The sequence below is a fragment of the Krasilnikovia cinnamomea genome (assembly GCF_004217545.1).
Lineage (GTDB): Bacteria > Actinomycetota > Actinomycetes > Mycobacteriales > Micromonosporaceae > Actinoplanes > Actinoplanes cinnamomeus.
In genome coordinates this window covers 3,387,532-3,502,874 of the sequence record NZ_SHKY01000001.1, presented here as the reverse complement: position 1 = coordinate 3,502,874, position 115,343 = coordinate 3,387,532, and the positions used below count along the sequence as shown (strand labels likewise).

Sequence of the window (115,343 nt, the reverse complement as noted above, 5' to 3'; positions counted from 1 at the left end):
CTTGGTCACCGGCTTGGCCATGGCGACCAGGTCGGCGGCCATCTGCGCGTCCATCGAGTCGTACGCGATGCCCGACTCGCCGGCCACCACGACCAGCGGCGCGTGGCCCCGCTTGGACTGGTACATCATGCCGATGCCGTTGCCCAGCCCGACGCCGCTGTGCAGTTGCAGCACGGCGGGGCCGCCGGTGGCGCGGGCATACCCGTCGGCGATGCCCGCCGCGACCGTCTCCTGCAGGGTCAGGATGTAATGAAAGTCGGGGAATTGTTCCAAGGCGTCGAGGAACCCCTGCTCGACCGTCCCCGGGTTTCCGAACATGTGCGTGATGCCGTCAGCGAGGAACTGCTCGATCATCGCTTCTTTACCGGGCCTGGCCACAATGCACCCCTTTCTTACCAGCCGTAGCGGCGGAGTCCGTCTTCCAGTACCGCGATCATCTTTTCGCCGGTACGGAAAGAGTCGGGCGTGGAACGTCCGGTGACGAACGGGTAGTCCACGACGACCGAGATCTCGTGCCCGAAATTGCCGTGGTACTCGCCGTCCGGACCGGTCGCGTCACGCAGGATGTACTCCAGCGGGTACGGCGGCGGGCCCATGTTGAAGTCGGTGTTGAGGAAGCCCGTGCCGTCCTTGTAGTCGTATTCCTTGCAGTGCCCGGTGACGTGCTTGCCGGCGATGATGCTCTGCCGGTGCTCCCAGTCACGGGCGAACGCTAGGCAGGCGACGCCGTAGCACTCCGCGCCGATCACCTTGCCGCTGCGCAGGAACGCGAGGATCAGGTCGTGCACGCGGCCGTTGTTGGCCAGGTCCACGATCGGGCCGCTGCCGCCGACGATGAGGATCGCGTCGTACTCCGCGATCTGCTCGTCCAGCTTGTCGCCGACCTGCCGGTTGTACGCCTCCAGCTTGCGCAGGTAGTCGTCCTCGCTGGTGTACGGCCGGGTGGGGTACCAGTCGGCGAGGCTGATCGGGTTGTCCAGCCGGGTCGACTCCTCGACCTCGCGGACAAGCTTGGCCACCTCGGCGGAGACGACACTGCGGCCCAGCGGCGGGTCGATGAAGTCCGGGTCGAGGCTGGGCGGAAGAGCATGCGCCCGGCGCCCGTTCGGGGTCGCGAAGACGACGTCGTAACCCCGCTCGTCGAATTGACTCAGCGGGCCGATGAGTTCTTCTCCCCAATACCCGTATTCACTGAGTACGATGAGGACTTTCTTGGTCACGGCGACTCCTTGGTCGACAAGGATCAGTGACGGCGTACTCGTCAGAGTCACCGTCCAGCGCTTTGGATAGCGAAATCCTGCGTGCCGGGGCAGCGGGGCGTCAACGCGAACAATGGGCGGTCGCCGTACGCTGCCGGATTCGAGTGCAGTCTTCGTCAAGTCAGCGGCAATGCTTGCCGGATCGGTCCACACCGGCCGCGCGGCGACGTGCCAGATCCGCCCGCATCGCACACTTCGTCAAGTCGTTGCCGACACTTCGTCGGGTATACGCCACGGCACGACCCTTTTTCGGGTCTCCGCAACCGCCGTCCTGATGCGACAATGGTCGGCATGGCCGAGCCTGAAACCAATCTCACCGAGCCGCGCCGGCCGGTTTCCAGCTTTGAACTCTTCTTCGACCTCGTCTTCGTCTTCTCGCTCACCCGGGTCACCGACCTGATCCTCAGGGATCCCCATGCCGACGGCGTGCTGCGCGGAATGCTCGTCCTGGCCCTGCTGTGGTGGGCCTGGGGTGCCTACGCGTGGCTGACCAACGCGGTCGACACCAACAGCGCCTCCGCCCGAGGGGTGGTCCTGTCCGCGATGGGCGCGTTGCTCGTCGTCGCGGTCGCCGTGCCGGAGGCCTTCGGCGAGAACGCGCTGCCCTTCGCGCTGGCCTATTTCGTCGTCCGCGTGCTGCACCTGGTGTTGTTCGCGGTCGCCGGTGGCGCCAACCGGGCCGCCATCCTGCGCCTCGCGCCCGGCAACCTGGCCGCGTCGATACTGCTCATCATCGGTGTCTTCGTACCGTCGACGGTCCAGCTCATCCTCTGGGGCCTGGCCGTGCTGATCGACTACGGCACCCCGATCATCACCGGCGTCGGTGGCTTCACCGTCCATGCCGGGCACTTCTTCGAGCGGCACGGCCTGTTCATGATCATTGCCCTGGGCGAGTCGGTGGTCGCCGTCGGCGCAGGCGTGCTGTTGACCGGAGCGCACATCACGCCGCTGCTGGCCGCCACGATCCTGCTGTCCGTGGCCGCGATCGGTGGTCTCTGGTGGGCGTACTTCGACTGGGAGGCCGCGCTCAGCGAACGCCAGCTGTCCCGGGCGATCGGTGCCGAGCGCGCCCACCTGGCCCGCGACATGTTCAGCTACCTGCACCTGCCGCTGGTCGCGGGCGTGGTCTTCATCGCGGTCGGGCTGGAGAGCGTGGTGAGCCATCCCACCCACCACATGCACGGCGTCCACGCCATCGGCCTCGGCGGTGGCGCCGCCTTGTTCATGTTCGGCTTGAGCGCGATCAGCGGCCGGCGCGGGCACCGCCCTCGCCTCGATCATCTGGTGGCCGGGCTGTTCTGCCTGCTCCTGATCCCGGTGTCCCTGCTAGTGCCGGGGGTGGTGGCGCTGGTGCTGCTGGTCGGGGTCCTGCTCGTGATCGCCTACATCGACCGCCACCACGGGCGTACCGGCTACGAACCTCGGGCGCGCGCCGCACAGGCCGTCTCCGCCGACGCCTGACCAGCCGGGTCGCCGACCGGGCCGCCAGGATCGTTGAGGAGTTCGGGTCAGGGATCGACCCGAACTCCTCAAGATCTGGCGCAGGTCAGCCGGCCTTGACCTGCACGTTGGTGGTGATGAACTGGGCCGTACCCGGCTTGACCGCCACCGGGTCCGGGACCGGGCCGGTCGGCGTCGGCTGCTGCGCGGGCGTCTGCACGGTGAACCGCACCGTGAACGTCGCGCCCTTCACCAGGATCTTCTTGCCATTCTCGGTCTGCATGGTCTTGTTGGTCGGCAGCAGCGTGATCTCCAGCGTGCCCGTGCCGGGGGTGACGAACGGCGGCGCCGTGTACGTCAACGGCCCCTTCAGCGCGACCGGCAGCTCGTCACCTTCCAGACAGACCGGATTGGTGCCGACCATGACGTTCTTGCTGCTCCCGACGAGCGGGACGGGCGCCGCGAGCTGCGGCACGATCGTCGGCGGCGGGATCGTCACCTTGATCTGGTCGCCAGTGGCGATGATGAAATCAGCCGGCATCTCCGCCTCCCTCGGTTGGCGGTTCGACCGTACCGGTTCCCGGCCCGCCAGTCAGCCCGAGTGCATCCCGCCAAGCCTGCAGAATCAGAAGCTCTGGTTGCGGGTGGCCATGTCACGCAGCAGGGCGGGTGGGCGGAACCGCTCGCCGTACGTGTCGGCGAGGTGGTCGGCCCGCTCGACGAACGCGGCAACCCCGCAGGAGTTGATGAACTGCAGCGTGCCGCCCGTCCACGGGGCGAAACCGATGCCCAGGATCGACCCGAGGTTGGCGTCGGCGGCCGAGGTCAGCACCCCCTCGCCGAAGATCCGGGCGGTCTCGACGGCCTGGATGAACAGCAGCCGGTCCCGCACGTCACGCTCGGAGACACCCGGGTCGTCGGTGGTCCACCGCTCGACCAGGCCGGGCCACAAGCGCTTGCGGCCGCCGGCCGGGTAGTCGTAGAAGCCCGCGCCCGCCGCCTTCCCGGTCCGCCCGTACTCCGAGATCATCGTGTCGAGCACGGCGTACGCCGGGTGCTCAGGCGCAGCGGCGGCGCCCGGCTGGGCGGCCAGGTCCGCGAGGGCCTGCTGGCGGATCCGCATCGCCAGGGTCAGGGTGACCTCGTCGCAGACGGCCAGCGGGCCGACCGCCATGCCGGCCTTGCGCGCCACGTTCTCCACGAGCGCCGGATGCACCCCCTCGGCCAGCAGCGCGATGCCCTCGGTGAGATAGGTGCCGAACGTACGGGAGGTGTAGAAGCCGCGGCTGTCGTTGACGACGATCGGCGTCTTGCCGATCTGCCGTACGAAATCGAAGGCGCGGGCCAGCGTCTCCGCCGAGGTCTTCTCGCCGCGGATGATCTCCACGAGCGGCATCCGGTGCACCGGCGAGAAGAAGTGCAGGCCGATGAAGCGCGCCGGATCGGGCACCGCCTCGGCAAGCCCCGTGATGGGCAGCGTGGAGGTGTTGGAAGCGATCACCGCGTCCGGCCGGGCGGCGGCCTCGGCGGCGGCCAGCACCGTGTTCTTGAGCTGCCGGTCCTCGAAGACCGCCTCGATGATCAGGTCGCAGCCGGTCAGCTCGGTGTCCGAGGCGGTCGCGGTGACCCGGGCCAGGGTCTCGGCGCGCCGCTCCGGTGACATCCGGCCCGCGCCGACCCGCTCGTCCAGCAGCGCGGCGACCTTCGCCCTGCCCGCCTCGGCCGCCTCCGCGCTGACGTCCTTCAGCACCGCCTCGATGCCGGCCGTCGCGGCGGCGTACCCGATGCCCGCGCCCATCATCCCGGCGCCGAGGACCCCGACGCGCGCGACGGCCTGGCGGGGAACCCCGGCCGGGCGGGAACCGCCCGCCTCCAGCGCGTTGCGCTGGAACCAGAACGTCGTGATCATGTTCTTGGCCACCTGGCCGGTGACCAGCTCGACCAGGTAGCGGCTCTCCACCGCGAGGGCGGTGTCGACGTCCACCATCGCGCCCTCGACCGCCGCGGCGAGGATCTTCTCCGGCGCCGGGTAGCAGCCGTGCGTCTTCTTGCGCAGCATCGCGGGGGCCGCCGCCAGCAGCGGGTAGCTGGCGGGGTCGAGCGGCCGCAGGTCCGCCACCCGGTGGCCCGGGACGTCCCACGGCTGGACGACGGCCGGGTTGGCCAGCACCCACGCCCGCGCCTTGGCCAGCAGGTCGGCACGGTCGGCGGCCAGCTCGTGGATCCAGCCGACCGCGAGCGCCTCGGCCGGGCGCAGTCGCTTGCCCTCGGTGAGCAGCGGCAACGCCGCCTGCACGCCGAGCAGCCGGACGCTGCGGGTGACGCCGCCGGCGCCCGGCAGCAGCCCCAGGGTGACCTCCGGCAGACCGAGGCGGATCGTGTCGTCGTCGAGGCAGATCCGGCGGTGACAGGCGAGGGCGATCTCGAAGCCGCCGCCGAGGGCGCTGCCGTTGAGGGCCGCGACGACCGGCCGGCCCAGCCGCTCCAGGCGCCGGAACTGGTCCTTGACCGCCGCCAGCGCGGCGGCGAACTCACCGGCGTTGTCGTCGGTGACCGCGACCAGTTCGGTCAGGTCGGCACCGGCGAAGAAGGTCTTCTTGCCGGAGGTGATCACGACGCCGGTGACCGACTCGCGCTCGGCCTCCAGCCGGGTCACCGCCGCGGCCATCGCGGCGCGGTAGTCGGCGTTCATCACGTTGGCGGAGCCGGGCAGGTCGATGGTGAGGGTGACGATGCCGTCGCCGTCGCGCTCGAAGCGGATGCTCATCAGTCGTACTCCCTCAGATCCGCTCGATGATGGTGGCGACGCCCATGCCGCCGCCGACGCAGAGGGTGGCCAGGCCACGGCGCAGGTCGCGGCGTTCCAGCTCGTCCAGCAGGGTGCCGAGGATCATGCAGCCGGTGGCGCCCAGCGGATGGCCCAAGGCGATGGCGCCGCCGTTGACGTTGACCTTCTCGTCGGGCAGGTCCAGGTCACGCTGGAACCGCAGGACCACACCGGCGAACGCCTCGTTGATCTCGTACAGGTCGATGTCGGCCGTGGTGAGGCCGGCCCGGTCCAGCGCCTTGCGGGTGGCGGGCACGGGGCCGGTGAGCATGATGGTCGGTTCCGTGCCGACGGCCGCGGTGGTGACGATCCGGGCGCGCGGGACCAGACCCAGCGCCCGGCCGGCGCGTTCGCTGCCGATCAGCATCGCTGCCGCGCCGTCCACGATCTGCGACGAGTTGCCCGCGGTGTGCACGTGGTCGATCCGCTCGACCTCGGGATAGCGGTCGATCGCGATCGCGTCGTAGCCGAGGCCGCCGGGGGTGGCGAAGCTGGGCTTCAACCCGGCGAGGGTCTCCACGGTGGTGCCCGGCCGGATCGTCTCGTCCTCGGCCAGCACGAGCAGGCCGTTCTGGTCGGTGACCGGCACGATCGAGCGGGCGAAATAGCCCTTCTCGCGCGCCTCGGTCGCCCGCGCGTGCGAGCGCACGGCGACAGCGTCGACATCGGTACGGCTGAAGCCCGCCAACGTGGCGATCAGGTCGGCGCTGACCCCCTGCGGCACGAAATGCGTCGCGAAACTGGTCGCCGGGTCGGTGATCCAGGCCCCGCCGTCCGAGCCCATCGGCACCCGGGACATGGACTCCACGCCACCGGCGACCACCAGGTCCTCGAAGCCGGCGGCGACCTTCGCGGCCGCCACGTTCACCGCCTCCAGCCCGGAGGCGCAGAACCGGTTGAGCTGCACGCCCGCCGGGCGGATGTCCCAGTCGGCGACCAGCACCGCCGTACGGGCGATGTCCGCGCCCTGCTCCCCGACCGGGGAGACGACCCCGAGGACCACATCGTCCACCGCGGAGGTGTCCAGGTCGTTGCGCTCGGCGAGGGCGCGCAGCATCCCGGCGGCGAGCGTCACCGGCTTGACGCCGTGCAGCGCGCCTCGCTTGCCCTTGCCGCGTGGGGTGCGCACCGCGTCGAAGATCAGTGCCTCGGTCATGGGTGCACGGTATGGCCGTTGGCCCGTCCGCTCCCATGACCGGGATGCTCAGACTGGTTGACCCGGTTGGTAGGCGCGCGGCGTCGACCCCGTCCAGCGTTTGAACGCCCGGTGGAAGGCGCTCGGCTCGGAGAAGCCGAGGCGCGCCGAGAGCTGCTCGATGGAGATCTGCCCGCCCGCCAGCGCGGCCACCGCCACGTCCCGGCGCAGCTGGTCGCGTACCTGCTGGAAGGAGGTGCCCTCGGCGGCGAGCTGGCGGCGCAGCGTCTGCGGGCTGACCGAGAGCCGGGCGGCCACCTCGTCCAGGCTGGGCAGCCGGTCGGGCAGTCCCCGGCTCAGCAGGCGGCGTACCCGGGCGGCGGCCGTGCTGCCGTAGTCGATGCGGGCCAGTACGTCGGCCGGGGCGCGGCGCAGGAAGTTCCGCAGCCCGGCCTCGTCCTGCAGCACCGGCTGATCCAGCAGGGCGGCGTCGAAGACCGCGGCGGTACGTTCGGCCCCGAAGACGGCCGGGGCGCCGAACAGCAGGTCGTACTCCATTACGTGCGGCGGGGTCGGGTACGCGAACTCGACGCGGCGCAGCTTGATCCGGCGCCGGATCAGCCACCCGGCGAAGCGGTGCCACACCACGAGGGGAGCCTCGGTCAGGAAGTGGTCCGGATCGTCGAATCCGGCCTCGAGGCTCATCGACGCGTCGTCGCCCGATTCGGCGAGGTGCATCCGGGGGCCGTGCGGGAACAGCCGGTAGAAGTCCGCGCTGCGGCGCAGCGCGGACCGCAGGTCGGGGCAGTGCACCACCGCGTGGCACATCATCGCGAACGTGCCGACCTTGCTGGGCGCGGGCGCCAGGCCCAGCAGCTCGTCGTCGAGGCGGTCCCAGAGCAGCTTCGTGAGCCGGGCGAACTGGTCGGTCGAGACCCGGGCGCGCTCCAGGTCCAGCAGCTCGGGCGGTATCCCGGCCTGCTCCAGCAGCGCGGTGGTGTCCAGGCCACGGCGCCCGGCGCCGAGCAGCGCCACGCGCACGTAGTGGATGGCCACCGAACGGGTCAGCATGCCCGCGCCGGCCCGGTCCGGTCAGGATCTGTGAGCGGTGGGGTCATGACTTCGGATCGTACGGCGGCCCTACGGTCGGCCTCATGATTCGCGGTGACTTCTACGACACCGAACATGAGGCGTACCGGGCGGCGTGGCAAAGCTTCGTCGAACGCGAGGTGCGGCCCCGGCAACCGGACTGGGAGCAGGCGGGGATCGTCGACAAGGAGACCTGGCGGCTGGCGGGCAAGCAGAATCTGCTGTGCCCGTGGGCCGATCCGGAGTTCGGCGGGCTGGGCCTCACCGACCTGCGTTACGAGCAGATCGCGATCGAGGAACTGGCCCGGGTCGGCGAATCCGGTTTCGCGGTGCCGCTGCACTCCGGCGTGGTCGCGCCGTACCTGGCGGAGTTCGGGTCGGTGGAGCAGAAGCAGCGCCTGCTCACCGGGGCGGTCTCCGGCGAGCGGGTGCTGGCGCTGGCGATCACCGAGCCCGGCGCGGGCTCCGATGTGGCCGGTGTGCGTACCCGGGCGGTGGCCGACGGCGACGAGTGGGTGCTCAACGGCGCGAAGACGTTCATCTCGAGCGGGGTCAACGCGGACACGGTGGTGGTGGCGGCGCGTACCGGTGAGGGCCACCAGCTCGGACTGTTCCTCGTGCACACCGGCATGCCCGGGTTCAGCCGGGGCCGCAAGCTCGACAAGCTGGGGCTGCGTACGCAGGACACCGCCGAGCTGTTCTTCGACGACGTCCGGCTGACGGGCGCGGACGTGCTGGGCGATCCGGCCCAGGGCTTCTCGATGCTGATGAACCAGTTCGCGCTGGAACGGCTGATCGTCGCCATCGGCGGGGTCGCGGCGGCCGAGGCCGCGCTGGCCGAGACGGTGCGCTACGCCCGGGAGCGGACGGCGTTCGGCCGCACGCTCACCCAGTTCCAGGACACCCGGTTCCGGCTGGCCGCGATGCGCGCCGAGATCTCGTCGGCGCAGGCGTTCGTGGACCGCTGCGTGCTGGCGTACAACGACGACCGGCTCACGGCGGACGAGGCGGCCCAGGCCAAGCTCGTGGCCACCGAGACGCAGGGCCGGGTGGTGGACGACTGCCTGCAGATGTTCGGCGGCTACGGCTACATGTGGGAGTACCCGATCTGCCGCATGTACGCCGACGCCCGCATCCAGCGGATCTACGGCGGCACCTCCGAGATCATGAAGGAGATCATCAGCCGGTCGATGGACCTCTGACCGGAATCGGATCGCGCCCTCGTGGGCCGACCTGGTGGTTTGTGCCTCTCTGAAGGCTCCTGCTCCCAACGGGCGACCCGACAAAACCGGCGGAACCACCACGGTTCCGGGTGCGTCGAACCCTGCGTACGTGACACTACGGAGGGGGATCGTCATGGGGCGTTACCGGTCAAACCTTGTCTGTGTGGTGCCGTTGTGCGCACTCGTCGTCGCCACCATCGGTGGCTGCGGCGGCACACCCGCCAGCACGGCACAGCCCGCGGCGCCCGTGCCCGGAGTCTCCCCGCCCGGTGCCGCACCACCGGAGGCCGCCCGGAAGGAACAGACAGCCGTGGACCCCGTACCCGAACCGAACAACACCGCACCGCGCTGCGGACAGCCGGTGCGGGCACCGGCGGCCGGACCGCTGACGCTGACCGGCCGGTTCCCCGCCACCGTCGCGCCCGGCGCACCGACCGTGGCGGGCACCGTCGAAGTCACCAGCCACGCGGCCGTCCACGGTGTCGGCGCTCCCCGCGCCGAGGTGTTTCTGGTGGTGAACGGTCGCGTCGCCACCGAGCCGATGCCGCAGGACGCCGTCGGTGTCCGCTGGGACCTCGCCGCGGGCCAGAGCAAGAAGGTGCCCGCCGAAGGGATGCTGACCTCCTGCGAACCGGGCGGCGACCGGCTGACCCCCGGCACCTACGAGCTGTACGCCCGGGTGGCGGTCACACCGGACGACGGAGCCCCGGTCACCGCGCAGGGCGGCCCCTGGCCACTGGAACTGGGCTGACGCGAACGGGCCGGGAACCACGCGGTTCCCGGCCCGTCCGTGCGTGCGGTTCAGATCAGCTGGTCACAACGCTCACGCCCATGCGGGACGAGACCACGGTGTACGGCTCCACGTACCCGGTGGTGCTGCTGGCCGCGATGAAGTGGCCGCGGATCCAGGCGTTGCCCGAGGTGTCCTTCGCGTAGAACGGGCTACCCGAGTCGCCGGGCTGGCCGATGACGCCACCGGTGTAGACGATGACGGGCGACTTGCAGCCGGTCTGGGTGCAGACCTGACCGTTGACGCTGGTGGCCGTGTGACCGCAGGTCTCACCGGTGGTCCGGCCACTCTGGCAGTAGGCGTTGTATCCGACGTAGGCCGGACCGGCCGCCACGACGCGGGTGCTGGTGGAGCTGTTGACGCCGCCCGTGAAGATCCGGCCCGCGTACGACGAGCCACCGATCAGCTCGGCGTCGTACGCCTCACCGGTGACGGTGGGCAGGTGACGGTTCGAGACCGTGCCGTACACCCGGGCGCGCGACTCGGTCAGCACGGTGGCGCCGGTGGCGAAACAGTGCCCGGCGGTCATCATGAACACCGTGCCGGCGCCGTTGCGCACCGCGTAGCCGGAAGAACAGATGCCGCCGCCGCTGGTGATGCCGCCGCCGCCGTAGTACGCCGGAACGTCGTCACGCCGGCTGAAGGAGTCCCGGACCGCCGAGCGGTTGACCTTGAGCGTGCCGGCGGCCTCCCGCGCGGCGAGCGTCGCCCCCGACAGGTTGGTCAGCGAGGCCAACACCGTGTCCGGGGCGTTGGTATCCACCACGATCCGGCCGGTGTTGGCGTCGATGTAGCTGCCGAACGTGTACTTGCCCTTGTTGGCGGCGGCGTAGCGGGCGATCCGGCCCTGGAGTGCGGCCAGTTCCGCCGTGGTGGCGGCCGACGCGGCCACCTTCGCCTTCGCCGCGCGGTCCGGCGACAACGACGCGTCCACCCGCGCCCCGGGCTTGACCGGAACCTTGCCATCGCTCGCCTGCGCCGGTACCGCGCTCAACGTCATCAGGGCTGCGGTCGCGGCAACGACCGCTCCGACGAGTGCCCTCTTCGTACTAGGCATCTGGATCCCTTCCCCACGCACACCCACGGCCCGTTGCCGTGGCACCCCTCTGAAGAGACGGCGGGCCCGGGATACGTACCGGTGGAGGGCGGAAGTTTTGATAACCCGCTGTAAGAGAGCCGACAGTAACCATCACCGACTCACGCCATCTACCTGCGAATACATAGATCAGGGCAACTTGCGGCTGCGCGCGACAGTCACTCTTCGTAGCTGGCTCAGCGGCCCCGCCTCCGCCGTCGCGCTCGGGTCCGCCGGAGCTCGCATCACCGTACGTGACAGTTGATCACGAGGCGTGACGGCGGCGGACCCGCCGCGCAGACGCGCATCCGGCGACAAGGGAGCAGGTGAGCCGGGTGCGCCGTCGGCCGAAAGGCAGATGCCGGAGCCCGGCGATGTCCGTCTGCCGGACCATCCGGCGCCCGCCCGGGGAAGGAGGCGCGCGTTGCGTCCGGCCGACATGATCAGTGGGCCGATGAGCGGCGTGTGTGTACATGAGGGGGACATGTGGCTGTCATGGGGACCGCGGTCCTGCACCGCCCCGCGCCACCGGTAACCCGCACCGGGTCCGCCGTCGGCCGACTTCACGGTGTCGCGGGCGCAACTGCCGCCGTTACGGTCACCGTGGCCACCTCCGGCCTGTTCGTCCCGTCGGCCATCGTGGTCGCGACGACCCTCGTCGCCATGGGCGTTCTGGTGCTCACCTGGCTCACCCTTCGCCCCCACGTCGCCGCCCTGACGAATGCCCGAACGTACGGCATCGCCGCGGCCTGGGCCCTGCCGCTGGTGGTGGCACGACCGTTGTTCAGCGGCGACGTGTGGAGCTACCTGGCCCAGGGGCTGACGGCGGCCGGCGGACTGGACCCGTACCGGCTCGGACCGGCGCAGGCGCTCGGATCGGCCTCAGTGGTCACCCAACACGTCAGCCACTACTGGGTCGGCACCCCGGCACCGTACGGTCCGGCCTGGCTGACGATGTCCCGGGCGGTGGCACTGGTCGCCGGTGACCGGCTGACCGCGAGCGTGTTGCTCTACCGGCTGCTCGCCCTCGCCGGGGTGGTGCTGATCGCCTGGGCGCTGCCGCGACTCGCCCGCCGGGTCGGCGCGTCGCCGACGGGCGCGCTGTGGTTGGGCCTGCTCAACCCGTTGGTGCTCTGGCATCTGGTGGCCGGGGCGCACAACGACGCGATCATGCTGGGCCTGATGCTCGCCGGCATGGAACTCGCCCTCGCGGGCCTGTCGGGCGCCGCGATGCCCGGCTGGCTGCGGTTCGCGGCCGGGGCGGCGGGCTGGCTGCGGTTCGCGGGCGGGGCGGCGGGCTGGCTGCGGTTCGCAGCCGGGGCGGCGCTGCTGACGGTCGCCGCCAACATCAAGGTGGTGGCGGCCGCCGCCGTGTGCTGCCTGGCCGCCGCCATCGCCCGCCGGCATCCCCGAGCGGCCGTCGCGCTGCTGGCGGGCGCCGCCGCCGGCACCGTGCTCCTGTCGACCGTCGCCGGGTTCGGCTGGCTGCCCGCACTGCGCGGCAGCACGACGGTCTACAGCTGGATGGCCCCCACTACGGCGATCGGGCTGCTGATCGGAGTGGTCGTGGGAACGCACGTCACGGCCACCGCCGTCGCCATCGCGAACGTCGTCGGCGCCGTGATCTGCGCCCCGGTCGTGGTGCGACTGCTGGCGGCCGTGTATCGCGGGCGGATCGACCCGCTGCGGGGTCTGGGCCTGATCTTCGTGGCCGCGGTGCTGTGCGGCCCGGTCGTGCAGCCGTGGTACCTGCTGTGGGCGGTACTCCCGCTGGCCGCGTCCGCGCGGGGTCGCCGGGAACGCTCAGCGGTGGCGGCGGTCAGCGCCGTGGTGGCGATGCTCGTGCCGCCGTTCGCCAGCGGGGTGGCCGCGCTCGTCGTCGGCTATCTGATCGCCGCCGCGGTACTCGGCGCCGCGCTTCTGACGCTCGGCCAGTGGCCTGAGTGGACCGACGGAATGATTCGGATCGGCGGCCGGCAACGGGGTGTCCGTGACCACATCCGGAGAGGTACTTCGAAAATTCCGTTGCCTCAGGCGCGCATATTGCCTACTCTCTTTTTCACCAGCAAGACCAACTTCCGGAACGGCAAGGAGCCTTCGATGTCGTGGTATCCCTCGATTGATCTGCAGCGCGCGGCGCTGCGGGACGAGGTCGCCATGCCGTTGGGCGGGCGACCTGCCATCCAGCATGAGAACCAGCGGTCCGACCTGGGATCAGGGCGCTATCGACGCTGAGCCACAGCGTTCAGCCGCCGCCCTCCCAGCCGGGACCGGGCGGCTTTTCTTTTCCCATTCTTCGTACGGGCGCAGCTCAATTCGGTCTCCAATTCGATTCTGGCGGCCCAAGTGTCACCCCGGCTCGCCGGTGGTAACGATTCTTGAGAATTCCACAGTGGATGGCATTACGCGTTCCTGGGCCGTTGGAGTAGCGGTCATCTCGCCTGACTCTCGATCAGGAGATCACGGGTTCGAATCCCGTACGGCCTACTCGCGCCCCCGGGCGCGCTCGCGGTACTCGCCCAACCGGTAGGGCACCTGCCTTCCAAGCAGGCGTAGACGGGGTTCGAGTCCCCGGTACCGCTCGTTGCGTGCGGCCCTGTCGCGGGCCCGCACGATGGGAGTTGATGTAACCGGCAGCATGGTTGCCTCTGAAGCAGCTCGACCAGGTTCGAATCCTGGGCTCCCAGCTTCGCCCGCACACCACGCGGGAGCGGCACGTCGCCGCTGCGGATCCCGGATCCGCCGAACTTCCCCGCCCGGCTGGGCAAACTGGCAAAGCCGCCGCACTCAGAATGCGGAGATTCTCGGGGTTCGACTCCCCGGCCGGGTACTCAAGGGCTCGTAGCTCATCTGGTAGAGCGCCGCTCTCGCACAGCGGAGGTGGCCGGTTCGACTCCGGCCGGGTCCACTCCGTCGAGTTCTGCTTCTTCGTACTTCCCGCCGCGGCCTGCGTGGTAGAGGCGCCTCGCTGATATCGAGGAGACAGCAGGTTCGACTCCTGCCGGCGGGACTCAAGCCCTGGTGGCGCAGTGGACAGCGCACCTGACTACGAATCAGGGGGGCGCAGGTTCGAATCCTGCCCAGGGCACTGCGGGGTGGAGGAGTTCGGCTCAGCCTGTCCCGCCCGTATAGCTCAGCGGGAGAGCGCCGCCCTTACAAGGCGGATGTCCCAGGTTCGAATCCTGGTACGGGTACTGGCCTTCGGGCCCGAAGTGTGGCTGTAGCTCAGTGGCAGAGCGCCAGGATGTGACCCTGGAGGCGCCGGTTCAACTCCGGCCAGTCACCCCAGGCGGGCGCGCCGACGTGGGAGAGTCGGGGCCGGCTGTAACCCGGTCGCATGTGCTGAGGGGGTTCGAATCCCTCCGCCCGCACCACCATCACCCCGCCGCCGCACCCGCGAATGTCGGGTGCGGCGGCCCCGCCCTCGTAGCTCAGCGGACAGAGCACCGGGTTCCGAACCCGGGGGCCGCTGGTTCGATTCCAGCCGGGGGTACTCGAAATCGGCCTGCCCTGGTCCGTTCAGGCGCCGCGATGCCATCCGCTGTGGAACTCCGCAGACAGGCGTGGGAGCCTGCCGTCTCTCATAAGGACGGGTGTCCGGTTCAAGTCCGGGGTCTGCGACGACGTCCGGCGTCGCGCGGCGACCACGTCAACCCGCTTGCCGCACGGCATCCCGGACCGGTGCCGGCCGGTCGCCCAACACCGCCGCCACCACCGGCCGGAACAAGCCGAGCACATCGGCCACGAATCTCCTGGGCGACAGGTGAAGCCGACGCAACGCACCGGCGTGATCCACCGCGACCACCAGTGTGGCGCCGAGCATGAGCAGCCACCATCCGCCCGCCACCATGGCGCGGACCCCCCGCGGCAGCCGGACGAAACCGTGTCGCAGGCGCGCGACGTGGAACGGCACATGTCGCTGTTCATCGGCGAGGATCCGTCCGGCCACCTCACTGAGCAGTGGGTCCGGCGCGCCGTCGCGCAGGGCGCGGTAGTACCGCAGCGCGACGACCTCCGCCACCATCAGCGTCATCAGCTCCAGCCGCAGACCGAACGCCCGACGCACCACCACGAACACCGTGTCGGTCCAATGCCCCGCGAGCGTCGCCGCTCCCGCCTCGCCCAGCACCCGTTCCAGCAGCCTGGCGTGGCGCTGCTCCTCGGCCACGAACATCCGGATCGCGGCCAGGTAGTCCGCGTCGCCGGCCCGGGCGCTCTTGGCGATGAGGCTGGCACCGTCCCCGTCCTCGCCGGCCTGGAACCGTTGCAGGCTTGCGATCAGGGCCGCCGGTAGCGGCCCACCCGTACCCCAGGCCGGTTCAGGGGTACGGCCGCGGTCGACCACCGCGTCCTCGAACTCATGTAGCCAGTACGCGAAATCCATGGTCAGCCTCCCAGCGTCGGCAGCCAGCCTGCCCGGTGACCGTGGACCCCGGAACCGGATTCACGGCACCTCCACGACATCTCCGCAGAGATTCTGAGAGCACTGCTCTTGACTCAGAACGACGTTCTGCGGTTCACTGATCTCAACAGAGAGCACTGCTCTCCAAATGGAGGAGGAGACATGCGCTACCTGGCCCCGAAACGCTCGGCCCACGCCTTCAACAAGGTCGCCAAGTGGCTCACCGCTCGCGGGATCAGCCTGCTGGGCAGCCGGGTCCTCGCGGTGCGCGGCCGCAAGAGCGGCGAGATCCGCACCACGGTGGTCAATATCTTCACCCACGAGGGCGAGCAATACCTGCTCGCGCCGCGCGGCCACACCCAATGGGTACGCAACCTGCGCGCGGCCGGCGAGGGCGAGCTGCGCCTCGGCCGCCGCGTCCAGCGGTTCGCGCCCGTGGAGATCGCCGACGCGGACAAGCCACCGCTGATCCGGATCTACCTGCGCAAGTGGGCCTGGGAGGTGGGCGAATTCTTCGACGGCCTCACGGCGGACTCGCCGGACGCGGACGTCGCCGCTGCGGCCCCTGACTTCCCGGTCTTCCGCATCGCGCCGCGCTGACAGACGACGAAGGGGAGCTCACCGCTCCCCCGCCACTATCAACTTATATCGGACATAGGGGCTTGTGGCAAGGCCCCGGTTCTGGCGCAGAATCTACGGCCGAGGCCCACAACCAGCAGAAATGGGTGCTTTACCCGGACATGCACTGGTGGCCTCGATCCACCGACGGCCCGGCGCACACCGGTCGTCGGCGCCCAGATCGGAGCTGATGCCGTGAGTCCGCTGACCGCCAGCGCGTTCGACCTTCCCGACCGGCTCGCCGCCAAGGCCGACCCGTACCTGATCGCCGACGACGAAAGGCACTTCTCGGCCATCGCGCAGAGCCTCGACCGGTCGATCGCCGACCTGACCGACCGCCTCGAAGCCGAGCGGAAGGCGCCGGGCGGTATCGGCCGCCGGGCGATGGACCGCGACGAGGAGATCCGCCGGTTGACCGCCCGCCTGCGCGCCCTGCGCCGCTTCGGCCTGGACCTGTGCCTCGGACGCATGGACACCGCGGACGGCGGCGACCCGGTGTACGTCGGCCGGCTCGGCCTCACCGACGGCCAGGGCCGCCGCCTGCTGCTCGACTGGCGTTCCCCCGCGGCGGAGCCGTTCTTCGGAGCCACCCACGCCAACCCGATGGGCCTGGCCAGCCGCCGCCGGTACCGCTGGACCGGCGGCCGGGTCAGCGACTACTGGGACGAGGTGTTCACCCCGGACGGCTTCGCGGGGCATGCCGCGGCGCTCGACGACCAGTCCGCGTTCATCGCCAGTCTGGCCACGAACCGGTCGGCCCGGATGCGCGACGTCCTCGGCACCATCCAGGCCGATCAGGACGCCATCATCCGTGCGGGGTCGGGCGGTGCCCTGGTGGTCGACGGCGGCCCCGGGACCGGGAAGACCGTCGTCGCCCTGCACCGCTGCGCCTACCTGCTCTACGCCGATCCGCGGCTCGGTCACCGCCGGGGCGGCGTGCTGTTCGTCGGCCCGCACGAGCCCTATCTGGCCTACGTCGGGGACGTCCTGCCCAGCCTCGGCGAAGAGGGGGTGCAGTCCTGCACGCTGCGGGACCTGGTCGCCGAGGGAGCCGGTGCCGTGCCCGAAAGCGACCCGGAGGTCGCACGGCTCAAGGCATCCGCCGACCTGGTGCGGGCGATCGAGACGGCCGTCCGATTCTACGAGGAGCCACCCACCACGGGGATGACGGTCACGACCGGCGAGTCCGACATCTGGCTGAGCGCCGGCGACTGGGCCGAGGCGTTCCAGGCGCCCGGACCCGGCACCCCGCACAACGATGCCCGCGACGAGGTCTGGGAGGAACTGCTCACCATCCTGATCGGAAAGTACGCGGGAGACGAGCCGGAAGGCCTGCTCCGGCGTTCGCTGCTGGGAAACCGTACGCTGCGCGCGACCTTCAACCGGGCATGGCCGCTGCTGGAGGCGGCCGACCTCGTCGCCGACCTCTGGTCGGTCCCCGCCTACCTGCGCAAGTGCGCGCCCTGGCTCGACCCCGACGACGTACGCACCCTGCAGCGCGCCGACCCGAAAGCCTGGACCGTCGCCGACCTGCCGCTACTGGACGCGGCCCGGCAGCGGCTCGGCGACCCGGAGGCGTCCCGGCGCAGGCAGCGCGAGGAAGCCGCCCTGGCCACCGAACGCGCCCGCATGGCCCGCGTCGTCGACGACCTGCTCGACGCCACCGTGTACGACGACGGCGAAGGCGTGTGGACGATGCTGCGCGGCGACGACATGCGCAACTCCCTGGTCGACGAGGCCGTGCTGCCCGCCGTCGCCGTCGACCGGCTGGCCGGTCCGTTCGCGCACGTCGTGGTGGACGAGGCGCAGGAGTTGACCGACGCCGAGTGGCAGATGCTGCGGCAACGTTGCCCGTCGCGCAGCTTCACCATCGTCGGGGACCGGGCGCAGGCCCGGCACGGGTTCACCGAGTCGTGGCAGGCACGGCTGGAGCGGATCGGACTCGACCGGGCCAGGCTGGCCTCGCTGAGCATCAACTACCGGACACCGGAGGAGGTCATGACGGAAGCCGAGCCGGTCATCCGGGCCGTGCTGCCGCAGGCGAACGTGCCGACCTCCATCCGCCGCAGCGGCATCCCCGTCCGGCACGGCTCCACCGAGGAACTCGATTCGATCGTCGACGGCTGGCTCGCCGCGCACGCCGAAGGCGTCGCATGCGTCATCGGCGACGGTGCTTTCGTGGCGACACCACGGGTCCGGTCACTCACCCCCGAGCTCGCCAAGGGGCTCGAGTTCGACCTGGTCGTCCTCGTCGACCCGGGGACGTTCGGAGAGGGCATCGAGGGGGCGGTCGACCGCTACGTGGCGATGACCCGGGCCACCCAGCAACTCGTCATTCTCACCTCGGACGCGCGACCCTGACGGCCTTCCCGAGGAGGCGACGCCACCGTCCGCGCGGAGCGACCGCTTGTCCCTGGCGCGTCGGCACGCTACCGTTGACCCAGTTGGGTCCTGGATGTCGGCGGCAATTCCGCCCCCTGGAGCCCCGCAGGCCGAGTGACATGGACCGGCCAATCTGCTTCTCTCGCCGAGCCCAAGCGCTGCCGTCGATCCTTCGCAGCCTCGCTCCCGCGTACCCCACCTCCCGAATCAGGAGTATCCCGTGACCGAAACCGACGTGCGCTCCGGCCCACGCCACACCACCCAAGCCCGCCGCCGGCCCGCCGGTACCGGGCCACGCAACCGTCCCACGGACACCGGCAACGCGGCGCCGGGCACCGCGATCGCGGTCGACGGCCTGCTCGACATCGTCGACGAGAAGGCCTGGCTCCGCGCCGGCGGCTACCTCCCCGGCGCCGACGACATCCCGGTGGCGCCCGCCCAGATCCACGTACACGGGCTGCGCCGCGGTGACCACGTCACCGGCATCGCCCACCTGCCCAACGGCCGCAAGCCGGCCACGCTCGAGATCGCGAGCGTCAACGGCCGGGACCCGCGACGCGCCGGGAGCCGCCCGGACTTCTACAAACTCACCGCGCTGTACCCGCAGGAGCGGCTGCGACTCGAGACCGCTCCGCAGGTGCCCACCACCCGGGTCATCGACCTGGTCATGCCCATCGGTAAGGGCCAGCGCGCGCTCATCGTGTCGCAGCCCAAAGCCGGAAAGACGATGGTGCTGCAGGCGATCGCCAACGCGATCACGCAGAACAATCCCGAGTGTCACCTGATGGTGGTGCTCGTCGACGAACGGCCCGAAGAAGTGACCGACATGCAGCGCTCGGTGCGCGGCGAGGTCATCGCGGCCACGTTCGACCGTCCACCGACCGACCACACCGCACTGGCCGAGCTCGCCATCGAACATGCGAAGCGCCTCGTCGAGGACGGCCGCGACGTGGTCGTGCTGCTCGACTCGATCACCCGGCTCGGCCGTTCCTACAACCTGGCGGCGCCGGCGCGCGGGCGCACGTTGTCCGGCGGCATCGACACGACCGCGCTCCACCCACCCAAGCGGTTCCTCGGCGCCGCGCGCAACATCGAGAACGGCGGCTCGCTGACCATCATCGCGACGGCTCTGGTCGACACCGGGTCCGCCATGGACACGGTGATCTTCGAGGAGTTCAAGAGCACCGGGAACGCCGAGCTGAAGCTCGACCGTTCGCTCGCCGAAGCACGCATCTTTCCGGCGATCGACGTCTCCGGCTCCGGCACGAGACACGACGAGACGCTCGTCGCACCGACCGAACTGGCCCTCATGTACCAGCTCCGCCGCGCGCTCAGCGGCGAGGACCGCAGACAGAGCATGCGCCGGCTCCTCGACCACCTCAAGACGACCGGGAGCAACGCCGAGTTCCTGCGCCGGGCCGCGTAGCAAAGCCCCGCGCGCAGGCCACGGCGTCGCCCCGGAGGGGCGCCCAGTACCGTGTCGCGGTGGCGCTCGACCCCGACTTCCGGCGGCTGTGGGCCGCGTACGCGGCAAGTGAGGCCGGTAGTGCCATCGGATTCGGCGCGGTTCCCCTGGTCGCGGTCCTCGTCCTCGACGTGCCGGCCAACGATATCCTCACTGGCCGACGCGCGGCTCATCGAAGAAGGTGCCGAGCGTGTCCGCGACCGCACCGGGGGCGAGGTCGACGGCCTCGTGTCCCTGACCGTCGAGTGCGGCAATCTTGGAATCCGGCAGCCTCTCGTGCAGCAGACGCGTGATCGTCAGCGCCCACGCCGGGCTGGTCTCGCCGAGAAGCAGCAGGACCGGCTGGGTTACCGCACCGGCGAGTGTCGCCAGGTCGACGGTGCTGAGGGCATCTCCTTCGCGGGGCATCGTGTTCGCCATGATCGGGAGTGGGTCGTAGGCCATGGGGGTGTCCCGCATCGCCATCACCTGATCCCTCGGCAGCCCCACGATCTCGATGAGAAAGCTACCCACCGCCCGGCCGAGCTCGCCCGCCGCGACGAAGGCATGCAGGCGCTCCAGCCACTGCGCCGGTACCGTCTGCGGGCCGGGAGGCTCGTAGAGCGCCATGCGACGCACGGGCGTGCCCTGTGCCGCGGCGCCGAGCGCACACACCGCGCCGTAGCTGTGGCCGAACACGTCGACCGGCCGGTCCGCGCGGCGGCGCAGATGCTCGGCGACGGCGCGGACGTCGTCGTACTCGGCCTCGATGCGGTAGGAACCGGCGTCACCGCTGCTGCCGCGGCCACGCCGATCCATCGCCGTCACCGTGTATCGGTCGGTCAGGATCGGCCACAACGGTGCCCAACGCTCGAGGCGGCACATTCCACCGTGCACGAGCAACAGCGGCGGACCGGCGCCGTCGGTCAGCAGACCGATCTCGGTACCGTCGGCGCTGTTGATGTACTCACGCTTGCCCTGCAACAGGGTTCTCCTTGAAGTCGTTGTCGAGCCGGCACGCGTCGCTGATGTGTCCGGCGATGGGCAGTGCGACGTCGCAGATCTCCTCGTCCGGTGCCGCGTCCGGGAAGAAGCCGAGGTAGACCTCACGCGGCGGACCGGCCCATTGATCGCCGCGCTCGGCCGCCCGGTGGAAGACCGCGTCGTAGGCGGTCAGGATCTGGGGGTGTTCCGCCTGCGCCCTGGTCAGCCGGAGATACCACTCGTCGTGTGCCGGCTCGACCCGGGCCGTGAGACCCGCCCGCAGCGCCGCCAACGGATCCACCGGGAGGCAGAACTCCACCGGACCGTCGCTGTCCTCGCTCACCTCGCCGTGGTACAGGAACACGACGTTCCCGGCGGGGACCGCATGGCGGCGCGCGGTCGTCATCAACCGGTTCGCGCTGTCCTCGGCCACCGCGGCGAACTCGCCGATGGTGGCGTGGCGCTTCTCCGTGATGAAGGTCTGCTCGGCGACGTGGCGCAGATGGGGTTCGGCGAAGCCAGACGCGCTCGGATCGCCGGACAACTGGGCCTGGATGTACCGAGTCAGTTCCCGCTGGGATGCCGCACGCCGTTCGACCTCGTCCCAGTACCTACCTACCAGATCCGCCGCCTGGTCACCGGAAGCGGCGAGTACCTCGGCGACGCGGGCCAGCGGCATGTCCAGCCGGCGCAGTAGCAGCACCAACCGGGCCATTGCGAGCTGGGTCTCCCGGTACCGTCGGTATCCGGTGTCGTCATCCACCTCGGCCGGAACCAGGATCCCCTGATTGTCGTACAGCCGAAGGGCCCGTGGTGACAGCCGAGAGCGCCGCGCGAACTCGCCGATGGACAACAGCGGGTCGGTTGGGCTGGCGGCGCCGTGTGCGAACTCCATGCGACTACGGTGCGCCTTGACGCAACGTCAAAGTCAAGGACCCAAGGTCAACTTTGTGGTGGCGGGCGGGGCGCTGGGGGCTCGCGTCAGCGTCGCCGATGTCGTCTGGCGTGAACACCGCACCCACGGTGACCGTTCGACGGCACCGCCCTCCCAGGTGACCGTGGCGGTGCAACTGTCCCGGTCCCCCAAGCCCTTGTTGGTCGCCGGCCCCGCCGGAACGCTGGCGGTGTCGCACAGCGTCAAGCGGATCCGTGACTACGGCACCGGCCGGTCCATCCTGGTCGTCAGCGAGCTCAAGACGGCCCGGCCGCGCCGCGTGATGTGCCTGACGCCGGAACTGCTCGACGTGCTGTACCACCACCGCACCCGCCAGGCCAAGGAGCGCCTGGCGGCCGCGGAGGCGTCGCAGGACCACGGGCTGATCTTCCCCATCATCATCCCCATTTCGCTTGCTACTTCAGTTACCTCTGCCAGCCGATTCCCGCCAGCCCCGATGAGAACATCATCGCCGCAGCCGGCCGTGTTGAAAGGGGACAGCCCTGGCCCGAACCACCCTTGGACCAAACCGGCCAGAGCGACCCGACCGTTGGGGCTTCTTGGGAACGTCGCTTGCGCGCTCGTTCCCTAGTCACACGCATCCTCGTCGGGCGAGTTCGATCCACAGAATCAAGGGCCATGGTGACCAATCCCGCTAACCCCACGGCGTTGGAGGCGGCGAACTGCCCTGCCTGACCACCGTCCACTCGACCCCACCCCCCGCAGCGAACCTCCTGACCGGCCGAGTCGGACACTCATCCGCTTGCGCCGCGCCGGACTCGGCTGGCGACTTGCCCAACGAAGCGCCATCGGGCTAGCCGACGGCAGGCCATGACCTGTGGTGCGAGATTGATCGGTCGTTGCAACTCCATCGATGCTGTGCAAGCATCTGGCAAGATCGCATTGCGCGTTTGCACGGGGGACGAGTGCTGTCCATATTGGGCTTGACACCAACAGCCGAGGCGGTGTATCGCCAGATCCTGCAGCACGCCGACTGGGGAGTAGCCGACCTCGTCGCCCACCTCGGACTCGAGGAGCAGGAGGTGCGCGAGGCCTTAGAGACCTTTCGGGTTGGGGGTCTGTGTCTGATCCACTGTGACGCTTGTGGGTGATCGTCCCGGTGGCCGGTCCTCGGGTCTGCTGGTGGCATGCGATACGGCGATGGCGGCGGCGTTGACCAGGCGGAACGAGTGCGGCGCGAGCAGGTGCGGCGGCGGGCGGCTGTGCTGTTCGCGCAGGGTAGGTCGGCGGTCGAGGTCGCCGGGCTGCTGGAGGTGTCGACGAAATCGGCGTACCAGTGGCGGCGGGCCTGGGCCGCCGGCGGGGTCGAAGCCCTTGCCTCACGGGGTCCGGCCGGTCCGGACCCGAAGCTGTCCGACGCCCAGTTGGCCCGGCTCAAAACGCGTCTCGAGCTGGGCCCGGCCGCGGCCGGCTACCGGGAGGACCAGCGCTGGACGTTGGCCCGGATCGTGGCGTTGATCGCGACGATGTTCCACGTCCGGGTCGGGATCACCACGGCGTGGGAAGCGATGCGCCGGCTCGGCTACAGCCCGCAGCTACCGATCCACCGCGCGATCGAGCGCGATGAGCCGGCGATCGCGCACTGGCGGCGGTATCAGTGGCCGGCGGTAGAAGAGTCGCCGCCCGGCGGGCCGCCTGGATCTGTTTCGCCGACGAGTGCGGCCAGACGCTGAAGGCGCACAAGGCCACCACCTGGGCGCCCAAAGGTGAAACTCCGGTCGTGAAGGTGACCGCGAAAGGCACCGTGCGGGTCTCGGTGGCCGGGCTGTGCTGCTACCGGCCCGGCGACCACAGCCGGCTGATCTACCGCACCCTGCTCTACCGCGGGCGTAAAGACGAGCCCAAGGGGTTCCGGGAGCCGGACCTGATCCGGCTGCTGGACACCGCCCACCAGCAGCTCCAGGCGCCGATCGTGCTGGTCTGGGACGGCCTGTCGGTGCACAAGACCCCGGCGATCCGAGCGGCGATCGCCGCCAGAGCGTGGCTGCGTGTCTACCAGCTACCCGCCTACGCGCCCGAGCTGAACCCGGTCGAGAAGGTCTGGTCGACCATGAAAGGCAGCCTCGCTAACCTCGCCGCACGGACCGCCACCGAACTCGCCGCCGCGGTCAAGAACCGCCTCAAACGCATGCAATACCGCACCGGTCTGATCGACGGCTACCTCACCGGAACGGGTCAATCCCCACCGTCCCCGGCCAGACCCTGATCGCGAAAGGTGTCTAGACTGTCTCTTCAATCTCGCTCTGATGCGCGAATCGGCCGACGCACCCGGCACTCTGCACGTCATCGACCCCGACGTTGGACTCCGGGCCGCGCTCGCCCGTCAACAGGCTGAACTGGCTCGGCGCCAACAGGAGGTCGCCGCCAGCCAGGTGGCGATCGCGAACCTGATCGACGAGTTCGGCCAGGCTCGGGCAAACAGCTCCGTCGCCGCCGAACTGCTCGGTATGGATGCCGTGAATGACCGACTGGAGCACATGGCCCGAGAGGTCCAGTTTGAGGTGTTGACGTTCATGCCCGGTGGCGCTCAATCGCCGGCCGCACTCGAACGCGCCTGTCGCAAGGACACCCAGCTATTGGAGCGGCGCGTGCGAATTCGAACCATCGGGCTAGACATTATCCGCAACGACGCGGCCACCCTGGCACACGCCCGGTTCCTCACCGACGGCGGCGCGGAGTTTCGCACCTCGGCGATCCTGCCGCCGCGGATGGTCCTAGTCGATCGGCGTGCGGCGCTTATCCCACTGGACCCGGCAGACACTCGCAAAGGGGCGCTCCACGTCACCGGCTCTGGCATCGTCGCGTCGATGGTTGCCCTTCTCGAGCATGTATGGGCGATTGCTACGCCACTCGGAGCCGCATCGGATCCCGACCGGCAGGGCCTGAACGGTCAGGAGCGAGCCTTGCTGAAACTCCTCGCCGAGGGACTCACCGATGAAGCGGCAGCAACACGGCTGGGCTTCTCACACCGCACCGCCCGCCGCATGATGGCCGATCTGATGGAGCGCCTGCACGCCCGAAGTCGCTTCGAAGCCGGACTGAAGGCGGCACAACGCGGATGGCTGTGACACCAGGCCTCTTGCGGAACGAGGAACTACGCTCGGCGGATGGACTTCGCGCCGCTTCTGGAGATGCTCGGTTCACCGGATCCGGTCGTCCGCGACGACCGGGGGTGCACAGAACTGATCAACGGCCTACGGCACGGTGAGTGGGACAGCCAGCTGATTGAAATCGGCGGCGCTCTGGTCGAACGATTCGAGCATCCGGACGTGCAGGCCCGTACCTTCGCTCCGCTGGTGCTGGCGACGGTCGTAGAGCGGAATCTCGTCGAGCCGGACATCGTCCGCCGGTGGCGCGACGCCTTCACGTCGTGGTGGCTGGGGGAGAAGGATCTGCGCGGCTGGGATGATCGGCTCGGCTGGCTCCACGCGATCGCCCACGGCGCAGACCTCGTGCGGGCAATCGGCACCTCACCCCGGCTGACCGCTCCGGAGACCGGTGCGCTGCTCGCTGTCGTCGGGGCCCGGGTCACCGCGCAGACTAGCTACCGGTACGCCCAGATGGAGGAGGATCGGGTGGCCCGCGCAATAGGCCGCATTCTGAGCCGGGAAGACCTGGCGCCGGACGACGCCACGGCCTGGCTGGCTACGGTGGACGAGTTGTTCGCCAGCCGCGGTCCCGGCCCGCTGCCCGTGCCCGTCGCCAACACACTCGCCGTGCTCCGCGCGACGTACGTCATGGCCGACCGGGGCGGCGCGACATGGGGCACCGTGCTCGCAGACGAAATCGCCAAGCGGCTGAACTATGCTTTCCCGGCATATCCGGCACTGCGACGCCCCCCCGATGCCGCAGCCAGCGAACCGGCCTCCGCTCCAAGTAAGTGATTTGGCCACTTCGACAGCACACTTCTACTCGGACGCGGGCGCCGTCCAGGGCTGCGACTGCGCACGGCCGAGCGTGACACGGCGGCTTAGACCGCATCTCATTGGGGTTGTTGCTGGTCAGCAGGTTGAGGCGTACGGCGCGGCGGTAGCAGATGACAGCGCAGGCCAGGCGCAGGAATCCGAGGAAGTGGAAAGCCTTGCGTTCGTAACGGCGGACCAGGCGCCGGAACCGGCTGACCCACTCCAGGCAGCGTTCGATGACGTAGCGGTACCGGCCGAGCCGGGACGATGATTCGATGCCTCGGCGGGCGATCCGGGCGATGATGTTGCGCTCACGCAGCACCTCGCGGCAGGCCGGGTAGTCGTAGCCCTTGTCGCCGTGCATCTTGACCGGCCGGTGACGGGGCCGACCGACCGGCTGGCGAACGGGGCTGACGCCATCGACCACGTCCGCGAGCAGCAGATGATCGTTGACGTTGGCGGCAGAGACATCCGCATACAGGGCAAGCCCGTTCCGGTCCGCGACCGCGTGGACCTTGGAGCCGGGCTTACCGCGATCGACCGGGCTGGGCCCGGTCAGGTCCCCCCTTTGACCGCGCGCACGTGCATGGCGTCCACGCTGGCCCGCGACCAGTCGATCTGTCCGGCTGCGCCGAGCACGTCGAGCATGGCCCGATGCAAGGCGTTCATGACCCCGTGAGCGGTCCACTCGGTGAACCGGCGGTGGGCCGTCGGCGTCGAGACGCCGAACGAGGCCGGTAGCGCCTCCCATGCGCAGCCGCTCTGCAGCACGTACAAGATCGCTGCCAGGCAGGTCCGGTCATCGATACGGCGTCGTCCACCGCCCTGGTGACGTTTCGGGTGCGCGGGCAGCAGCGGCTGCGCGAGCACCCACAACGACTCCGGACAGTACTTCTCCACGTCGTCCATGCCCGAACAACGAATGACCTTGCCCGACAACAACCCCAAACGAGATGCGGTCTTAGCGCTCCAGAGTGTCCTCACCAGTTCCTCCACACCTTGGCGTCTCACGGACGCGACATTCTTCTTGCACCGGTCGCGTGGACGGGCCACACAGACCGTTAGGTGACCGCGGTGGGTGCCGGGTAATGGCAGGCCACCTCATGGTCCGGGGCTGGGATGTCCCGGCCGGTCAACGTCGGAGACTCATCGAGGCAGCGCCGTCGCTGATCGTCGCTGAGCTCGTTGGCGAACTTGGGGCAGCGGGTCCGGAACCGGCAACCGGAGGGGGGATTCGCCGGGCTCGGCAGATCGCCGGTCAGCAGGATCCGCTGGCGGGTCCGCTCCTTGACCGGATCTGGCAACGGGATCGCGGAGAGCAGCGCCTGGGTGTAGGGATGTGTCGGCGTCTCGAAGACCCGGTCAGCCGTACCGATCTCAACGATGCGCCCGAGATACATCACCGCCACCCGGTCGGCGATGTGCCTGACCACTGACAGGTCGTGCGCTACGAAGAGGTAGGAGAGCCCGAGCTCGGCCTTCAGGTTCTCGAGCAGGTTGATTACTCCGGCCTGGATCGAGACGTCCAGCGCCGCGACCGGCTCGTCGAGCACCAGCACTTTTGGCTCCAGCGCCAGCGCCCGGGCGATGCCGATTCGCTGCCGCTGTCCGCCGGAGAACTTGGCGGGATAGCGGTCGGCGTGCTCGGGACGGAGCCCGACCAGATGCAGCAGCTCCCGGACGCGCCGGTCGCGTTCCGGGGCGGGGATGCCGTGGGCCGCCATCGGCTCGGCGAGGATGTCGCTGACCGGCAGCCGGGGGTCCAGCGAGGCCATCGGGTCCTGGAACACGACCTGGAGGTCCCGACGGATCGTGAACCGTTCGTTGCGGCTCATCTGGGTGGTGTCCTTGCCGAGCACCGCGATGTTGCCCGACGTCGGCTTGGCGAGCTCGAGGATCTCCATGATGGTCGTGGTCTTGCCGCAGCCCGACTCGCCGACCAGGCCCAGCGTCTCACCTTCGCGGATGTCGAAGCTGATCCCGGCGACGGCCTGGAGGGTGCCGACCTTGCGCCGCAGCACGCTCCCCTTGGTCAGCGGATACTCCTTGACCAGGTCACGTACCTGCAGGACGACGGGGCGCTGTTCCCGGGGGAGCTGCGCCGTGCCGGTTGCCTCCGGCAGCGGGGCGGCGGCGAAGACGTCGGTGCCGGTCAACCCCTCCTGGGCGATGTCCTGGCTGCGATGGCAGGAGGCCAGGTGTCCGGCGCCGTCGGAGACTACGCCGAGCAGTTCGGGCTCGGTCTGCTCGCAGCGATCGATCCGCATCGGGCAGCGGGGCGCGAACGGGCAGCCGGCGGGAAGGCCCACCATCGACGGCGGGACCCCCTCGATCGGCGTCAGCCGCTGCTGCTCTCCCCTGTCGAGCCGGGGGATCGAGCCGAGCAGACCGATCGTGTATGGCATGCGCGGCTGCTGGTAGACGGTTTCGACCGGGCCGCTTTCGACGACCTTGCCCGCGTACATGACCATCATCCGGTCGGCGAAGCCGGCGACCACCCCGAGGTCGTGGGTGATCATGATGATGGCCGCGCCGGTGGTCTTCCGGGCGGTCTGCAGCACCTCCAGGATCTGTGCCTGGATGGTGACGTCGAGCGCCGTCGTCGGCTCGTCCGCGATGATCAGTGCCGGATCGTTCGCGATGGCCATCGCGATCATGACCCGTTGCCGCATGCCGCCGGAGAACTCGTGCGGGAAACCCTTCGAGCGCTGCCGGGGGTTCGGGATGCCGACGAGGTCGAGCAGCTCGATCGCCCGCTCGCCGGCGGCCTCCCGTCGGAGCCCCTGATGGATCCGGATCGTCTCTGCGATCTGGTCGCCGACCGTGTAGACCGGAGTCAGGGCGGAGAGCGGATCCTGGAACACCATGGACATTCGACTGCCGCGGATTCGGGAGATCTGCTTGTCTCCGAGGCCGAACAGCCGCTGGCCTTGGAAGGTCGCGGAGCCGGTGATCGTGGCGGTGGACGGCAGCAGGCCCATGACGGCCAGCGACGAGACCGACTTACCCGAGCCGGACTCGCCGACGATGCCGAGCACCTCGCCGGGGCGTACGTCGTAGCTGATTCCCCGGACGGCGGTCAGCGGGCCGGCCGGGCTGCGGAACGTCACCGACAGATCTTCGACCCTCAGCAGGGGCTCGACGCCGTCGGATCCGAGGTTCGCGGCGGGCCTGGGAACCCCGGCCACCATCGCGTCGGTCACTTCGCACCTTCGATCTCGGAGTTCGGGTCCAACGCGTCACGCAGGCCGTCGCCCACCAGGTTGACGGCAAGTACGAGCAGTACGAGGACTCCCGCGACGAAGTAGAACTGCCACCAGTTGGTCAGCGCCGCGCCGGCGCCGTCGGCGATGAGGGTGCCGAGAGAGACGTCCGGCGGCTGCACGCCGAAGCCGAAGAAGGACAGCCCGACCTCGGCCAGAATGATGCTGCTGACGCCGACGGTCGCGTCGATGATCAGGAACGACGCCATGTTCGGCAGGATGTGCCGCAGGATGATCTTCCAGCCGGGTACCCCCATGAAGCGGGCGGCCTGGACGAACTCGCGCTCTCGCAGCGACTGCGTCATCCCGCGAACCACCCGAGCGGTGATCATCCACTGGAAGCCGGCCAGCAGCACGATGAACATCAGCCAGCTGCCGTCCCGCAGAGCGGTCGAGAAGATCGCGATGATCAGGAACCCGGGCAGAACCAGCATCAGGTCGGTGACCAGCCGAACCACCACATCCGTGGCGCCTCGGAAGTAGCCGGCGAAGGCGCCGGCCACGGCGGCCAGGGCTGTCGAGAGCAGTGCCCCGAGGAGACCGATGACCAGTGACTTCTGCAGGCCACGCAGTGTGCGGGCGTAGACGTCGCCGCCGGTCTGGTAAGTGCCGAACCAGTGCGCAGGACTCGGCGGTGACTGGAAGGCCTCGAAGTCCAGCTGGTCGTACTTCCAGGAGTAGAACACCGGTCCGAGGTAGGCGAGGGCGATCAGTAGCACGACGAGCACCAGGCCGAAGACAGCTAGCCGTGGGCGCAGGAAGCGCCGGAGTACCAGGCGGTTACGGGAGACGGGGCGGCTCGGCTGCGGACCGCCATCCGCAGGATCGGTGCTGACCGATCCGGCGGCGACGGAGTCGGTGTGGACAGTCATCTCGGCCTCCTCAACTCGTCCGGACCCGCGGGTCCAGCGCCGCATAGACCACGTCGGAGAGCAGGCCGGCGATCAGGACCAGCGCGGCGACGAAGAGTGTCACGCCGGCCGTCGAGTTGATGTCGTTCTTGGTGATGGAATCGACGAAATACTCCCCCATCCCGTGCCAGCCGAAGATCTTCTCGGTGAAGGTGGCCCCGACGAAGAGCAGCGCGAACTGGTACGAGAAGAAGGTCGCCATCGGGATGAGGGCGGTGCGCAGCCCGTGCCTGGTCAACGCCGACCAGCGACGCAGACCCTTCGCCTGAGCGGTACGCAGGAAGTCGCTGCCCAGCACGTCGAGCATCGAGTTACGTTGGTACCGGCTGTAGAAGGCGAACCCGTTGACCCCGATCGCGAGCACGATGGTGGGCAGGACAAGGTGCCCGATGCGATCGCTGAGACCGGCCCAGGACCAGGTGTCCAAACCGGGGGTCATCTCGCCGGTGGTGAACAGGATGGGTGTCGACTCGTTCCCCGAGACCTGGTTGAACCAGATGCCGGCGTTCTTCACCAGGACGGCGAGCACCACCGTGGGGATCGACAGCAGCACGAAGGAGATGATGGTCAACGTCTGATCGGACCATCGATGCTGCTTGACTGCCCCGTACGCACCCGCCGCCACGCCGAGGACGGTGCCGAGTATCGAGCCGATCAGCATGAGCCGCAGACTGACCCACATCCGCCGGCCCATCTCCGTGTTGACCGACTCGCCGTCGACGGTCTTTCCGAGATCGCCGTGGGCGACGCCGTTGGCCCAGGTAGTGAATCGCTCGACGAGCGGTGTCTTGTCGTTCATGTTGAGGTCGTTGAGCCGCTGGTCGACGACCGCCGCTGCAGGGGGTGGGTTGCGTCCCTCGTACCTGCTACGCGGGTGTAGCTGTGTTGCGGCGAGGAGGTACGCGACGACAGTCGCGACCATCGCGAGAAGCACGAGGTATCCCACCCTACGCAGGAGGAACTTGCCCATTGCGGTGTTGCCTCCAGGTTGGGTTATCGATCATCTGGGCCGGACGTTAGCAGAGGGCATCGAGGGCCGCCGAGATCGACTGAGGACGTTGTCAGTGCAACGAGATTCGTTGCGGTGGCGCGGGACCACTAGGGATCGCCTTACCGAATGCCGAGCTTCTGAGCCGAGGCCCACTGATGGATCTCGATGGACGACGGTCGGGTTGCATTGATGAGTGTTTCGGACGATGAGTGTTTCAGAACAGGGAATCGGGGTTGCGGCGCTTCTCAATTCGGTTCAGATGCAGGAGCCGCTGCAAAGCTAGGTCGCGAGTTCCCTACCAGGAAGCATGCGGCACCTCCGACCTTTGTGGAGGTCGGCGAGCGGGTGCAGCAGCATCGTTGGTCATGGATCTGCCACACTTCTTAATTCGAGGAGAGCCGCAGCTGCCGAGGCTCACTGTCCCACCCGATCCGGCCTCCCGTCGCCATACCCAGGCCATCACCCCGACCGTCGACACAGCGGCGTGCTCCCTTCGTTTATCGCTCTATATCTGTCCCGGTGGTCGGCCGTTCCGGTCGGCCCGGCCCCGGTGCGCGAGCACCCCGGACCCGCCCAACTGCTGATCCTGCTGGCGACGCGCTTGCAGCGCGATGTCGCGCGATCGGCGCGACCCCTCCGTGTTCGCGTTGCGGCGGTCAAGACCGCGCAACACCGCCGTGATGACGTCTCTAAGGTGGTGTGCTTTCCCGGGCAAACCCGTCCCCTCTGTCGGAGTCCGGGGGAAGTCCATGCAGGACGTGGAAATGGCCGCGCGCGGCGAACCAACTCTCCGACGACCGAAGACGGCCCCCGACCTCAGAATCTCCACCACGCCCGGCTAACCGGACGGCGGAACGTATTGGTCATGCAGAGAATCACCGCACGACTGTCAGCACGCGCCAACTGGAAATGCTGATTCCACCGGTCCCTGGCCGCTCGCGCGTTCAGGAGAGGCCCTCCGGGCCTGTTCCACCGTGGTCGCCGCCTCGTGGACGCGGCTCTTGCAGCATCGTCCGATCGTCTGCCGTGCCACCGCCTCATCGGGCGCACCTGCATAGGTCAACCAACCCCCCTCGATGGCATTGACCAGTCCATTGTCTCTCAGAAGATCAACCTAAGTTGACCGCCGGGGCAAGACAAATGTCATGCTCCCCCGTCTGCCCCGGTCGCGGCCGGAGGCGCCTGCAGATTGGTCGACCAGGAGGGCTCAGGCCCGATGCCTCACCCCCATCGACAGATTGCCTTGCGGGGATATCAAGCTCCTCGCGGGTAGGGCTTCGCAGGCATCGCGGCGGTGATCCGCACGTACACATGAAAGTGTGCCGGAAGCAGGAGCCGGTCAGCATGCAGCGCGCAGCTTTCTGACCGGCGTCCGGCTCTGCTGGGCCGCGGCATCCCTGATGCCGTCCACCAGGCTGAGGACCGCACGCGCCGCCGGCAGGACCATGGCGCCCTCCCGGGTCAACTGAGCGCCATCAGGATGGCGGACAAACAGGCGGGTGCCGAGTTCCTGCTCCAGGCAGTTGATCTGGTAGCTGATGGCAGGCTGCGAGTAGCCGAGCGCTTTGGCCGCCCGGTCCATGCGGCCGGCCTCGACGGTAGCCACGAAGGCTCGCAGTTCACGCTCGTGCATGAGGTCCCCCGGTTCGTGTATGCGTGGTCCTCGCCGGTGGGGCGGGCCGCACACCGGACAAGAAGGGCAAGTGGCTGCCCAACCGGGAAGGGTTGCCTGCCGCTGCGTGGGTCTGCGGATTTGCGCTGAGGCGGTCCCCCGAGTCGCAACCCGACCACCTCAGCGGCTCTCCCCGTTGTCCCCCGGCTGGACGTGCCACTTGATCTCATGTGTACCGACCACCGCTGTCGCCGCGCTGTCGCCGTCCTTGCGCGTCACGTCAGGATCATGCAAGCCAACCGATGTCCTCGTACACCTTGCTTGCGTAGGCGAACGCGCCGAAGTTGACCAAGCCGGTGCGAACCACCCACACGTCGGGACGTTGATACAGGGGCAGGTTGGGCAGGACCTGCCACAGTTTCCCGTCGATTCGATTGGCCATCTCGGCGGCCCGCTCGGGATTCAGCTCGGCGGTCGCAGCCCGGAACAGGTCGTCGATCTCCGCAGACCCGGATCTCGCGTAGTTCTGCTGTACGGCGAGCTGACCGTTGGCGTCCTTCTTCGGTTCTGCGAAGATCGACTGATTGATGCTGATGGGGTAGGGCCGACCGCCCCAGGTGAACGCCGCCATGTCGAAGTTTCCGGGAATGACGTACCTGCTGAACATGTCGCCGGCCGGGACGGCGCGGACGGTGACCGCGACCCCGACCCGCGCGAGCATCGACCTGACGAGTTCGGACTCCACCTTGCTTTCCGCGACGCCAGCGGAGATGACAAGGTCGATGGTCAGGGCCGCGCCGTTCTTGGACCGGGTGGTGCCGGACAGCCGCCAACCGGCCTCGTCGAGGAGCGCGTTCGCCGCATCCGGACGATAGGCACCTATGTTCCCCGCGTTGTCCCGGTACTTCGCGTGGTTGAGCATGTAAATGCGGTTGTTGAGAACCTGTGGCTGGAAGCCCAAGGGGCCGAGCAGTGCCCGGGCTATGGCTGCGCGGTCGATCGCCATCGCGAGTGCCTGCCGGACTCGGACGTCGGCCAGGTGCGGCCTAGCGCCGTTGATGGTGATGTGCCGGTAGAACGGCGCACCGGCGCGTTTCAGATTGACCCTGCCGTTCATCTGCATTGCGCGGCTGTACAGGCTGGCGTTAGCCGCGATTTCGTAGAAGTCCGCCTCGCCGTTGGCGACCGCGTCGGCCGCCGCGCTGGCGTCGACGCCCCGGTAGATGATCCGGTCGAGCTTCGCCGGGTTTCCCCACCATGCCGGGTCGCGTTCGATGGTCACCGTGCGCGCTGTCTGGTCCAGGGCCGCGAACCGGAACGGGCCCGCGGTGGGTCCGGGCATTCGCTTGGTCCACCCATTGTTGAACGTCTCGGGATCGGAGGTGGTGGACTTTGGGTACAGCGGCGCGAAGATGGACTGCCAGTCGGTGTAGGGCTGCGCGAAGGTCACCACCACGTCGCTGTCAGTGTCGCCGCGGGTGACGCTCGCGATGTTCTGGTAGCCGTTGGAGTTGGCGACCTTGAACGCCGGATTACGGCCGTTGAGGGCCTTCCATTGCGACTCGAAGTCGGCGAAAGTAATTGGCGTTCCGTCGTTCCACGTCGCCTTCTCGTGGAGTCGGTACGTGACCACCTGACGCGGAGCGGTGTCGAACCGGGGTTCCCTGGCGAGGTAGTTCCTGTTCCAGATCGAGTTGCCGGCCGCGTCGTTGAGGTACATCGACGGCATGAGCGCGAAGATGATGTCGGAGTTGTCGCGCAGGGTGCCGTCGAGGTGCAGGAAGTTGAAGTTCGCCGGAATGTCGGCCACCGGCCAGACCAGCTGTCCACCATCCTTGAGCCGGTCGCGCGCCGTCGGGGTGACGTCGTTGGTAACGGACTTCCCCGGCGTGTCGCCGGTGCCCGCCGTGCCGCTGGAGCAAGCGCCGACGGCCGCCACGGGAGCGGCCGCGAAAGCGGCGAGCACGGTTCTTCTTCTCACTATCGCCTCCAGGAAGGTCTGCCGCGGTACTACGGCAGTTGCTGCGGTGCCGGGTAGTAGCAGGCCGCGTGTTGGTCGGAGAGTGTCATTGGCCGTTTGCGAGGGCTCGTCGGTACGGCACATCTGACGGGTGATGGCGATGCGTTGGCGCGGCGGGCAGGCCGGTGCGATTACCTGCGTCAATGTCGAGGTGAGCACCGGGGCGCGCTCGCGTCGCGGCTGGAGGGCGGTCCCGGACTCGTCCGGCGCGACGACGGCGAAGATGTCGGCACGGTCCGGCCGTCACGCTCCACGTCGTCGCGGCGATGGCACGCGGACCACTGGGGCTCCCTTGAGCCAGGCAGCCCCCCGCAACGGCGGCGTGTCGGTCTGGCAAGCCTCGACCGTCAGCGGGCACCGATGCCGGAACGCGCATCCTACGGAGGCGTCCGCGGACCGCTTTAACCGCGCGGTGACCGGAAGACGCGGCCACGCAGGATGATGGCGCTGGGATGGGACAACACCCGGGGGTCCCTGGTCGGATCGACGTCGTACACGACCAGATCAGCGGGCGCGCCGTCGACCAGTCCGGGCAAACCCAGCCAGGACCGGGCCTTCCAGGAGGCGGCGGCGAGCGCAGCCTCCGCCGACATGCCGCCGCGAATCAGCCACTCCACCTCATTAGCGATCGTGCCGCACGGGAAACTGTCGGTACCTGCCAGGACGAGCACGCCGGCCTCCTCGGCGGCGCGAACGGTCGCGAGGGTCCCCTCCCAACCCTTGAGCAGCCAATCCTGGCGTGCGCTCGATTCACGGGCCCGGATCTCCGTCATCCGGTTCCCCAGGACGCCCAGAGTGGGCACCAGGGCCGTACCGGAGCGGGCCATCCGGTCCAGCAGATCCTGGTCGAGATACCAGCCGTGCTCCAGACTGTCCACCCCGGCCAGCACCGCGTTGCGGCTGCCCTCGGCGGTCTGGCAATGGGCGGCCACCCGCCCGCCCACCGCATGCACGGCCGTGACGACCTCGGTCAGCAGGTCGAGGGGGAGCGCTGGATCGCCGAACTCCCAGTCTCCGATGATCTTGCACCACCCTGAGGAGGAAGCGGCCTCATCTACGGCCGCGGCGACCAGTTCCGCCTCGGTGACGTCCCGGCCGAACCCGGGAACGAACCGGCCGGGCGTGGCCAGCCAGGGTCCAGCCGAGCGCACCCGAGGAAGATCCGGATCGGCGTCGACCCAGTCCGGGATCCGCTCGGCGGAGCCCGGTGTCCGCACCAGCAACACCCCGGCCTCGCGATGGTCGGTCAGATGTCGACGCAGCGTCGCGTCGTCAAACGGGGCATCCGGCCCTTCGGTGCCCGGATGGGTGTGCACGTCCACCAGACCGGGCAGGATCCATCCGCCGTCGACAATCAGGTCGCCACCGGGCACCGGATCAGTGCGCAGGCGGTCGCCGTCGATCCAGAACGACCGTTCTTCTCTCTCGGGTAGGACTACACCGCGAACCTTCAGCATGATCAGTTCCTAACTAGGCGCGTGAAAACGATGGAGATCGGAGCCGGTGCCGGGAACGATGACCTTCAACACCGCGAAGTCGTCCTCGGTGCTCAGGTCTACGAGCAAGGGTTCGCATCCCGCCACCGTGGCGACCGTCGTGCTCAGGTGTTTCAGTTCCTCCGTCAGGTCGGCGGCGTCGTCGACATCAGAGGTGACCTGTGCCCAGGTCATTGTGGCGGCGGCCGTGAACGGCCGCTCGCCTGCGCCGAGCCGCGCCTGCTGGTAGACCGGCGGCAGATCCTCGCGGCTGCCGGTGATCGCCGTGAGACGGCTCTGCGCAGCCTCGGTCAACGCCCGGGAGAGCGCGACTGCCGGCGTGAGATGCGCGCCGAAACCCAGACACGTCACCGGGAAGTCGTCGCTCCAGATCCACACGGCGAGACAGGGCACCCGGAACCGGCTCGGCACGTACCCGATCTCGAAAAGCACGCCGGCCGATCGCAACTTCGCCACCAGCGCCGCACATCCGGGGTCGTCGATCGACTCAGGGTCCACCGAGCGGACCGGATTGGCGGTGGGCCACCCTTGGACAGCGTCACGCTCGATCACCTCATAGAGCGCATGCAGCGCCGCCTCCGGGACCGAGTTTCCCGCGGCGAGCCCGTTGCTGGTGAGCTTGAAGCCGGTCAGCTTCCAACGACGCCGACCCGGACGTGCCATGCACACCAGATCGAGGGGCACGGGTACGGTGCGTCCGGTGACGATGCCGGTGGCTCGGGCCCAGTCCAAGGGCGTGCGGTCGGTCACGAGACATCCGTGTTCGCTGTCCAGGCTGGACAGCGCGTAGGGCAGGTGAAGTTCCCGGCCTGGCACGGTCTTCGCGCAGACCGCCGGGGTCGCGTGTTCCGCATGCCAGTGCTCGACGCTCTCCATGGCCGCGGAGACCTTGGCAAGCAACATGGTCTGGCCCTTGCCCTGCGCGACGCTCAGACTCTGCGCCAGCGGCCGTACCGCCATCGCCACCGGAATGCCGATCACGTCGAGGCCGGTCACGTCCGCGATCCTGGTGATGCCGTAGTGCCCGAACCGCGGCGCAATGATGTTCCAGGTCTCCTCGGGCGTGCGAACGCGGTGCGTGCCGTCCCGGAAAACCTTGCGGTCAGCGGATTGTCCGTGTCGCACGGGCACGCTCACGTCAGCTCCTCGAGACGGGCGGCGGGTGTGGCCACAGCCATCGACAGATGGTGTCTCAGGAAGAACGGGCGCACAGCCTCGACGGCCTCGACCAGCGACACGAAACCGCGGTCGCGGGCGGCAGCCGTCAGGGACCGCTCGTCATCGCTTCCCCACCGCGCGGCCAGGTGGTCTCGAAGGACACTGTGCCGCAGGTACGCGAGGCCGTTCTTCGGCGCCCAACTGACCACTTCCGCGTTGACCACGAACGACTCCGCAACCGCCACCCGCGCGGCCTGGTCGGTCACCAGCTCCGGCTCCGCGACGATCAGGTCCAGGATGCCGCGCGGCGGGCTGTAGCTGCGTACCAGCACGCGCAGCACCGCGGCGTCGGACTCCAGTCCGTCGGCCTCCTGCGGAGTCAACCACTCGGCCCGCTGCTCCGGCGTCAGCCTGCTGTCATCGACGCCGTAGGCGGCCGCTACCGCCAGGACGGCGGCCTCCAGACCTCCGTCAGGAACGTCCGCGGCACGAAGCTCGGCCCCGTCACGAATGCCGCGGAGCGCGAACGTCGACCATCGCTGAGCCAGATCGTTCCGGTATATCTGCTGGTACTGCATGACAGCGCGGTCGCTGACATGGATGCCGTCGACCCAGGAGCCGGCGAATTCGGCATGCCACTCGTGCAGCAGCCGGTTACGCCACCGCGGTGAGTCGATCCAGCCCTCGTCGCAAACGGAGCGGCGAGCGCCCAGCTCCGCCAGACGTTTCAGCGTGTCGATGGCGTCAGCAGCCTTCACATCTGCATGTTCCGGATGCTGAGCCAGGTAGCCGCGGAGCCGGCGGACCGCACCGGCGTGCTCTGGGTCGTCACGCGAGAGGACCGCCTCGACGGCCCGCCAGCTACGTGCGGAATAGGGCAGCCCGCGGCAGGCCGCGACGAGTCCGGCTCCCTCCGGAGCGGACACCGCGCCGTCCTGCTGGGCCATCGCCACCGCGTGACGCAGGCTCACCAGCGGCATGCCGAACTTCCGATATTCGGGGGCCTCCCCGTGAACGACGGCCACCTCGTCATCGGCATCGATCGCGCCAGCGCGGTACATCTCGAACACGACACCGTTGCCGACCATGCCGTACGGGACCAGCTCCGCAGCGCGCAGGGCGCCTAGACTGCTGCACCCGATCACCGTCACCCGCCTCGCCAGCGTCTGCAGGATCTCCTTGTGACGCACGGAAGCGACCTGGTGGAAATAGCCGTCGATGATTACGACCATGTCACCTGGCTCGGGGTCGAGGCGGAGCAGGTCGCCGTGTGCTATCGGTGGGTGGAGGATCGCCTCCGGAACAGCGGTCAGAACATCTCGAGCGGCCAGAGTCGGCCCCACAAAAACATGTAACGACAAACGCTTTCCTCACGTCGAACACACGGCGCCCTGACACGCCAACGATGCCGTCGACGAGCACTACATCTTCGAGTACCCCATCGTTGTGGCGGCGCAGCTCTTCGAGGATTCCGCAGTGCTCGTCTGCTTGTCGAAGACGCTCTCCAGGGTCACGTTGGTGCGCAGCGCACGGAGTCGCTCAACCAGTTCTTTCACTTCTCTTCCCCCGAATCCAGTTGGACGGCGAGTCGGCCGACAACGTATCACACATGATCGATTGCCTCTCGCATCCAAGGCCTCGAGGCGGGGACCGGATGCGACGATGGGCCACTGCCGGTAGTGACTCACGACCATCCTCGCAAATGGACGGTGCCGGGCGTCATGGGCGCACCCGCGTACCGGACATTCGTCCGGGACTGGTGTGTGGATGCGGGTGCGATCCCACCACCTGACCGGAGTGCTGGCGCACAGTATTCGTACGGTTACCGACGATGCGCACGGCGACCAGAATCTGTTAGGCAAACTGGCAATGGTCCTATGTGTCGGATGGCGGCAGTTCATGAAGCTCCCGCAGGATGCCACGGGCGCGCTCCCCCTCCGGCCGATAGCCGTAAGCGCCGCTGATGTCGCAGGCCAATCGAGCGTGGTCGACGGCCTCGGCGTCGTTGCCGAGCGCTGACGCGATCCGGGCGAGCTCGGCGTGCGCCCGGGCCCGGAGGCGGGGCCGCTGGTTTTCCACGACCTCACGCGCGAGCCCGACAGCCCCCTCGTGGTCGCCAGTGATACGGCGGCACCCGGCCAGCCCGAGCACCGTGTACGGGTACCAGTAGCCGCACCCAGGGGCCGTGAGGCTTGCCGCGATGGTCAGCCTCTCGTGTGCGGCTTCGACATCTCCCAGCGCGAGGTGCGCCTCCCCGAGTGTCACATGCGCGCCCATCACCATCCATTTTGCGTCTGCCTGCTCCGCGAGGCCGAGTGACTGCTGCGCCAGATCGATTGCCTCTTCCGCATGGCCCGATTCAAGGCGGACTTCCGCCAGATTTCGGAGAGTCTCTGCCTGGCCCTCGACATACCCCAATTCAGTCCAGCTATCCAGGACCGATTCGAATTCCTTCGCAGCCTCGTCGAACGCGCCCCGCCACGATTGGAGCATCGCCAGACCGGCGGTCGCCCGATGGCTCAGGTTCCGTAGATTGAGCTCCTCCGCGAGCGACCGGCTGCCGGTGAGGCACTTCACGCCTCGATCGGCATCCCCGAGCATGAGCAGTGCGATGCCGAGGTTCATGAGGGCTGTGGTCCCACCCTCGCGGTGGCCGCTGTCGCGCAGCAGCGGCAGCGCCTCCTCCATGTAGCGCGCCGCCTCCAGGTAATCCTGCATTTCGAAGGCCACACTGCCCAGACCGATCAGGTCACGCCCTTCGCCAGCGCGGTCACCGATCTCGCGGGAGATTTCCACGGAGCGTCGATAACACGCGAGTGAATCAGCGAACTCGTTGCGCCGGAAATGCAGCCGGCCACGGCCGCGCTGCAACGCCGCCGTGGCGGTCCGGTCGCCGACCCGCTCCGCGGCGGCGAGCGCCGATTGAAGGGTCGTCAGCCACGCGCTGTCCTGGCGTTGCCGGATGAAGAACCCGAGCAGGCTGTCGGCCAGCAGCCACACCGGCGCTCCGCATTCCTGGAGCGCGGGTTCGCGAATGATCGAGACCAGATTCATCACCTCCTTCTCCAACCAGTCGAGCGCCTCGAGAGAATCCGTCCACGACGGGCGGACCGAGGCCGCGGCCTGTTCGGCCTTGCGCAGCCGGGGAAGGTCCGGGTATAGCAGTTGGCTGGCCGCCTCGCAGGTACACAGGTAGTAGTCCAGCAGTCGCCGAAGGGCGGCAAGACATGCCTCCGGACCGTCGTGGCTCGCCTGTGCCGTGGCGTATTCCCTGATCAAGTCATGGAACCGGTACCTGTCCGACCCGTGGTGCTGCACCAGATTCGCCATGGCAAGCCGGGAAAGCGTCCGCCGGGCGACCGCCGGACTCACGCCGGCCAGACTGGCCGCGGTGTACCGGTCGAAGTCGGGCCCGGGCGCGAGGCTTACGAGGCGAAACAGGCGGGCGGTTTCCGGCTCGAGTTCGCGATACGAGTGGTCGAAAGCTATCCGTACGGACGCCTGATCGTCGCCGTCAATGGTCAGTGCGACGAGCCGGTCGTCAGATCTCAGGTCTTCCGCGTGTCCGGCAATGGTCTGTCCCGGCGCCGCGGCGACATTCGACGCGGCGATCCGCAGCGCGAGGGGCAGAAAACCGCAGGCGGTGGCGAGTTTGGCCACCGCCTGCGGCTCCGAGTCGATCCGATCAGCACCGATGATCCGCGACAGCAACGCCTCTGCCTCGAGTGCGGTCACCGGATCAACCGGCACGCGATGAGCGCCGTTGACGGCGGAGAGGCCGGACAGGTTGTCTCGGCTGGTCACGATCACTGAGCAGCTGGGTGAGCCCGGCAGCAGCGGCCGCACCTGTTCGGGGGAGCCCGCGTTGTCGAGCACTAGGAGGACTCGTCGTCCGGCCAGCATCGAACGGAACAGGGCGCGCTGCTGGTCCGGGTTGTGTGGCACCCGATTGGCGGGGGCTCCGAGGGCACTCAGGAATCCGCTTAGCGCCTCCTCCGGCCGGACCGATGCGTCGGACGAGAACCCTCGCAGGTTCACGAAGAGCTGACCGTCCGGGAAATCGTTCCGGAGTCGGTGGGCAACGTGGAGCGCCAGTTCGGTCTTGCCGACGCCCGGCGGTCCGGACAGGACGACCAGCGGCAGCCCGCCGCTCGCCTGGGGTGGCCGGGCGACCTGCGACGTCACACGATCGACCAGCTCGGCACGGCCGACGAAATCGTTGACCTCGGGAGGTAGCTGGCTGGGGGCCACCCAGCTGCCGGCCGCCGCGTGGCTGGGCGGGTGCAGCGATGGATCGGCGGTGAGAATCCGGTGATGGAGTTGGGTCAGCTCACCGCAGGGATCGACACCGAGCTCCTCGCGGAGCAGGGCGCTCACGTCGCGGAAGGCGTTCAGCGCCTCGGCCTGCCGGTGGGAGCGGTACAGCGCCAGAATCAGGTGATGCCAGAGGCGCTCGCGGAGCGGGAACTCGGTGGTCAGGGCTCGCAGTTCCGCAATCACCTCAACCTGGCGGCCAGCTCTTAGATCGGCGTCTATCCGTCGTTCCAGGGCCTGCAAACGCTCTTCGATCAACAGTGGCTGCTCGTCGCGGTGCAGCGACTCGGAGCTCACGTCGGACAGCGGCGTTCCTCGCCAGAGCGCAAGTCCGGCCCGCAGCTCCCGGACCTCCGCTTCGATGTCTCCGCGGGCTTGCGCCGAGCCAGCCAGTTGCACGTGGGCGCGAAACCGGTCGATGTCGACCGCGCTGGGCGGGACGTCGATGTAGTAGCCCGGCGGGCTCGTCACGATGATGGATCGGGCGGTGCCGAGCAGGGTGCGCAGCCTGCGGATGTAGGTCTGGACCGCGTTGCGGGCGTCCGACGGCAGGTCATCACCCCAGAGTCGCTCCACGAGCGAGTCGACGGACAACACCTCGCCCCGCCGCAGCAGCAGGCTCGCCAGGAGGGCCCGCATCTTCGCCGCGCCGACGATGACCGGCACGTCGCCGACGGAGACCGTCAGCGGTCCGAGAAGTCCGAACGTCACCTCGGGCTGGCCCACATCGTGGTTCGCGGCCCTGTCGTCCCGAAGATCGCCCGACACGTCCCGGAACATTACCGGGCGAGCAATGTGATCCGTGCCTCGCCGTCGCCACGACCAACCGGACCGCTGTCAGCGGCGCGCCCGAACGGCGGTGATGTGCACGCGCCGGAGCAGTGGCATGAGCGGCAGCATGCGGACTGCCTCGGCACGCAACTGCGTCATAGCGCGGTCGCGTCCCGGATCGGTCGCCAGCGCTCGCCGGAACACCGCCTGCTGCCGTCGCTGCAGGTCGGGGCGATGGGTGACGGCGACCTCGTCGAAACCGGCGGTCCTGAGCAGGCCGCCGAAGTCGAGGTTGACAAAGCACTCGGGAAGGCGGTGGTCTCCGGTCTCTCGCGGCTCCCAGCCGGTGAAGACCAGCGAGCCTCCTGGCCGCAGCACACGGGCAGCCTCCTGCGCGACGAGCCGCGGATCGCCGGCGAACTGAACCGAGTCGACGCACAGGAGCGCATCAGCCTGTGCGTCGGTGAGCCCGGTCGCGTGGAGTTCGCCGATCCGGAACTCCGCCCTGTCCTGGAGCCGGAACGCCGCGATCCGCGCTCGCGCCTGCGTCACGGCGACGGCCGAGAAGTCCACGCCGATCAGTCGTGCCCCGGTGGCCCTGGTGATCCACATCCCTGGCCCGCCGCGTCCACAGGCCAGGTCCACCAGCAGCGCGTCCGTGGAGAGCCGCAGCTGCTGCGCGATCGCCTCGAGCGCGTTCATGGTGACGAACGAGTACGGCTCGACCTCGACGGGAAGCCGCTCGTCGAGCGCGGAGCGCATCAGCGCGCGGATAGCGGGAGACCGCTCGTACGCACCAAACAGATCGTCGAAGAACGCGGCATCTATCGGCCGTGATGCTGACAAAACACTCTCCTGGTCCCCTGGCGGTGACCCGCGTTCGCGGTGGTGTGGGGCCGTCCGTGCGGACGAACCCGGTCGGCCGCCGGCACTGGACGCGAATCGCCTAGTGTGATGCGTCGATACGACGGGAGCGACGAGATGCGGACGGACTCGTGACAGCAGGTGACCCGCAGCGTCACCGTGCCGACTTCCGCCGGCTGTGGGCCGCGGACGCGTTGAGCCAGGTCGGCGGCCAGGTGAGCGTGCTGGCGTTACCGCTGGCCGCCGTCCAGGCAACGCACGCGAGCACCCTGCAGGTGGCGATCCTTCCGGCGCTTCAGACGGTCGCCTTTCTCGTCCTGGGATTGCCGGCCGGGGTGTGGTCCGACCGGGTACGCCGTCGGCCGCTCATCATCTCGGCCGATCTCGGGCGGCTCGTCCTGCTCGGGAGCATTCCCGTGGCGGCGCTGCTGGGGGTTCTGACCATCTGGCAGTTGTATGTGGTGGCGCTGAGCGTCGGAGTGTTCACCGTGTTCTTCGACGTTGCATTCCAGTCGTACGTGCCTGCCGTCGTGGACCGGAAGTCTCTGGTCAAGGCCAACAGCCGGCTCGAGGTCAACCGCACCGTGGCCGCGGCCGCCGGGCCGGCCATGGCCGGCTACCTCGTGCAATGGCTGACCGCACCGATCGCCATCGCGGTCAACGCCGTGACTTTCGCCTGGTCGGCGGCATGGGTGTCCACCATCGGCACCAAGGAACCGAAACCGGCGCCGGCTCCCGGCGTGAAACTGCGACGGCAGGTCGCCGAGGGGATCCGCTTCATCTTCGGACACCCGACGCTGCGGGTCATCGCCTCCTACAACGGCACGGCGATGACGTTCTACTCGGCGCAGGGCGCCGTCGAAGTGGTGTTCCTGCTTCGGGAACTGCACGTCTCGCCCGCCACCACCGGACTGCTCTTCGCCGGTGGCAGCGCCGCAAGTCTTCTGGGTGCGGTCTGCGCCGACCGGATGACTCGAGCGATCGGACGGCATCGGGCGCTGCCGCTGTTCACGACGCTGGCCGGCCTGGGTGCACTGCTGCTGCCGCTCACCGACGGTGGGTGGAGACTGGCACTGTTCTCGCTGGGCTCCGCCATCTCGGGGTTCTGCCTCATCGCGTACAACGTGGTTCAAATCAGCTTCCGCCAATCGGTTTGCCCGGATCACCTCCTCGGCCGGATGAGCGCCACCATGCGCACTGTCACGCTCGGCGTCACCGCCTTCGGCGCGATCCTCGGTGGCTTGCTGGGCACCTGGTTCGGCGTGCGGACGGCGTTGTGGATCACCGCCGTCGGTGCGCTGGCGGCCAGTCTGTGGTTCGCCCGAATGCCGAGGGCCGGCACGCCGGACGCGGTCGCCGGGGGCCCGTCGACCGACCGTCTGCCCGCGCCGTCGGCCCCGGGGAGGCCATAGCTTCAGGTCAGTGGCACAGCGCCGCTGTTCCCCGCACGGACCTGACTTCGGGGTTGAGCTGAACTTCGCGCGGAAGTTCGCTCCGTCCGACGCAGAGCGTCACCCATACCGGCGTGGCATTGGCGTAGACCTGCACCTGGCAGCCGACCGGTGGGCGGTTATCCACGGCGAGGAAGCGTCCCCGCAGCACGGTGACCATCGAGGTGCAGGAGGCGTGCGGCACCGACTGGGCCGCACCGGTGAAGTCTGCCCTCGTGAAGAACGTGGTTCGGCCGGCGGATTCGGCCTGGGCGGGGCTGGGCAGCAGGGCCGCGGTGGCGGCCGCGGCGGCGAGAGTGACGAGAACACGCATGACAGGGACCCTATGAAGGGTGAAGTCCCATGCCGATGTCCACATTCAGAATTTGAATATGTGACATCTCAGCGATCACCTTGGCCCTGTGCGCACTTCCTGCGGCGAATCCCATCGCCTCCGGTCATATGCGGGGGTTATGCGGGTGATGTGCCCGGCACTCCGTCCCGCCGGTATCCGGTATGAACTCCCGTGTTCAAAGCTGTTACCGGCAGCCGATCGGACTACCGAATGGCCCGAATACAAGGAGAAGGCATGTACGAAGGCGATGTCGCCCTGCTCGAGGAGATCGACGAGCAGGACTTCGAGGGCGTGGCGTACGGCGCGTGCACCACGAACACGTTCTCGCTGTCCAACGTCCTGGGGAACAACGGGGGCTGGTGCACCCTGACCCGCGAGTGCCAGCGCAGCTGCAACTGATCGCGAAAGGAAACAGATACCGCATGAAGAACGACCAGAACGACATTCTCGCCCGGCACGACGAGGCGGAACTCATCGAGCTCAGCGAGGCCGACACCTACGGCGGTTCCACCTGGGCTTGCGCCACGGTGACGCTGGCGACCGCCGTGGTCTGCCCGTCCACCGCCTGCTCGCGGTCCTGCTGATCACCTGCCTCGTGCGGTGAACCGGTAGTACGACAGCGGAATGGGAGCCGAGCCCCCCGGTTCCCATTCCGCTTCGCATTTCTTCACTGAGATCGGAGTGGCCGAAAGTGATGTCCGCAACCAGTTACTACCCCGAGTTCGACAGTGCCGAGGTCGCGGAGACCATCACCCCGCTGGCCGAGCACGACGACGCCGTCCTCGCCGTGTTGCACGGCACGCGCCCCGCTTTTGTGCAACGGTGGCTCGACGCCGAGGAGCAGTACCCGTTCCAGCTCGTCGTGCGCAGCGTGGCCGTCCGCCTCATCGACGGCGACCCGCTCGCCGGCCACACCGATCTGCTCGCTGACCCCGAGGCCATCCTGCTCGAACTGCTCAGCCGGACCGAGTCTCGGCTTCGCGAGGTCTACGGCCGGCCGCTGGTCGCCGCGATCAACATAGCCCGCAAGAACGGTCGGCTGGCCGGAGCCACGGCGCACGACCGCTACCGGGCCTTCATCGATCAGGCGAGCCGGAGCTCGTTCGAGGGCGTGAGCGGGCTCGACTTCCCGGTCCTGCGCGACGTGACCCGGCTGGTGCTGCGCAATGAGCGGGACGCCTTCCGCGAACTCGCACACCGGCTGCGCAGAGACCGGGCGGCGATCCAGGAGAAGTTCGGCATCGCCGCGGACGACCGGCTGATGTCGCTGGGACTCGGCGAGGGCGACACGCACCACCACGGGCGCAGCGTCTCCGTGCTGGTCTTCGCGTCCGGCGAGAGGCTGGTCTACAAGCCACGCGACGTCTCCTGCGAAGCCGCCTACGTGACCATCGCCCGGGAGCTGAACGTTCGGCTGGGCACCAGCCTGGTGTCCGCCGGCGTGCTGGAGCGGGAGGGCTATGGCTATGTCGAGTTCGTCGAGACCGAGGACGTCTCGGACATGGCCGCCGCGTTCATGCGCGCCAGCGGTGAGCTTGCGGCGGTGCTCTACCTGCTCAACGCCCGGGACATGCATTTCGAGAACATCCTGCCGACCCGGCGTGGACCGCTGCCGATCGACCTGGAGACCATCCTGCACCCCGAGCGCGTGCACAGCGGGCCGACCCCCGAGGCACCCGGCAACGCGTACGCGACGATCAGCCGGTCGGTGTACGGCATCGGCATCCTGCCGCTGGTGATGGCCGGCAAGGAGGCCGATGCAGGGCACGTCGATCTCGGCTTCCTCGGTGGCAGCGGGCAAGGCAGTTCACCCTTCAAGAGCATGCAGTACGAACACCCTTACACCGACCACATCCGGGTGGTGTTCGCGGCCACCCCCGCAGCCGAACGCACCGCCGTGGTCAACGCCCTCACCGAGGACGAGACTTACCAGCTCGGCGCAGAGATGGCGGAGGGTTTCACCCGCGTCTTCCGCGCCGCGTCGGCCGACCTCGACGGTTGGACCGGTCTGCTACGCAAGGCCGTCAGTGGGGTCCGGGTGCGCTACGTGCACAATCCCACCGCGCTGTACTCACAGACGCTGCGCATGACCTCCGCGCCGGCCGCGCTCGACGGGACCGCACCGTACCTGGCGCTGTTGAAGCGCATCGCCATCGCCAGCAAGACCTCGGCGCAGCCGGTCGTCGTGGCCGAGCTGCGTCAGCTCGCCGAACGGGACATCCCGTACTTCACCGTTTCGAGCACCAGCACGGCCCTCACGGACGGCGACGGTGACGAGATCGGCGCCGAGGTGGCCTGCTCGCCGCTGGACGCGGCGCTGGAGAAGGCCAGCCGGCTCAGCGAGTTCGAGCTCGCGGAACAGCTCCGGCTGATCCATTCCGCATTCGCCTCGCGCTTCCCGGACAACCACCTCGCCGGAGCCACGGTCGACACCCCGCGACCCGGCGCGGTGCGGGCCGGAACAGGGGAGCTGGAAGCGCTGGTGATGCGGCTCAGCGATCACCTCGTTGCCACGTCGCTGCCGGACCGGTTCGCGCATCTGCCCCGTACCTGGATCGGTCCGCTCGCCTCCGCCGAGGCCAGCCGGCCGTGGCCGCCGGGGGTGCTGGGATACGAGCTCTACACCGGCCGCACCGGACCGGCCCTTGCCCTCGCCGCCGCCGGTCGGCTCATGAACCACCGGGCCTATCTCGATCTGGCCACGCAGATCTTCTCCACAACCGCAGGAATCCTGGCCGACCGACGGTACGAGAACCGTAGCCTGCGGGCGGCGGGCTATGGCGGCTACACGGGAATGGCCGGCATCCTGTTCGGGCTGGCGACGGCCGGGCGGCTACTCGAGAAGGACGAGTGGCTGCGCGCCGCCCAGGACGCTGTGCCGCTGGTGCAGGAGCAGATCGGCGAGCAGCCGCCAGACCGGCTGCCCCTGGACGTGATCAGCGGCCTCTCCGGTGTGCTGTCCTGCGTGATCGCGATCGGTGGCCCATCGGCCGGTGAAACCGTCACCGCCCTGACCACGATGCTGCTGGACGGCCTACGCGCCGACGGAGCAGCACAACGGTCGCTGTTCGCCCAGTCCGGCTTCGCCCACGGGATCAGCGGCACGCTGCACGCGCTCAGCCGCGCGTACCCACTACTGCCAGCCGAGCTCCGCGGCCCCGTACGGGCCGCCCAGTCGTCGCTCCTGCAGCGCCTGGACGGCTTCTTCGATCCGGCCGAGCAGAACTGGTTCTCCAACCTGGCCACGCCGCAATCGTTCTCGACCGGCTGGTGCCACGGCGCCGCCGGCATCGCGCTGGCATTCGCCGAGTACGCCACCGCGTCCGGCGACGCCGAGGTAATCCGGCTGCGGGATCTCGCGGTGGAGAACACCTTGCGCGACGGCTTCGGCCGCAACCTCACGTGGTGCCACGGTGACCTGGGCAACCATGACATTCTGAGCGGCCTGGCCGAAGCCGGCGGATCCGCGCTGCGCACCCGGCTCGCCGCGGTGGAGGACGAGTGGCTGCAGCCCTCCGTGATCATCCGCAAGAATGCCGACACCCGCAGCCGGTACGCCCACACCAGCAGCATGATGGTGGGTTCCGCCGGGCTGGTGCTGCACCTGGTGAACCGCCTCGATCCGACGACGCGGCTGTCGCCGGTGGCGCTGACACTCGGAGGCCGGTGACCGTGCGACGCCGGGTACCCGCGGTCACCCAGGTGACCCAGACCGAGTGTGGGCTCTGTTCCTGCGTGGCGCTGCTGCGCTACTTCGGGCGGGCAGAGGAGATCTCCACGGCGCGGGAGGCGATGGACGCCGGGCGTGACGGCCTCTCCGCACAACAGCTCGCCCAGTTCCTCGCCTCACGGGGGATGCTGGTCAAGCCGTACCGCGTGAAGAGCGTCGCGGTGCTGGCGAAGTTCACCACACCGGTGATCCTCTACTGGGAGGACTACCACTTCGTCGTGCTGGAGAGTTACGACGGGCGGACTGCCGTCGTCATGGATCCGGCCGTGGGCCGGCGCCGCCTCAGCGCCGCCGAACTGGAAGCCGGCTTCAGCGGCATCGTCATCACGGCCGAACCCGGTCCCGGGTTCGAAAAGACCCGACGGCGGCCGTTCAGTGAGTGGCGCCGGGTGCCGCTGTTCGCCGACGGCGCGCGCCGCCGTATCGCGCTGGTCGCGCTGCTGTCGATGGGTGGTTACGGCTCGGTGCTGGGCATTCCCCTGTTGACCCAGTGGGCGGTGGACCGGTCCACGCGTTTCGCCGGACTGGACGACCTGCTGCTGGTTGTCGCGCTGGTGGCAGCGGTCGCCGGGGGGTACTTCCTGCTTCACCTGATCCGCACTCTGGTGCTGTCCAGTCTGGTCACTCTGCTCGGTCGGCACCTGATGACCGAGACCTTCACTCGGCTGTTGGCGCTGCCCTACCGCTTCTTCACCACCCGTCAGCCCGGCGAGCTGCTGTTCCGCCTCAACAGCGTGAATACGATCCGGGATCTGCTCTCCTCGCGGGTGGCTCAGGGCGTGCTCGACGTCGGTTCCCTGCTCGGCGTATCGATCTACCTGTTCGCCACGGAGTGGCGCCTCGGCGCCGTCGCCGCCACCATGCTCGCGGTGAACGGGCTGTACCTGATGCGGACCCGGGTACGCGTCCTGGAGGCCGTGGACGCCGAGATCGCCCACCTGTCGAAAAGCCAGTCCACCCAGCTCGACGCGATCGTGTCCATCCCGACCATCAAGATGGGCGGGTATGCGGACGACTTCATCGCGGGTTGGAGTCGCGTATATGCGGATTCGCTCACCGCGATGAAGACCCGGATCAGATTGCAGCAGGGGCGCATCGCCGGGGTAACCACGACGACACAGATGTTCGGCCCGCTGCTGGTGCTGCTGGCCAGCCTGTATCTGGTCAGCCACGGCCGGATCTCACTCGGCGCGGCGGTCGCGGTACAGGCGGTGTCGGCCACGTACTTCGCGCTGGCGACGTCGGTCTTCCAGACCTGCACCGAGATCAGCGAGGCCACCCGATACGTGGCCCGGCTCGGCGACATCACCGCCACGGTCCCGGAACACCGCGGCGGCGGGCGCACCGAGTTGGCCTCCACGGCGATCCGGCTGCGCGATGTCAGCTTTCGATTCACGCAGCACAGCGATCTGGTCGTCCGCAACGTCTCGCTGGACATCCCGGCCGGCGCCAAGGTTGCCCTGGTCGGCGCCTCGGGTTCCGGCAAGAGCACGCTCGGCCGGATCATCTGCGGACTGTACGAGCCGACGAGCGGCACGGTGGAGATCGGTGGGATCGACGCGGCGGAATACGACAGGAACGCGCTGCGCAAGGCGATCGGTTACATCCCGCAAGAGGTTCACCTGCACAACCGGACCATCCTGGAGAATCTCACCCTCGGCCAGGACATCTCCATCGACCAGGTGCGCGAATACTGCGCCAGCGTCGGGATTCTCGACTTCCTGGACGACCTGCCGATGGGCCTCAAGACCCTGGTGTCGGAGATGGGCGCCAACTTCTCCGGCGGGCAGCGGCAGCGCCTGGCGATTGTGCGGGCGCTGCTCCAGCGTCCCCGCATCCTGATGATGGACGAGGCGACCGCCTCGCTGGACAACGTCAATGAACGCCGGGTCAGCGAGATCATCGAGGATCTCGGAGCGACGCAGGTGATCATCGCGCACCGGCTGGCCACGGTCCGGTCGGCCGATCACATCTACGTTTTCGACAACGGTCGTGTGGTGGAGCACGGCACCCACGCGGACCTGTTGGATCGGGGGTCGGTCTACGCCGGCCTGTACGCAGACGCCGCCACCGAGCCCCTGGTCGGAGGAGACCGAGCATGACCACGCCCAGCATCGCCATCGACGCGTTCCTGCCCTTCTACACCGGCATCGTGCCCCGCGAGCGGGTCGACCGGCGGCTGCGTCCGCTCGTCGCCGCGGTAGCCCCGGCTCACCGCGTGGAACCGCTACTGAACACGGTGTGGACCGACCTCGCGGTCACGGTGGAGGGACTGGCCTTCCGCACGCTGATCGCCGAGTTCCACGACTTCCGCGAGCAGCGCGGCCTGCCCATGACCACCACCGACGGACCTGCGCTGCGCGCATTCCGTGCACACCTCAGCGAACCTACGCACGCGCGGCAGCTCCTCGGCCGCTATCCGGTGCTGGAACAGCGGCTGGAGACCATCGTGCGGCAGTCGCTGGAACCGTACGCCGAGATCTTCGCCGCGTACGCTGCCGACCGCGCGGAGCTGCACGCCGCCGGGTTGCTGCCGGCTGCGGACGAGACCATCGTGGGCCTCTCCGCGACCGGCGGCGACCTGCACAACGACAACCACAAGGTGGTCGGCGTGGAGCTCTCCGGCGGCACCCGGATCATCTACAAACCCCGGACGCTGGACTCCGACGAGTTCGTCCGCGACCTCTACGCGGCGGTCGACCCGCACCTCGCGTACTCGCTTCGCGACTGCCTGCCTCGGTCGGTCTCGGTAGGCGACCACGGATGGCAGGAATTCGTCACGCCTCGGGCCATGACGGGGGACGACCAGCCGAGCCGCTACTTCTACCGCTTCGGTGCCCTCTGCGCGATCTTCGGCACCATCGGCGCCTCGGATCTGCACGACGAGAACCTCATCGCCGGTGGCGAGTATCCATGCGTCATCGACACCGAGACCATCGTGCGGCCGGACTCCGGCGTGGACAGTGACACCCTGCCACACAGGCTCGCCAACCAGCTGAAGCTCTCCATCGCCTCGACGATGCTGGTGCCGATGCTCGACCCCACCTCCCGCAACGACCTGAACATGTCCGGCGTGGGGGTCGCGGGCGAGCAGACCTCGAAGATGCAGCGGCCGGTCGTGCACGACAACGACACCGACGGCATCGCCGTACGGTGGTTGCCGGTCACCTACCAGCAAACCGACAACGTCCCCCGCCTCGGCGAGCGGGCGCTCGTGCCGACGGACTGGTTCGCCGACATCCGCGCCGGCTACGTCGACGCCCTCGCAGCGGTCCGTGACGGCAGCATCACCAAGGTACTCACCAAGCACCCGGCCATGCCGGTACGCTGCCTGATCCGCTCCACCATGGTCTACGGCAGGTTCCTCGACGCCGCCAGTCACCCCGACTACCTGCGCCGTCAAGCCGAGTCCGAGCGGGTGCTGAACCTGCTCGGGCAGTATCCCCCGCACCTGAGTGCTGAGGCTGCGGCCTATGTCGGCGAGCAGGAACGGGCAGCCCTGCGTACCGGCAACATCCCGCTCTTCCAGGCACGCGCGGGCTCCACGGAGTTGGCAACCGCACGGACCGCGTTCGCCGGCGCTCACAAATGGTCCGCGCTGGAGTTCGCCCAGCGTGGTGTCCGGCAGAACGCCGAGCAGCCGGACACCTTCCACCATTTCCTGCTGGAGGAGACGTTCGCCGAGATCGCGGGGCCGGGAGGGATGTCCAGGCACAGCGTCTTCGGTCCGGCGCTGGCGGCAGCGCGGCCCGGGCAGTGGTGGACCGGCATCGCCCGGACGATCGCCGCCGTCGGTGTCTCGCACCAGGGGGCCGCCGGGGCGGAGCTGGGTTGGGTCTGCGGTATCGGCCCCGACCGGGCCGCGCCGACGCTGGCGCCGGGAACGTTCATCTCCTTCCACGACTCGGGTGGGATCGTGGCGTTCCTCCGCCACGCCGCCCACCATGACGCCGACCTGCGGGAGGTCCACCGAAGTGCCGAACGCGGCCTGGACAGCCTGCTCGCCGACTATCCGGACGGCTTGCTCAAGGCCCCGGAGAGTGTGCTGACCGGCGCAACGTCCCTCCTGCTGTCCCGCCCGGACGTGGACGAGGACTGGCTGGCTCGCGCGTTCGGCGGCATCGCGCGGCGCGCCGAGGCCGGGACCCTGGAGACCGATCTGGGCAACGGCCCCGCGGGCGTGTTGATGCTGCTGCTGGCGCGGATGGAGAACGGCCTGGACCCAGCGGCCGGCGAGGCGCAGCTCCGCCTGCTTCGCGACCTGACCGTGCAGCACCTGGATGTTGTCCGCGACAAGCCCTGGTTCGACGTCGCGCACGGCGAACTCGGGTTGCGCTGGGCCGCGGCCCGGATCGGCCGCGTACTCGGTGATGCGGCCCTGGCCAGGTCGTCGGCGGACTGGCTGGCCGAACGGCTGACCGGCGGTGAGCTCTCGCCCGTGCCGGGATGGTGCAACGGCGCGGCGGGGCTGGCACTGAGTGCCGCCGAGATCATGGCCTCGGCTGGTCGGACTGACTGGCTGGTCGGCCCGCGCCTGGACGCCATCCTCGACAGCGCCACCGAGCTGAGGCCGGGACAGCCGGTCGATCTCTCCGTGTGCCACGGCAGCAGCGGTGTGATTCAGGCGCTGCTCGGCGTCGCCCGGATCCTCGGCGACGACTCACTCATCGGACGGGCTGTGGACCACCAGCGCCGGGTCATCGGCGCCGCCCGCACCGACGGCTTCGCCACCGGCGCGCCAGGCCGTACCTCCCTGCTGGGCTACTTCCTCGGCTGGTCCGGCGTCGGCGACACCGACCTGCTTTTGCGGGCGGCCGGCGCGGGTGAGTGGACCGGCGCGCTCCCGGTGGCGTTCACCGGGCCTACTTCAGTGTGACCAATCGTACGAGGAGGAGCGACATGGCAAGGAAGAGCAGTGCGGGCAGCGGATTTCCGATCTTCATTGGCGTCGTGATCGCGATCGTGAGTCTGACCCAGGACAATTACCAGGGCGCGGCCTTCGCCATCGGGTTCGGAGCGATCCTGTCGCTGGTCATGTACGTCCGGGGCCGGCGGGCGGGCTGATGCGCCGGTCGATCCTGCTGCCGTTCGCACCCACCCAGCCCGAACATGTTGTGCCGTTCGCGAAGCTGGTGCAGCAGGCCGGCGCGACCCGGCTGTGGCAAGGTCAGGGCATGGTGCTGGAATCGCACCAGTTGGCCGCCTGGCTCGCCGGGCGCGGCCTACGGGTGCCGGTCGGCTTCGGCGTCTCGCTGATGCCGTTCCGCTCGCCGTATCTCGCGGCGCTGGAGGCCCGCTCAACGGCCATGGCCACCGGCCATCCGGTCGTGGCGGGCTTCGGCCCGGGCTCTGCGCAATTGCAGGCGGCCCTGCTGGGCAGCCCGTACCGCAAGCCGCTGCAGGCGGCTCGTGACTACCTCCGCGCGGTGCGCGGCCTGCTCGCCGGTGACGCCGAGCAGGCCCTGGTTCCGGCCGTGGCTCCGCCCGTACAGGTGGGCCTGGGCGTGCTACGCCCGCGGATGGCCCGGCTCGCCGGAGAGGCGGCCGACGTGGCGATCACCTGGCTGTGCTCGGCCGACTACGTGCGGACGACCCTGATCCCATCGATCCGGGCCGCCGAGCGCACCCTGGAGGCTCCGGTCCAGGTCACCGCGATCGTGCCCTGTGCGCTGGCCGACCCGGATCGGGATCTCACCGCGTTGGTGGAGGCTGCGTGCGGGGCACACTCCCGCGCGCCGCACTACGCTGACGTCCTGCGGCGCTCCGGAGTGGAACTGCGCGGCGCGCCTACCCGGGATGCGCACCGGCTCGCCGACAGCGGTGTCTTCCTGTACGGCAGCGCTGAGGATATTCACCAGCGACTGGACGCCTACCGCGCCGCCGGCGTCGACGAGGTCGTGCTCAACGTGACCGGGGTCGCGTCGGTGTACGGACCGCGGGCAGCTGCTCGGGACCTCCTGGCTCTGCTACGGGCGTGACCGCACGGGAAACGGCCCCGCACGCCTGGGAGCGTGCGGGGCCGTTCGGTACAGCGCTCAGGCGTCGCGACGCCGAATCACCAGAAAGCCCCCGACTACCGCGGCGGCCGTCCACGCCACCAGCACCGCCAGGCCGGTCCACGGGTTGAGGACCGTCGTACCCTGCGGTTCCCGGTACAGGATCTGCCCGCCCGCGATGTCCGGCAGGAACTGGGCGACCTTCTGCACGTGTGGAATGTTGGCGAGAATGGTCGACACCATGAAGAACAGCGGAATCAGGATCCCGATGGTCAGTGCGGCGCTGCGCAGCACAGTAGCCAGACCCATGGCGAAGACGGTCAGCAGCGTGGTGTAGAGCACAGCCCCGACCAACGAACGCAGAACACCGTCGTCGCCGATCCCGACGCTGTGCGAGCCGAGCGCGGCCTGCGTGGCGAAGAAGCTGACGACCACCACCACGACCGAGGCGGCGAACGCCACCAGGGCACCGGCGAGCAGCTTCGAGGTAAAGAACACGCCGCGACGTGGCACCGCGGTCAGCGAGCTGCGGATGGTTCCGGAGGAGAACTCGCTGGTCACGACGAGGACACCGAGGATCACCAGTGCGAGCAGACCGAGCTGCAGTCCGCTGTGGCCAGCACCGATCGGATCGAACCGCTGTTGCGCCGACGCGCTGAGGTCGGTGTAAGTGATCCGCAGAAAGTATCCCGTCGTGATCGCCAGTGCCACGCTGACCACCAGGAACAAACCGAGGTTCCAGGCGGTGGAACGCAGCGTACGAATCTTGCTCAGCTCGAATGAAAGGGCCGCGCCCAGGTTCATCACGGTCATACTCCCTGCTGTGCGCGGTACTCCACCGCGTTGGCCGTCAATTGCATGAACGCCTCCTCCAGGGAGGCAACCTGCGGGCTGATCTCGTACACCGTCACCTGATGCTGCGCGGCCAGCGCGCCGACGGCCTCCAGGGTCGTCCCGACGGCTTCGAGCGCACCGTCGCCGCCCTGCTCGACGCGGATGCCCGCGGTGGTGAGCGTGGAACGCATCTTCTCCGGCTCGGGCGTGCGGATCAGGATGAACGAACGGGCGTTGCGGTCGATGAACTCGCTGACCGAGCTGTCAGCCAGCAGCCGTCCCTGCCCAATGACGATGAGATGGTCTGCGGTGAGCGCCATCTCGCTCATCAGGTGGCTGGAGACGAAGACCGTCCGGCCGTCGGCGGCCAGGCGCTTCATCAGGCCCCGGATCCAGAGGATTCCCTCCGGGTCGAGTCCGTTGACCGGTTCGTCGAGCAGCAGCACCTGAGGGTCGCCGAGCAGCGCGGCGGCGACACCCAGACGCTGGGACATGCCGAGCGAGAGGCCCTTGGCGCGCTTGCCGGCCACGCCCGCGAGCCCGACGATGTCAAGCACCTCATGGACTCGTGCGGCCGGGATCCGGTTGCTCAGGGCCAGGCCCTGCAGGTGTCCCCGCACCGTCCGGCCACCGTTCAGGGACCTCGCGTCGAGCAGCGCGCCCACCTGGCGCAGGGGGTGGGCCAGTTGGTCATAGCGTTTACCGTCGATCAGCACCTCGCCGGAGGTAGGCCGGTCGAGGCCGACCATGGCCCGCATGGTGGTGGACTTTCCGGCGCCATTGGGACCGAGGAAACCGGTGACGCGTCCGGGTTCGACGGTGAACGACAGCCCGTCCACGGCCACGGTCGCACCGTAGCGCTTGCTGAGTTGCTTGACTTCGATCATTGCCCTACCTCGGTTGTTCGGGAACTCACCGCTAGGAAGCGGCGGAGAGGGACTGGGTGCCGATGTGATCACCGGCGGAGATGCCCGAAGCCACCAACCGCAGAGCTTGCTCGCGGTCCCAGCTCAGAGCAGCGGTACGCAACGCGCCGAGACTCGGAGGCAGATCCAGGCCGAGGTCCTCGGCGAACAGTTGCTGACATCGTCTGATCACGGTCAACGCGCCGGCCGCATCACCCTCGATACAGTGCACGGCCGACAGCAGTTCCCAGAGCCGTTGCCGGTACGGTGACTCGGCCAGCGCGCTCTCGATCTCGTACGACAGCATCTCGGTGCGATTGGCCAGGATGCGCGCCGTGAACAACCCCTCGTACGCGTGGAATCGGGCGTTGTTGAGCCCGGCGGCGTGAGCGTTGAACCACCGGGTCGCAGGCAGGTCCTGGCCGAATGGGCCGCGCCACAGCGCCATGGCGTCCTCAAGGACGCTGGCGGCCTGGTCCACGAGGCCGCGCAGCAGCAGGCTCCGGCCGTGCTGCGCGGCTCGGGTGAAACTGACCAGGTCGAGCTCGTCGGCGGTCACCTGCATGCCGTAGCCCACCTGGGTGCCGCGGTAGGTCTTGACCCGGGCGCCCAGGCCCGGTGCGGCCTCGTCCAGATCGCGGCGCAGGCCGGTGAGATGGGTGCGGATGTTGGCGACGGCAGAGTTCGGAGGCGTGTCCCAGAGCAGCCCGGACAGTTCCGCGACGCCTATCGACTGACCCGCGCGGAGCAGAAATGCGATGAGTATGGCGCGCCGCACGGGCGAGCCGGTCTTGACGGTCCCCATGACCTCGAGCGGACCCAGTACTTTGAAGATCATTTCCCCGTTGTCATCTTCCGTCGGTCGCTGCTGTGTGGGCTGGTGTGTGGCGGTGCCCGGGTCCTGCGTGGGTTTATGCCGTGGGGCGGCCGCGTCGGATTAGGCTCAGATCCGCGCACATCCTTTACTGTCGATTTACTACAGTCATCACCGTAGATCGACATCTCTAGACAGGTCAATGTCTTAAGGCAGCTATCGAGCCAGGCTCGACCATGGACGTGGCTGTCACACGTCGCGATAGCGGACCGTCAGGACGGCCGCACCCAGCAGCATCCCGGCGACTCCAGCGAAGACCAGCAGGCCGGTCGCCGGCGGCCAGGCGAAGGCGAGCCCCTGCGAGTCGCCGAGGAAGAAGTGCGCATTCGTGAACGGCAGCAGCGTGGCCAGGCGCGGCCCGAACCGCGGCACCAGCGTGGTCAGACCCTCGATAAGCAGCGGCCAGATGATGACGATCGCCAGCGCGATGGCGGTCCGGCGCACCAGCACCCCCACGGCAACTGCTATGACAGCTGTGATACCCACGATTACCGGGACGCCCCACAATAGCCGCCGAGCGCCGTCCCACTCCAGCGCCTGCCCGGCCGCCGCACTGCCCACCAGGAGTGCGACAGGGGTCAGCACGGCGGCGCTGGCCGCGCACACGGCGGCGAGCAGGCTCGCCTTGACCACAACCACAAACCCTCGGTGTGGCAGTACACCGAACGTCGTCCGGATCGTGCCGGAGCTGTACTCCTGGCTGACGCTCAGGGCACTCAGCGCCATGTAGATGACCAGGCCGTAGCCCAGAAGCCCGACCAGGAGGTCATTGCGGCGCACCGGATCGTGCGCACCGGATGCCGAGGCGCCAACCGCCGCCGCCAGGAGCACGGTCACCATCACCACACTGCCGAGCAAGACATAGGTCGAGCGCACGGAACGAAGCTTGAGCCACTCGGCGGCCAACGACTCACGCATTACCGGCCTCCCCGGCGACGTGCTCGGAGTGGGTCTTCGTAGCCTTCAAGAACGCCTCCTCCAGCGACGCGGTCTGCGCCGTCAGCTCCCACACTGTGCATCCCGCCGTCCTGGCCAGCGCACCGACTTCCTCGGTACGCAGCCCGGAAACGGTCAGTACCGTCGGATCCCGCTCGTCGTGCGTCCCGAAGGTGTGCCCGCCCTCCGTCAATGCCACGCGCAACCGGTCCGGGTCATCAACCCGCACCCGCACGCGGGTGGCCGCCGACGACGCCAGGAACGAACCGATCGCCTGCTGTGTGATCAACCGACCCCGGCCGATCACCACCACCTCATCCACGTTGCCGGCCAGCTCCGCCAGCAGGTGGCTGGAGAGCAGTACCGTGCGGCCTTGTTCGGCGTACCCGCGCACGAGGCCACGCAGCCAGAGGATGCCGTCCGGATCGAGGCCGTTGACCGGCTCGTCGAGCAACAACACCTCGGGATCACCCAGCAGGGCCGCGGCGATACCGAGTCGTTGACGCATGCCGAGGGAGAAGCCACGGACCCGGCGGCCGGCGGCGGTGGTCAGCCCGACCTCGGCGATGACCTCATCGACCCGCGACGCCGGCAACCCACTCGCGGCGGCGATCCAGCGCAGGTGTGCCCTTGCCGACCGTTGCGGCAGCACCCAGCCCGCGTCGAGAACCGCGCCGACGGTCCGGGCTGGGTGCCGCAGTTCGCGAACCGGCCGACCGCAGACCGTGGCGAAGCCGGATGTGGGGCGATCCAGGCCGAGCACCATCCGCATGGTGGTGGACTTGCCGGCCCCGTTCGGGCCGAGGAACCCGGTCACCGAACCGGGCCTCGCAACGAACGACAGGTCGTCCACGGCGGTCACCCGCCCGAAGCGTTTGGTCAGCCCATGAATTTCAATCATGCGAATCCTCCAGTCGGGCTGTACTGTTCCGCGCCAGCCGTGAGCTCATACAGACTCCGGTAGAGTCCGCCGCGGCGGCTCAGCTCGTCGTGGGTGCCGGATTCCACCACCGCGCCCCGGTCCATCACGACGATCAGGTCCGCGTCGACCACCGATGTCAGCCGGTGCGCGATGATCACACGGGTGGCCCGCAAGCTGTCGAAATATGCGGTCACCGCAGCCTCGGACAGGTTGTCCAGCGAGCTGGTCGCCTCGTCGAGCACGACCACCGAGGCGTGTTTGAAGGCGGCACGGGCCAGACTGATGCGCTGCCGCTGGCCGCCCGAGAAGTTGTGCCCCAGCGAGGCCACTGGCGTGTCGTAGCCCAAAGGCAGCGCCAGGATCTCGTCGTGCAGGCCGACCCGCCGGGCGGCCTCGTAAACCTGCTCGTCGGCGCGCTCGCCGGCACCCCAGCGAATGTTGTCGCGGACCGTGCCGTACTCCAGGACCACGTTCTGCGGCACGTACGCCACCGCGTCGTAGAAATCTTCACGGTCATAGTCGCGCAGGTCAACACCGCCGATGGTGATCCGGCCCGCAGCCGGACGGTGCAGCCCCACCAGCAGCCGGGCCAGGGTGCTCTTGCCGCAGCCGGAGGGACCGACGATCGCGACCTTCGCGCCGGCCGGCACGGTGAGGCTCGCTCGGTCGACGACCCGGCGGCCGAACGTGCCGTACGCGAACGACACACCGGACACCTCGATAGCTCCGGCCGGGCGGGCGCGTACGGCGCCGCGGAAAAGGTCGTCGGCCGGGCGCAGCAGCACGTCGGCGACCCGGACCAGCAAGGAGCTCGCCTGTGCGAGGCGGGTAAACGACCCCACCATCAGGTTGACCTGGCTGAGCAGCAGGCCGGTCAGCGCCTGCACCGACACCACCAGTGACACGCCGGGGGCCGCGTGAGCCGGCACCACCTGAGCCAGGATGACGAGCGGACCAACGAACATCATGCCCGCCATCAGGGCGTTGAACATGCCCTGGACGACCTGCAACCGGGTGAACTGCCGCTGCACCGCGTCGCTGCGTCGCTGCCACTGCTGCACATACGCGCTCTCCATGCCGTTGGTCTTGATCACTTCAAGTCCGGAGATGGCGGAAAGCTGGGTCGTCTGCAGCTCCGCGCGAGCGCGCGTCTCCGCGTACGCGGACCGGCGCACCGCGCCGGTGGCGGCCGACGCTGCGAGCACCAGCACCACGATCAGGCCCAGCGTGGCCACCAGCGCAGCCCAGGAGAGCATGGCCAGCCACCCCAGCAGGACGACGCTGACCACCGCGCCTACTAGCACCAGCACGAGATCGTTGCAGAGCAGTGACCGTAGCTGCTGCACGGACTCCAGGGTGAACATCAGCTCCCCCGGCCCCCGACTCTCGGTGAAGCCGTACGGCAGGCGCAGCAATCGATCGAAAACCGCCCGGGCAAGCGACCGGCCGACCGCCACCGAGGCGATCACACCGGCCACCGTACGCACGAACAGTACGAGCGCGAACGCCAATGCGACCCCCGCCAACAGCAGACCGGCCGACACCGAGGCCTGCGCGCCACCGAACAACGACTCCAGCAGGGCGGGGATGCCCAGTGGAACCGCCGAGGTGGCCAGCGAGAGCACCAGGACGAGGCTTAGCAGCGCCCGCTTCTCCCACGCGAAGCGGGCCAGCACGCGAACGCCCGGCGCCCGCCGCGGGCGCCGCCCGACGGCCGCCGCATCGGCGGTCACCGCCAAACCGGAGAAGGACTCCGCGAACTCGGCATGGGTCACCCGGCGCCGGCCCGCGCCGGGGTCGAGCAGGGTCACTCCCCGCGCGTCGAACGCGTACGCGACCACGAAGTGCGAGCGCTGCCAGTGGCAGATCGCCGGCACACCGAGCCCGGCCACCCCGGCCGCGGACGTGCGGTAGACATGGGGACGTACGCCGTTCTCCCGGAGGATCCGGGAGAGGTCGGCGACCGTGAGCCCGTCGCGTCCCACCTGGTAACGCATCCTCAGCTCGTGCACGTCGACCCCGGCACCGGCGAAGCGGAGCAGCATCGCGCAGCAGCAGAGCCCGCACTCGGTGGCTGTGAGCTGCTCGATACACCGGGGCCTCACCGTGGGTTCCGCCGCAACGTCAGCGGCGAGGCCACGTCGACCTCCCCGGTCAGCAGAATCATCCCCAGACCGATCCCGGCAGTGCCCACGTACGCACTGTCGTTGAGCACCGACTTGCCGACGCGGGCCGCAAGCGCCCCGGGCACGATCCGCGTGACGAGCTCCGCGTGCCGGTCGGCGACCCGGTCGGCGATTCGCCCGGACGGATCCCACCCTGCCGCCTCAGCGAGGATCAGCAGGTTTCCGATGTCGCCGTGGCACAGCGACAGGTTGAGCCCGAGGCAGGTGTCCGCGACGGTCTCGGCGAGCACGCCGACGCTGTTACGTGGATCGTCTGAGGGCGGCGCGCCGGCGACGAGACGTTCGACGACCCCGAGCAGGACACCAGGGGTGCCGTGGCACCAGCCACGCGCGACGCGCTCCGGAGCCAGGTTGCTGATCGGCCAGTGTCCGGCGCCCGGGTCGTACAGTCCCTCGTGGATCCGGGACAGCGACGCCAGCTCCACGCGCCCGTCGTCGGCGGCAGCGGCGTAGCGGGCAAGCGATGCCAGGGTGCCACTCGTGCCGTGGGCGAACCCGCTGTAGAGGCGCTGGTCGGGTGCCGGCTTCAGGTCCAACCGACCGCGCAGATGCTGGAACGCCGCCTCGGTGACGGCCCCGCTTTCGACCGTCACCGACGCCGCCAGCAGCCCAGCCGATCCCATCAGAAAATCCGCGTCCTCGAGCAGTGGCAGGTCCTCCGGGATCCGGGACCACAGCTGTGCGCCCAGTTCGGCTAGTTCCGCCGATGCGGACAGCCGGGCCACCTCGAGGGCGGTGAAGGCTAGGCCGGGATAGCCTCCTGCCATACCCCCGGACACCTGACGCCGCCGTCGTGTCGGGTCGTCGAGAAGCGCCTGCACCCGCGGACACAGGACATCGCGCGCCAGCGTCCGATACCGCGCCTCATCGGTCAGAACCCCGGCCGCGGCCAGGAACAGCGCGATACCAGCCACGCCGGCGTACAGGTCGTCGCCGAGGCCGTCCACCCGCCACGGAAACTCCTGGGTGGTGTCGCGGATGGTCGCGCCGATCCATCCCGGTCGGCCGCCGGGACCCGCCGCCACGACGGCGTCGGTCAGCTCCGCGGCCAACGCGTCCACCAGGTCGCGGGTCCGGGCTGGCGCTGAGGGGACGGTGTGCCCTGCATACGCGGGGGCGTCGCATTCCGGCTCGGTGAGGTCCACGTACGCGGCCCTGATGATCCGCAGGTTGCGGTCTCGGGCGCCCGGTGACATCGCCCGTAGCCCGGCGATCGTCTGCGCCAGCGGCGGCTGGGCCAGCACGTCCGCGACGGCCTCCCGGTGGTGATAGACCCAGGTGCTGTCCGTCCGCAGGGAGAAGTAGGGAACATCGCCTTGCAGCAGGTCGCGGATTTCGGCTCGGACGACCGGCGGGGTGAGGTGATCGATCCGGCCGAGTCCGATGCGGTGGAGCAGCAGCTCCTTCAGCGGGGTCGACTGCTGGAACGTCGGGTGCGACGCTGTCTGGAGCAGCTTCTGGTACTTGCTCGTGGCCTCGAGCACCGAACGAACCGCGACGCCGGGGAACAGTTCGCGCAGCCAGGCCTCGACCCGTCCCACGTGGTCGAGGATCCAGTCGTAGGTTTCCGCGAAGCCCGCACAGAGCTGCTGGAGCTCGACGCTGCGCCGATCCCCTGCCGGTCGGATCGCGGCGGTCTCCACCGTTCCGGCGGTGAAGCCCACCCGCGGCTGGTCGGTGCCGAAGTCGGTCAGGACCGGGCTGGTCGTGACGGCCTGCTGGCCCGGCACATAGCCCAGAAAGCCGATATCGATGGAAGCGTCGGCCACGCCCGGAGCACCGATGCGGGTCGGGAGCAAACCAACGGAGAACACCGTCTGCGCCAACGCCTGAATCTCGGCCGACTGCTCCCTCCCGTCGCCGGCCCGGCGGTTGACACTGAACAGCGATTCGGCGTCGACTACCACGGGCAGTCCTCGGTGGTTGAGCACGTTCTCGTAGTGCATGTCACTGGCGCGCAGCACATGCAGGACCGCCAACAGTCGCCCCGCCGCGTGGAAGTAGGCCGGAGCCGGCGCGGCCTGGCCCTGATCGGCGTACTCCTGCCACCCGCAGTCGTCGCCGCACCAGACGGAGAGGACGGGCAGATCCGGGTCGATCCGGCTGACGAAGGCGGCGTATGCGTGCTCCACGTCCATCGCGCGCGGCTTGTAGACCAGTGCCCGGTCACCGGAGAAGGTCAGCCGGCAGACGGTCTTGCCTCCACCGTGCGAGTCGCCAAGCCCGTACGAAATCGCGGTGAGGACCGGTCTCGGGGAGCCGGTCGCCGCCGTCGGCAACCGGCCGTCGGCGACGGCCGCCGTCGTTGCGTCGAGCATCCGGCGCAGGTGTCGCACGCCATTGTCCGCCAACACGGCGAGCTGCCGACCCAGTTCAGGAAAGACGACGAACAACTGCTCGCGAAACGCATCGAGGCCGGAGATGTGGCAGAAATGCCACAGCCTCTCGTCGCCGGTCTCGCCCGGCAACGCCTCCGCCCTGCGCAGCAGATCCAGGACGACGACCAGGGTGCGGACGGTGGTCTGCTGGACCCGCTCGGTGAGCCAGGCAAGGAAGTCGGTGGTCAGCTGCGCTGCCCGCGCCACCGTCAGCGGCGAGCCCTCGAACGTCCGCTCTACCTGCACACGATAGGGCGCGCAATATGAACGGGCGAAGGCGTCGAACATCGCTGGGCCGTCACCGATCTGCTCGGTGCAGAGTGTGCCAAGCTCGGCCAGATCCGCGGTGCGGTCGGCCGGAGCAATGTAGTCCTCGGCGAGCGAGCCGGAAATGGGGGTGAGGAACTCTTGGAGCCCGATGTCCGTTTGCAACTCGGGAAAGAGCGGGTAGAGGTCGTGCAATGGCATCGTCGCGGCTCGCTTCCGGTGGGACAGACGGCGGGCCCGAACTGCTCCGGAACCCGCCGTCGTTTCGAGGGTCAGTCGTTGCTCCCGCAGAGCCGCTTGGGGATCGAGCATTCCCAGGAGAAGGTGCAGATGTAACCGATGGTGCTAGTGCCCGGCACGGTGAACAGGCCACCGGCCTCCTGCCCGGCCTCGAGGTCGATCTGCTGCTCGGAAAGCTCTGCCGCGAGATCCCCGGCCGCGGCGAACCTGTCGTCGTACGTCACTGTGCTGATCCTTTCGTCGGTGTTGCGAACCACCTTGCAGGTCGTGCGGACCAGCACAGCATCGGAGCGGCGCAGCGCTCACTGCGATATCAGAAATTCTGATACAGAGCACCGCAGCGACCGCGTCCCCGGTAGACATTGGCGCATGCACACCAACGCGGACGTCGCCAATGTCTCGGCTCACCGGAATGCACCGGCCCTGAGGGGCCACCGGATGCATCGCGGCGAGTGGCCATGGTGAGAACCACCGGGTCACCTCAGTGCGACAGCGGGGAGACGATGCGCAGGGCCACGAGGACAGTCGTCATCGCGCGGGTTCCTCCCGCGCGCCGGTGATCCCTACTGGTGCTCGCTGCCCGATGAACTCGTTAGGACAGTTGGCACGTGATCCGCCTCAGGCCGGTGTCGGGTCTCATGACCTGCGTGACAGATCGGTATCAGGACGTGCGTGACACTCCGCCGAGTGTTGGTGGAGATCAGCGTGACGGAACAGCGGTATCAGGCAGTCCTCGATGTGCGGGCCGGGTCCACGGTCACGGACGTAGCGGCCCGGTTCGGGGTGTCGCGGCAAGCGGTGCATCGCTGGCTGGCGTGGTATGAGCAGGACGGTCTTGCCGGCCTCGCTGACCGGTCCAGCCGGCCGCGGTCGTCACCGACGCAGACCTCTGCCGACGTGGAAGCCCTGGTCTGCGAGATGCGTCGTCGGCATCCGCGGTGGGGTGCTCGCCGGATCCTGTTCGAGCTGGGCCGGACGGGGTGTCCTGGTCCGATCCCGTCGCGGATCACGGTGCACCGGATCCTGGTCCGGCATGGCCTGGTCGAGGAACGGCCTCGTCGTCGCCGTCGGGAGGACTATGTGCGGTGGGAACGGGACCGGCCGATGGAACTGTGGCAGATGGACATCGTCGGCGGCGTCATGCTCGCTGACGGCCGGGAGGCCAAGGTCGTCACCGGTGTGGACGACCACTCCCGGTTCTGCGTCATCGCCGCCGTGGTGCCCAAGGCGACCGGCCGGGCCGTCTGCCTGGCGCTGGTCGCCGCCCTGCGCGAGTACGGCGTCCCGGACGAGCTACTCACCGACAACGGCAAGCAGTTCACCGCACGCTTCAATCAGGGCGGCGGGGAGGTGATGTTCGATCGGATCTGCCGCGAGAACGGCATCACCCACCGGCTCACCAAACCCCGTAGCCCGACGACCACGGGCAAGGTGGAGCGGTTCCACCAGAGCCTGCGCCGGGAACTGCTCGACGACCACCCGCCGTTCACGTCGATCATCGAAGCCCAGGCTGCGATCGACGCGTTCCGCCACGAATACAACACCGACCGGCCACATCAATCCCTGGATATGGCATTCCCAGCCAACCGGTTCCGGGCCGAGCACGGCAACGGCATCCCCCTGAAATTGCCGCCGTCGCTGTCCACAATCCTCGACGAGACCCCCGCACCGCCGCATGCCGCCCCGCCCCGCCCCCGGCCGGCTGCGCCTACCGCTCTGGCCGTGGAGGTCGTACGGACCGTGCCCGCCTCCGGCAACCTCAGCCTGCGCGGGCAGCAGTTCTGGCTCGGCCCGGCCCACGCCGGCCGGGAAGTCACGGTGTGGGCGGACACCACCGTCGTTCACCTGCTCCGCGACGGGGTACGGCTCAAGAGCGTGCCGTCCCGGTTCAGCCCGACCACCCTGCAGCAACTGCTGGCCGACGGCGCCCGCCCGGCCGGGCCACCACCCATCCCGGCACCCGCCCCTGGCACTGGTGCCGTCGAGGTCGACCGCACGGTCAACGCCTGCGGCCAGATCGGTCTCGCCGGCCGCCAGCACCCGGTCGGCTACCACCTCGCCGGGCGCCGGGTCACCGTCCGCCTCGACCACCGGGTGCTGCACCTGCTTGACACCGACCGCACCCTGCTGCGCAGCCTGCCGAACCCCCTCACCCCGGCTCAGGTCGCCCGGATCCCTAACGCCCGCCCCGGCGGCCCCGCCCCGACGCCCGCGGCCGGGCCGCTGCGCGTGGACCGCAAGGTCAGCTCCCGCGGCAGCATCTGCATCGCCCGGCAGAAAATCCAAGTCGGTATCGGTCACGCCGGCCACACGGTCACCGTCGAGGAAGCCGACACGACCTTCCGCGTCTACCACGGCGAGCAGCTGCTCACCGAGGCCGTCCGCACCACCACCCACACAATCGCCCGGTTCAAGGCCCGCAAACCCGAACCCCCGCGGCGGGCAACTCCCACTCAGACGAAATCGGAGTAGGCCAGGTGAGCTCCGCATCGGCGACAGCGGAACAGGTACGCGGTGGGCTGGCCATCCTTGCTCAACGACTGCACATATCCTTCGACCTGCTCGGCGGACCAGCCGCCATCACCGCGAACCTCCAGCCGCACACACTCCAGGGCGTCCGGAAAGGCGGCCAACTCCGCCGCGCCGACCGGTCCGTGGAACTCTGCCGCGTCACCGCAATGATGCAGCCACCGCTCCTGCTGCCAGCCGGCGAACCCCGGCGTGCGCTGCAGCACTTCCTCGGTCACCTCCGCGGCAACATCGTCAGGCACCCGCCATCCGACCTCGGTGAACTGCGCGTCGAACAAGGACGCCGCCTGCCCGTCGGCGACGCACCACGGGCACAGGCGACGGCCTAGCTCCTCTACCGCGTAGACCGGCCCCACGTAGGTGAAAGGCCGCTGCCGACCGCAGCAAACGCACACGACCTCCTCGGCCACGACCGAACCCGTCGCGACCGGATCCGGGTGATAACGAAAAGGCGGAAGAGGCCCACGATCGGCTTGCATCCATCGATCGTAGGACCGCGCCGGATCCCGGCACGTCGAAAGGAGGCTACGCTCGGGCCTAAGATCCTCTAGCCGGACGTGTCACCCACGTCCCGAGACTGAACTGTCACGGACGTCCTGAAACTCGGCATCCGCCTCAGGCCGGTTCGTTGATGTCGCGCCAGATCCTTGCGGCATGGCGGAAGGCCGAGGTCTCCTCAGCGAGCTGAGCCGCGAACCGCAGGGTGGCAACCGCCTGCGCCTCCTGCCCAGCCAGCCGCTCAGCCTGGCCCCTGGCGTGAAGGAATCGAATACGTTCCGCACTCGGCAGCTCGTCATCGGCGACCGCGGCGGCCAAGGCGATGGCCCGCTCAGGATCGCCCGTCGCTACCGCGAAGCGCACCTCGAGTGCCGCGAGCCGCACGTTTGCCACAGAAGATTCGGCCATCGTCGCGGCGCGTGCGGCTTCCATGCTCGCGGCGATCTCGGCCGGCTCGGCATGCGCGTCGATCTGCACCGAGACCGCAGCCCGGCAGAAACTCGCCCAGTCGCGCAACGACGTGCTCGGGTGGGAGAGCATCCTCCGCGCCTCCGTCAGCGACTCGAGCGCACGCCGCCACCTACCGATGCTGGCCAGCGCGATACTCGCGGCCCACTGTCCACGACCGGTGATGGCCGAGCGGTCGAGCCTGCGCGCCACGACGAGCAGGGTTTCCACAAGTCGCATGATCTCCACGGAGCTGCCGCGGTCGTTGAGCACGGACAGGTGGACGGCCAGCAGCCTGATGTGTTCGCTGCCGTCGGCCAGCGCGGTTCCGGTGATCTCCCGGCTGGCCCGCTCGATCTCTGCGTAGGCCTCGTCGAGTCGGCCGACGTCCCGAGCCGCCGCGCTGAACGCAATGCGGGTCCGGACCCGCATCTCGACGACCTCGGACTGGTCAGCCAGCGGCAGCAGCTCGCTGAGAAGGGCGTAGCGTCCCGGGCGGTCACCGCGCAGCTCGAGGATGCGTTCCAGGGCCAGACCGTAGCCGAGCGCAGCCGCTGACTCGGCTGGGGCCGCCAGCGCGGCCCGGTAGGCGGCGGTCATCCGCTGCTCGGCGTCATCCAGATCGCCGTACTCGATCGCGGCCATGGTGAGCACATCGTTGACGAACTGGGACCGCGCCAGCGCTCGGACCGCCCCATCCGGTGACGCGATGTCTACATCGGCGAGAGCGTGCACCGACACGTCGAGGACCCGAGCCAGGTGCAGAACGACGTCGAGGGTGGGCACCCTTGCGCCGGATTCGAGCAGAGAGATGTACGACTGGTTGACCGTCCCCGAAGCGAGGTCACGCTGAGACAGCCCGCGTTCGGCCCGCAGCCTCCGCAGGCGTTGCCCGAACTCGGGCTGAGAAACCTGCGTCACCACGACGGGCACACTCCACTCGACCAGAACCCGCGGTCACTTTACAGAAGTAATAGGGAGCTGAGAACAGTCGTTCCCGTCCGCAGGGGTAGAGACCGGCAAGCGGGGCATTACGGTGGTAATTCGCTCCCAGGCACTTCGACCGCTCGCCGCGGGCGGGCACGAACGGTCATGTCACCGTGACCGCACCACGTCCGCATCCCGCCCGGGAGCCTCAGCTCGGGGAAGGGCCGCGCCCGCGCTGTCGGTGACGCGCCAGGTCACGAGCAAGGTGGGCGGGACGGAATCCCACCGTGATGAGCCGACGAAGGTCCGCACGAGTGTCATGCATGAGCTGCACGTGGAAGTAGTTGATGTACTCGAGAACCGCAAAGATGCCGAACGCCAGCCCCGGCCACGACTGCGCACCAGGGAGCCGCACAGCGGCGACGATGCAGACAATCAGCACGGCTGCCAGCGCCACCGGTAGCACCACCCGCGCGGTGGCGAGAAGACGATGACCAGGCAGCAGTGGCTCTCGGCGGCGCAGCTGTCGCAACTTGAGTGACCAGTACGCGGCGGCCACCACGAGGAGCAGGGCGAACGCTCCAAAGCCCGCGAGGTTCGCCACTGTCAGCGGCAGAGCCGTCAACGAGAACCATAGCCATGCCTGCAGGGGAATGTTCAACAGCTCCAGCAGGGCGAGTGAGCGAAGCCGGCGCTTGGCCTCCTCGCGGGGGGAACGGGTCCCGGTATCGGTCATCGGCACGGATCCCACACTGGCACATGCGCGCCCAGACGAAACGCCGCCTCGACATGGTGCTGACCTGGCAGCGCAAATGCCGGAGCCCGAGTACATGGCTCCAGCTGGGCCGAGAACCTGGATGGCTCCTTGGATGGTGCGGCGTCACGGCTCGACGCAACTGGGACTGCTACGCAAGGTCACTGCGATAGGTCGCGCCGTGCGGCAGCTGGGCGAAGCTCTCCGGCGCACGCTGAGCGACCCGTTCGACCGCCTGTGCCTGGCCCGGTGGGCTGCATGTCACATCCAGCGGAGGGACGCTCTCGCAGGTCAGGTTGGGCATGCCTGCTTGGGTGTTGCCGGTGCCCTATCCGGCTTTGGCGGTTTGGTAGCAGGCGGAATAGATGGAGAGTTTCACGTGGGTCGGGGGAGTGGTGCTGGTGATGGAGGCGTTGAGGCCTCCGTTGGGAGCCTCCGCTGCCAGGACGCCTTCGCCGCGCTGGCCGACTGTCCGGTCGTCGGTGATCCGCCAGCCGGCGGCATTCCATGCCTGTCGCAGCCGGCCGATCGCAGCGGCGTGGTCGGACACCGGTAGTTGGTAGATGCCGTAGGTGGTTCGGATGTCACCGTCCGTTTCGCCGCGTTTGCCCTCGCAGGGCGAGGTGTCGACCACCCCGTTGGTCAGCTTCGTGTCACCGATGATCGTGACGACCTGATCGGCGTACTGCTGTACCTCGCGGGCTACGTCGTCGGCGTTTCTGGTCTGCACGTCGTCACTCCCCTTGTCGCATCCAACCGTAGCGCCGAGCAGGAAAAGGCAAGCCGCGGTGGCGGCGGCCAGCTTCTGCCTCACTGGTGGAATCGTCATGTCTGCTCCTGCTCAGCTGATGTTCGGCGGGGCCTGGCCGTGTTCCAGCCCGGCGTAGGAGTACTGACCGACCACCACGGCAGCCTGATTTGCCAGGCTCTTGCTGCCGTTGTTCCAGTAGTCGCTGTGACCGCTGGTGTCGACGACGTACTGGTTGGCACCGAACTCTGCCTCGTGCGGGCTCATGCCGTGGCCGTCGGCGTACGCCTCGCTGAGCCAGGTCCCGACGATCGGTAACCCCATGACGTACTTGCCGGCGACCTCCGGCTTGGACACCGGGTCATTACCGGCGGAACCGGCCCACACGTGCCGCCGGTCCGACATGAGGACCCGGTCCGGGCGAGTACGGGGCCGACCAGCGCCGAGCCGGGCAACGCTGATCTTGTCGAGCACGGCGGTGAACTGGGGGCTGTCTCCACGCTGACCCGCGGTCAGCACCAGCGACAACGGCTTCTGGCCCTGCTCGCAGGCTAGATGCGTCTTGGTAGTCAGGCCGCCGCGGGAGCGACCCAACGCGTGATCGGCGGGCTCGGCCTGCACACCGCCCGGAGGTTCCTTCTGCGCGTGGCCAGCTTGGCGCGCTCCGGCGGCGTGTTGATGGGCGCGGCTGACCGTGGAGTCCACGCTGACGTCCCAGTCGATGCGCTCGGCGGCATCGGCGTGTGCCTGCAATGCCGCGAGCAGCCGCGCCCACGTACCGTCGCGTTGCCACCGGCGGAACAGCCCGTAGATCGTCTGCCACGGCGCGTACTGCTCGGGGACATCGCGCCACGGCGCCCCGACTCTGATCCGCCACCGGATCCCGTCAATGAGCTGCCGTTTCGTCCATTTCGGCGGACGACCCGTCCTCGGCGCAGGAAGCAACGGGGCCCGGACAGCCCACTGCGCGTCCCTCAGGCCATGCCGCCTCGTCACCGCTAGGGTGGCCACGAGGTCTCCGGTGTTTGGTGCTTCTTGGTCGTTGAACCAAGTACCGGAGACCTCGCCCGTTATCGATCACCGCCACGCCGTGACTTCACCCGGCCACCCTCGCAGCCCCTTCTGAAACACGCCCTAGCTGCCGACACCGCTGGTGCTAGTCGCCGGCGAGCACGACTCCAGGACAGCGCCAGCGCCGCAACTGGGCCCGGAAACTGATCGCCCGCCCGCGTTATCGGGGGGTTTTCGGGGGGCAGTTCAAATTCCACATAGACGAAGTTGAAGCCCTGATCAGCGTTTCCGCTGGTCAGGGCTTCTGTTTTGCGCGCCCGAAGGGACTCGAACCCCTAACCTTCTGATCCGTAGGGTGCGACCTTGTTTGTCGGCCGGTGCCGGTCGTTTGCCAATCGCGTACACCTGTGCAGCTCACGCCACTCCGCAGTGTCGCCGGTTGCCGCCTCGACCCGTCCTTGACCAACGCCTGTGTGAGCAATCGGTGAGCAGCACTCGCGCGGTATCAGCGCCTGATTTCTCGCCAGATCGTAACGACGTGCCTGCCGCCCACGGTCGCCCACACGGGGCAGAATCCCCGTGTGGATGGGTTTGAGTTCGTCGCCGCCATGGTCGATCATCTAGTGTGGCCAGCCGTGGCGCTGACCGCGCTCCTGGTACTGAGAAAGCCAATATCAGCCCGTATTGGTCAACTCAAGTCCCTGAGTGCAGGTAGCTTCGGTGCCGAGTTCGGCGAAGCCGAGCGGCAAGTGGAGCAGGCAGTTGAGGCCGAGGCAAACCGCGTCGAGGACGTAGATCATCTAGCTATCGCCGAAGCCCCAGTTGTTGCCGAGATCGATCGACTGGAGCACGGATTCCAGGAGATCGCACGTTCCGCAGGCAACAACCCGACCTATGCCGTAGTCGCGTCCTGGGGGCTCCTGGAGGACATCCTTGCCAGTGCGGCGGCGGACGTGTCGCCACTCAACGTACGTAGCAGGCTGGGGGCGGGTCGCAGCGTCAGCGGCCGAACCGCAACGTCTATCCTCCTTGAGCAGGGGGCCATCTCCGATGACACCTACAGGGCCCTAGCCTCGCTCCGCTCTCTACGAAACGACGTGGCACATGGGAAGGCAGCCCCCGAGCCTGGAGCCGCACTGGCCTACGTGCAATCGGCTAACGAACTCGCTGACGTGGTGCGAGAAGGCACCTATGCAGCGTGGCAACGGCGGCGGTCCGAGCAGTCGCCGGGTGCCACGCCCGCTCCGTAGGGCGCCACTCCATAGGACGCGACCGCGTTCGTCGGCTGGTGCCGAACAGTGGCTCACCCGAGTGCTCTAGATCCATCTGGTGCCAACGCGCGCGTAAGTAGCCCTTGCGCATGCGAGCGGACAGGCGAAAATCCTTGCTGACGGACAGTTGAGTCCCGGCTCGCGGACACCGGAATTCCTGGTGGGCGGTCAGGTGATCTCCGTCATGGCCACGTGAAGTGGATCTCTCCGGTCGGGTTGGGTGCCGGTTGCTGACCTTGCAACCCGACCGACCGGAGAGACCGTGACCAAGTCTGACAGGGAGATCATGGAAATCTTGGAGGCGTACGACCTGACCCGCTGCGCGTACTCAGCGGGGCAGTTGGCCGGCTGTGATCCGAAGACGGTGCAGCGGTATGTGGCGGTGCGCGACGCCGGCGGGGACCCGTTCGTGCGGGTAGGGCGGCCGAAGTTGATCGATGCGTTCCTGCCGAAGGTCGAGGAGTTGGTGGACCGGTCGCAGGGAAAGATTCGGGCGGATCGGGTGCATGAGCGGCTGGTGGCGATGGGGTTCACCGGCACCGAGCGGACCACGCGGCGGGCGGTGCGGGCGGCCAAGGACGCGTGGCGGGCCGGGCGGCGGCGCACGTATCGGCCGTGGGTGCCCGAGCCGGGGCTGTGGCTGCAGTTCGACTGGGGCGACGGGCCGCGCATCGACGGGCGGCGCACGAGTCTGTTCTGCGCGTGGCTGGCCTGGTCCCGGTTCCGGGTGGTCATCCCGACCTGGGATCAGACGTTGGGCACCCTGGTGTCGTGTGTGGACGCCGCGCTGCGGCGCATCGGCGGCGCGCCAACGTATCTGCTCGGCGACAACGCGAAGACCGTGACGGTGGAGCACGTGGCCGGGGTGCCGGTGCGGCACCCGGTGATCGTGGCGGCGGGCCGGCACTACGGCTGCAAGGTGGAGTCGTGTGAGCCGTTCGACCCGGAGACCAAGGGCGGCGTGGAGGCCACCGTGAAGATCGCCAAGCAGGATCTGGTGCCCACGTCGGCGAATCTGCGCGGCCAGTACACCAGCTTCACGGAGCTGGTAGTTGCCGCGGACGAGTGGTGTGATCACGTCAACGCCCGGCCGCATCGGGAGACCGGGGTGGCGCCGGTCGAGCGGCTGGCCGTCGAGCGGGAGCTGCTGCATGTGCTGCCGGCCGACCCGCACGCCGCCGCGTTGGGCGAAGAGCGGCTGGTCAACGACGACCAGACGGTGCGGTTCGGGTCGGTGCGGTACTCCACCCCGCCGGGGCACGTCGGGTCGCGGGTGTGGTGCCGTGTCGTGGGCGACGAGTTGGCCATCGCCGCGATGACCGGCACCGGCGTGGCCGAGATCGCCCGGCACCGGCTGTCGACTCCGGGCCACCCGCGGATCGCCGACGAACACTACCCGGGACATCCCGGCGGCAACGGGCCACGCCCGCCGCGGCCACGGGCCCGAACCCGGCAGGAGGCGGCGTTCCTGGCCCTCGGCGCGGGTGCCCACGACTGGCTCGTGGAGGCCGCTGCCAGCGGCGCGACCAGGGTGCGGGCCAAGATGGCCCGGGCCGTGGAGTTGGCCGCGATCGTCGGCGCCGACCGGGTCGACCACGCGTTGGGCCTGGCCGCCGCGGCCGGCCGGTTCGCCGAGCACGACCTGGCCGCGATCCTGGACCACCTGTCCTGCGCCGGCGACCCGGCCGACGTAGTGGTCGCCGACGAAGCCCACTCGGCCCAGCCCGGCACCGGCCCCTGGACAGGATTCGGCGCATGACCACCGACACCACCACGGACCTCACGATGGACGTGACCACCCCGGCGCCGCGGCCCCGCGGCCGGCGCACCACCACGGCTCCGGCGGCGCCGGCGTTGCCGGCCGAGCTGGAGGCGCTGCTGCGCCGGATGCGACTGCCCTACCTGCGCGCCGCCGCCCCCGAGGTCATCGCCACCGCCAAGGCCCAACGCTGGGACCCCGCCGAAGTCCTCCGCGTGCTGCTCACCGAGGAGGTCATCGGCCGTGACGCCGCGACCCGGCGGATGCGCCGCAAGAGCGCGAACTTCCCCGCCGGCAAGACCTTCGCCACCTGGCGACCGGACGAATCGTCGATCCCGGCGGCCACTCAACAGGCGCTGTCCACCCTGGAATGGATCGGCCGAGCGGAAAACCTCGCCATCGCCGGCCCGTCCGGCACCGGCAAGAGCCACTTCGTCGAAGCCCTCGCCCACACCGCGATCGACAACGACCTGCGGGTGGCCTGGTTCACCCTCGAAACACTGACCACCGCGGTCGGCCGAGCCAAGGCCGACGGGTCCGTGGCCCGCACCGTCGCCCGGATCTGCCGGGCCGACCTGATCGTGGTCGACGACATCGGCATGCTGCCCGCCGGGCAGGACGCCGCCGAGGCGTTCTACCGCGTCGTCGACGCCGCCTACGAACGCCGGTCGGTGGCGGTCACCAGCAACATCCACCCGTCCGGCTTCGACACCATCATGCCGAAGACCCTGGCCACGGCGACCGTGGACCGGCTGCTGCACCATGCCCACCTGATCACCACCAAGGGCGACAGCCACCGCCTGGCCCAGGCCCTCGCCGGCAAGGGGGTGCAGCCCTTGACCACCTAAACCCAGCAGGAGATCACCTGGCCACCAGCACGGAATTCCGCTGTCCGCCCACACGGAGGTCACAAGACCGCAGGACAGGACTTCGTCCTGACCGTTGACAGCGCAATCCGCATGGGCAAGCGCCGCATGGCTACCCCCTGCAAAATCGGAGAGAATGACTCGGTGACGACAACATCGCGGCCCAACCCCGAGGCTGAGTGGTGGACGACGAAGGATGTCGCGGCGTACCTCGGCATCGAGGTAGCCGCCGTCAGTAGCTACCGGCGACGTGGGCAGATGCCCGCGCCGGACCAGACCATCGGAACTCGTACACATGTATGGAAACCGCGCCGAATCATCGAGTGGCATGAGTCCCGTGGTCGTGCCGGGGTCGGTGGTCGGCCACGCGCCAGCAAGGCAGTCCCGGCGACAGTGCCCACACCCGAACCGGACGACATCAGCCGCTGGAACGTGCACGGCCGAACGCCGCTATATGAGTCCGAATGGATCAAGCTCTACCTCACCGATGTAGAACTGCCGGACGGTCAGCGCTTCGAGCACCACACGGTGTGGATGCCCACGGCCGCCATGACAGCGGTCCTCAATGACGAACTCACCCATGTGCTGTTGCTGTGGCGCCACCGATTCGTGCCCGACCTGTGGAATTGGGAACTGCCCGGCGGCCTGGTCGACGAGGGCGAGGAGCCCGCAGACGCAGCGGCCCGCGAGATCGAGGAGGAGACGGGATACCGGCCACGCAACATTGAGCATCTGGTGACCTTCGAGCCCATGATTGGCATGGTCAACACTCCACACCACGTGTTCATTGCACGTGGCGCAGAGCTGGTCGGCGAACCCACCGAGAAGACCGAAATGCAGCGCATGGAGTGGGTGCCACTCATGCAGGTACCGGCTCTAATCGCAAAGGGGCAGGTGAGCAATTCTGGAACGCTTGTTGCGCTGCTCCACGTGCTCGCAATTAGCGGCCCGAAGGCCCCGTACCGCTCGTGAGCAGGGCCGCAATCCGGCGCCGCTGACGTGCTGACGCGGTTCGCGTGGCCAGCTCCTCGGCCACGCGAGCCTCAGCACGCGCCTCCTCGTGTTGGCCCCGAACCGAGTACGCCAATGCGAGATCGCACCGCAATCCCGCTGCTGCACGCGTAAAGGTTGGATCGAGCAGGTTCACCGCATTGGCCAGCTCTTGCACCGCCTCGGATTTTCCAAGTCGGGCGAGGCAGTGGCCGCGCCATCGGGCCAGATGCACCTCGTTGAGAAACAGGTAAGGCAGGCTTTCATCCAAGCCCTGAGAAGGCAGGGCGGCGCCAGCGTGGTCGAGGGCTTCTTGCGCCTCGTCGGCCGCGCCATTTGCAGCGAGGGCTTCCGCTTCGGCTGCCCACAACCATGAGCGAAGCAGGTCGGGCACCTTGCCGTTCGCCGCCTGCCGCGCGTGCTGGATCAATGTCACCGCGCTCGCCGACCGCCCGAGATCGAGCAGCGCGTAAGCCTGCTGCGCCGTTACGTGGGCGACGATCGAAGGGATGCCGCTTTCCCGCGCGGCAGCCTTGGCGGTTTCATGCAGCGACCACGCCTTCTCGGGATCACCCAGGTCCAGAGCTTGCCAGCCTGCGAGCGCGGCGGCCTCGGCAAGCGCAGCGGCGAGCACCGTGCGATGCGCGCCGGGCAACGCGTATCGCCACAGGTCGGTCATCTGACCGACGTGAGCCTCGGTCTGTTGCAGCAGGCGCGCGGCGCCGAGTTGCCGATCAAGCGTTCGGAATGACTGCGTCTGCGCCTCAAGCGAGACGATCAAGGGTGCGTCAATGGCCTCGGCGACAGCCAGTCGCGCTGCCAGATCCGTTGCGACAGGCGAGGGAACCGGCGCGGCGTTGCCCCGGCCCGCCGCGAACGGCACGCCGAACACGTCGGAGAACAGTGCGGCGTAGTCGGCCGAGAGTCCTCGTCGGCCGTGAACCCACTCCCTGATCATCCGCTTCAGGCTTGGGTCGTCCGGCAGCAGCCCACGCCCCTTGCCCCGTGCGACGTTGCGCAGTTCGAGCATGAGGCGAGCGCGGCTCCATCCACGCTGCTTGCAGAGCCGCGCGAGGTCAGTTCCATCCATCATCGACTGACTCCAAGCCATCGTTGATCAGCGATGGGCGACGTGGCCATGGTAGTCGGATCTCCCCAGAGGGACGAGTCCCCCCGAGTCCCCTCCCGTCCTCTGATTTCTGCTGGTAGAGGGCGCCAAACTGGATTCATCAGCAACACCGAACGGCAACCACCGACAAGACACGCCACGCCAGCGGGTTGCGTAATACTAACTGAGTTATTACTGTGACCCTAAGAACGGCCCCGGCGGGGTGGCACCCCCACCGAGGCCCGGTACATCAACCGCTTCCCCTAGCAAGGAGACGAAGATGCAGGTCAAGGCTACCCGAGGTTCGCTGCCAGCGGTGAGCGCCGATGGGTTCGTGGATGACCGGGACCACCTTCACGGCCAGGCGCCGGAGGCAGTGCTGATGGCCACGGTGCCGTTGACGGCGTTGGAGCTGGTCGCGGCGTTGTACTGCCGGTCGCTGGGCGTGGAGTACGACTACCTGGCCGAGATGAGCGACGCCGAGGTCCGCCGCTGGGTTGCCCACATCATCACGTTCGACGGCATCAACACGGTGCACCGAGACGCGCAGACCGACTTGCTCGATCCGCCGGCGGATCCAGACGAGCGGGCGTTCCTGGCGTTGTGCGAGCGGCGGGTGGCGACGGCGTTCGGGATCACGGTCCGGCCGACGTTCCCGGCCTCGATCCCGTGGACGCGCACCGCGCAGGTTGGGCGGGCCGCGTGATGGCCCGCCTCGACGTGACGCAGCTGCGCGACCAGATGTTCGGGCTGACCTACGGCGACGTGGCGGCGGCCGTGTTCGCGTCCCCGCTGGCCGAGGACCAGACCGTCGACCCGGCCGATGTGGTTCGGACTGGACTCGCCGCGGTCAGTGGTGACGAGCGGGCCGCGTGGCGTGCCCGGTGGCAGGAGCTGGTCGCCGCGCAGCGGTTCGGCCATTCACGGCAGGTCCGGCGCGCGGCGGCAGCCGAGTACCACCGCTTGTGGGGTGGCCGGTTCAACCGGGTGCACCGCACCGCTGAACGGTTCTGGCGCCAGCACGGCACCTGGCTCGACGCCACCCAGGCCGCCTGACAGCCACTCTCCCGGCGGCCCCGCGCGGGCCACCTCCTGACGACACCGGAACCCGGTTCCGGCCCTCTCCGCACGACCCCTCTTGGCGTGGGCGTTCGCGCTTGGCGCTGGCTCATTGAGAACTCAACAGGGCACCACGGCACGGCCGACACCCGTGCCGACAACGACGAAGGGCAAGGAGGACCGGCCAAGGGCCGGGCCGCTTGCTGGCGCCGCTGCGCGGCGCGTGGCCAGCCGGTCTGCTGGCCGATCTCCGTTCTGCCGCTGACGCCCACCACCACGACCCGCGCCGGGTGGTGGCGCGTCACAGCGACGTCACCAACCCGCACGCACGCAGCACAAACCCCACCCTCATGACGACCGTCTTGACGACAAGGGAGTCCGACACCGTGAACCCGCACCCGCCACCTGTTGACGACACCATGACGCCACCACGAACCCGCCGACACCCAGGTCCGCGACACCCGCGACCAGCCACACCACCACCCGGCACGGCCCGCCCGAGGCGCACCGTCAGACCCGCATCACGCACGGCCCGCTCGCAGTGTTTCAGCCTGGTCCGTGCTGAGATGCCCCCCGCCGCCGCCCGATCAGGCCGACCCGTGCGGCGCCGGGCCGGGGGCATCTCACCACCCCGGCACCTGCCCCGCCGATACCCACGCCAGGAACCGGCTGAAACAGTCGGCAGGCCGGGCCGGGCTCGGGGGGTGCGGCCATGACCGATGCCAGCCAGGCGTCGACGCCGGGCGCGCAGGTGCTCGACCAGGTCGCCGCGTTCATTGCCCGCTACGTGGCCTTCCCGTCCGAGCACGCGTTGACGGCGGTGACGTTGTGGGCGGCGCACACGCACGCGGTCGGCTGCTTCTACGTCACGCCGCGCCTGGTCCTCGACTCCGCCGAACCTGGCTCCGGTAAGACCCGCGTGTTGGAGCTGCTGAACCTGCTGGTCCGGCACCCGGAGATGACCATCAGTGCCAGCACGGCCGCACTGTTCCGGCTGATCAGCCTGCATCCGCACACGATCCTGTTCGACGAAGTGGATGCGATCTTCAACCCGAAGACCGGCGGGAACTACGAAGATCTCCGGGCGCTGCTCAATGCCGGGTACAAGCGCGGCGCGACGATCGCCCGCTGCGTCGGCGACGCCAAGAGCATGAAAGTGCAACGGTTCGTCGTGTTCGCCCCGGTCGCCCTCGCCGGGATCGCCGGGTCCATGCCCGCCACCATCCTCACCCGTGCCGTCGTGGTCCACATGCGGCGCCGAGCACGCTCGGAACGGGTGGAGCCGTTCGAGGAGCAGTACGCCGAAGCCGAAGCCGCACCGATCCGCGACGCCCTGGCCGAGTGGATGTCACAGCAGGCCGACGCCCTCGCCAAAGCGCGGCCGAGGATGCCCGACGGGGTGGCCGACCGGGCGGCCGAGGTGTGGAAAGCCCTGCTCGCCATCGCGGACCAGGCCGGGGAGCGGTGGCCCGACGCCGGACGCGACGCCGCCCGGTACTTCGTGCTCGACACCGCGACCGCGCCGACTTTCGGCACCCGGCTGCTGGCCGACCTGCGAACCCTGTACGCGGGCCGCGATCGGATGCCCACCACCGACATTCTCGACGCGCTCACCACGGCCGAGGACGCCCCGTGGGGAGACCTCGGCGGCAAACCACTCGACGCCCGACGCCTGTCGAAGGAGCTGAGCCGGTACGGCATCGCCCCGGCCGCGTTCAACACCGGCCAGGGCACGGCCAAGGGTTACACCACGTATCCAACGACCGGGAATCTCGGCCTGGCCGACGCCTGGGACAGGTACCTCCCGGCGGGACCTATCGGTAACTCCGGTAACTGCGGTAACCCCGCAGGTCAGACCGGTTACCGATCCGAAAAGCCGTCGGTAACCATCGGTAACCCGCAAGATCAGGTTACCGATCCATCGGTAACCCGAATCGGCATCGGTAACCCGCTGAACAGGGAAGTTACCGAAGTTACCGAGATTACCGATGAGGACTGGCCGCCCGTGGCCGTGCCCGGCGGCACCCGGCCACCGTCCACCCCCGACCGCCCCGGCCCTCACTCTGCGTTCACCAAGGGAGCGGCAGCATGAGCATCCATCCGACCGCGCTCGCCGACCAACTCCACGCCGCGAGCACCGACGCCCACCACCGCCTCCTCCGGGCCGCCGAACACCCCTGGGCGAAGCTGACCGCCAACCCGGACACCCCGCCCTGGCTCGCCTCCCTGTTCCAGCGCCACGCACTCGCCCTGCTGGGTGGACACGGCCGAACCTGCCCGCACCTCGGCCCCGGCCCGCGCGTGGTGCACGCGTTCGCCTGGGCGCCAGGGCTGATCGTCTGCCCCGCCTGCCGCCACCTCGCCACCCCCGACCCGATCGAGGACAGCACCTGCGACCGCTGCCGACAACACTCCGAACGGGTGTGGGCCGGGATTGCTCAAGTCGGGCCGATCCTGTTCGGCTACGGCCTCTGCGACGCCTGCCACCACGACACCGAATAGCCCACAACTCCGATCGGTCCCATCGGATACACCAGAAGGGCCCGGATCTTGGCTCAGCGTGGCTCTCAGCGGCCCGGCCGATGCCACGCCCCCGCCATCCGCATCGCCGCACCACCCCGTCCCGCACCACCCACATTGGAGGCACGTCCGTGCGCACCGCCCACGCCACCGTTCACCCGCTCACCCCCCGCACCACGCCCGCCGAGGCGCCGCAGCGGCCCCGGCCCGCGCCGGTCGGCACGCTGACCTACACCGTCAAGGAAGTCGCCGAGATGCTCTCGCTCAACCTCGGCGGCACCTACCGCATGATCCGCACCGGAGACATCCCCGCCCGCAAGCTCGGCGGCCGGTGGGTCGTCCCCCGCCGCGCGTTCCACGACTGGCTCGACTCCTGCATTGAGATCACCCCGGCCGAGGCCGAAGCCAACCGCAGGGCATCGGTCGGGGAGCTGACCGACGTCGAGAAGGACCTCATCTGGGCCTACCGCAACGACCCGAAACGGCACGGCGCGTAGCCGAACCGACCCCCGGATCAGCCGCTAGCGCTAGCACCCTGGCCCGCTAGCGCTAGCGGCACCGCTAGCGGCCCAACCGGACCATGACCAGGCCGCTAGCGGCTAGCAGCCGAAGCGGCCGGCACCCCGGAACCGGCCCCCCAGACCGGCATCCGACCCCCGCAACGGCTGCTAGAACCACCCGGCCGACGCGCCATCGTCCATTACCGAGAGTCGTGGTCGTGGGTGTCGCATCGTCGCGTGTCGCCTCGCGCGTACGCGCGCGCGTTGGAGGCCCCCTTCCCGTCGTCGCACGCGACAGTGCGACACCGCGACACACCACCACCCTCCGTCACCATCACGACCATCGCAGGGGCCGCAAGGCATCGCGGGTCCACCCGCAATGCCTCGCGGATCCGCAATGCCTCACCCTCGCGGCCCTGACCAGCGACCTAGCGGCATTGCGGCCCAACCAGCCACACCCCCGAAAACCGCCTGAACGGCCATCCGCGACCCCCCGCCACCCAGCCGCAAGTAACACCCGCGTTACCCCTGCCGTCACCGCCTGCCACCTCGCCGAAGCCACCAAGGTGGCGGTAACACGCCACACCAACGCAGCGCCGAAGACCGCCGAACCGGCACCCCGGCGCTCGACGCTCCCGCCGTTACCACCCCGGCCCGGTCGCGGGCCGCCCGCGACCGGTCGCGCCGACGCGACCCCAGCCGCGACCACCCCGACCAGCACGATCAACCGCCGGTCGCGGGTCGCGCCTACCCAGCCGACAGCCGCGACCACCCCGAAACCAGTGGTCACCCGGTCAACCGGCCGCGACCGCGACCCGGCGTCGGACCGTCCGGCACATCGACACACGGTCACCGTCGCCCCGGCCGCCGACAGGTAGCGGCGGAGGTAGCGGCCCGCTACCGGGTAGCGCCAGCGCTACCTCAGCCGCTACCTACCTGGCCAGCCCGCATATCCCCAGGTAGCGGGTAGCGGCGCCCACCACCACACCCCGGAAACCCCCGAAATCAGGGGTAGGGACACCCCCGCGTGCCGCTACCCGCTACCACAACCAACCCGAAGGGCAGTTACGCAGTGCGAGGATCAGTCTTCAAGCGATGCCAGTGCCGCGACAACAACGGCAAAAAGATCAGGAACTGTCGCAAGCCACACGGCTCCTGGTCGTACACAGTGGATGCTGGACCTGACCCAGCCACCGGGAAGCGCCGTCAGATCACGCATGGCGGCTACAGAATCAAGGACGACGCTCAAGACGCACTCACGGCTGAGTTGGCAAAGCTCAACGCGGGCACGTGGACCGACGACAAGGGCATGACGGTCGGCATGTGGCTCGACCAGTGGCTAGCCGACCTGATTGCCGCCAACCGCGCGGTCAACACGATCACGAACTACCGCACGCATGTGCGGGACGCCTGGAAGCCCCAACTCGGGCACATGCTGCTGCGCGACGTGCGACGCGGACACATCGAACGGGTCCTGGCCACCCTGGCGGCCCCGCTGGACGGAGACAGGCCCTCGGGGAATGTGGGCCGCCGAATCACGCGCAGATCACCGGCCACGATCGAGAGCTACCGCAAGACCATCCGGGCCGCCCTGGCCGCCGCGCAGCGCCGGGAACTGATCGCGGTGAACCCCGCCCTCGGGCGACTCGACGCCATCCCTCGGCCGACGGCGGACACTGACGACGAACCGGTGATGTGGGAGATGGAGGACACGGCCCGGTTCCTAGAACATGTCATGCCCGACCGCCTATCAGCGCTGTACGAGCTGGCCGCCTACGCCGGGCTACGCCGGGCCGAACTGTGCGGCCTGCGGTGGTGCGACATCGACCCTGACGGCGGCGGCCTGACGGTCAGGCTGACCACCGTGTCGGTCACCCGCAAGCAGGTCACTGCTGAGCAGGCGCGATGCCCGATCTGCGGCGCGGTGCACGTCGGCCGGCTGCTCAAGGCACCGAAGTCGCGGGCGGGCCGTCGATGGGTGCCGCTGGCCGCACCCGCCAAGGCCGCACTCGCGCGGCACCGCGTCGCCCAGCAGGGTGAGCGGGACTTCTTCGGCATCGACTACGACGATCATGATCTGGTGTTCTGCCGCCCGGACGGAACCCCGCTTCGGCCGGACCGGGTGACGGTCGAGTTCGAGCAGCACGTGCGCGCCTGCGGTTTGCCGGTCATCCGGCTGCACGACACCCGCCACGGGGCGTGTTCGCTGATGTTGGCCGGTGGCGTGCCGATCGAGGTCGTTCAGATGATCCTCGGCCATGCCAGTCCGGATGTGACGCGCCGCGTGTACAAGCACCTTTTGCGCAAGGTCACCGCGAAACAGGTCGAGAAGGCATCGAAGCTTCTGACGCGGCACCGTCCCAAGCGGAAGACGTCGTGAGAAGTCCTGAGCAATAGTCAGTCAGTTGATCGGCGCGCCGAGACAGAAATGTCGCCCCACATTGCGGGAGGACATTTCTGTCGGCGCGCCCGAAAGGCAATGATCGCTCAAGCACGATCATGAGGACGCGCAAAGAAGCCAGCGGTGATTTGCCGCGCTGGTCATCCCCTCGACTGGTTCCCGGCGCGTAGCTGCGGGAAGGCGTCCCAGAGGTCGGCGAGGAACTGACCGTACTCGTCGCCGCCGTAGGCGGTTGCGGTCGTCTCGACAGTGTGAAGCGCCGCACCGAGTGAGTCGCTGTTGTTCGTCGCGGTCACGGCATAGAGCGCTGCGACCGCCCGTTTCTGCGGTCTGTCGCCGCCGGGTTCGTCGCGGAACCATGGCAGCCTTGGGACGAGGACGCCATCCGGGACCTGGTCGCCGATTGCCCCGAAGTCAGGTACGGCCTCCTCGTCGAACGGGAACGGCGGGTGCTCTCCTCGCTGCAACGCGGCCACTGCGGGCGCGACGATCGGGTTGTCGGTGAGTTCGGCGATGCTCAGCGCGCGCAGCGCCGCCCACCGGGCGACGGCTCGGTGCAGCTCGTCGTCGGCCGCGGCCAACGCCCACATCAGATTCTCATCGAGGGCGCGGAAGCTGGGCGCGTGGAACTTGACGTTGCGCAGCCGGTCGTTCGGTATCCGGTCCCCGAACCGCGCCCGGTCGTATTCTTCCTGTTTCGCGGCGAGGTGTCGCTCCTCCGCATCCCGCTCGCCCGGCGGGAGTTCAACATCACGGCCCTCGCGGTGCCAATATGCGGCGGCGTCGCTGGTCTGCCGCAAGATGCGGTCGGGCGCTGGCGAGCCGGGCCAGAATTGGAGCAGGTAGAAGTCGATCGGCTCGTCACCGGCGAGAGTGTCCTCGTCGTGGCCCTGCTGCATCCCGCGCGCGCAGTAGCGCACCCGGTAGTCGCCGGGCGGCAAGGTAAATTCGTACAGATCGTCGAAGGCGTGCAATCCCATCTCGTCGGTACTGGCGTGGAACGAAACCTCGACGGCCTCCTCCCACGTGTCGCTGAGCGGCGGCTCCGTCGAATGCAGCTCGATGCGGAACCCCACATCGCCGGTGTGCAGGCCTGTCACCAGGTGGAGCATTCCCGGCACCGCTGCTCCGCAGAGACCGTTTCGCTGTCCCCGCCTGTGGTCATCCGACTCCGAACCCGGCTCATCCTCGACGCCGTGCACGTTGATGAATCGGTAGTGCACATTCACCTGTCCGTCGAACAGCACCTGCGCCGCCATGCAACCGCCCCCATCCGTATCGCCGACCCCATCGTTGCAGCGCAGCCGAGAAGGCCTCGCGCAGTTGCCCGAATTGGGTGCCTCAGCCGTGCAACCTTCGGGTCAGGCCTGGTGGGGTGCGGCGCGCGTTGCCTGGCCGGAGGGCCGCCCGAAGTAGCCCGGAAGGCACCGGAGCTTCTGACGCGGCGCCGTCCTAGGCGGAAGGCTTCGTGAGCAATCCGTGAGCAACGGCCGGTCAGATGATCGGTCCGCCGGATGAGAAATGGCCTCCCACCGCTGGTGGGAGGCCATTTCTGAATGCGCGCCCGAAGGGACTCGAACCCCTAACCTTCTGATCCGTAGTCAGATGCTCTATCCATTGAGCTACGGGCGCTCACACAACTACTCTCCGTGATCGCGCGTGCTGATGCGTCCAGCGGGTCATCGTTGCGTATCCGCTGGTCCGGGCGTTTCGTCACTCCCGGACCTGCGGGTAACGACTCTAGCATGTCGCCGAGTGGGGCCTGCATGCCGGTGCGTGTCGCACAATGCTGCACCGTGCTCCGACGTCCGATCACCATCGGAGCACCACGGCGGCCGCCGGCGGTCAGCCAGGCTGGCTACAGCCAACCCGTCATCCGAGCAGCGATAGTCCAGCTCCGCGAGATCAACGGCCGCTCGACCGCCGAAGCCGTCCCCGCCCGCCAACGCACCAGCCAGGCAAGCCTGGCCCGTCGCCTGGAGGCGGGCACATCAACGCAACCGCGACCTCACCCAACAGGTCACCGACTTGAGCACGCCGCCGCCCACGCTGCCCTGCGGGACCAAGCGCAGCAACGTAAGCCAGCATCAAATGATCGTGGGCGCTGGCCGATGCCGGCGACGGCGAAGACTGGTCCGGCGGATCAGCTATTCGACCACCTCTTCAACGGAGAGTCACGAACAGGTCGCTACAGGCAGCGATAGCGGTCGCCCCGTGTCCGTGTCGCGACCGGTGGTGGGCACCGAATGACCGAACGGAGACCGGGTCGCAAGTAACGTTCAGTAATGCTGACTGCTGCGTCGACCCGAGAAGCGGGCGGGTTCGATACGTTTTGCGCCCCGGTTCCATGCCCCTCGCTTGTACTCGGAGTTTCGATGCTGCGTCCGTCCCGTTCTTCTCTGCTGACCGCTACGGTGGCGCTCGGCGCCGGCCTGTTCGCCTTGCCTGGCCCGGCGTACGCCGCGGACACCACGACCTCGCTGGACGCGGCAACGATGGCGGTGGAACTCAAGACGGTGGCTGATGCGTCGACGGCCGCAGCCCATGACGGCTGGAAGATGATCGACACCTTCTCCGCAGGCTCGATGTCCGGCTCGTCCTCGGTGGTGGTCGACCTCACGCACAGAATTGCGTACACGCGCTCCCGGTACGGCACCGAGGGGTACGCCATGTATGTCGTCGGCGGCAAGGGCGTGTACCAGTCCCTGTCCGGGCCGGACGAGCGGGCAGCGGTGAAGATGATGGGCCGCCCCGAGGTTCGCTACCAGTTCAATGCGATGCCGTCGATGACCCTCGACGACTACCTCATGGGCGGCGCGCAGAACCCCGCCGCAGCGCTGACCGACAGCAAATACGCGGGCACCAAGACCGTGCATGACGACGGCTCCACCGACTATGGCTACCACGACGACAAGGACATGACGATCACCCTGCACGTCAGCGCGGCGGGAACGCTGACCAGCAGCCGAGGCACCGGCAATGGCTTCACCGACATCACGTCCTACACCTACGGGGCGCAGCACGTGACCCTGCCGGCCGCGTCGGTCACGATCAGCTCGACGACGCTGTTCAAGGGCGTGGCGTACGTGAACATGAAGACCACCGTCGCTGAGGTCGCCTCCCAGGGCGCGGCCGACACCCGCCGGGCCGCGCACGGACACCGGATCAAGGTCGCCACGTTGCGCAAGATCGTGCGCCGGGACGTCGCCGACTTCAACCGCGGGACCAGCACCAAGATGATCAAGGTGACCGTCGTGAAGCGCGGGGTCCGGCTGCGGGCGACGAACCCGTGGACCCACAAGTCGGTCACGTTCACGGTCAAGGCCTACGGCAAGAAGATCGCCGTCAAGGGCTGACCCCAGCCCCGCCCGGGACCGCACCGGCCCCGGAGCGCGGTCACCCTCCGCGCAAGCGATCATGAGGCGAGCCGGTGCGCGGACCTGCCGATGCGCGCACATCCGATCTTGAGCGGACACGCCTGAGGCGCAATCGCCGTACCGCTGTGACGTACCCCTGGGTACTCTGAGCAGCCCGGACGATGAATTTTGCGCCCCTTACGCGTCCCGGTACGGTGACCAATCCTGCCACCGTTGGAGAGCGCATGCCGAGTTCGTCGATCCCCCGCTTCGGCTTCCACCACTGTCATGTCTGCTGACGCCGGCTTAGGGAATCCACCGCGCCGGGGCACGGGTAGCCGCGCCTGGTTCGCTGTCGCGGCGGTGGTGGCCGCGGCCGTCGGGGTGGTCGCCGTGTCGGTGACGCGAAGCCATCAGGCGGGGTATGCGGCCGATGCCCCATCGGGTTCGATGACCGAGGCGCAGGCGGCCGCGCAATGCCTGGAGTCCTTGCGGCAGCTCAACGGCGACACCTTCGGCAAGCCGGTCAAGCGGCTCGTCGCCCGCAACGGCGACAGCCAGATCCGCGTGTATGTTGCCGGACGCAGCGAGAGGATCAGCACCTGCCGCAGTGGCAAGCAGGGGGAAGAAGAAACGTTCGCCACGGTCATGGAACAGGGCCGCGCTGACCGAATCCGCCTGTTCGGCGGCGAGGACTCCGTGCTCAAGGCGAACCTGCTACTCGGCCACTTGCCCAAGGGAGCTGCCACGATCGAGGCTCGGCTGCCGTCTGGGCAGATCGTCACCGGGGCGCACGATGGCGACATTTTCCTCGTCTGGGCGCCGGGCGATTCCGTGCGAGGCGCTTTGCTCACCGCGGCCAGGTCGGATGGCTCGGTCGTTGACACGGCGGTTGCTCCGGGCGCGGGTGCCTGAGCGCCGGGCGTCACAGGGGTGAGCGATGCGCTGGCCCACGACAGGTGTCACGACCTAGCCGAGGGTATGGAGATTGCGGCGGCGAGGGTTTCCGAGACTCGAAGTCAACCCGGCCGAGCTGATCGATAGGTTTCCAGAGGATCTTCGATAACAAGGATTTGCAGCTATCCGTCCACCTTGCAATTTGCTTCCGGCGACAGCCAGATCACCAGCGGGTTGGCCGCAACGCTGGTTGCGGCCTGACGACCTGCGGACGGGGACGTCTGGAACGCGGACACAGTCACCCTGTCCACCAGGCCGGTCGGGCGAATCGCGGTCACGATCGCGTCGCAGAGGCTCAGCCGGTCGTCTTGAGTGGTGGTGTCCGCCCAGACACCCACCTGGATGACGGTGCCGTTCCAGGACCGCGACGAGACATCCTTGCCGAATTCCGCCTCGTTGAGGATGCCCTCCAACATCGAGACGCGGCCCGCTGCGCTCAGCTCCGGCGACGTTCCGTCTGACGGTTTTGGTGAGACGGCGGCACACGACGTAGTCCCTGTGCACGGAGACTCGGATTCGCCCGCCGTGCACCCGCCAAGCACGCCAGCGACGAGAACTGCAGATGCCAAGACGGCATACGGCAACTTCATGATCGGCTTCCTTCGCGGCGAGTAGCAGTGGCCAGCAAGGTCTGTGCGCGGGTAGCAGCGCAACGGCGCGAGCAGGGCCCGCCGTGTCCGTGGCGGGGCCCTGCTCGCGCCGTGATCTGGCTCGATTGCGGAGAGAGGCACCGACCGGGTCCTGAGGGCTAGGGGCGACCAGGCTGGGGCAAGGGGCCGGGACGGGCCATGTAATAGCCCTGTCCGAGGCGGACCCCGATGGCGATGAGGGTGTCGTACTCGGCGGGGGTTTCGACGCCTTCGGCGACGAGCATGGCGCCGGCCTCGTCGGCGAACGCGACCAGGGCCCGGATGAGGGCGGCCCGGACGGGGTCGGTGTCGATGCCGCGGGTGAACGTGATGTCGAGTTTGATGATGTCCGGGTGCAGTTGCAAGATGTGGCTGAGGCTGGCGAAGCCGGCCCCAGCGTCGTCGACCGCGATCAGGATGCCGGCGGCGCGGAGTTCGCCGATGGCCTCGCGAAGGACGGCGTAGTCCTGGACTTGGCTGTGCTCGGTGATCTCGACGATGATGTTGCGGTCGGCGTGCGCGATCAGTGTCGTGCGTACCCCGGAATTCAACAGCGCTTCGACGGACAGGTTGGTGGTCAGCCAGGCACCGGGCGGGATGTCGTCGATGCTGGTCAGGGCCTGTTGCAGGGTGAGTAGTTCCAGTTCGACGCCGATTCCGGCTGCGGCGGCGGCCGCGAAGGCGTCCACGGGGCTGGCGAAGTGTTCGGCGTCGAAGCGGGCGAGCGCTTCGTAGGCCAGTACCGATCCGTCTTGGAGCTGGACGACGGGTTGGAAGGCCATCCGGACCGCCCGGGAGTCCAGCACCCGCCGCACCGGGCAGCGGGCTGCAGGGGCGGCGGTCAACGTCGGCATCATGCCCTCCACGTTCGGTCGCTCAGGTCATCGGCAGGTCAAGCAGCGATCAGGATCCGGACCCCTCTTGTGTGGTTCGCTCTGCCGTCGAGTCAGCACCTCGGTGACGCATAGTGATCGACTGTTCGCAAGGCGTGACCCACTGATCGGAGCGTCGGCCGCCCCTGTCAGTGCGGAGATCGCCTGGTGCCTGCGATTCAGCCGAAAGGCGGCCACCAGGCCCTATGCGGCCTCTGCCGCTACCTGTTCGGGACCGTTGACGGACTCACCTACCGGCTCGTGGATGTGCCTGCCCGCTCTAGGCTCCCGCAAATGATCAGGATGCGGTTCGCGACCTCTGGGACTGCCGCCACGATGGCCCGAGGTGGCGCGGTACTCGTGGTCGGTGGTGTGCTCGCCCTGGCCGCTGCCGGCTGTGCGGGTCAGGCGGGCGGCGCAGGGTCGGCGGATGTGCAGTCGCTCGCCTCGACCGAACCCGCGCCAGATCCGCGGCCGTCCAGCACACCACAGATCCACCTCCACTGGCGGTCGTGCGCCGGCGAACCGTCCATGCGGCCTCAGGACGAGGGAACCGACGCCGCGCCGCTCCCCCACTTCGCCGCCACCTTCCACCCGGTGGCCGCCGTCAGGTGCCGGGAAGACACGCAGCGGCGGCCCGACGGTGGCACCGACGCGATCGCCGTCGAGGAGCGCGCCGACGACGTGACAGCACTGCTCGCCGCGCTGCGTCTGCCCGACGCGCCACCGCCGTCACCAGAGCCGGCCGGCAACGTGCCACCGGATCCCGATCCGGATGCGATATGCCCCCTGGATGGTTACCTCCCACCACGGCTGGTGCTGCGCGACGGCCAAGGCCGATGGGTACGGCCCTCGATTCCCCGCGACGCCTGCGGCAAGCCCCTGGCCGAGGCCGACACCGCCATGGCCAAGCTGAAGTGGACGCGCGTCAGCACCCGGGTACTCGGCCAGGTCGAGTCAGCCGAGGCCGCTGCCAGCGGATGCGACCAGGTCTACACCGACATGGTCTGGTTCACCGGCTTCTACCCGCCCACCCCGCAGGGCGACCTCGCCCCGCTCGCCGACGACGCCGCATCGGTACGACTGTGCATCTACCAGGTGAAGGCGAGTGAGCCGGACAACGACAAGCCGCAGGGCGACTTCGTCTCCGGCGGCCTGCTGCCGACCAACCGGTGGGCCGCCGTCAAGCGAGCGGTCCAAACCTCCGGAAAAGCGCCAGCCTGCACCACCCCGGCAAACCGGTTCGCCCGGCTGGAAACCCCCCGCGGTGACATCTACGTGGAACTCGACGGTTGCCGACGCCTCGTCGCCCAAGGCATTCACCCCGGCGACGGAACCAGCGGCGACACGATCTGGCAAGCATCCACGGACCTGCCCGCGCTACTCACCGAGCCGTAGCCGCCGTACAGCCTGCCCAAGGTGTCAGGACCTCTGGCGTTGTCGAGGGAGCCAGAAACACCGAACGGGCGGCTGCCGCCTCACACGGTCCACCCCGTTTGGGCGGCTAGTCGGTGGCGTCGGTGGATGCGATGGCGCTGGTCATCCGCTTATCCTCGGCGCTTTGCTGACGAGCACCGAGCCGGGGAGGGATTATGGCTTTTGACCAAATCATGCTCATGACCCTCGCGGTGCTGTGTTCCGCCGTGCTCGTCTACGGACTCTGGCAGATGGCCCGCGGGTGGCGCGCTCGCCGCCCCGGCGAGTCGAACGTCCTCATAGCGGACGGAGCCGCCAGATTCCTAAGCGGCGTGCATGGGTGGGTGATGATCGCGATGTTGACGGGGGTCGCCCGCCGCTTAGGGGGCGCGGGGACGCTCTCGGCGCTCATCCTCGCCCTGACGCTCCTGGCGCTTGCGGCGTTCATCCGTCGCCGATGGGGCAGTGCAGCACCTCGTCGGACGGCTACGGGTGGCAGGACGGGAATGGAACGATGACGGTGCGATCCAGATGGTTCACCAGCAAGCGGTACGGCGGCCAACATGACGTCGTCGGATTCGTCGGCGTGTTCGGCTTGCTGTTCCTGTTCGCCGGATACGCGATCTTCGATTCGAGCTACCTCATGTCGAACGCCTGCTTCGGCACCGGCGGCCAAATGGTTTGCCCGACGAGCGGGCCGTACTGGGCGCGGCCGCTGCCCGGGGCGGCAGCCGTTCTTGGTCTGCTCTCTGGGCTCGCCGGCATCCTGGTTGGCCGCCCGGTGCGCACCCCTGCCTTGATCGCCGGATTCACACTGACTGCCGCTGGCCTGATCGGCAGTTGGCTGATGGCCCCGGGGTAGACATGTCTCAGCCGGTTCGGCCACCTCGCCAGTGGATCACCCGAGTCGTTCTCGCTGGGCTTGTTGCCGTCGCGATCGCCATGCCGGCGGTTGCCGTTGGAGCGACTGTCGAGGACGCCACCGGAAGCCACTTCTTCGGTACCTTGGCCTGCTTCGCTTGCTATGCGCCGCCCATGGCGTGGCTTGCTCCGAAGGTCTCGTACCGCCGTCGCGACGCACTCTTCGGCCCCTGGCTTCTCCCCGTGATCGCATGGCGTGTTGCGTATCTGCCGTACCGGGACTGGCCGCCACGCGACGACGAGGCGCCACGGGCGCACTACCTCCGGGAAGCGGAGGTCGGAGCAGCCTGGGATCCCGAGTACGCCGGCCTCTGGCGGCTACCCACGCCGAGCGACGCGCAGGCCATCAGCACAAGCGGGGTGTGATGGCGTCCGCCGGCGCCGTTATCTCTGGAGTCGGCGAGCAAAGTTCCACACCAGGGCCAGACCGCCGATCGGCCAGGGAAAACGGTCAGGAAGGGTGGCTCCCAGTAGCCGCTTGCGCAGGTCACGAGCCATGCGCGTGGGTGTTGGGCCCGGGTCACCCTAGAGTTCAGCCGTGATCAACGCCAGGGCTCGTTGCGCCGTCATCGTCCCCGTCGTGGGGGCGCTGGTCGTTGGTCTGTCGTGCGTCGGTTGCGCTGGCTTCCTTTCCTCACTGGGTGGTTGTTCTGACCGTGATGAGCGTTTTGCGGTCAATCTTGCGGATCTATCGATCCTGGCGGCACATCCCGACGGCGCGACGCCGGTAGACAATCAATCGGGGTGCGACACCGACGACGGGTTTGCCTACGCGAGCCAGCGGTACCACACGGCGATGAATCGCGAGGGCATCATGGCCTTCTACGGTGCCGCCGCCGTGGCCGATGGATGGCGGACAGATGGTGAGAACCCGACCCCCGTGCCCTCTACGGGCCTGGTCGTCTCCGGCTCGGCTGGGTGCTTCCACAAGGAGATCAATGGCACCACGGCCTACCTCAGCGTGTGGTTCCCCAGTGACTTCAATGCCCCCCAAAACCCTGAGCCTCCGGAGCCCACGGATGAGTACGGCATCGAGGTGACCGGCTCGCATGACGGCGACGCCTGGTGCTGACCGCCCGCGGCTAAGTCAGCATCTCTGGAGTCGTCCAGCCCTCCCTGTCACGCTGATGTGAGACAGCCCGTCTACCAGGGAATACTCTTCCTGGACGGCCCTGAGGAGAACACACCAGCATGACTTCGAAGCCCCATGAGAGCCCGGATCTGGACGCCCGGCCCCAGCGGCGGACATTCACCGCGGAGTTCAAGGCGCGGATCCTGGACGAGTACGAGTCGGCGCCGGATGCGGCGGCTCGCGGGGCGATCCTGCGCCGGGAACGACTGTATGGGTCACACATTCTCGACTGGCGCAAGGCCCGAGACGCCGGAGCCGCGGCCGGCCTGACCGACCGCCGTCAAGCGGCCGCGCGGGCAGCGAAGAAGGCCGAAAACGCTGAACTTGCCCGCCTGCAGCGGGAGAACGCCCGCTTGCAGGCCAAGCTGGCCAAGACCGAGACCGCGCTGGCGATCATGGGAAAAGCGCACGCGCTCTTGGAACTGCTCTCCGAGAGCGCGGATGCCGCGCCGATGTCGAACCCGTCCTCACCGAGGCGCTCCAGGCGCTGACCCCGGCGTGGGGCATCGCCGGGGCGTGCCGACTGACCGGCGTATCCCGCGCGACGCTCTACCGGCACCGCAACCCGCCCGCGCCGCCGAAGCCGCGGACTCCGCGTGAGCCGCCGCCCTCGGCGCTGTCGCAGGCCGAACGTGAGCAGGTCCTGCAGTTGCTGAACCGGCCCGAGTACGCCGACCTGGCGCCGGCGCAGGTATGGGCCCGCGAGCTCGACGAGGGCCGCTGGTGGTGCTCGGAGTCCACGATGTACCGGATTCTGCGGGCCGCCGGTCAAAACGGTGAACGCCGCAGCCAGGCCACGCATCCGGCCCGGACCAAGCCCGAACTCGTGGCCGACGCGGCGAACCAGGTCTGGTCCTGGGACATCACGAAGCTGCGCGGGCCGGTCAAGGGCGTCTGGTTCCACCTCTACACGGTGATCGACATCTGGTCGAGGTACGTCGTCGGGCACCTGGTCGCCGCGCACGAGGACGGGCAGCTCGCCGAAGCGCTGATCGCCGACGCCGCCGCCCGTGAACGCGTCGATCCCGATCAGTTGACCGTGCATGCCGACCGCGGCGCGGCGATGACCAGCAAGACCGTCACCCAGCTGCTGACCGATCTGAAGATCGGCCGTAGTCACAGCCGGCCGAAAACCTCGAACGACAATCCCTACATCGAGGCGAGCTTCAAGACGTTGAAGTACGACCCGAGCTTCCCGGACCGGTTCGGGTCGATCCAGCACGCCCGGCAGCACTGCGAGGCGTTCTACACGTACTACAACCACGAGCACCGGCACTCCGGGATCGGCCTGCATACTCCGGCCTCGGTCCATCACGGCACCGCCGGACAGATCCGTGAACAGCGGCAACGGACCCTCGACGCCGCCTGGGCCGCGCACCCCGAACGGTTCGGGCGCCGCCGTCCGCAGCCACCCCGCCTCGCTCACCGGGCATGGATCAACAAACCCGACAACAGCGACCTCGGACAAGTCGCCGTCGCGGCTGTGACCACCCTTCCAACAGCACAAAGCTAAAGAAGATCAAGAAACTGTCTCAGTTGACTTGACAGGTTCCGCAGGGAGCAAGACTCACACCACAACGGGCAGCCCAGGGTGCACCGATGGGGACGATGCACCGACCTCTCCGACCGCGGACACCTACGCTTCTTTCATGATCGAGTCAACGCGGCCCTTGCCCCAGCAAGATCTAATAACTCTGTTTGGGCTGGTCGTGACCGTTGAGAACTGGCTGAGGCAGGAGGAGTTGCCAGCTCCGCTTCCGGACGAGCTCGGCCAGCACCTGGAGGAGCGTGGCGTCCTAGCCGTCGGCGCAAGTACAGGGGAGCTGGTCGCGGTGTTGGCCGATGTTGCCCAGCGGCTGCACTACGCCATGGGCGCGGGTGAGGAACTACCCGAACCGATGCCCCGTGAGACGCACTACAGCCTGTATGTCCCCACCGAGGCGGCCGCCCTTGCGTGCAAGGAGACGGCGTACGGTTGGGGCAGCACTGAGGTGCTGATACGCGCACGGGATTTCGACCAGCGTCGTGACATCGAGCCGTACCGGCGTGATCTTGGGTGGGAGGTGCTGGCGGCGTTTCCCAGCCTCGAACCGGACCCCGCGCACCGGGATAACGAGGCGCGGCTCGCGGTCCTTGCTCACGCCCACGATGGTGTCTTCTCCGGCCACCAACAATGACCCGTCACCAACTCCCTGCGCTCGGGGCGGCGGGACCAGGGCGAGGCCCTGCGGTGTCCTTATCTCTGGAGTCGTCGAGGGAGACGGAAGCACACCGAGACGCCCCCGGTCAGGAAGCTCGCCCCGACTACTACTCATCACGTCGGCGTTCGCTGTGTCGCGACCACTGGCGGCGCCCATGCCTAGCCTCCAGAGTATGAGCGACGCCCCGGAGGTTGCCTCCTGGACGGCCGTGGCCCTGTTGCCCGAGCCGCCGCCCGTGGATCTAGCAGACCGGACCACCTTCAGAACGTCAGCAGGCGAGTTCTGGGAGTGCGGCGATTCGGGATGGGATCTGATGATCGGCTGGCTGGCTGACCCCGCGACTCTGGCTCGCTTCCCCGACCACAGGATGCATCGGTGGGAGGTGACCGAGGAGACCATTACTGGCGTGCGGAGCTACACGCGTCCGACCACTGACGACGAGCAGAAGGAGTTCGAGGAAGACCAGAATGTGTTCCTGCATGACATGGGCTTGCCTGCTGATCGCCCCACAGGCTTCCGCTGGCTTCAGCGACTTCCTGACGGCGTGACGGTGGAGAAGATCCACTCGGCGACCCTGCGGGCTCAGCGCGATATGCCGATCGGCGTACACCCGCGCGACATGGTTCCCGTGCTGCGACAGGTGCTGCAAGGGCTGTTCCGGTCATAGCCAGCGGCCACGAGGAACGGTGTCGCAACTATCTCTGAGTCCTCGAGGGAGCCAGTTTCACAGCCGCAGAGGCAGCTCAGGCGGCTGGTCGGGCGCCGGGCTACCGGACTCGAACCGGCTCATCCCTCGCGGGCGTCAGCATGGGTGCTGGTAACGGACTTTCCCATCCGCCTTTGCCCGGCGCTGTTGGCGATCTTAGCGGGAGTCGCACGGCGAGGCCGGCCACCGCAGCCGCACAGAACGGCCTACGACATCAGGTAACCGGCTAACCCAGAAATAACGGCGATAATCGTCAGTCCTGCAATCGCCAGGAGGGCCACACGGCGGCGACGTCCATCGAGGGCTAAGTCGCGGCGAGCCCGTCTGCCGCTCCACAGGGAGGCGGCGCCAGACAAGGTCGCCAGGGGCAGCAGCGCGACGGCGTTGAGCAGAACGCGGGTAGGCCCGTCGGCGGTTACAGCGAGGTTGGCGATGACCAGCGCGGCCAGACATGCGGCCATCAGGGCGTAGCCGATGGCCAGGAAAATCGGCTTCTGGCGGGGGCTGTCGGCGAACGTCACCCCAGGAGTACAGCACCGCCATGATCACACCGATACCCCCGAAGGGCCAGGTGGTGGCCGCGCCGCAAGCCATGGTCGTCGCCCGGTATCAGTATTTCTGGTGTCGTCGATGTAGAGCACGCCTTAAATCCATCCGTCGGGCCACGACGTCGCGCTGACCGGCCCGAACGCGTCCCGGACGTTGCCGGTACTGCCGGAACTCGCCGGCCTGTTCCCCGTCGGTGGGCTGCGTCGGGGCAGCGTCATCACCGCGACCGGCGGCACGTCGCTGCTCATAGCGTTGATAGCCCCGGTGGTCGCGGCCGGGTCGTGGGCCGCGGTGCCGGGATGCCGAACTTCGGGGTCCTCGCGGCGACCACGGACTACGGCATCGCCAGCGAGCGGCTCGCCCTGGTGCCCGCGCCGGGCCCGGACTGGCCCACCCTGGTCGCGGCGGGCGCGGATGGTCAGGTTCCGTTCGGGTGGCTGGTGGGGGCGACGACGTAAAGCTGAGTGGTGGTGTTATCGAGGTCCGCGATCGGCTGGAGCGGTGTGGTGGATGCGCTCCATTGCAGGGTGGCGGGGTTCGGTGGTGAGGACGGTGCGCTGGAGGTAGCGACCGCGAGCGGCAGGTAGATCGCGTTGTTCCCGGAGTCGTCGGTGGCCTGGATGGCGTACACGGGTTCGCCGGGCCGTACCTTGTCGCGTCCGTCGACGAGTTGCATCCCGGTGAGGGTGGTGCGCGCCAGTTGGATGTCGTCGGTGGGGGTCCGGACGGCGAGGGTGAAGCCGGGGTGGGTGACGAGTTCGACGGTGACAGCCCCGTCGGCGCTCGCCGGGTCTTTGGTGATCTGCCCGAGGACGCCTCGGCGGCTGACCACAAGCGGTTGTGTGGTGGTCCCGGCGTAGGTGTCCGGGAAGCGGACGGCAAGGTGACCAGCGTCGGGCTGGCCGACGGTGGTAAGCGGATGGGCTTGGAATTCACCGATCGTGGTGTCGTCGGCGTAGCTGGTCCAGGCCGGTTCCCGGCCGTTGCCGCTGATGGTGGTGGTGAAGGCGCTGGCGCGGTGGTGCATCGTGAGGATGGCCAGCCGCCCGCGGACCGTGCCGTGTCCGTCGTCGATGGCCGCCACGGTGGAGGTGAGTCGCAGTCGTGTGGTGTCGGGATCGGCGAGGACCACGGCGAGGGCGGGGCTGCCCGGCGGGGGTGCCTGGCCGACCTGGTCGGTGAGCCGTGCGGTAATCATGCTGACTTGCCGGGTCTCGCCGGGTGGCGGTGAACGACGGTCCGCGCGTACGTATAACGGTCCGTCGACCTTCTTCGCGGTGGTGCCGGTGATGATCGCGATGCGTGCCGTTCCGCTCTGGTCGTTGCCCTGGAGGATCACGACGGGACCGGCGGGCGTGCCGGTGTGGATGAGCAGCGGATACACGTCCGTGTGGGCTCCGGAGATCGCGGGTTGCCCCCCGGTGTCCCAGGCATGGATGGCGCGTTGCACCAGGCCGCGGTCCGCGGTGGCGTTACCGGTGGCGGGCCAGGGCAGGAACGGGCCGCCGGCCGGGGCGGTCGGCCACGCAGGACCGCCAACCGAGGCGGGCCGGGTGAACGCCCACGCGGCGAGCAGCGCCGCGACGACCGCGATCGCGGCGCCGATCGGCAGTGCCACACGCACCCGTCTGTTCCGGGCTGCTGCGCCCCCGCGCACCGCCGGTGGTAGTGGTGTCTCGCTCATTGCGGCCCGCCTCGGAAATCAGACGGGTCGTGGTCCGCATCGTCCTCATCGTCCTCCGGTAGCGGTGCCTGCCACCACACCCGGAACAGGTACCGCTCACGGCCTTCCAGGTCGGGCCGTATGTCGTCGAGGCGTTGCCCGCCGTCCGGCGCCGCGAGCACGCTGGTGAGTTGCTGCTCCAGTTGGAGCGCCTCGTCCCGGCCGTGGTGGTAGAACGCGACGTGGTAGCGGCCGGGCCCCTGCGGTGGGAGGATCTCCGAGATGGCGTGGCCCATGTCGTCGCCCACTTGGAGGTGGCCGGTCGGGCAGTCCAGGTCGACCAGGGTCGGGCCGGTCCAGTCCACGGTGGTGGGGCTGCTGTCGGGTTCGCTGTCCCACACCTCGACGTCGACGCGCACGGCGATGAGGTTCTGCACCGCCTCGACGTACACCGTGTAGCCGGAACTCGCGACGACACTGGTGTGGGTTTGGTTGATGGCCTGCTCGGCGCCGGTGCCGGCGTCGCAGTCGACGTCACGGAGTTGCAGGATCAGATGGTCCGGGCGCAGGACCAGATCATGGCTGCTGAGCAGGGTCGCCACAGTTAACCTCCGCAGAGGACGGTCCGCCGCGGCCGGTCACCGAGCGGTGGCCGGCCGCGGCCGAGAGTGTACTCCGTGCGCGTTACGTCACGAAATGATCCGTACGTAGTACGGGTCGCTCGGTGTTCCTTGCCTGTCGGTGCCCATGTTCTCGTCGAGGATGCGGTTCTGCCCGTAGAAGAGGCCGAGGTGGCCTCCGCCCTTCTCGTTGGCGTCCTTACCGATGGGTCGTGCGGAACCCTGCCAGCGCCAGGGGTTGCCGCCGTTGGGGTTCTGTTCCGTGGCGCCGGTCGACACGGCTGACCCTTCGTAGGTGCTCTTGAACGGGTACTCGTCACACTGTTTCGTGCCGTTCGACGTGTACTCCTCGCCCCACACGTCGATGCAGATGCTGCGTGACGCCGCGTTGTTCTTGTCCGGGAGGACCTCGCTCATGAGACGGTGCAGCGGGCGGCCTCGGCCGGCTTCGCCCGGCACGGACTTGTTTGCAATGCTGGGGAAGGTACGTGCCGGGTTGTGCAACGCGTCCTCGACGTGGCGGGCCTCCTCCGCGTAGTCCACCCCGGCGCGTGTGTCGAGGTCCAACGTCGGTATGAAATCGCTGAAGACGGCGCCGTGATACTTTCCCTGGCCGAGTTTGGCCTTCGCCGAGTCGAACCGGGTGCGGGATGCCGCCATGCCCGACTCCAGCCACGGGACGATGTTGGGTGCTGCGCTGACGACGGACATGTTCATCGTCATCAGCCCGCGGACGATGCTGAAGGTTCCCACACCGGTGTCGTTCGGGGAGGTGATATGGAATTCGTAGCGGCGATTGCCGGTCTTCCAGACCGGCACCAGTTCGGCGCGTTGGGTGGGCGTGCTCGAGCAGGTCACGAGTGTGGAGCAGCCGGTGAACTCGACGGTCAACGTGGTCTCCGGCAGCGGCTCGCCGCCCTCGGTCGTGAATTCGTCGAAGTCGAAGAGGTAGTCGACGCGCCGTTCTCCGTCCACGGGGAAGGCCAACAGCGAGTAGTTGAACATGATTTTGGCGACCCGGACGATGGTCCCGTCCGAGCGGCGTTCGAGCAGTTCCACGTCGCGGTGCCCGATGAAGCACTGCTCATATCTGCTGCGGGCCCATCCGCCCGGGTCCCGGGAGGCGGTGTTGTTCAGACAGGCGGTCTTGAAGTCGTCCTCGGCGGCGCGGTGCTGCACCGCGCTCTGGCCGTGGGCCCGGACCCGAAGCTTCGGGTCCCCGCCTCTGCGGGAGGCCGACGGTGCGGGGACCGGGGGCGGCGTGGTCGACGTGACCTGCCAGGCGAGCTCACCAGCCGGCAGGGCTGGCGGGGCGGCAGATGCGGGCAGTCCGGAGGTCACCAGGACGGCGACGGTCACCGCGGCGACCACAGGGATTCGGCGGAACACGGGCCCTCTCATTCTGTGCCGGTGCGCAGGCGGGCGAACAGCAGTACGCCGGTCGTCGCGCTGGTGACGGTCATCCACTGGCGGAAGGTGCGATCGCTGCTGCCGTCCCAGGCATGCACCGGACCGGTCCCGCTGATCACGTACACGCGGTCGGTGTCGGCGACGTCGCGGGGAATGGCGTCGGCACTCAGCCGGTGGCGGGCCTCGCCCGCGGTCATAGTCGTAGCTGTTTCGGGGACAACCATCGCCCGGGCCTTTCGTGATGCCGGGCCGGTCAGGTAGGAGGCGACGAGGGTCTTCGCCTCCGTGAGGGTCATGGGCCGAGGTCGGGGCGTGCGCGCCGCCGCGGCGGGGCGGCCGGTGGTGTTGCAGAGTTGCCGGGCCGCGACGCACACGGCCAGGCCTGGCACGGTCGCCAGGCAGGACTGCGGATCCGTGCCCAGACAGCGGGCCAGCGCGGTCTGGTCGACGCCGTTGATCCGGGCCGGGGATCCGGCAAGCCCGGCGGACGTGGGCGCCGTCGGCATCCGAGCTGCCGCCAGCGTGGTGGGCTTGTCGACCCGGAACACATTGGTGTCCAGCGCGTCCCCGGTTCCGACGAAGTTGCGGTTGCCGGTCAGGCACCACGGGGGGAGGTTCCCGCCACCGCCGTTGGTGATGTCGAACGTGTCGGGGAAACCGCCGCACTGTTTCGGTGTGCCGGTCGCCGTTTCCGACTGGTGGGCGCGGCGCCAGAGCCCGTCACTGCCGAGCAGCTGCGGCCGGTAGTCGTAGGGGGCGGTGAAGCCGACCGCGTCGAGATTGTCGACGTCCAGCGCGATCGTCGCCGAGATCGCCCTGTTCGATGCCTGGTAGCGGGTGGATCCCTGGTAGTTGAAGTCGAAGAAGATGTCCCACTCGCCGTTGGCGTTGCCCAGCAACATGTAGGTGTGCTGGTAGCCGTCAGCGACCGTCGACCCGTTGGGCTGGCCCGCCGTGTCGGTGGCCGGCAAGGTCCGGTAGTCGTAGCCGTCCGCGGTGGCCTCACCCCAATACGCGGCGTAGGTCACCGACCCGGTCGGGGTGCCATCGCGCATGGCCTTCCAACCCAGGTACGCCTCCCCGTGCGGGTTGCCCTGCGCGTTGAGGGTCAGCGCCCGCATCGTCGAGCGGACCTCGTTGGGGGCGGCACCGGCGTTCCGCGCGCTGATACCGACCGGGTGGTGATGCCAACTGCTCATCAGCCCGTTGAACGACGCGGCGGGTTCGATACACAAGGCCGAGTAGCGACCCTCGATCACCCCGTCGCCGGTCGCATAGGCGCAGCCGAACCGGCCGGTCTTCACGTTGAAATACTGGTTCCAGCTCGCCTCGGACGACGCGCAGTTCCAGCTCTTCACCGCAACGCCGTTCGCGGTACTCCCGCCCGGAATGTCGATGCAGCGCCCGTCGCGCAGATTGCGGAACTGGATCCCGTACTGGCCGGGCTGCTCGTTCATCCACCACTTCTCATTGGACGCGCCCTGACAGGTGTAGAGAATGATCGGCGCGCCGTTGGCCGGAGTGGAGCCGGAGCTATTCAGACACTTGCCGCTGGCCGGGTGGCGGATCTGATACGTGAACTTCGGAACCCCCGCGGCGGCGGGCTGACGGACCAGCGTCCACCGTTGCCGCGCCACCGTGGCCCCCGATCCCTGCCGGTAAGGCTGGACGAGGACCGGGGAACTGTTGGAGACCCCGTCCCCACCAACCTCAAGGACCCGAGTGTCACCCTCGCGGCCCACCCCGAACGCCACCGGCTCGGGCGGCACCGTCGTCGCCGCGGACGCCCCGGCCACCCCGAGGCTCACTGTCATCAAGGCCACAAGCACCCCACCCACGAGTCCCCGCAGCGCCGATACTCTTCTCCGTCGCAAGTGACCGTTCCCCCGCAAGATCGAGCCGGGTCAGATGGCCCCAGGTCCGGACGGGTCACCTAACCAATGACGAACATCTATTTTCCGGACAGCCGCACCACCACACGACCCCATAGAAGGTGATGTATCTCTCTCCGCCCGCCCAGGCGAAGACGCTGACCGGCCGTCCCGTTGACGCCTGGGCAACCGAGCGCCGGCGACCGGCCCGCCATCCCGTGCGCAGCGCGGTGATCAGCGGTGCAGGATGCCGCCCGGAGGCCGATGTGCCATGGCATCGACACCGGGTGGATCACCGTGTGCTTGTCCCACCAGGACCGACGCCGCCTCGAGGTCAAGAAGGTATTGACCAGAACGCGCTGCACGTAGTGATCGATGCCTTCTGAGCCTTGCAGCCGAGACCACAACCGTCTTCGCCAATGCCGTCTGGACCAGATCCTCGGCCTCCCCCGGTCTCCGCACAGCAGAAACGCCGTCCGGAGCAGCGATCCGTAACGCGCCCGGACGAAAGGCCGGTGTGGTAATCCAACCGAGCTCGCCACCGGCTCAGCCGAACCGGCAACCGCCAGCTCAACGCCACTCTGCATCGCGTCGCGATGTCGGGGTACGGACTGAGATCCCGAGGTGCGTACGGATTTCGTCCCGAGTTGGTACGGACTCGTTTCCATAGCTGTTCAAGATCGGTGAGATTGCCGAGAGTAGCCAGGGCGCTCGCCGGCTCTACGGCGCCGCGGCGCTCGTGACAGCATTCCCGGATGCGCAAGTCCGTAGCGGTCGTCCACGACCTCGTGTCCCGGTTCTCACCGGTCGACGAGCTCGGCGCCGAGCATCGCGCGTCAGCGCTGGCCTGGCTGGCGAGCACAGACGATGTGTTCCGCCGGGTAAAGCCGACGTCCCCGCCGCAGCACCTGGTGTCCTACGTGGTGCCGGTCGCCGCGGACGGGCGAATCCTGCTCGTCGACCACGTCAACGCCGGGCTGTGGCTCCCGCCGGGTGGTCACGTCGAGGTCGATGAGGACCCCGCGCTGACCGCGCGGCGGGAGATCCAGGAAGAGCTTGGTCTGGGCGATAGGGGTCTTTCGCGGTCGCCGATTTTTCTGACCGTCACGCGCACGGTCGGGCAGGACCACGGCCACACGGACGTCAGCCTCTGGTACGTCCTGGCCTGTACCGGCGACGAGGAACTGCGCCCAGACGCCGGCGAGTTCCACGCCGTCCGCTGGTGGACCCGTGACGAGCTGGCGGCGGCTGATCCGGGCCGCTTCGACCCGCACCTCTTCCGCTTCCTGGCCGCCCTCGACCGGGGCGGGCTGGTCGACGAACTGAACGTAACTACAAAGCAAGGCCAATAGCCGACCCCCGTACTCATTAACTCTGGAAATCGACGCGTACTCAGCCTGGGACTTCAACCCGTACGCCGACGCGATGACCCAGGCCCGCTGTCACCAGCCCGCCAAAGACTTGATCACTCGCCGAAAGGCCCGGTAGCGACGGCGGGCTCAAGGCCCTTCACGTCCTGAAACGACGCCTCTGATGTCATCTACCAAGCTCTCCGAGCCGACACCGCAGTCAGTTCTTGACCAAGGAGCCTTTACAGACCCGGATGTTGGCCACCGTCAGTGGATGTGGCCGGAGCCGGCAGCAGCGCTGCGGCGTCGTCGGGGGCTCGACGCGATGGTGGTGGAGGGCCCCGTACAGGCTCTGCAGGTCCAGTGATGGACCCCGATGCCCGGCCTCCCACGAGGTCCCATAAGGTGATCGTCTTTGTTGATCAACTTGGGGGAGGGTTGATGAGGGAAGAGTCCACAACGGGCCCGGCGCGGAGGCGGCTGGGCCGACTGATGTCGCTGACGACACTGGCCACCGTCGTGTTGAGCACGGCGGCAGCGGTACCTTCGTCTGGTGCGCAGGCAGCTGGTGACGCGCCTTTGGCGCGAGCCGATCTGGCTTCTGCCCTTGCCTCGGCGCGGCAGACTGGGCAGCGCGTGCGCATCTCGGACGCGACGACCAGCAATGCGGAGTTCTTCGCAACCTCTGACGGTCGGGTGGAGGGGGAGATCGCGGCGGGGATTGTGCGGTTCCGCCGCGACGGCTCATGGGTGCCGGTAGATCTCACCCTGGCACGGCAGCCGGATGGTTCTGTTGCGCCGAAGGCGCATCCCGACTCCTTGCGGCTCTCCGGTGAGCGAAAGGAGGGGTCCGGGTTCCTTGCGACTGTTGGCACTGGCGCAGACCAGTTGGCCATGGGTTGGAACGGGGCGTTGCCGGCGCCGCAGCTGGCAGGTAATCGTGCCACATACCCGGAGGCGATGCCGGGGGTCGACCTCATCGTGGACGCCACCGCGACGGGGTTCGAACAGTACGTTGTGGTGAAGTCGCCCGCCGCTGCAGCTCGCGTGCGTGATCTCTCGATCCCGCTGACGGGTTCCCACGTCGCGTCGATCGACAAGGATGAACGCGGGCACCTCCGCGTGCGGGACAAGCATGGCACTCCCCTCGCAGCAATACCGGCACCGGTCATGTGGGACGCCGATGGCCCTGCGAACCGTCCCGTCGCCGCCCGCGCAACCGAGTTGAAGATCATCGCCGCGCCGGCCCCCGCCGTGGCAGGCCGGGCAACGAGGAGCCTCGCGGCCGCTTCCAGCACGACGGTCAGCGTGCGAATGTCTCCCGACCAGGGGTGGCTGACGGACCCCGCCACGACCTATCCGGTGACCCTGGATCCGCAAATCGATCGTCTGCTGACGCCCGGAAGCACCACCGTGGTGCAGGGGTACGAGACCGGATGGAACGATGCGGACTCGATCTTCCTCGGAGCCCTGAGCAGCACACAAGCCGCGCGCGCTCTGGTCGACTGGGACACCACACAGTTGCGCGGCATGGAGATCACCGAGGCGACCGCATACTTCTTCAACTCCTACGCCCACGTATGTGCGCCAGCTCCCTGGGAAATCTGGACCACGAACCCCGCGGCGGAAGGGGTGGGATGGGACGACCAGCCCCGCTGGCTGTACAAGGAGGCAAGCTCCACGCAGACCTCGTGCAGCGGAGACTGGGTATCCATCGACGCAAAGAGCTTCTTCCAGCGCGCTGCGATGGACAGGGCCGAGCGGGCGCACATGGGTATCCGCGCGGGCGACGAGACGGACGTCAACCAATGGAAGCAGTTCTCGTCTCGCAACAATGCCGACGCGAGCCACGTACCCTACGCCCGGGTGGTGTACGCGCCGGTACCGCCCGCGGAGGCTGAGTGGACGCAGGAGCCCGACGTGCCCGCCACGGACGGCTCCAACGTGGCGGAGATCAATCCCGACGAAGAGGCGGCCCAGTCGCTCATCGAGGACCCCGAGGCGGCAGACTCGGGAGGCGTCGGTATCCGGTACGCGCTCGGTACCAGAACGCCGTTGGCGACCGAGGAGTCCTACGAGGAACTCCAGGCTGACCCGCAGCTGCAAGACGTCGAGGAGGGCGATGAATCTGCCGACGACTCGACGGGTCAGGTCCGTGCCGCCACAGCCGACGCCCCCGGCGAAGAGACGTGCAGCGCGATCACGAAGGATCAGTACAGCTGTCTGCGGCCAGGCACGGCCGCTGGTATCCAGCGCAGCGACGCCGAAAACCCCGGTGCGTCAATGCGAGCGCTGGACGCCATGCGCGACGGCGCTCCCATCGAGGACGGAACGCGGGGGGACCTGACCGTCGAGCCCATGCACACCATGGCGGGCTCGGGCATTCCGAAGCCCAAGCAGATGCCCGACATCTGTTACGACCGGGCGCGCGCCTACAACTTCTCGTGGCTGCGAACCCGCTACAGCGCCTGCCGGTCACGGACCTGGGACCAGGACTTCTACATGCTGCGCAACGGCACGAGGACCTGGCTCGGCCAGGCATCGTGGTGGGAGTACAACTATCTTTACACCAAGCGGAACAGTCGGACCTGGGTTTCTCAGGTCAGCATCTCGGTCTACGCTCGGCGCGGCGACACCCTGGGCCTCAAGATCGGACTTGCCGGCCGGGGTGCGAAATGTTCCACCAACTGCACGGTGAAATGGCGCCTTCCCGCGTCCGCGCTGAGCGTCGCCAACAAGGTCGATGGCGTAGCCACGATCAAATCCAACGTGGCCAGGGGCAAATCATCGACGATGACGGCAACCTGGGCGTATCGAATGAGCCTTGGTGACGTGGACGCGAGCCCGAGCATCATCGATGCCAGCGAGAGAGTTCGGTGCGACCAACAACTCAAGGGCTACCCGACGAGCGTGGGGTGTGTCGTTCCGTCGGTGGTACCCACGTTCACCTATTCGCGGACTGGCAACTTCCGGGAACTCGCGCGGCACATCTACGACGCGCAGAACTCGCAGCTGCCAGGGAAGTATCCCTCCGGAACTCCGCTGACACGCCTGACGAGCGACAGATCCATCGCAGCGAACCGCAGGGCCTCATGCCCATCGAGCCTGACCCGGCCATCCGGCAAGACCTGCGACGAATACCCGTTCGCGAGCTCCTACCAGGGCGGCTCAACGGGAGGGGGATCAGCCAGGACGTTCTCCTGGTGCGCGATCTCCGGCACTCCCACCAACGTGACGGGTTCCAGAGGATTCAGCCGATGCATGATCAATGGCGAGCAGAACTCCAAGGGCGGTCGCGCCCTGCAGACGTTCTACTCCCAGAACCGCATCCTCAAGTCTGACAAGTACCGCGTGCGAATCTCCTGACCGAAAGAGGGACCCGCCCGTTCTCCGGGCGGGTCCCACCCCCGAGGAGGACTCATGGAAAGCGATCTGTTCGTCACCTACCACACCTTCGGCCTCGTCGACGGTGACCGCGACTGGCCTGCCGATCTGCCTTCCCCGACCAATGGATTGATCCACCCTTATCCTGGAGGGGCACTCCTCTATACAGGCATCCACACGGGGCAGGTTCACGTCCAGGTCAGGACGTCACCGGCGCCGCCGGCTCAGCTCGACGACAGCCGGGATTGGGAATCCATCGCGGAGGTGTCAGTCGACTCGCCGCAAGGTCGGCTCGCGGTCCGCTCCTTCGAGAACCTGCCCGACCTACCGGTTCTCAGCATCAACGGACGCGGAACGTACCGGGTACGCGCCTACGCCCTCGGGCGTGACACCGACATCGATGGCACGGCAACCACCCCGTTCGAGTACTACCTGATCGAGGTATGGCCGGCCCCGGCCGCGGAAGCCACAAGCTACCGCAGCGTCGACCGCTATGGCGACGAGGTGCTCCACAGCATGCAAGCAGCCGCAAACGTCTCCTCCACGACTGACGAGCCCGATGGAGTCACGTTTGAGGAGTGGGTCTGAGAGCTTTGGTTCGGCAGGTGATGCCAGCCAGGACCACATCCACAGCCGTCGGCGCCACTTTCTGCGGCGGGTAGAGCGCAGTCCTCGCACTGCTCGCCGCGCCATGCCTCCACGCCTTCGCGGACGGCGACAGCGGCGATCACCAACGCGGCAACCGGGTCGGCCCACCACCAGCCGAGCGTGGCATTGAGCAGCAGCCCGACCAGCACGATCGCGGACAGGTACGTGCAGAGCATGGTCTGCATGGAGTCGGCGACCACGGTGACCGAGCCGAGTTCGCGGCGTACACGTCCAACCTAGCCACCTGCGTGGGCGGCGACCTACCTTGTGACCAGGCTGGCGAAGATCGTTGCCGTTATGAGGAAAGGTCCGAAAGGTAGCGGCTTGTTGACGCCTGTGAGGCGCGCTCGGGTCGCGGCGACGATGGCGAAGGGTAGAGCTAGTAGGAAGGGCAGGGCTGCACCGAGGATGACCGCTTCCCATCCCAGGGTGCCGAGTGGGAGCCCGGTCAGGGCCGCGAGGCGTACGTCGCCCATGCCCATCCGGCTGGCGCCGACGGCGACCAGCGCGGTGTAGCCGCCGCCCAGGATGGTGGCGGCCAGCACCGGGGTAAGCAACTGGGCTGGCTGCCCGGCTAGGGCCGCCGCAAGGCACAGCAGTACTGCTATGGCAGCCGCGGCACCGCCGATCAGGCGGGTAGGTAAACGCTGAATCACGACGTCGATCCACGCCAACGACATGCCGACGATGGTGAACACCATCCAGGCCGCCAGCAGAAGCATCTCGCGGGACCCGTGGGGTGGATGCCGCCACGACAGTACTGCAGCCACCAGTGTGGTGCAGCCGCCGGCCAGCAGTCCGCCGAGCCACTGGGTCCGGGGACTTCGTGGCCGGTCGGCGATCCAAACGCCGGCGGTATGGGGCACGAACCCCGCGGCCAGCGCCCCGGACACTGCACCGGTGATCACGAAGTCGGGTGTCATGTGTCGGTCGGAAGTCTTCGTCGCTCGCCGTTGACACGACGCCGGTCGCCGGGTGCGACGGGCGCCATGTAGCGGCGGACCTGCCGGCTGGACCTGCCGACGCGGGCGGCGATGTCATCGGGGTGCATGGTCGGGTCGCGCCGCAGCCAGTAGGCGACCGCGGCGGCGGTGTCGGTGGGGACGACGTCGCGGTCAGCATCCTCGTGTGGTGGCGGATCGGCTGGTCCGCCGGGCCCGTCGGCCGGGATGTCAGAACCGCCGTCAGCGGTGATCCCGCCACCTGCCGGCGGACCCTCCGCGGGTGGGGCGCCGGCCACCTCGGGCGTGGTGGTGTCGCCGCCCTTGGTGGACTCGCCGGCCTGGTTCGGCAGTGCGGTCCGGGCTGCCTGGCCCGCGGTGTCGGCGGGCGACAGGTCGCTGTGGGCGGCGGCATTCCGGCCGATTCTCGGCTCCGGGGCGGCCGGCCTTGGAATGTCGGAGGCCGCCGCGGCTGCCGTCGGTTCCATCGGGAGGCTTGCCGTGGGCGGTGCTGGTGGTGCGTCTGTCGGTTGCGGGGGTGTGATGGGTCCAAGTTCGTGTGCCGCGGGTGGATTGTGGTCGGCGGTTTCGATACGGCCGGAGAGCTCGACGAGGCAGATGCTGGCCACGACAATGAGGCCGTCGACGGACAGCGGCAGCAGGTACGGCGAGGCGCCGGTTTCGCCGTATCGGGCGGCGACCGCGGTCATGTGCCAGTAGGACACCCAGGCGGCGATCCCGGCGATGACGGTGGTCGCGAGCAGCCGGACGGCTGCCAGGGACCGGCGGTAGACGGGCACGCGGGAGATCAGTTCAACGGTGAGCAGCAGAGCGAGTGGCGGCCAGGCGGCGATGGCCTGACTGATCGGGTTGGGCAGCGCGTGCAGCATGTTCGCCGCGACGGACGCGGCGACACCGACGACGAGCGCGACGCGTACTGCCCAGCGCAGCCGTCCCCACCGCTTCGTCTCGTCGCGGACGCCCTGGCGCCGAACCGCCTGGGCGGGAACGGCAACGGCGGCCGCAGGCACGGCCGGCGGCTGCTGTGGGACGTCGGCGTGGTGGGCCGGCCGCGTGCCGTTGAGCATCGTGGCGGTCATGTGGCACCTCCGGGTCCTGGCTGCAGCGGCACTCGGCGATGGCGGGTTTGCAGGTCGGCGACGAGTGTGTCGGCCAGCGCGAGGGTGTCGTCGCCGGGTTCGACGTCGAGTTCGGCGGCGGCGGTCGTGACGGCGCGGCGCAGCGCGCGGATGTCGTCGAGGTGGCCGAGCCGGGCGTGGGCGCGCATCGCGGCCTGGTAGAGGTTCTCGGCGTAGGGGTGCAGCCCGATCGCGGGGGTGAGGATGGCCAGTTGTTCTTCGGGTTGGTCGGTGAGGGCGTCGACCAGGGCGGTGGTGGCGTCGAGAGCCTGCCGGCGGACGGCCTCGCGGTAGGGCTCGATCCACAGGTAGTCGTAGCCCTCGGCGAGCGCGCCGCGGTAGGCGGTGACGGCGCGACGCAGCGCGGCGATCCGCTCGACCGGATCGGCGGTGGCGGCCTCGGTGATCGCGGCGCGCATCTGCCACAGGTCGACCCGAACGGTGGCGGGGTTGAGCAGGTAGCGCAGCCGTGGATGGGTGACGTACTCGCCCGGGCCGCCGTTGTGGCGCAGGACGCCGCGCAGGTCGGAGACGTAGGTGTGCAGCCGGTGCCCGGCCTTGCTCGTGGGGGCATCGGGCAGCAGATCCTCGAGGATGGCGTCGACGGTGGCGCTGCCGCCGTTGGCGGCCAGGTAGACCAGCAGTTCCAGGGATTTGGGGCGAGGTGCCCGTTGGGGGTCGGCGTCGACGATCGCGGCGCCGCCGAGGACGGTCACGTCGGCCCTGCCCGGCAATACCACGGTGGTCTCTGCGCCGCCGGCGATGTCGGCGGCAGGGTCAGCCGGCGGGTGGTCGGTGGCCGGTGTGGCGGCCTCGCGGCCTACTGATGCAACCGGCTCGCTCGGCGCGGGCAACGCCGGCTCTGTTTCGTCGTCAGCGGCACCCGCGCCCTGCGTCTGCTCGAGCGTCCCAACCTCGGTGGGTTCGGCGGGGTAGTGATTGCTGGAAGGCGCGCTCGCCGGGGTGGCCTCGCGGGTCGCTTCGGTGGCGGCGGAGGCCGCGTTGTCGCGGGCGGGGTCGGAGGCTGACGTCGCGGGGTGGGGATCGGTGGGGGCCGGTGGCTGAGGTCGTCCGGTGTGGGATTCGGCGAGGGTGGTGATGAGGTCGGCGGCCTCGGTGGGGTCGATGACGGTGAGGCGTCCGACGTCGGCGGGGTGGGTGCCGTGTCGGGTGGCGTCGCCGTCGGCGGGGCGGGTGGTGCCGTCGGTGGCGACGTCGATGGTGTCGCCGTCGGGCCAGTCGCCGAGGATGACGCCGTGGATGTCGAGGCGTTGTCCTTGGGCGAGTAGGGCCGCGACGCGGGTGCGTTCGTGGCGGCCGGTGGTGTCGGCGATCAGCAGGATCGGTGGCAGTGGTTCTTCGTAGGGGTCGGCGGTGCGCAGGGCGGCGACGTCGTCGACTTCGTGTTGGTAGACCAGTCGGGTGCGGTGCAGGGTTTGGGTTTCGAGCAGGTCGAGGGCTTCGTCGAGGCCGGCGGTGACGGTCAGCCTCGGGGTGTTCGGCAGGGTGACGGCGGCGGCGCCGAGCAGGGTGGCGGCGGTGGCGGAGGCCATGACGACCCAGGTGCGGGCGTCGGGGTGGTCGAGGCCGCCGCCGGCGAGGCCGGCGACGAAGAATCCGCGGGCTGCTGCGGCGGCGCCCGGCCCGACCAGGCCGGCTCCGGCGGGCGGCCATACCGCGGCGAGGGGGTGGGCCAGGGCCGGTACAACGGGGACCGGCGCTGGCGCGCCGTATTGCGCGCCGGCCACGTCGGGGACGTCGCCGGTGTCGACTTCGGACGTGTCAAGCTCGCCGATGCGGGGGGCCGAGTCGGCGCTCGTAGCGCCGCGGCCGGGACCGTCGGCGGGGTCATCGTCGTCCCGGTCCGGGAACAACGCGTCGGCGTCGGTCGGGCGGGGGGCTGGTTTGCGGAGGCCGCGGCGGATCTGGGTGACGACGGGTGGCTGGGGGGCGAGGTCGAGGTCGTCGGCGTGTGAGGGTGTCCCGAGCGGTCGGGGGGTGTAGCGGCGACGTCGGTGCGCCCAGACGAGGGCTGCGGCGGCGGCGATCGCGAGGCCGAGTCCGAGGTCGATCCAGCTGCCCGAGAGCAGGGAGACCCCGCGAGGGCTGCCGCGGTCGGCGGCGGGCGCGTCGGTGGGGTTGGCGCTCGGTTCGGTTGCGGTGGTGGGGGTGGAGGCCCGCGGATTGGCGGTTGCGTTGGGTGGCGTCGCCGGGGCGGTTCCGTCGCCCGGTGCCAGGTCGGTGGCCGCGGGCGGGGTCGTCGGAACGGATCCGGTCGCAGCGGACGCCGTCGCGGCGGTGGGCGTCGCGGGGGTGGTCGGCGACGGGCTGGTCGCGGTGGGGTGCGGCGGATCGGGCTTCGGATGCGCTTGTTTCGGTGGGCCGCTACGGACGTCTGCGCCGTGGGGTGCGGTGGCGTCGTCGGGCAATCGCAGCGTCCAGCCTGGGTAGATGAGGTTCGGGTTCCTGAGCGTGCCGCCGACGTCGGCGAAGTGGGTGCCGCGGTTCAGCGCGTAGATCTCGGGCCACCGGTTGGCGTCGCCGAGCCACTGCCTGGCGATCTCGGAGAGGGTGTCGCCGCGTTGGACGGTGTAGGTGTACGCGCGGCCGGCGGCCACGAGTGTCAACCGGCCGCGAGGGATGCCAGCCCGCGTCGCGTGGGGTTCACGGGCTTCGGTGTGCTGACGGTCAGCCGGCCATTGTTCGGCGGCCGGCCCCACTCCCGCCGGTACGGCCCGGACGGGCTGCACGACGGTCGGGACCTGGGCGCGGTGTTCCACAGCTTGGTGCTCGGTCGCGGTGGCGGGGGCTGCCTGGGCCGGCGGGGACAGGCCGGGGGCGGCCTGTGCGGCGGTGGCGAGCATGCCGCCGGTGATGAGCGCGACGAGCAGGGCGGCCAGCCCTCGTGCGGGGGCGAGGGCGCGGGGTTGGGGCAGTCGTATTCCGGTGAGGGCTGCGGCGAGTTCGGCGAGTGTGGACCACGCGAACGAGGCCCAGGCGAGCCACAGCATCGCGGTGAGCAGGGCGCCGAGGGTGCGGTCGGTCATCGGCGAGGTGAGCAGGGTGCTGATGTCGGCCCAGGAGGGCGGGTGGGCGGGCCAGGGCCGGTCGAGGTAGTGCAGCAGGGCCCAGGGCGGCGCGGCGAATAGCAGCGCCAGCACCGTCGCGCCGGTGAGCCGGCGCAGGGTGGAGGTGAGCGACGCGAGCACGGTGGGCTTCTTCCGACGGGGTGGTCTGGTCAGGTGGCGTTGGTGACTCCGGTGGCCGCGGTGGCGGCGGCGGTGGCGTCAAGGGGGATCGTGGTGACGCCGATCAGGTACAGCAGTTGGGTCCGCCGGACGCCGGTGACCGTGACCGTGACGGCCGCGGTGGTGGCGGTGGCGGTTCCGGTGGTGCCGGATCGGGCGAGGAAGCGTTGAGCCGCGCCGACGGCGGCGTCGGGGTCGAGTTGGACGACACCCGTGTTGCGGTAGGTGGCGAGGTCGATCTCGCGGGCGCCGGCGCGGGCGGCGGCCTGGGCCCGATCGTAGAGGCGGACCTGGTCGGCCATGGCCATGCCGGCGTCGAGGACGAGTCCGGCGAGCAGGATCACCATGAGCGTGCCGACGACGGTCCAGGGGGTGATCATGCCGCGGTCGTCAGCGCGTAACCTGCCGCGTCGGCGCCGCAGCCGGGCGGTCCACGGCAGCGCGGGCGCGGGCGACGCTGCCGCAACGGGCACTGTGGTCGGCGGTCTCATGGCGGTGTCCCCCGATAGGTATCGAGCGGCTGGGTGGCTTCACCGGTCACCGTCATCGCACCGGGCATTCCCACGCCGAAGAGATCCCGCAGGGCGACGGTGCAATCGACGGTGACGGTGACCTGGCCGCCGGGGGCCATCGACCCTGCGTTGACGCGGACGGCGCGGGGACGGCAGGTCAGGGTGCGGCCAGTCAGCGTCGCGGCGGCGGCGTCCTCGGCGCCCGCTGCGGCGGCGCCCGGCGTGTAGGCCAGTGATGCCTGCCGGGCCGCCGCGGCGGCGGCCGAGTTGACGTCCATCTGGGCCGACACGATGCGGGCGACGGCGATCACGGCCACCACCGTCAGCACCATGATCGGCACATAGCCGAGCGCGACCTCGACGAAGACGGAGCCGCGGTCGCCGGACAGCCGCCCGCGCATTACCCGGCGCCACCGCGGGCCGCTCATCGCGGGGCTCCAAACGGGGCGACGGCGAGGGTCTGCGGCCGGAACCGCTCGGTGGGGGCGCTGACACTGGTCTGAATGGGGATGCGGACGCCGAACAGTGCGGGGGCATGGCCCCGGATGGTGACGGTCGCGGTGTCGGCGCTGCGGGTCACGGTCACGGTCGGGTCGTCGATGAAGGCTCCGGCGAGCTGCTGCAGGACCGCGGTGGCGTCGCCTCGCCCGGCGGCGGCGGTACCGTCGAGCACCCGGGTGGTCTGCAGGGCATGGTTGGCGGCGTGCTGCGCTCCGAGTTGTCCCAACGCCCACATGCCGACCTGCATGCCGAGGGCGAAGACCAGCAGTAGCAGCGGCCACGCGACGACCATCTCGGCGGTGACGGATCCTCGGTCGCCGGACATGCGGGCGCGCACCCGGGCCCACCCACGAGGTGCCCGCAGACCGGTCGTGTCCGGCGGGGGGACACGACCAGCTCTGCGGATCTCGGACTGTCGGGAGGACGGCATGAGCGCTCACATGCCGCCGAAGGTGAGAGCGTTGAACCAGTCCGACAGTTTGCCGGTGAGGATCGGGTAGACGATCAGCACGGCGGCGATGACCGCAGAGATCCAGAGGACCTTCTCCGTGGTCTCACTGCCGCGCTCGTCGGATTCGCGCAGCGTGTGCAGCCGGCCGGTCAGTGTCGTCCGCAGCAGGATCAGCGTGGTCATCAGACGGTGGCGGTTCATCATCGGGTTCCTTCCTCCGTGGGTGCCGGGTGGCGGTCCGGCAGGTGAGCATTTCGGGCAGCGTGGTACTCCCCCGCGCAGTCGTGGCTGCGCCGGTCGTCGATGTTGGGTCCGGAGATGAAGGGCCGTACGGGTCGTTCGGCCTCTGTCAGAAGCGGCTGATGGCGGCGATGGCGGGATAGAGCAGGAAGGTCATGTAGGCGAGGGCGAGCAGCATCACGGGCAGGGCCATGCGTTCGGTGGCGGAGTTCGCCTGGGTTTCCTGCGCGGTGCCCTGGTGGGCGCGCAGCGTCGCGGCGCGGGCGGTCAGCGAGGTGCGGATGCGGGCGCCTTCGGCGCCGGCGAGGTTCATCGTCGCGGCGAGTTCTTGCAGCTCGACGACGCCGGTGTCTTCGCCGAGTTGGCCGAGGGTGCGCCACGGGGGAACCCGCAGTAGGCGGGAGGTGGCCACGGCGTGGTGGAGGCGGGCGGCTGCCCAGCCGTTGGTGTCGGTGCAGGCGTCGTCGAGCGCCTGTTCGAGTCCGGCGCCGCCGGCCAGGGAGATGACGACCAGGTCGAGGACGGCGGACAGGGCGTGCCGCAACTCGGCGCGACGGCGTGTCGCCTCGGCGTGCACGGTGGATTCGGCCAGCCACCAGCCGCCCGCCGCGCCGGCCAGGGACACCCACAACGGTGTGGTGGGGCCGAAGGTGCTGCTGGCGTCGGTCAGGACGGCGACGGCGAGCGGGGGCAGGATGAGTCCGGCGATCACGGCGAGCATCTGGTCGGCCAGGTGTATGGCTACCGAACGTTCGAGTACGGCCAGGTCGGTGCGGGTCCGCGCCGAGGGCAGGCCGAACGCCCGCAACGGCGCCGACAGGGCGCGGGTGCGTGTCGTGGTCGGTGGGTCGAGGGGGGCGGGTGGGCGATGCAACCCGGCCAGGGTTTCGGCCAGGGTCGGCCGCGCCGGGACCAGGCCGGCGACGATCAGGAGCAGGCCGAGACCGGCGACGCCGCCGACGATCAGCGCAGAGGTATTCATGCGAGCCTCCCGGTCGCGGCGACGATGACCGAACCGCCCGGATTTGCATTGGCGAGGATGCGGGGCGGCTGCTGGATGCGGGACGTGCGGGCCATCCACACGAAACCCGCGGTGAAGATCCCGCCCACGGCGAGCAGGACGATCTGCCCGGTGACGGTGCCGTACGGGGCGAGGAAGCCACGGTTGAGCACCAGCAGACCGAGGATCATGGCCACGGTGGTGCCGGTGATCATGCGGGCGGTGGTGCGGGTCGCGGCCCGTTTCGTGGTGACGCGC

At 68.8% G+C, this 115,343-nt stretch carries 98 protein-coding genes, 12 tRNA genes and 2 pseudogenes (2 of these 112 only partly in view); 56 read left to right on the top strand and 56 right to left on the bottom strand.

What is annotated here, in order from left to right:
- On the bottom strand, positions 1-354 hold the 5' portion of the coding sequence (locus tag EV385_RS15850; protein WP_207229844.1) for a thiamine pyrophosphate-binding protein. It extends 1,266 nt beyond the left edge of the window; 354 of the gene's 1,620 nt are visible here — the first part of the coding sequence; it begins with the start codon at positions 352-354; the stop codon falls past the left edge of the window.
- A 38-nt stretch (positions 355-392) separates the two neighbouring features.
- The gene (locus tag EV385_RS15845; protein WP_130510146.1) at positions 393-1,220 is read right to left on the bottom strand and encodes a type 1 glutamine amidotransferase domain-containing protein; all 828 of its coding nucleotides are present in this window, start codon (positions 1,218-1,220) and stop codon (positions 393-395) included.
- 330 nt (positions 1,221-1,550) lie between these two features.
- Here EV385_RS15845 and EV385_RS15840 point away from each other — a divergent pair, with 330 nt between their 5' ends.
- The gene (locus EV385_RS15840) at positions 1,551-2,720 is read left to right on the top strand and encodes a low temperature requirement protein A (protein ID WP_165449498.1); all 1,170 of its coding nucleotides are present in this window, start codon (positions 1,551-1,553) and stop codon (positions 2,718-2,720) included.
- Between the two features lie 85 nt (positions 2,721-2,805).
- On the opposite strand, the gene EV385_RS15835 is transcribed toward EV385_RS15840, so the two are convergent.
- From EV385_RS15835 to EV385_RS15820, 4 genes are all read right to left on the bottom strand, one after another.
- Positions 2,806-3,240 (bottom strand): hypothetical protein, encoded by a 435-nt coding sequence (locus EV385_RS15835; RefSeq protein WP_130510144.1) that lies wholly within the window; start codon positions 3,238-3,240, stop codon positions 2,806-2,808.
- Positions 3,241-3,324: 84 nt separating this feature from the next.
- The gene (locus EV385_RS15830) at positions 3,325-5,466 is read right to left on the bottom strand and encodes a 3-hydroxyacyl-CoA dehydrogenase NAD-binding domain-containing protein (RefSeq protein WP_130510143.1); all 2,142 of its coding nucleotides are present in this window, start codon (positions 5,464-5,466) and stop codon (positions 3,325-3,327) included.
- A 13-nt stretch (positions 5,467-5,479) separates the two neighbouring features.
- Entirely contained in the window at positions 5,480-6,682 is a 1,203-nt protein-coding gene (locus EV385_RS15825) for an acetyl-CoA C-acetyltransferase (RefSeq protein WP_130510142.1), read from the bottom strand.
- A 48-nt stretch (positions 6,683-6,730) separates the two neighbouring features.
- Positions 6,731-7,732, bottom strand: coding sequence for an AraC family transcriptional regulator (locus EV385_RS15820; RefSeq protein ID WP_130510141.1), 1,002 nt, complete (start codon positions 7,730-7,732; stop codon positions 6,731-6,733).
- Positions 7,733-7,815: 83 nt separating this feature from the next.
- On the opposite strand from EV385_RS15820, the gene EV385_RS15815 reads away from it, so the two are divergent.
- Together EV385_RS15815 and EV385_RS15810 are read left to right on the top strand one after the other, a co-directional pair.
- The gene (locus EV385_RS15815; RefSeq protein ID WP_130510140.1) at positions 7,816-8,952 is read left to right on the top strand and encodes an acyl-CoA dehydrogenase family protein; all 1,137 of its coding nucleotides are present in this window, start codon (positions 7,816-7,818) and stop codon (positions 8,950-8,952) included.
- Between the two features lie 184 nt (positions 8,953-9,136).
- Entirely contained in the window at positions 9,137-9,724 is a 588-nt protein-coding gene (locus EV385_RS15810) for a hypothetical protein (RefSeq protein ID WP_130510139.1), read from the top strand.
- Positions 9,725-9,779: 55 nt separating this feature from the next.
- Here EV385_RS15810 and EV385_RS15805 read toward each other — a convergent pair whose 3' ends face one another.
- Complete coding sequence (locus tag EV385_RS15805; protein WP_130510138.1) at positions 9,780-10,820, bottom strand: chymotrypsin family serine protease; 1,041 nt, start codon at positions 10,818-10,820, stop codon at positions 9,780-9,782.
- A 621-nt stretch (positions 10,821-11,441) separates the two neighbouring features.
- On the opposite strand from EV385_RS15805, the gene mptB reads away from it, so the two are divergent.
- From mptB to EV385_RS15745, 12 genes are all read left to right on the top strand, one after another.
- On the top strand, positions 11,442-13,073 hold the full coding sequence (gene mptB, locus EV385_RS15800) for a polyprenol phosphomannose-dependent alpha 1,6 mannosyltransferase MptB (protein WP_130510137.1): 1,632 nt from the start codon (positions 11,442-11,444) through the stop codon (positions 13,071-13,073).
- Positions 13,074-13,252: 179 nt separating this feature from the next.
- Positions 13,253-13,325 (top strand) — tRNA-Glu (locus EV385_RS15795).
- A gap of 21 nt (positions 13,326-13,346) precedes the next feature.
- Positions 13,347-13,420, top strand: a tRNA-Gly gene (locus EV385_RS15790).
- 33 nt (positions 13,421-13,453) lie between these two features.
- Positions 13,454-13,525: transfer RNA gene (locus tag EV385_RS15785), tRNA-Gln, on the top strand.
- 67 nt (positions 13,526-13,592) lie between these two features.
- A tRNA-Leu gene (locus tag EV385_RS15780) sits at positions 13,593-13,668 on the top strand.
- 5 nt (positions 13,669-13,673) lie between these two features.
- Positions 13,674-13,746: transfer RNA gene (locus EV385_RS15775), tRNA-Ala, on the top strand.
- A 28-nt stretch (positions 13,747-13,774) separates the two neighbouring features.
- Positions 13,775-13,848: transfer RNA gene (locus EV385_RS15770), tRNA-Ile, on the top strand.
- Positions 13,849-13,853: 5 nt separating this feature from the next.
- Positions 13,854-13,926, top strand: a tRNA-Arg gene (locus tag EV385_RS15765).
- 34 nt (positions 13,927-13,960) lie between these two features.
- A tRNA-Val gene (locus tag EV385_RS15760) sits at positions 13,961-14,032 on the top strand.
- Between the two features lie 20 nt (positions 14,033-14,052).
- A tRNA-His gene (locus EV385_RS15755) sits at positions 14,053-14,126 on the top strand.
- 1 nt (position 14,127) lies between these two features.
- Positions 14,128-14,212: transfer RNA gene (locus EV385_RS15750), tRNA-Tyr, on the top strand.
- Positions 14,213-14,258: 46 nt separating this feature from the next.
- Positions 14,259-14,331: transfer RNA gene (locus EV385_RS15745), tRNA-Arg, on the top strand.
- 156 nt (positions 14,332-14,487) lie between these two features.
- Here EV385_RS15745 and EV385_RS15740 read toward each other — a convergent pair.
- Positions 14,488-15,222 (bottom strand): ferritin-like domain-containing protein, encoded by a 735-nt coding sequence (locus tag EV385_RS15740; protein ID WP_130510136.1) that lies wholly within the window; start codon positions 15,220-15,222, stop codon positions 14,488-14,490.
- 180 nt (positions 15,223-15,402) lie between these two features.
- On the opposite strand from EV385_RS15740, the gene EV385_RS15735 reads away from it, so the two are divergent.
- The 3 genes from EV385_RS15735 to rho all read left to right on the top strand — a co-directional run bounded on the left by EV385_RS15735 (position 15,403) and on the right by rho (position 19,666).
- The gene (locus tag EV385_RS15735; protein ID WP_130510135.1) at positions 15,403-15,840 is read left to right on the top strand and encodes a nitroreductase family deazaflavin-dependent oxidoreductase; all 438 of its coding nucleotides are present in this window, start codon (positions 15,403-15,405) and stop codon (positions 15,838-15,840) included.
- 222 nt (positions 15,841-16,062) lie between these two features.
- Entirely contained in the window at positions 16,063-18,219 is a 2,157-nt protein-coding gene (helR, locus tag EV385_RS15730) for an RNA polymerase recycling motor ATPase HelR (protein ID WP_207230103.1), read from the top strand.
- A 241-nt stretch (positions 18,220-18,460) separates the two neighbouring features.
- On the top strand, positions 18,461-19,666 hold the full coding sequence (gene rho / locus EV385_RS15725; protein ID WP_341273941.1) for a transcription termination factor Rho: 1,206 nt from the start codon (positions 18,461-18,463) through the stop codon (positions 19,664-19,666).
- 189 nt (positions 19,667-19,855) lie between these two features.
- Here rho and EV385_RS15720 read toward each other — a convergent pair whose 3' ends face one another.
- Together EV385_RS15720 and EV385_RS15715 are read right to left on the bottom strand one after the other, a co-directional pair.
- Positions 19,856-20,668, bottom strand: coding sequence for an alpha/beta fold hydrolase (locus tag EV385_RS15720; protein ID WP_130510132.1), 813 nt, complete (start codon positions 20,666-20,668; stop codon positions 19,856-19,858).
- Positions 20,652-21,563, bottom strand: coding sequence for a MerR family transcriptional regulator (locus tag EV385_RS15715; protein ID WP_130510131.1), 912 nt, complete (start codon positions 21,561-21,563; stop codon positions 20,652-20,654). The genes EV385_RS15720 and EV385_RS15715 overlap by 17 nt, the downstream gene beginning before the upstream one ends.
- A 16-nt stretch (positions 21,564-21,579) precedes the next feature.
- On the opposite strand from EV385_RS15715, the gene EV385_RS15710 reads away from it, so the two are divergent.
- From EV385_RS15710 to EV385_RS15690, 5 genes are all read left to right on the top strand, one after another.
- Positions 21,580-22,194: a hypothetical protein gene (locus tag EV385_RS15710; RefSeq protein WP_130510130.1), complete on the top strand. Its 615-nt coding sequence runs from the start codon at positions 21,580-21,582 to the stop codon at positions 22,192-22,194.
- Between the two features lie 556 nt (positions 22,195-22,750).
- A complete protein-coding gene (locus tag EV385_RS15705; RefSeq protein ID WP_207229843.1) occupies positions 22,751-23,296 on the top strand; it encodes a winged helix-turn-helix domain-containing protein in 546 nt (181 codons plus the stop codon).
- The gene (locus EV385_RS15700) at positions 23,221-23,829 is read left to right on the top strand and encodes a transposase (protein WP_242624911.1); all 609 of its coding nucleotides are present in this window, start codon (positions 23,221-23,223) and stop codon (positions 23,827-23,829) included. The genes EV385_RS15705 and EV385_RS15700 overlap by 76 nt, the downstream gene beginning before the upstream one ends.
- Before the next feature lie 40 nt (positions 23,830-23,869).
- Complete coding sequence (locus EV385_RS15695; RefSeq protein WP_130510129.1) at positions 23,870-24,691, top strand: helix-turn-helix domain-containing protein; 822 nt, start codon at positions 23,870-23,872, stop codon at positions 24,689-24,691.
- Positions 24,692-24,730: 39 nt separating this feature from the next.
- Positions 24,731-25,507, top strand: a complete 777-nt coding sequence (locus tag EV385_RS15690) for a DUF2785 domain-containing protein (RefSeq protein ID WP_130510128.1) — start codon at positions 24,731-24,733, stop codon at positions 25,505-25,507.
- 130 nt (positions 25,508-25,637) lie between these two features.
- On the opposite strand, the pseudogene EV385_RS15685 reads toward EV385_RS15690, so the two are convergent.
- The 12 genes and pseudogenes from EV385_RS15685 to EV385_RS15635 all read right to left on the bottom strand — a co-directional run.
- Positions 25,638-26,428 (bottom strand): annotated as a pseudogene (locus EV385_RS15685) (IS5 family transposase); the annotation flags it as partial.
- A 161-nt stretch (positions 26,429-26,589) separates the two neighbouring features.
- Positions 26,590-28,731 carry an ABC transporter ATP-binding protein gene (locus EV385_RS15680; protein WP_207229842.1) on the bottom strand — a complete coding sequence of 714 codons (2,142 nt, stop codon included), beginning with the start codon at positions 28,729-28,731 and terminating at the stop codon, positions 26,590-26,592.
- Positions 28,728-29,663: an ABC transporter permease gene (locus EV385_RS15675; RefSeq protein WP_130510127.1), complete on the bottom strand. Its 936-nt coding sequence runs from the start codon at positions 29,661-29,663 to the stop codon at positions 28,728-28,730. The genes EV385_RS15680 and EV385_RS15675 overlap by 4 nt, the downstream gene beginning before the upstream one ends.
- Before the next feature lie 10 nt (positions 29,664-29,673).
- Entirely contained in the window at positions 29,674-30,672 is a 999-nt protein-coding gene (locus tag EV385_RS15670) for an ABC transporter permease (protein WP_130510126.1), read from the bottom strand.
- Positions 30,673-32,032: 1,360 nt separating this feature from the next.
- Positions 32,033-32,326 (bottom strand): LysR family transcriptional regulator, encoded by a 294-nt coding sequence (locus tag EV385_RS15665; protein WP_130510125.1) that lies wholly within the window; start codon positions 32,324-32,326, stop codon positions 32,033-32,035.
- Positions 32,327-32,591: 265 nt separating this feature from the next.
- Entirely contained in the window at positions 32,592-34,271 is a 1,680-nt protein-coding gene (locus EV385_RS15660) for an ABC transporter family substrate-binding protein (RefSeq protein ID WP_165449497.1), read from the bottom strand.
- Positions 34,272-34,726: 455 nt separating this feature from the next.
- Positions 34,727-35,782 carry an amidohydrolase family protein gene (locus tag EV385_RS15655; protein ID WP_130510123.1) on the bottom strand — a complete coding sequence of 352 codons (1,056 nt, stop codon included), beginning with the start codon at positions 35,780-35,782 and terminating at the stop codon, positions 34,727-34,729.
- A 9-nt stretch (positions 35,783-35,791) separates the two neighbouring features.
- Positions 35,792-36,958, bottom strand: coding sequence for a YcaO-like family protein (locus EV385_RS15650; RefSeq protein WP_130510122.1), 1,167 nt, complete (start codon positions 36,956-36,958; stop codon positions 35,792-35,794).
- On the bottom strand, positions 36,955-38,211 hold the full coding sequence (locus EV385_RS15645; RefSeq protein ID WP_130510121.1) for a TfuA domain-containing protein: 1,257 nt from the start codon (positions 38,209-38,211) through the stop codon (positions 36,955-36,957). The genes EV385_RS15650 and EV385_RS15645 overlap by 4 nt, the downstream gene beginning before the upstream one ends.
- 189 nt (positions 38,212-38,400) lie before the next feature.
- Positions 38,401-38,535 (bottom strand): hypothetical protein, encoded by a 135-nt coding sequence (locus EV385_RS35685; RefSeq protein WP_278044986.1) that lies wholly within the window; start codon positions 38,533-38,535, stop codon positions 38,401-38,403.
- A 319-nt stretch (positions 38,536-38,854) separates the two neighbouring features.
- Positions 38,855-42,073 (bottom strand): AfsR/SARP family transcriptional regulator, encoded by a 3,219-nt coding sequence (locus EV385_RS15640; RefSeq protein WP_130510120.1) that lies wholly within the window; start codon positions 42,071-42,073, stop codon positions 38,855-38,857.
- A gap of 57 nt (positions 42,074-42,130) precedes the next feature.
- Complete coding sequence (locus tag EV385_RS15635; protein WP_130510119.1) at positions 42,131-42,910, bottom strand: class I SAM-dependent methyltransferase; 780 nt, start codon at positions 42,908-42,910, stop codon at positions 42,131-42,133.
- A gap of 149 nt (positions 42,911-43,059) precedes the next feature.
- Here EV385_RS15635 and EV385_RS15630 point away from each other — a divergent pair, with 149 nt between their 5' ends.
- Entirely contained in the window at positions 43,060-44,340 is a 1,281-nt protein-coding gene (locus EV385_RS15630; RefSeq protein WP_278044985.1) for an MFS transporter, read from the top strand.
- Positions 44,341-44,347: 7 nt separating this feature from the next.
- Here the strand turns inward: EV385_RS15630 and EV385_RS15625 are convergent, their stop codons facing one another.
- Positions 44,348-44,692: a hypothetical protein gene (locus EV385_RS15625; protein ID WP_130510117.1), complete on the bottom strand. Its 345-nt coding sequence runs from the start codon at positions 44,690-44,692 to the stop codon at positions 44,348-44,350.
- A 255-nt stretch (positions 44,693-44,947) separates the two neighbouring features.
- Here EV385_RS15625 and EV385_RS15620 point away from each other — a divergent pair, with 255 nt between their 5' ends.
- The 7 genes from EV385_RS15620 to EV385_RS15600 all read left to right on the top strand — a co-directional run bounded on the left by EV385_RS15620 (position 44,948) and on the right by EV385_RS15600 (position 54,421).
- Positions 44,948-45,112 carry a plantaricin C family lantibiotic gene (locus EV385_RS15620; RefSeq protein WP_130510116.1) on the top strand — a complete coding sequence of 55 codons (165 nt, stop codon included), beginning with the start codon at positions 44,948-44,950 and terminating at the stop codon, positions 45,110-45,112.
- Between the two features lie 23 nt (positions 45,113-45,135).
- The gene (locus EV385_RS33940; RefSeq protein ID WP_165449494.1) at positions 45,136-45,297 is read left to right on the top strand and encodes a class II lanthipeptide, LchA2/BrtA2 family; all 162 of its coding nucleotides are present in this window, start codon (positions 45,136-45,138) and stop codon (positions 45,295-45,297) included.
- Between the two features lie 110 nt (positions 45,298-45,407).
- Positions 45,408-48,383: a type 2 lanthipeptide synthetase LanM gene (gene lanM, locus EV385_RS15615; protein ID WP_207229841.1), complete on the top strand. Its 2,976-nt coding sequence runs from the start codon at positions 45,408-45,410 to the stop codon at positions 48,381-48,383.
- Positions 48,380-50,545, top strand: coding sequence for a peptidase domain-containing ABC transporter (locus EV385_RS15610; RefSeq protein WP_207229840.1), 2,166 nt, complete (start codon positions 48,380-48,382; stop codon positions 50,543-50,545). Before lanM (EV385_RS15615) ends, EV385_RS15610 begins: the two co-directional genes overlap by 4 nt.
- Positions 50,542-53,319, top strand: coding sequence for a type 2 lanthipeptide synthetase LanM (gene lanM, locus EV385_RS15605; protein ID WP_130510114.1), 2,778 nt, complete (start codon positions 50,542-50,544; stop codon positions 53,317-53,319). Before EV385_RS15610 ends, lanM (EV385_RS15605) begins: the two co-directional genes overlap by 4 nt.
- A 23-nt stretch (positions 53,320-53,342) precedes the next feature.
- Positions 53,343-53,507 carry a hypothetical protein gene (locus tag EV385_RS33935; protein WP_165449333.1) on the top strand — a complete coding sequence of 55 codons (165 nt, stop codon included), beginning with the start codon at positions 53,343-53,345 and terminating at the stop codon, positions 53,505-53,507.
- On the top strand, positions 53,507-54,421 hold the full coding sequence (locus tag EV385_RS15600; protein ID WP_242624909.1) for an LLM class flavin-dependent oxidoreductase: 915 nt from the start codon (positions 53,507-53,509) through the stop codon (positions 54,419-54,421). The genes EV385_RS33935 and EV385_RS15600 overlap by 1 nt, the downstream gene beginning before the upstream one ends.
- A 57-nt stretch (positions 54,422-54,478) precedes the next feature.
- Here EV385_RS15600 and EV385_RS15595 read toward each other — a convergent pair whose 3' ends face one another.
- The 8 genes from EV385_RS15595 to EV385_RS15560 all read right to left on the bottom strand — a co-directional run bounded on the left by EV385_RS15595 (position 54,479) and on the right by EV385_RS15560 (position 64,205).
- Positions 54,479-55,252, bottom strand: coding sequence for an ABC transporter permease subunit (locus EV385_RS15595; protein ID WP_207229839.1), 774 nt, complete (start codon positions 55,250-55,252; stop codon positions 54,479-54,481).
- Positions 55,249-56,160: an ABC transporter ATP-binding protein gene (locus tag EV385_RS15590; protein ID WP_130510113.1), complete on the bottom strand. Its 912-nt coding sequence runs from the start codon at positions 56,158-56,160 to the stop codon at positions 55,249-55,251. The genes EV385_RS15595 and EV385_RS15590 overlap by 4 nt, the downstream gene beginning before the upstream one ends.
- A 31-nt stretch (positions 56,161-56,191) precedes the next feature.
- Entirely contained in the window at positions 56,192-57,016 is an 825-nt protein-coding gene (locus EV385_RS15585) for an AfsR/SARP family transcriptional regulator (RefSeq protein ID WP_130510112.1), read from the bottom strand.
- A 225-nt stretch (positions 57,017-57,241) separates the two neighbouring features.
- Positions 57,242-57,970, bottom strand: a complete 729-nt coding sequence (locus EV385_RS15580) for an ABC transporter permease (RefSeq protein ID WP_130510111.1) — start codon at positions 57,968-57,970, stop codon at positions 57,242-57,244.
- Positions 57,963-58,889 (bottom strand): ATP-binding cassette domain-containing protein, encoded by a 927-nt coding sequence (locus EV385_RS15575; RefSeq protein WP_130510110.1) that lies wholly within the window; start codon positions 58,887-58,889, stop codon positions 57,963-57,965. The genes EV385_RS15580 and EV385_RS15575 overlap by 8 nt, the downstream gene beginning before the upstream one ends.
- Positions 58,886-61,015 carry a peptidase domain-containing ABC transporter gene (locus EV385_RS15570; protein ID WP_165449493.1) on the bottom strand — a complete coding sequence of 710 codons (2,130 nt, stop codon included), beginning with the start codon at positions 61,013-61,015 and terminating at the stop codon, positions 58,886-58,888. The genes EV385_RS15575 and EV385_RS15570 overlap by 4 nt, the downstream gene beginning before the upstream one ends.
- The gene (locus EV385_RS15565) at positions 61,012-63,942 is read right to left on the bottom strand and encodes a type 2 lanthipeptide synthetase LanM family protein (protein WP_165449492.1); all 2,931 of its coding nucleotides are present in this window, start codon (positions 63,940-63,942) and stop codon (positions 61,012-61,014) included. The genes EV385_RS15570 and EV385_RS15565 overlap by 4 nt, the downstream gene beginning before the upstream one ends.
- Before the next feature lie 71 nt (positions 63,943-64,013).
- Positions 64,014-64,205, bottom strand: a complete 192-nt coding sequence (locus EV385_RS15560; protein ID WP_130510107.1) for a hypothetical protein — start codon at positions 64,203-64,205, stop codon at positions 64,014-64,016.
- Between the two features lie 475 nt (positions 64,206-64,680).
- Here EV385_RS15560 and EV385_RS15555 point away from each other — a divergent pair, with 475 nt between their 5' ends.
- Positions 64,681-66,453, top strand: coding sequence for an IS481 family transposase (locus tag EV385_RS15555; RefSeq protein WP_423203117.1), 1,773 nt, complete (start codon positions 64,681-64,683; stop codon positions 66,451-66,453).
- Here EV385_RS15555 and EV385_RS15550 read toward each other — a convergent pair.
- The 5 genes from EV385_RS15550 to EV385_RS15530 form a co-directional block, all read right to left on the bottom strand.
- Positions 66,435-66,989: a CbrC family protein gene (locus EV385_RS15550; RefSeq protein WP_130510106.1), complete on the bottom strand. Its 555-nt coding sequence runs from the start codon at positions 66,987-66,989 to the stop codon at positions 66,435-66,437. The genes EV385_RS15555 and EV385_RS15550 overlap by 19 nt on opposite strands.
- A gap of 136 nt (positions 66,990-67,125) precedes the next feature.
- Positions 67,126-68,379 (bottom strand): helix-turn-helix domain-containing protein, encoded by a 1,254-nt coding sequence (locus tag EV385_RS15545; protein WP_130510105.1) that lies wholly within the window; start codon positions 68,377-68,379, stop codon positions 67,126-67,128.
- Between the two features lie 211 nt (positions 68,380-68,590).
- Positions 68,591-69,118 (bottom strand): hypothetical protein, encoded by a 528-nt coding sequence (locus tag EV385_RS15540; protein WP_130513342.1) that lies wholly within the window; start codon positions 69,116-69,118, stop codon positions 68,591-68,593.
- A gap of 346 nt (positions 69,119-69,464) precedes the next feature.
- Positions 69,465-69,965: a hypothetical protein gene (locus EV385_RS15535; protein ID WP_130510104.1), complete on the bottom strand. Its 501-nt coding sequence runs from the start codon at positions 69,963-69,965 to the stop codon at positions 69,465-69,467.
- 12 nt (positions 69,966-69,977) lie between these two features.
- Positions 69,978-70,895 (bottom strand): IS5 family transposase, encoded by a 918-nt coding sequence (locus EV385_RS15530; RefSeq protein ID WP_242624908.1) that lies wholly within the window; start codon positions 70,893-70,895, stop codon positions 69,978-69,980.
- Positions 70,896-71,476: 581 nt separating this feature from the next.
- On the opposite strand from EV385_RS15530, the gene EV385_RS15525 reads away from it, so the two are divergent.
- The 4 genes from EV385_RS15525 (at position 71,477) to EV385_RS35680 (ending at position 75,763) form a co-directional block, all read left to right on the top strand.
- Positions 71,477-72,145, top strand: coding sequence for a hypothetical protein (locus EV385_RS15525; protein WP_130510103.1), 669 nt, complete (start codon positions 71,477-71,479; stop codon positions 72,143-72,145).
- 307 nt (positions 72,146-72,452) lie between these two features.
- The gene (istA, locus tag EV385_RS15520; RefSeq protein WP_130513341.1) at positions 72,453-73,925 is read left to right on the top strand and encodes an IS21 family transposase; all 1,473 of its coding nucleotides are present in this window, start codon (positions 72,453-72,455) and stop codon (positions 73,923-73,925) included.
- Positions 73,922-74,773, top strand: a complete 852-nt coding sequence (istB, locus tag EV385_RS15515) for an IS21-like element helper ATPase IstB (protein ID WP_278044984.1) — start codon at positions 73,922-73,924, stop codon at positions 74,771-74,773. Before istA ends, istB begins: the two co-directional genes overlap by 4 nt.
- A 111-nt stretch (positions 74,774-74,884) precedes the next feature.
- Positions 74,885-75,763, top strand: coding sequence for an NUDIX domain-containing protein (locus tag EV385_RS35680; protein WP_278044983.1), 879 nt, complete (start codon positions 74,885-74,887; stop codon positions 75,761-75,763).
- Here EV385_RS35680 and EV385_RS15505 read toward each other — a convergent pair.
- Entirely contained in the window at positions 75,732-76,811 is a 1,080-nt protein-coding gene (locus EV385_RS15505) for an NsdA family TPR-like regulatory protein (protein WP_207229837.1), read from the bottom strand. The two genes, EV385_RS35680 and EV385_RS15505, sit on opposite strands and share 32 nt — an antisense overlap.
- 358 nt (positions 76,812-77,169) lie before the next feature.
- Here EV385_RS15505 and EV385_RS15500 point away from each other — a divergent pair, with 358 nt between their 5' ends.
- The 6 genes from EV385_RS15500 (at position 77,170) to EV385_RS15475 (ending at position 83,348) form a co-directional block, all read left to right on the top strand.
- Entirely contained in the window at positions 77,170-77,595 is a 426-nt protein-coding gene (locus EV385_RS15500; protein ID WP_130510102.1) for a hypothetical protein, read from the top strand.
- Positions 77,592-77,945 carry a hypothetical protein gene (locus tag EV385_RS15495; protein WP_207229836.1) on the top strand — a complete coding sequence of 118 codons (354 nt, stop codon included), beginning with the start codon at positions 77,592-77,594 and terminating at the stop codon, positions 77,943-77,945. Before EV385_RS15500 ends, EV385_RS15495 begins: the two co-directional genes overlap by 4 nt.
- A gap of 715 nt (positions 77,946-78,660) precedes the next feature.
- Positions 78,661-80,040, top strand: coding sequence for a DUF3631 domain-containing protein (locus tag EV385_RS15490; protein ID WP_130510100.1), 1,380 nt, complete (start codon positions 78,661-78,663; stop codon positions 80,038-80,040).
- The gene (locus EV385_RS15485) at positions 80,037-80,450 is read left to right on the top strand and encodes a hypothetical protein (protein WP_130510099.1); all 414 of its coding nucleotides are present in this window, start codon (positions 80,037-80,039) and stop codon (positions 80,448-80,450) included. The genes EV385_RS15490 and EV385_RS15485 overlap by 4 nt, the downstream gene beginning before the upstream one ends.
- A gap of 149 nt (positions 80,451-80,599) precedes the next feature.
- Positions 80,600-80,965, top strand: coding sequence for a helix-turn-helix domain-containing protein (locus EV385_RS15480; RefSeq protein ID WP_242624907.1), 366 nt, complete (start codon positions 80,600-80,602; stop codon positions 80,963-80,965).
- Between the two features lie 1,030 nt (positions 80,966-81,995).
- Positions 81,996-83,348 carry a tyrosine-type recombinase/integrase gene (locus EV385_RS15475; RefSeq protein WP_130510097.1) on the top strand — a complete coding sequence of 451 codons (1,353 nt, stop codon included), beginning with the start codon at positions 81,996-81,998 and terminating at the stop codon, positions 83,346-83,348.
- A gap of 161 nt (positions 83,349-83,509) precedes the next feature.
- Here EV385_RS15475 and EV385_RS15470 read toward each other — a convergent pair whose 3' ends face one another.
- Both EV385_RS15470 and EV385_RS15465 read right to left on the bottom strand, forming a co-directional pair.
- Positions 83,510-84,628, bottom strand: a complete 1,119-nt coding sequence (locus EV385_RS15470; RefSeq protein ID WP_130510096.1) for a hypothetical protein — start codon at positions 84,626-84,628, stop codon at positions 83,510-83,512.
- Between the two features lie 300 nt (positions 84,629-84,928).
- Positions 84,929-85,001 (bottom strand) — tRNA-Arg (locus EV385_RS15465).
- A gap of 743 nt (positions 85,002-85,744) precedes the next feature.
- Here EV385_RS15465 and EV385_RS15460 point away from each other — a divergent pair.
- Both EV385_RS15460 and EV385_RS15455 read left to right on the top strand, forming a co-directional pair.
- Positions 85,745-86,725, top strand: a complete 981-nt coding sequence (locus EV385_RS15460) for a hypothetical protein (protein ID WP_130510095.1) — start codon at positions 85,745-85,747, stop codon at positions 86,723-86,725.
- Positions 86,726-87,013: 288 nt separating this feature from the next.
- Positions 87,014-87,640 carry a hypothetical protein gene (locus EV385_RS15455; protein ID WP_130510094.1) on the top strand — a complete coding sequence of 209 codons (627 nt, stop codon included), beginning with the start codon at positions 87,014-87,016 and terminating at the stop codon, positions 87,638-87,640.
- Between the two features lie 164 nt (positions 87,641-87,804).
- Here EV385_RS15455 and EV385_RS15450 read toward each other — a convergent pair whose 3' ends face one another.
- Complete coding sequence (locus EV385_RS15450; RefSeq protein ID WP_130510093.1) at positions 87,805-88,098, bottom strand: hypothetical protein; 294 nt, start codon at positions 88,096-88,098, stop codon at positions 87,805-87,807.
- A 332-nt stretch (positions 88,099-88,430) separates the two neighbouring features.
- Complete coding sequence (locus EV385_RS15445; RefSeq protein ID WP_130513337.1) at positions 88,431-89,165, bottom strand: EAL domain-containing protein; 735 nt, start codon at positions 89,163-89,165, stop codon at positions 88,431-88,433.
- Positions 89,166-89,714: 549 nt separating this feature from the next.
- Here EV385_RS15445 and EV385_RS15440 point away from each other — a divergent pair.
- The 8 genes from EV385_RS15440 to EV385_RS15405 all read left to right on the top strand — a co-directional run bounded on the left by EV385_RS15440 (position 89,715) and on the right by EV385_RS15405 (position 95,520).
- Positions 89,715-90,581 (top strand): hypothetical protein, encoded by an 867-nt coding sequence (locus EV385_RS15440; RefSeq protein ID WP_130510092.1) that lies wholly within the window; start codon positions 89,715-89,717, stop codon positions 90,579-90,581.
- A 532-nt stretch (positions 90,582-91,113) separates the two neighbouring features.
- Positions 91,114-91,461 (top strand): hypothetical protein, encoded by a 348-nt coding sequence (locus tag EV385_RS15435; RefSeq protein WP_130510091.1) that lies wholly within the window; start codon positions 91,114-91,116, stop codon positions 91,459-91,461.
- A gap of 242 nt (positions 91,462-91,703) precedes the next feature.
- On the top strand, positions 91,704-91,886 hold the full coding sequence (locus EV385_RS15430) for a hypothetical protein (protein ID WP_130510090.1): 183 nt from the start codon (positions 91,704-91,706) through the stop codon (positions 91,884-91,886).
- 172 nt (positions 91,887-92,058) lie between these two features.
- Positions 92,059-92,592, top strand: coding sequence for a hypothetical protein (locus EV385_RS15425; protein ID WP_130510089.1), 534 nt, complete (start codon positions 92,059-92,061; stop codon positions 92,590-92,592).
- Between the two features lie 119 nt (positions 92,593-92,711).
- A complete protein-coding gene (locus tag EV385_RS15420) occupies positions 92,712-93,143 on the top strand; it encodes a transposase (protein WP_130507934.1) in 432 nt (143 codons plus the stop codon).
- Positions 93,140-94,165, top strand: a complete 1,026-nt coding sequence (locus EV385_RS15415) for an IS3 family transposase (RefSeq protein ID WP_130507935.1) — start codon at positions 93,140-93,142, stop codon at positions 94,163-94,165. The genes EV385_RS15420 and EV385_RS15415 overlap by 4 nt, the downstream gene beginning before the upstream one ends.
- Before the next feature lie 136 nt (positions 94,166-94,301).
- A complete protein-coding gene (locus EV385_RS15410; protein ID WP_130510088.1) occupies positions 94,302-94,829 on the top strand; it encodes a hypothetical protein in 528 nt (175 codons plus the stop codon).
- A gap of 196 nt (positions 94,830-95,025) precedes the next feature.
- Positions 95,026-95,520 (top strand): DUF5956 family protein, encoded by a 495-nt coding sequence (locus EV385_RS15405; protein ID WP_130510087.1) that lies wholly within the window; start codon positions 95,026-95,028, stop codon positions 95,518-95,520.
- 245 nt (positions 95,521-95,765) lie between these two features.
- Here the strand turns inward: EV385_RS15405 and EV385_RS15400 are convergent, their stop codons facing one another.
- Positions 95,766-96,080 carry a hypothetical protein gene (locus tag EV385_RS15400; RefSeq protein WP_130510086.1) on the bottom strand — a complete coding sequence of 105 codons (315 nt, stop codon included), beginning with the start codon at positions 96,078-96,080 and terminating at the stop codon, positions 95,766-95,768.
- A gap of 327 nt (positions 96,081-96,407) precedes the next feature.
- Here EV385_RS15400 and EV385_RS33930 point away from each other — a divergent pair, with 327 nt between their 5' ends.
- Positions 96,408-96,566, top strand: coding sequence for a hypothetical protein (locus EV385_RS33930; protein ID WP_165449490.1), 159 nt, complete (start codon positions 96,408-96,410; stop codon positions 96,564-96,566).
- On the opposite strand, the gene EV385_RS15395 is transcribed toward EV385_RS33930, so the two are convergent.
- The 4 genes from EV385_RS15395 to EV385_RS15380 all read right to left on the bottom strand — a co-directional run bounded on the left by EV385_RS15395 (position 96,527) and on the right by EV385_RS15380 (position 101,693).
- The gene (locus EV385_RS15395) at positions 96,527-97,732 is read right to left on the bottom strand and encodes a hypothetical protein (protein WP_130510085.1); all 1,206 of its coding nucleotides are present in this window, start codon (positions 97,730-97,732) and stop codon (positions 96,527-96,529) included. The genes EV385_RS33930 and EV385_RS15395 overlap by 40 nt on opposite strands.
- A 56-nt stretch (positions 97,733-97,788) precedes the next feature.
- On the bottom strand, positions 97,789-98,373 hold the full coding sequence (locus tag EV385_RS15390; RefSeq protein WP_130510084.1) for a hypothetical protein: 585 nt from the start codon (positions 98,371-98,373) through the stop codon (positions 97,789-97,791).
- 87 nt (positions 98,374-98,460) lie between these two features.
- Positions 98,461-99,780, bottom strand: coding sequence for a NucA/NucB deoxyribonuclease domain-containing protein (locus tag EV385_RS15385; RefSeq protein WP_130510083.1), 1,320 nt, complete (start codon positions 99,778-99,780; stop codon positions 98,461-98,463).
- An 8-nt stretch (positions 99,781-99,788) separates the two neighbouring features.
- Positions 99,789-101,693 carry an RICIN domain-containing protein gene (locus EV385_RS15380; protein WP_130510082.1) on the bottom strand — a complete coding sequence of 635 codons (1,905 nt, stop codon included), beginning with the start codon at positions 101,691-101,693 and terminating at the stop codon, positions 99,789-99,791.
- Positions 101,694-102,427: 734 nt separating this feature from the next.
- Between EV385_RS15380 and EV385_RS15370 the strand changes: the two genes are divergently transcribed.
- The 3 genes from EV385_RS15370 (at position 102,428) to EV385_RS15360 (ending at position 106,993) form a co-directional block, all read left to right on the top strand.
- Positions 102,428-103,024: an NUDIX hydrolase gene (locus EV385_RS15370; RefSeq protein ID WP_130510081.1), complete on the top strand. Its 597-nt coding sequence runs from the start codon at positions 102,428-102,430 to the stop codon at positions 103,022-103,024.
- Between the two features lie 438 nt (positions 103,025-103,462).
- On the top strand, positions 103,463-106,387 hold the full coding sequence (locus EV385_RS15365; protein ID WP_165449489.1) for a DNRLRE domain-containing protein: 2,925 nt from the start codon (positions 103,463-103,465) through the stop codon (positions 106,385-106,387).
- A 54-nt stretch (positions 106,388-106,441) separates the two neighbouring features.
- Positions 106,442-106,993, top strand: a complete 552-nt coding sequence (locus EV385_RS15360) for a hypothetical protein (RefSeq protein WP_130510079.1) — start codon at positions 106,442-106,444, stop codon at positions 106,991-106,993.
- A 41-nt stretch (positions 106,994-107,034) separates the two neighbouring features.
- Here the strand turns inward: EV385_RS15360 and EV385_RS15355 are convergent.
- From EV385_RS15355 to EV385_RS15310, 10 genes and pseudogenes are all read right to left on the bottom strand, one after another.
- Positions 107,035-107,283 (bottom strand): annotated as a pseudogene (locus EV385_RS15355) (hypothetical protein); the annotation flags it as partial.
- 30 nt (positions 107,284-107,313) lie between these two features.
- Entirely contained in the window at positions 107,314-107,976 is a 663-nt protein-coding gene (locus tag EV385_RS15350) for an A24 family peptidase (RefSeq protein WP_130510078.1), read from the bottom strand.
- Entirely contained in the window at positions 107,973-109,094 is a 1,122-nt protein-coding gene (locus EV385_RS15345) for a DUF2637 domain-containing protein (RefSeq protein WP_130510077.1), read from the bottom strand. Before EV385_RS15345 ends, EV385_RS15350 begins: the two co-directional genes overlap by 4 nt.
- A complete protein-coding gene (locus EV385_RS15340; protein ID WP_130510076.1) occupies positions 109,091-112,342 on the bottom strand; it encodes a BTAD domain-containing putative transcriptional regulator in 3,252 nt (1,083 codons plus the stop codon). The genes EV385_RS15345 and EV385_RS15340 overlap by 4 nt, the downstream gene beginning before the upstream one ends.
- A 29-nt stretch (positions 112,343-112,371) precedes the next feature.
- Positions 112,372-112,761, bottom strand: coding sequence for a pilus assembly protein TadG-related protein (locus EV385_RS15335; RefSeq protein ID WP_242624906.1), 390 nt, complete (start codon positions 112,759-112,761; stop codon positions 112,372-112,374).
- Between the two features lie 107 nt (positions 112,762-112,868).
- Positions 112,869-113,294, bottom strand: a complete 426-nt coding sequence (locus EV385_RS15330) for a TadE/TadG family type IV pilus assembly protein (protein WP_242624905.1) — start codon at positions 113,292-113,294, stop codon at positions 112,869-112,871.
- Between the two features lie 23 nt (positions 113,295-113,317).
- Positions 113,318-113,719, bottom strand: coding sequence for a TadE family protein (locus EV385_RS15325; RefSeq protein ID WP_130510073.1), 402 nt, complete (start codon positions 113,717-113,719; stop codon positions 113,318-113,320).
- Positions 113,720-113,830: 111 nt separating this feature from the next.
- Positions 113,831-114,046: a hypothetical protein gene (locus EV385_RS15320; protein ID WP_130510072.1), complete on the bottom strand. Its 216-nt coding sequence runs from the start codon at positions 114,044-114,046 to the stop codon at positions 113,831-113,833.
- A gap of 148 nt (positions 114,047-114,194) precedes the next feature.
- Complete coding sequence (locus tag EV385_RS15315; RefSeq protein WP_130510071.1) at positions 114,195-115,067, bottom strand: type II secretion system F family protein; 873 nt, start codon at positions 115,065-115,067, stop codon at positions 114,195-114,197.
- Positions 115,064-115,343: the end of a type II secretion system F family protein gene (locus EV385_RS15310; protein WP_130513336.1), read on the bottom strand. It continues 596 nt past the right edge of the window; 280 of the gene's 876 nt are visible here — the last part of the coding sequence; its start codon lies off the right edge, out of view; its stop codon occupies positions 115,064-115,066. Before EV385_RS15310 ends, EV385_RS15315 begins: the two co-directional genes overlap by 4 nt.

Coding starts and splice junctions, on each gene's coding strand:
- EV385_RS35680 (WP_278044983.1), top strand. CDS start 74,885: ATGGGCAAGCGCCGCATGGCTACCCCCTGCAAAATCGGAGAGAATGAC.
- EV385_RS15815 (WP_130510140.1), top strand. CDS start 7,816: ATGATTCGCGGTGACTTCTACGACACCGAACATGAGGCGTACCGGGCG.
- EV385_RS15645 (WP_130510121.1), bottom strand. CDS start 38,211: ATGGTCGTAATCATCGACGGCTATTTCCACCAGGTCGCTTCCGTGCGT.
- EV385_RS15455 (WP_130510094.1), top strand. CDS start 87,014: ATGTCTGCTGACGCCGGCTTAGGGAATCCACCGCGCCGGGGCACGGGT.
- EV385_RS15625 (WP_130510117.1), bottom strand. CDS start 44,692: ATGCGTGTTCTCGTCACTCTCGCCGCCGCGGCCGCCACCGCGGCCCTG.
- EV385_RS15315 (WP_130510071.1), bottom strand. CDS start 115,067: ATGAATACCTCTGCGCTGATCGTCGGCGGCGTCGCCGGTCTCGGCCTG.
- EV385_RS15705 (WP_207229843.1), top strand. CDS start 22,751: ATGCGATACGGCGATGGCGGCGGCGTTGACCAGGCGGAACGAGTGCGG.
- EV385_RS15580 (WP_130510111.1), bottom strand. CDS start 57,970: ATGCGTGAGTCGTTGGCCGCCGAGTGGCTCAAGCTTCGTTCCGTGCGC.
- EV385_RS15505 (WP_207229837.1), bottom strand. CDS start 76,811: ATGCTCGAACTGCGCAACGTCGCACGGGGCAAGGGGCGTGGGCTGCTG.
- EV385_RS15325 (WP_130510073.1), bottom strand. CDS start 113,719: ATGTCCGGCGACCGAGGATCCGTCACCGCCGAGATGGTCGTCGCGTGG.
- EV385_RS33940 (WP_165449494.1), top strand. CDS start 45,136: ATGAAGAACGACCAGAACGACATTCTCGCCCGGCACGACGAGGCGGAA.
- EV385_RS15485 (WP_130510099.1), top strand. CDS start 80,037: ATGAGCATCCATCCGACCGCGCTCGCCGACCAACTCCACGCCGCGAGC.
- EV385_RS15330 (WP_242624905.1), bottom strand. CDS start 113,294: ATGCGCGGGCGGCTGTCCGGCGACCGCGGCTCCGTCTTCGTCGAGGTC.
- EV385_RS15500 (WP_130510102.1), top strand. CDS start 77,170: ATGCAGGTCAAGGCTACCCGAGGTTCGCTGCCAGCGGTGAGCGCCGAT.
- EV385_RS15600 (WP_242624909.1), top strand. CDS start 53,507: ATGCGCCGGTCGATCCTGCTGCCGTTCGCACCCACCCAGCCCGAACAT.
- EV385_RS15715 (WP_130510131.1), bottom strand. CDS start 21,563: ATGGAGTTCGCACACGGCGCCGCCAGCCCAACCGACCCGCTGTTGTCC.
- EV385_RS15535 (WP_130510104.1), bottom strand. CDS start 69,965: ATGACGATTCCACCAGTGAGGCAGAAGCTGGCCGCCGCCACCGCGGCT.
- EV385_RS15320 (WP_130510072.1), bottom strand. CDS start 114,046: ATGAACCGCCACCGTCTGATGACCACGCTGATCCTGCTGCGGACGACA.
- EV385_RS15740 (WP_130510136.1), bottom strand. CDS start 15,222: ATGGATTTCGCGTACTGGCTACATGAGTTCGAGGACGCGGTGGTCGAC.
- EV385_RS15620 (WP_130510116.1), top strand. CDS start 44,948: ATGTACGAAGGCGATGTCGCCCTGCTCGAGGAGATCGACGAGCAGGAC.
- EV385_RS33930 (WP_165449490.1), top strand. CDS start 96,408: ATGCCGAACTTCGGGGTCCTCGCGGCGACCACGGACTACGGCATCGCC.
- EV385_RS33935 (WP_165449333.1), top strand. CDS start 53,343: ATGGCAAGGAAGAGCAGTGCGGGCAGCGGATTTCCGATCTTCATTGGC.
- EV385_RS15420 (WP_130507934.1), top strand. CDS start 92,712: ATGACTTCGAAGCCCCATGAGAGCCCGGATCTGGACGCCCGGCCCCAG.
- lanM (WP_207229841.1), top strand. CDS start 45,408: ATGTCCGCAACCAGTTACTACCCCGAGTTCGACAGTGCCGAGGTCGCG.
- EV385_RS15445 (WP_130513337.1), bottom strand. CDS start 89,165: ATGCCGACGTTGACCGCCGCCCCTGCAGCCCGCTGCCCGGTGCGGCGG.
- EV385_RS15360 (WP_130510079.1), top strand. CDS start 106,442: ATGGAAAGCGATCTGTTCGTCACCTACCACACCTTCGGCCTCGTCGAC.
- EV385_RS15410 (WP_130510088.1), top strand. CDS start 94,302: ATGATCGAGTCAACGCGGCCCTTGCCCCAGCAAGATCTAATAACTCTG.
- EV385_RS15840 (WP_165449498.1), top strand. CDS start 1,551: ATGGCCGAGCCTGAAACCAATCTCACCGAGCCGCGCCGGCCGGTTTCC.
- EV385_RS15670 (WP_130510126.1), bottom strand. CDS start 30,672: ATGGGCAAGTTCCTCCTGCGTAGGGTGGGATACCTCGTGCTTCTCGCG.
- EV385_RS15675 (WP_130510127.1), bottom strand. CDS start 29,663: ATGACTGTCCACACCGACTCCGTCGCCGCCGGATCGGTCAGCACCGAT.
- EV385_RS15540 (WP_130513342.1), bottom strand. CDS start 69,118: ATGACCGATACCGGGACCCGTTCCCCCCGCGAGGAGGCCAAGCGCCGG.
- EV385_RS15450 (WP_130510093.1), bottom strand. CDS start 88,098: ATGTTGGAGGGCATCCTCAACGAGGCGGAATTCGGCAAGGATGTCTCG.
- EV385_RS15830 (WP_130510143.1), bottom strand. CDS start 5,466: ATGAGCATCCGCTTCGAGCGCGACGGCGACGGCATCGTCACCCTCACC.
- EV385_RS15345 (WP_130510077.1), bottom strand. CDS start 109,094: ATGACCGCCACGATGCTCAACGGCACGCGGCCGGCCCACCACGCCGAC.
- EV385_RS15565 (WP_165449492.1), bottom strand. CDS start 63,942: ATGCCATTGCACGACCTCTACCCGCTCTTTCCCGAGTTGCAAACGGAC.
- EV385_RS15490 (WP_130510100.1), top strand. CDS start 78,661: ATGACCGATGCCAGCCAGGCGTCGACGCCGGGCGCGCAGGTGCTCGAC.
- EV385_RS15550 (WP_130510106.1), bottom strand. CDS start 66,989: ATGCAAGCCGATCGTGGGCCTCTTCCGCCTTTTCGTTATCACCCGGAT.
- EV385_RS15595 (WP_207229839.1), bottom strand. CDS start 55,252: ATGACCGTGATGAACCTGGGCGCGGCCCTTTCATTCGAGCTGAGCAAG.
- EV385_RS15695 (WP_130510129.1), top strand. CDS start 23,870: ATGCGCGAATCGGCCGACGCACCCGGCACTCTGCACGTCATCGACCCC.
- EV385_RS15665 (WP_130510125.1), bottom strand. CDS start 32,326: ATGCACGAGCGTGAACTGCGAGCCTTCGTGGCTACCGTCGAGGCCGGC.
- EV385_RS15735 (WP_130510135.1), top strand. CDS start 15,403: ATGCGCTACCTGGCCCCGAAACGCTCGGCCCACGCCTTCAACAAGGTC.
- lanM (WP_130510114.1), top strand. CDS start 50,542: ATGACCACGCCCAGCATCGCCATCGACGCGTTCCTGCCCTTCTACACC.
- EV385_RS15350 (WP_130510078.1), bottom strand. CDS start 107,976: ATGACACCCGACTTCGTGATCACCGGTGCAGTGTCCGGGGCGCTGGCC.
- EV385_RS15405 (WP_130510087.1), top strand. CDS start 95,026: ATGAGCGACGCCCCGGAGGTTGCCTCCTGGACGGCCGTGGCCCTGTTG.
- EV385_RS15435 (WP_130510091.1), top strand. CDS start 91,114: ATGACGGTGCGATCCAGATGGTTCACCAGCAAGCGGTACGGCGGCCAA.
- EV385_RS15690 (WP_130510128.1), top strand. CDS start 24,731: ATGGACTTCGCGCCGCTTCTGGAGATGCTCGGTTCACCGGATCCGGTC.
- EV385_RS15835 (WP_130510144.1), bottom strand. CDS start 3,240: ATGCCGGCTGATTTCATCATCGCCACTGGCGACCAGATCAAGGTGACG.
- istA (WP_130513341.1), top strand. CDS start 72,453: ATGGAAATCTTGGAGGCGTACGACCTGACCCGCTGCGCGTACTCAGCG.
- EV385_RS15440 (WP_130510092.1), top strand. CDS start 89,715: ATGCGGCCTCAGGACGAGGGAACCGACGCCGCGCCGCTCCCCCACTTC.
- istB (WP_278044984.1), top strand. CDS start 73,922: ATGACCACCGACACCACCACGGACCTCACGATGGACGTGACCACCCCG.
- EV385_RS15460 (WP_130510095.1), top strand. CDS start 85,745: ATGCTGCGTCCGTCCCGTTCTTCTCTGCTGACCGCTACGGTGGCGCTC.
- EV385_RS15575 (WP_130510110.1), bottom strand. CDS start 58,889: ATGATTGAAATTCATGGGCTGACCAAACGCTTCGGGCGGGTGACCGCC.
- EV385_RS15470 (WP_130510096.1), bottom strand. CDS start 84,628: ATGGCGGCGCAGGTGCTGTTCGACGGACAGGTGAATGTGCACTACCGA.
- EV385_RS15820 (WP_130510141.1), bottom strand. CDS start 7,732: ATGCTGACCCGTTCGGTGGCCATCCACTACGTGCGCGTGGCGCTGCTC.
- EV385_RS15655 (WP_130510123.1), bottom strand. CDS start 35,782: ATGCTGAAGGTTCGCGGTGTAGTCCTACCCGAGAGAGAAGAACGGTCG.
- EV385_RS15585 (WP_130510112.1), bottom strand. CDS start 57,016: ATGATCTTCAAAGTACTGGGTCCGCTCGAGGTCATGGGGACCGTCAAG.
- EV385_RS15640 (WP_130510120.1), bottom strand. CDS start 42,073: ATGTTCCGGGACGTGTCGGGCGATCTTCGGGACGACAGGGCCGCGAAC.
- EV385_RS15370 (WP_130510081.1), top strand. CDS start 102,428: ATGCGCAAGTCCGTAGCGGTCGTCCACGACCTCGTGTCCCGGTTCTCA.
- EV385_RS15590 (WP_130510113.1), bottom strand. CDS start 56,160: ATGATCGAAGTCAAGCAACTCAGCAAGCGCTACGGTGCGACCGTGGCC.
- EV385_RS15805 (WP_130510138.1), bottom strand. CDS start 10,820: ATGCCTAGTACGAAGAGGGCACTCGTCGGAGCGGTCGTTGCCGCGACC.
- EV385_RS15825 (WP_130510142.1), bottom strand. CDS start 6,682: ATGACCGAGGCACTGATCTTCGACGCGGTGCGCACCCCACGCGGCAAG.
- EV385_RS15365 (WP_165449489.1), top strand. CDS start 103,463: ATGAGGGAAGAGTCCACAACGGGCCCGGCGCGGAGGCGGCTGGGCCGA.
- EV385_RS15335 (WP_242624906.1), bottom strand. CDS start 112,761: ATGATCACCCCCTGGACCGTCGTCGGCACGCTCATGGTGATCCTGCTC.